We start from the raw sequence: 115,343 nt of genomic DNA on the forward strand, positions 1-115,343 counted from the left end.
TTCGGATGCGGTGGTGGATTCAGCAGCTGCGGATGTGGTGGTCGTGGTTGTAGTAGTTGTGGTTGCGGCGGCTGGGGAGGCGGCGGTTGTGGCTGGGGTGTTGAACTCGGATTTGGTTTCATCTTCGGAATTACATTAGCTGCATTATTTTTCATTTAACATAGTAAAGAGTTGGCTACCTTTAGCCAACTCTTTTTCTTTATTTTTCACATATAAAAATACGATGCCCTAAAATGTGTTGGTACATAAGCCGTACATTTTCATGCTGTATCCACGCCTCATATAACTCATTCGGAATATGTGAGGATACATTCCATTCTGGCTCTTCTACATAGCCAGAGATTGTTTCTGCAATCGTGCCACCACCAGCAATTGTAATTCTTTTAAAATTTGCTTTCTGAAATAATTGTACCCACTCCTTCTCAGTTAATAGTTCTTTCATGCCATATAATTGGACGATTTTTTCTTCCTCACCCTTATCAATGTGCCTATCAATAATCATTTCAATGACAACAAGCTTACCGTCCTGCTGTAATACACGATAACACTCCGAGATAACCCTTTCTTTGTCTGTAAAAGCGATGATTGATTCTCCAAGTACGAACTCAAATGAGTTATTCAAACACGGTAAATGCTCTACACTTCCTTCAATTAATTGTATATCTAACCCTTCAAACAACCATCTATCTTTTGCCTTTTGAATCATAATTTCATTCTTTTCAACAGTTGTTACTTTATAACCAAATTCCCTTGTCATATATGCCGCTGTTTTTCCCGTACCGCAACCTATTTCAAGGACATTCGCTCCATATTTAAAAGGCAGTTGTGCTAACAATTGTTTTGTTAACGTAAAACCACCAGGATGAGCACTTCCTATTCCGTAATAAGCTAGGAAATCGATGTATGTGTTTCGCTTCATGGGATTCTCCCTTTTTTATTTTATATATTCGAGCACGGAAGAAAAGTGCATAGAAAAAAGGGCGTATTGTACGCCCCTCATCTTACTTATCCTCTGTAATATATGCCCATTTATAGCTGTAGTCTCCACCAACTGGATGGTGAACAATACCTTTTACTTTCTGTCTTTGAACGATAGCATCACCACGTTGATATAATGGTGCAATTGCTGCATCTTCCAATAACATTTTCTCCGCTTTCAGTAAGCTATCCCAACGCTCTTTCGTTTTCGTTAATAGCTCACCTTTACCTTTTTGTACAATTTCATCATATTTAGGATTTGAATATCCTGTTTGGTTATGAGGGCCATTTGTAACGAACATATCAATGAATGTCATTGGATCTAAGTAGTCAGGGCCCCAACCAGCGTAAGATAAATCATAATCTAGATCTGATTCTAATTTTAACTTTTGTTTAAATGGCTGGTTTTTCAAATTCACTGTTAAACCTGGTAAGTTTTTCTCAAGTTCTCCTTTTAAGAATTCTCCTACTTTTTTCGCACCATCACCATCATAGTTTAATAGTTCTACTGTAATTGCATCTTTTCCAAGTTCTTTTTTCGCTTTTTCCCAATGCTCTTTTGCTTTTTTCACATCTGTTTTTAAAATATCTCCATTTTCTTTACGGAAGTCTTTTCCATCTGGGCTCTTAGCAAATTCTTTTGGTACTAAGTAATCTGCCGGTGTAGATCCGTCATTTAAAATAACGTTCGTTAAGCCTTTTTTATCATACGCTTTTGCAATCGCTAAACGTAGATCTTTGCTCTTTAACACTGTATCTTGCCCACCACGTTTTTGGTTTAAGCGTAAGAAGTACGTTGACGGTGTTTTTTGTGTAAAGAAGTCGGGGTTTGATTTATATTTGTCAACAAATTCAGATGTAAGTCCTGAACGATCGATTTGTCCACTTTCATATAAGTTAACACGTGTACCACTATCTTTTACTACGTTAAAGTTGATTTCATCTAACTTCACTGTTTTATTATCCCAATATTGTGCATTTTTCTTTAACTTCCAACCTTCTTCATGTTTCCAGTCTGTCAATGTAAACGGTCCGTTGTATAACGTCGTATCTGATTCTAAACCGTACTTTTCACCTTTTTCTTTTACAAATTTCTCGTTTAATGGATAAAATGTTCCAAATGAAGTTAATTCTACAAAGTAAGGAACTGGATTTTCTAATTCTACTTCTAACGTATAGTCATCTACAGCTTTTACTCCTAACGTATCTAGTTCAGCTTTTCCTTCATTAATCGCTTGTGCATTTTTCAAATCAAACATAATGTATGCATATTCTGCTGCTGTATTTTTATCTACCGCACGTTTCCAAGCAAACACGAAATCTTTCGCTGTTACAGGCTCTCCATTTGACCATTTTGCATTTTTATTTAATGTAAATGTATACTTTTTACCATCATCACTCTTTTTATATGATTCAGCAACTCCTGGTGTTGCTTTATTATCTTTATCAAGTCGATATAAACCTTCCATTACGTTGTTTAAAGCTAGAAACGATACTTGGTCTGTCGCTTTAGCAGAGTCCATAGATGGAATCTCTTGAGACTCTGTTAAATTAAGCACTTGCTTCGCCGCTAGCTTTCCGCCTTCTTTTTCACCACTTTTCGGTGTTGTGCTTGCCTTCTCTTTATCTCCTGATCCAGAGCAAGCTGTTAATGCCATACTCATTACTAAAACTGGTGCTACGACCGCTGTCAATTTTTTCATCTTTTTTCTCTTCATTTTTTGTACCCTCCCCAATTATATGTACGATATTAACATTTAGAATTTCTCTACTAACTTTCGTTATCAGAAAATTCTTATTAATTAATATTCTACTATTTTTTAAAATTTTGTAAAGTATTTTTGTAAATTTTCTAAATATTTATTTTTTTATTATAGTAACTTGTTGTTTTAACTACTATATGAATTATCCCCGTCTACTTATATGTAAACATCCCTCCCCTTATTCCAATCTATTACTACGTTCTATATTTTTCTTATTAGCATGAGGTCTCTTACTATCATCTGTCTTACTACTTACTGACCTCTCTAAATCCCTCCGATAGAACCTTCCTAATTACCTACCCGATTCTCAATAGGCTAACGAGATTTATTCCCTTATACATACTAAAAAGCATTTCACTTTATTTTTTTCCGCCATCCTCAGTTACATACGCCCACTTAAAGCTATATTCTGGACTGATGTTATGTTTCACAATTCCTTTTACATTCGGTTTCATTACATACGATCTTCCTGTTTGATATAAAGGAACTAACCCTGCATCTTCTTCAAGGAATAATTTTTCAGCTTTCCCTAACGTTTCCCAGCGTTTTTTCGCATCACTCATTAATTCATTACCTGCTTTTCCTACCATTTCATCGTATTTTGGATTTGAATAACTCATTTGGTTGTACGGGCTCTTCGATTCAAACATATCAATAAATGTCATTGGATCCGCATAGTCTGGACTCCAACCTGCATAAGAAATTTCATAATCTTGCGCAGTTTCTAATTTTAATTTTTGTTTGAACGGCTGAATTTTCGTATTAATCGTTACACCTTTTAAATTTTTCTCAATTTGATCTTTTACATAGTCAGCAATCTTTTTCGCAGTTCCATCATCATAGCTTAGCAATTCAATTGTAACTTGATCTTTTCCAAGTTCTTTTTTCGCTTCTTCCCACGCTGCTGCTCCTTTTTTCGGATTATATTTCAGACCATTTTTAAATGTATCTTGATAATCTTTACCATCTGGCCCTGTCGCAAGTCCTTTTGGAACCAATTGATCTGTTGCTTTTGAACCATTATTTAAAATTACATTTGCCAATCCTTTTTTATCAACTGATAATGCAATTGCTTCACGAAGTTTTTTGCTCTTTAAAGGCGTATCTTGTCCGTTACGTTTTTGATTTAAACGTAAGAAGAATGTACTTGATTCCGCATACTCACCATATTCTTCTTTGTTCGATTTATATTTATCTACAAACTCTCCTGATAGTAATGTAAAATCAATTGATCCTGTATCATATAAGTTTACTTTCGTTGCAACCTCTTTTACTACACTATAGTTAATTTCTTCTAACTTCACAGTCTTTTTATCCCAGTACTTATCATTTTTCTTCAGCTGCCAACCTTGTTCATGTTTCCATGAAGACATAACGAATGGACCGTTATACACAGTTGTATCTGCTTCTAAACCGTACTTATCACCTTTTTCTTTTACGAATTTTTCATTTAATGGATAGTATGATGGGAATGCTAATAAATTTAAGAAATACGGTACCGGTTTTTCTAATTCTACTTCTAGCGTGTAATCATCTACCGCCTTCGCTCCTAATTCAGTTACAGGTTTTTCTCCTTTATTAATCGCTTCTGCATTTTTAATATAGTAAGCAATAAATGCATATTCTGCCGCAGTATTCTTATCAAGTAAGCGCTGCCATGCGAAAACGAAATCTTTCGCTGTTACAGGTTCACCATTTGACCATTTTGCATCTTTTCGCAGTTTAAACGTATACTTTTTACCATCTTCACTTTTCGTACTAGACTCTGCCGCAGCAGGAATTGGCTTATTCTCTTTATCAAGGCGATATAGGCCTTCCATCGTGTTCCCTAAAATTTGCGAACCTAATGTATCAGTAGATTTAGAAGTATCCATCGTCGGAATTTCTTGGTTTTCCGTACGATTTAATACTTGTTTCGCTGCATATTTAATATCAGATTTTTTTTCTTCCCCACTATTTGATGTAGTAGTCGTTTTCTTTTCCCCACCTGACCCAGAACATGCTGTCAATGCAACACTCATCGCTAAAACTGGTACTACAACTGCCGTTAACTTTTTCATCTTTTTTCTCTTCATTTTTTTACCCTCCCTAATTATATGTACATTACCAACCCTTGAGAGACCCCTTGCTAAAGATTTATTTTTCAGAAAATTACAACTAATGTTATTCTACTCTTTTTTTCGTATTTGTAAATAGTTTTATTTTAAATATTCTGACTTTTGTAATTTAGTAGGATTTATCCCCCATCTACTATATGTACATACTATACACCTTATTCTCCTCTATTTAACCATACTAAAAATTAGTATTTTAAGCTCATAAAAAAAGCATTTAAAAGTAGCTAAGCCACTTTTAAATGCTTTTTCAACTCTATTATTTTTCAGTCACATATGCCCACTTAAAGCTAAATTCTGGACTGATATTATGTTTTACTACTCCCTTTACATTTGGCTGTAAAACATAAGAATCTCCACGTTGATATAAAGGTACAATCGCTACATCTTCTTCAAGTAATGTTTTTTCAGCTTTTCCTAACTCTTCCCAACGTTTTTTCGCATCGCTCATTAATTCCGTTCCAGCTTTTTTCACCATGCCGTCATATTTAGGGTCAGAGAAGCTCATTTGGTTATGAGAATGTCCAGTCTCAAACATATCTAAGAACGTCATTGGATCTGCATAATCCGGATTCCATCCGCCATACGAAATATCATATTGTTGTTCAGTTTCTAATTTTAGTTTTTGTTTAAATGGTTGAAGTTTAATATTAACTGTTACACCTTTTAAGTTTTTCTCAATCTGATCTTTAATATATTCGCCAACTTTTTTCGCATTACCAGTATCGTAGTTTAAGAATTCAATCGTAACTTGATCTTTTCCAAGTTCTTTTTTCGCTTCTTCCCAAGCTGCAGCAGCTTTTTTAGCATTTGGTTTTAAACCATTTTTAAACGTTTCTTGGAAGTCTTTACCGTCTGGTCCAGTTGCTAAACCTTTTGGTACTAAGAAGTCAGCTTCTTTTGATCCATCATTTAAAATTACGTTTGCTAAATTCTTTTTATCAACTGATAGTGCAATTGCTTCACGTAACTTTTTACTCTTTAATGGTGTATCTTGTCCATCACGTTTTTGGTTCATACGAATGAAATACGTACTCACTTGTGAATATGTGCCAAATTCATCTTTCTTGCTTCTATATTTATCAACGAACTCTCCATTTAATAAAGCGAAGTCAACTTGACCGCTATCATATAGATTGACTAAAGTCGCAGCCTCTTTAACAACACTAAAGTTAACTTCTTCCAGTTTCACAGTCTTTTTATCCCAATATTGATCATTTTTCTTTAATTGCCATCCTTGTTCATGCTTCCAATCTTTAAGAACGAACGGTCCGTTATAGACAGTTGTATCAGACTCTAAACCGAACTTCTCGCCCTTTTCTTTAACGAACTTTTCGTTTAATGGATAATATGATGGGAATGCTACTAAGTTTAAGAAGTACGGTACTGCTTGCTCTAACTCAACTTCAAGCGTAAGATCATCTACTGCTTTTACTCCTAATTCAGTTACAGGTTTTTCTCCTTTATTTACTACTTCTGCATTTTTAATCGGGAATGCGATAAATGCATACTCAGCAGCTGTTTTTGGATCTAATAGACGTTGCCAAGCGTATACGAAATCTTTCGCAGTTACTGGATCTCCATTTGACCATTTTGCATCTTTGCGTAGTTTGAACGTATATTTTTTACCATCTTCACTTTTCGTGCTAGATTCTGCTGCTGCTGGAATCGGCTTATTGTCTTTATCAAGACGATATAACCCTTCCATCGTATTACCTAGCATTTGTGAAGATACTGTATCAGTTGATTTTGAAGAGTCCATCGTCGGAATCTCTTGTGTTACTGTTCGATTTAACACTTGTTTTGCTGCTAATTTTTCCCCTGACTTACTATCTCCACTAGAGCTAGAATTTGTGCTTGTCTTCTTATCTCCACCTGATGTAGAACATGCTGTTAACGCCATGCTCATTGCTAAAACCGGTGCTACAACTGCTGTTAGTTTTTTCATTTGTTTCTTTTTCATTTTGTACCCTCCCTAATTCTTAACGATAGCTATTAAAGAATTTTCTGATAATTCTGTTTTTCTCTATATATTTATCAGACGATTCTTACTAATTCTTATTCTACTAATTTTTTAATTTTTGTAAAGTATTATTATTGAAAATTTTTAAAAAATTATTTTTTTACAGTAATATTCATAAAAATTCCATATGTTGTTCAAACCTTATTTTGCATTCATACACATTCCTTGTTTTAATCACTTCCATCTCATTTACCGCTTGAATACTTGTTAATTATTGCTAATAAATAATGCATATATCTAAAAACATCTTTTCTACAAAAATAAAAAAGTCAGCAAAGCTGACTTTTTACCTGGCCATTTTTTCTCGTTTCATTTCCTCTACTACTCTCGTATACTTCTCATCATCAAATTCATTTTCACTTTTTGCAACAACTACAGTTGCAATACCGTTACCAATTAAATTAACGATAGCACGTGCTTCTGACATGAAACGATCTACACCAAGTAATAACGCTAAACCTTCTAATGGGATAACATTCATTGCAGATAGAGTAGATGCTAGTACAATGAATCCCCCGCCGGTTACTGCTGCTGCTCCTTTAGATGTAACTAATAAAATAGCTATTATTGTTAATTGTTGACCTAGTGAAAGATCGACGTGGAAAACTTGTGCTAAAAATATAGTAGCCATCGATAAATAAATTGTTGTTCCATCTAAATTAAAAGAATAGCCTGTTGGAATGACTAAACCTACTACCGGTTTCGAACACCCGAAGTCTTCCATCTTTGTCATCATTCGCGGCAGTACTGATTCTGACGATGATGTCCCGAGAACAATAAGTAATTCTTCTTTAATATGCGCTAAATATTTCCACAAACTAAATTTATACAGTTTACAAATGAAATTTAAAACAATAAAAACAAATAATGCCATTGTCGCATATACACAAATCATTAATTTGCCAAGTGGTATGAGCGTGCTTAAACCATACTTCCCAATTGTAAATGCCATCCCACCGAATGCTCCAACCGGTGCTAATTTCATTACAATTGATAAAATGTTAAAAAATACTTTCGATAATCTTTCAAAAAAATCAATAACCGGTTGTCCATTTTTCCCTAACATCGTTAATCCTGCGCCGAATAAAATGGAGAAGAATAACACTTGTAAAATATCACCTTTTGCAAATGCTTCAAACATGTTAGACGGCACAATATGTAAAAAGAAATCCATCCATTTCATTTCTTGCCCGCTTTGTACATATTGTGAAACATCTCCGCCTTTTAGTTTTGAGGGATCTAATCCATCTCCGGGACGCACAACATTTGCTACGATGATACCAATAATTAAAGCAGCTGTTGTAACAATTTCAAAATATAGTAGTGCCTTCCCACCAACACGGCCTACCTTTTTCATACTTCCCATACTTGCAATACCGAGTACAATTGTTAAAAAGATAATCGGTGCAATAACCATTTTAATCATATTGATGAATGTTTCACCAATTGGCTTCATTTGTTGTCCAACACTCGGCCAAATTGCCCCTACTGCAATACCACAAATAATGGCCACAATAACTTGGAATGTTAAATTCTTTGCAATTCTCATTTTTGCTACTCCCCTGTATTTTCATTTCTCCCAAACTATTTTAAGCAATAACATTTATTCTATATGGTAGCCCCCTTGCTACTTAACTTGAACCCTACTATTATGTTACACTATTAACTAAAATTTTAAAATAGTATATAACATTAAAAACTAAATGTCATACCATTAGACAAAAATAAAAAAGCAGACATTTCGTCTGCTTTAATTCTCCTCAATTTGCTTTTCACTTAATCCTAGATGTGTTCTAAGAGTATTACTCAAACTCTGTAGATCTTTTTTATTAGGATTATAATAATATACACGTTGCCCGTTTGGGCCATTAGGTAAGTATAAATCATCACCAGCTAATTGTATTTTTTCAACTGAACCGTTTAAACCGTATTTATAAAAAGATAAAATATCATCCATTACTAAATTTGTTTTAAAATCACCATCAACCGCCTCAACTATTTTTTCTAACTTCGCAATCGATCCTACACTTTTTAATTTACTTAAAATCGCTTCAATAACAAGTTGTTGGCGTTGTCCTCTCATTGCATCACTATCAATATGGCGCGTTCTTGCTAGTGCAAGTGCTTCTTCCCCATTTAATTTTTGTAATCCTTTTTTCAAATGAATCGCTTCAGGTTCATCTTTACTATTTTGCTCCGTAAATTCAACTGGGACATCCACTTCAATACCATCTAACCCATCAACAATTTTAGTAAAGGAACCAAAATTAAATTTCACAAAATAATCAACAGGCACCTGTAACAATTTTTCTACCGCTTCCACAGAAGCTTGCGGTCCTCCATCTTTACCATTTTTAACGAAACCACTTCCATATGCATGGGTTATTTTATCTTTTTTCTTTTCAACTGGAACATATGTATATGTATCACGCGGTATACTCGTTAATTTCACTGTTTTATCATCTTTATTAAAAGTCGCTAACAATAATGCGTCTGTATGAAATGCACCATTATATTCCTTTTGTCGTTCTTGATTTTCATCAATTCCCATAATTAAAAGTGAAACATGATTTGCAATTGGCTTTACAGATTTCTCACGTAAATTGGATTTTTCGCCTCGTGCTAAATTCAAATTAGATTTTTGTACGAGACTAGAAGTTTTCATATATACATAGGCTCCATAGCCAATTCCACCAAATAGTAATACCGCCAGTAGTAAACTTATTATCTTTTTCTTTTTATATTTTTGCTTATTTTTCTCTTCTCTTAAAGATGAATGATTCCCCATTTACTCTCCTCCTGTTTCTATTCACCCAATATGTTTTTCATTTTTTCATATTTAGCGCTATCCTTTTGAAACATACTTTCTTTCAATCCCTTATCTATTTGTATCCATTCAGTCGTAACTGAATATTGAATCAAGCCTTCTTGAAAACTAAGAAATTTCAACATAATCCCTGTATTTTTCTCCACAACCATTTCGAATTTCCCTCTTAAATCTTCAGAGGTGCTAACAGGCATCTCTATGTTGATAACTCCTTCAATTTTGTAACAATCTAATCCAAGATATTTCGTTTCTTTATAATTCCAATCTTTATATCGAATTAACAAATCTGCGAATTCTGATTGAATACTATATTTAGCTAGCCCTACATATTCATCATCATATCTCTTTTTCTCATCTGATTTTCTCACTAACCTTTCCGTAGGATTTAATTTTAATAGTTCATTGTTTCTTTCTTTTGGGTTCCATTTTGTCTCTTTATAGGTATACTTCTCATCATCAAACTCTTTTTTCTTGCCCTCGTTATATATAATTGTTCGTTTTTTCGCTAGTTTATCTTCTTTCGAAGAGATACCTCTTTGTTTCTCCGTATCAATCGCATACTTATATGTTGTAGCAATTCTTGATGAGCTAGAATATTCCTCAAATTGTCCTGAAATATTTTTAAAATAATCAATAGAATCTAGCATTTTTTGATGAATCTTTTCTTTATCTGGATAATGTACATTCGATTTTATTTCTTCTTCATTTTCAAAATCAGAAAACGCTTTTTTCTTTACATATTCAAATACTCCACCATTTTGCGCAAAACTTTGTATAGAAAACTCAGACATAGATACCACTGAAAGTATACAAACCGCTGCACTAATTATCATCATATGAATTTTGTAACTCTTCTTTTTTACCTTAAGATTATGTAGCGTACCATTAATCTTTTCATTTAACTCTGGAGGTACTATAACATTTTCATCTTTTATTCTCTTTTTTAATTTCTCATCAAATAATTTTTCATTATCCATCCTTTACACCCCCTATTCCATCTTTAATCGTTTTTGTAGTTGTTCCCTCGCGCGTGACAATCTTGATTTCACTGTTCCTTTCGGTATTTCTAACAGCTTTGCTATACTCACTTGATTCATGTCTTCATAGTAATAAAGCACCGTAACAGCTCTTAATTCTTCATGTAACGACTGAATCGCATTACACAAATCTATATCTTCATACTGATCACACGCACTCATATTGTAATCATTCTCTTCTGTCACAATTACATTTTTATACGCTCTAATAATATTGTTACACTCATTTATTAGTATTCGAATTAACCAAGTTTGAAAAAATTCTTCTTTCTTTAATTTTTTTATATTTTCATAGGCTTTTAAAATTGTTGTCTGTATCGCATCCTCTATATTTGTCTCATCACGTAACATCGCCTTTGCTATTCGATACATCTTCACTTTTTCTGTATGTATAAGCGCTACAAAGGCTTCATGATCACCTTTTTTCGCTAAAGAAACATCCGTTTCTTCTTTTATAATCATTTTATATAAAGGGATTACTTTCACAATCGCTCCTCCTGTTTCATCCTCACTTCATCACTTCCAATTTAACTTTACATGTATTAGACGTATGAACCTAGAAAAAGGTTCACTTTTTTGAATATTTTCGTAATTAAAAAGATAAATATCCTTTATAAGTATGCAATAAACATACTAGTTTAAATTTACAAATAAAAAAAGCCCACTTTCTCAGTGGACTTTCTACTCTATAACGGTAAATCCCTCTTCCTAAATACTACAATCGCTACGATAAAAATACAAAGCGCTACAGCAGTTAAACTTATACTTACCGGCCATATATTATATGATCCTTCAGCAATTTCTTTCGGACGAAACAGCGTGAATAATGATAGGTTTTTCATCCATTCTAACTTATCACTTAACTTCCCTACCATATCTAATACGAAAAATAAGATAGTTAAACTCGCTGAATAACTTAGTGCTTTTCTTTCGTCATTACATATACAAGAAAAGAAAAATGAATAGGCACTAACGACTAAAAATATGAGTCCTCCGACTACATTTATCTTCAAAAATAATTCTTTATTTAAGTTATTATCCTCTAAAAACCATTCAGCACCTACTATACCCGCTACATACGTAACCGCTACAATAATCAGTAGTCCTAATATAAGAATAGCCGCTTGCGTAATTGCGATTCGTACTCTAGATACAGGCGTTGCTAGCAAGTATGCCATTGCTCCTTTATCTACATGATGAGCAATTAAATGTGTCGCAACTGTTACGCAAAAAATTGTTAAAATGATAATAAACAATAGACTATAGTATTCGCCCGCTAGAAAATCCATTACGTTTTGAATCGGACTTTCCATACCAACGATTTTTTTCACACTATCAGGCATGGCACCTATTAATTCATTTAGCCCTTTTGCTGATACCATTGACGGGAATATCCAAATTAATAACCACAGATATAAAGCTGCACCAGACGCATAACTCAAAATACTTTTTTGTGTTTCTTTCAAACTAGCTAAAAATAATTGCTTATTCATGCGTTATCCCTTCTTTCTTATCGTAATAATGCATAAATAAATGTTCTAAATCCATCGCTCTCGTTTGAAGTGCCGTTACATTGTAGTTTGAAAGTGTTTGTAAAACAGTTTGATAGTTTCCTTGTACAATGATAGATGCCTCTCTGCCTTTTACCGCTTCAAATTGCAAATTACACTTTGTAAGAGACTCAATCTCTTCTTGTGATGATACTGTTACATCTATCACCTGTCTTCTCATACTTTGTAAATCGTGAATATTTTCAACCGTTACGAGTCGACCATCTTTAATAATAGCTACTCTGTCACAAGTTCTCTCAATTTCAGTGAAAATATGCGAAGACATAAGAATTGTTTTTCCTCTTTGCTTTTCCTCTAATATTAAATCTATAAACACTTGCTGCATAAGTGGATCAAGTCCAGATGTTGGCTCATCTAAAATTAACACCTCTGGATCGTGCATAAATGCAGCGACTATCCCTACTTTTTGCTTCATTCCTTTAGACATTTTGCGAATCTGTGTTTTCACATCAAATTGCAGACGCTCTATTAGTTCATCTCGTCTTTTTGTATCCTTTAATCCACGCATTCCTTGCATTAATTTTAAAAACTCTAATCCGTTCATTCCTTCAATAAAAGAAATTTCACCCGGTAGATAACCAACTTCCCTTTGAATTTTCGCTGCTTCATTCCAACAATCTAATCCAAAAATTGTCGCTTTACCAGCTGTCGGTTTTATAAATCCCATTAAATTACGAATCGTCGTTGATTTTCCAGCACCATTTGGGCCTAAATAACCAAATACTTCTCCCTTTTTTACATCAAATGTAATATGAAACAAACCTTTTCCATTCGAAAACTGTTTTGTGACATCTTGAACTGAAATCATAATTCCACCTCATTTTTTGAAATATTTAATATGTGATATTTCAAAATTATTGTACTCCTCATCTTCCATATTCGCAACAACTTTTTGAAATATTTATTAGTTCATATTTCAAAATTATTGTTTTCCATTATTTTTTCTTGTATATTTTAAGTGAGGTGATTGCATTGAACGGCTTTGAAAGAGTAAAAGAAAAGAAAAAACGTGCCATTAAAGAAGCAGCATTCGTATTATTTTCAGAACGTGGATTTAATGAAGTGAAAATAGAACATATCGCAAAAGAAGCCAACGTTTCTCAAGTTACAATTTATAATCATTTCGGAAGTAAAGATGCGTTATTTAGGGAGCTTATACAAGAATTTATCATATCTGAATTTCAATATTATAAAGATCTTGCAGAAGAAAAATTACCTTTTCATGATATGATGCAAAAAATGATTGTAAGAAAAATGAATACTGGCGGGTTATTTCAACCTGATATGTTACTGCAAATGATGCAAAGGGACGAAGAACTCCGAAAGTTTATTTATAGTTATCAAAATGAAAAAATCTTGCCCTGGTATTTAGAAATATTAGAACGAGCTCAGCGCAAAAACGAAATTAATCCACACCTTACTAAAGAAATGATGTTACTTTACATTCAAATGTTTACTAAATTAGGTGATGATTTTGGGGCACAACTTCTTGAAGGAAATCGCGAAAAACATATACAAGATATAGTCACTATGTTCTTCTATGGTCTTTCTGTTCCACAAAAATAAAAAAGACACGAATTTCGTGTCTTTTTATTTTATAGAAATGACTCTACCTTTTTCACTGCTTTCAATCGCTAATTGAATCAGTTTAATAACATCTAAACCTTCTTTTGCTGTTACAGGTAGTTTCTCACCATTTAATATACTATCTCGCACACCTTTATAATAATTGTCATAACAACCGACTTCTGTTGGAATACGCTCTAAGTTTTCTTCTGTTTCTAAAGTAGCAAAATTCTCTTCATCGTCTACTCCATAACCGTTATCACCTGGCTTCATTCCATTTTTTAATTGCTCTTCCTGCGAATCCATACCGTACTTCACGATAGAACCTTTCTCTCCATGCACTATAAAATGCGGTCCAGCTTTTTTCACATAACTGCTACTACGTAAAATGACACGTTTAACTCCGTAATGAAGTACTATGTGGAAATAATCATCCACCTCTGCACCTGGTCGTTGTTTTATTACATCTGCACTTATTGCATCTGGTTTCCCGAATATTGATAACGCTTGGTCAATTAAATGCGATCCTAAATCGTATAATATACCGGAGCCTGGTAGATTTTTTTCTCTCCATCGATCACGTACATGTGGACGGAAACGATCAAAATTCGATTCATATGCGTATATATTCCCTACTCTGTTTTCTCCTAACAATTTCTTAATTGTTAAGAAATCATTATCAAAACGACGATTATGATATACGCTTAACATTACATTATGCTGCTCTGCTAATGAAATAAGCTTTTCCCCTTCTTCAATTGAGACAACAAATGGTTTTTCTACAACAACATGCTTACCGTTTAAAATTGCTTCTTTTACATATGGAAAATGAGTTGTATTAGGTGATGTAATAACAACTAAGTCAACATCAGCTCGCTTCACCAATTCATCAATTGTACTAACAACATTAGCATTTGGTAATGTTTCTTTTACTACCTCTTCTTTTGAGGATAATACAGCACGAATATCATATTCTTCTATCGTTTGTAATAGTGGGATATGAAATGTCGTACTAGAAAAACCAAATCCTACAATCCCTACACCTATTTTTTTCATGTTGCCCCTCCATTTGTCCCGCTTTAACGGGCAGTAAGATTCCTAACCCAAAATTCAGCGAAAGCTAAGGAATTAGGTGAGAAATCAACTGCTTGTTAAAGCCCGATTGGTTCAACTAATAATCAGTGTGGATAAAGAAAATCCCCATTGATTAAAGTTTCACTTTATGAGAACGATTTCATTCGGTTATTATAACAAGATTATTATTATTTACATAATAAATTGCCTAGAAAAAAGCATCTTGCTATTATTCATAGCAAGATGCCCTCTTTATTCTGGTCTTTTCTTCGTCCACGTTTCTACTACTTCACCAGTATCATTAACATCTAGCACTAGGCTACCATTACTATACCGGTCTTTATTTCGATACGCTTTCGGATCAATCTCTTCTACAATGTTTTTCTCTGTCTTCATGTAAACTAATTCATCGTCCCGAACAATTTCAATACCGACAATGCGGTACGGATTACGTTTTAATTCTTTGAAAATAACAAGACCTCGTTTCGCCCTCGTTGATTTTTCAATTTCTGATGCTTTTAGACGTTTTACAGCACCGCGCTGTGTTACGAGAATAAGTTGATCTTTGTCACCATTTAACGGTTTACCAGAAGCGACATAGTCATCTTCTTTTAAATTAATTGCTTTCACGCCAGCAGCTCTTACACCGACTGGACTTACTTCATCTTCATGGAAAATAAGTGCATATGCACCGTGTGTAGCAAGAACGATATCACTCGTTCCATCTGTCGCAAATATATCGACAACTTCATCATCTTTTTTCAAGTTTACAGCAACGAATGCCCTTGAATAACGCTGAACTTTATATTGATTTAATTCTGTTTTCTTTATCATACCATTTCTTGTTACAAATACGATAAATCGTTTTTCTTCCTCAAAGTTCTGTACAACCGTTGCCCAAATGATTGTTTCATCCCGGTCGAGTGAAACGATATTAGCAACGTGCTGACCTAAATCTTTCCAACGAATATCTGGCATTTCGTATACTGGCAGATATATATAGTTTCCTTTATTCGTAAATAAGAGGACTGTCTCTGTCGTATTCGTATCGAATCGTTCAAGTAAGATGTCACCCTCTTTCATACCGAAGTCTTTGCCGTTTGAGGCATTGTGTGAGCGCCATCCAGTACGTTTCACATATCCTTCTTTCGTTACAGTAACGATGACATCTTCTTGTGGGATCATAACTTCTACATCGATTTTAATTTCCTCGATTTGATCTTCAATAATCGCGCGTCGATCATCACTATATGTTTTCTTAACTCTCTTTAAATCTGTTTTAATTACTTGAAGTAATCTTTTTTCACTTTGTAAAATTGCCTGTAGCTCAATAATTTTCTTATTAAGCTCATCTGCTTCTTCTTGTAACGCCGTAATGTCTGTATTCGTTAAGCGATATAATTGCAAGGAAACAATTGCTTCTGCCTGTGCTTCTGTAAAGCCAAATTTTGCACTTAAATTATCTTTCGCGTTACGTTTATCTTTTGAAGCTCGAATTGTTTCAATTACTTGGTCTAAAATCGATAATGCTTTCTTTAAACCTTCTACAATATGTTGACGATTTTCTGCTTTTCTTAATTCATATTGCGAACGTCTCGTAATAACCTCTTTTTGATGTCCAATATAAGCATCTAAAATTTTCGGTAATGTCATAAGTGTTGGACGACGATTATTGATCGCTACCATATTAAAGTTATATGGAATTTGCAAATCTGTATTTTTATATAAATAATTTAAAATACCTTCGGCGTTTGCTTCTTTCTTTAATTCAACAACAATTCGTAAACCAGTACGATCTGTCTCATCACGCACTTCAGCAATACCATCTAACTTTTTATCTAGACGTAATTCATCCATTTTCTTTACAAGATTTGCCTTATTCACTTCGTAAGGAATTTCAGTGATTACAATTTGTTGTTTCCCACCGCGCACTGTTTCAACTTCTGCTTTTCCGCGAATAATAATTTTACCTTTACCTGTTTCATACGCCTTTTTAATACCATCAATCCCCTGAATAATACCGCCTGTTGGGAAATCTGGTCCTTTCATAACTGTTAATAAATCATCAACAGTACTATTTGGCTTATCAATACGCATCATTGTAGCATCAATAACTTCTCCAAGATGATGCGGAGGAATTTCTGTTGCATAACCAGCGGAAATCCCTGTAGATCCGTTCACTAATAAATTCGGGAACGCTGCTGGTAATACAACCGGTTCTTCACTCGTATCATCAAAGTTTGACACGAATTCAACTGTTTCTTTATCAAGATCACGTAATAATTCAGATGCGATTGGTGATAAACGAGCTTCCGTATAACGCATCGCTGCCGCTGGGTCCCCATCAACACTACCGTTATTACCATGCATTTCAACTAAAACATTACGTACTTTCCAAGTTTGGCTTAAGCGTACCATTGCTTCATATACAGAGGAATCTCCATGTGGATGATAATTACCGATAACATTACCTACTGTTTTAGCTGATTTACGAAACGCTTTATCATGTACATTACCTTCTACATACATAGAATATAAAATACGTCTTTGTACTGGCTTTAAGCCATCACGTGCATCTGGAAGTGCACGATCTTGAATAATATATTTACTATAACGTGCAAAGCGATCACCTAACACGTCTTCAAGCGGGAGGTCATGAAACTTCTCTGCTTGCATGTTATTCCACCTCCGTCTCCATAATCATTTCATTTTCTAAAATATTTCCTTCTTCTTGCATACCAAACTGTACATTACGTTCAATCCATTTACGGCGCGGTTCTACTTTATCGCCCATTAATGTTGTAACGCGACGCTCTGCTCTTGCTGCATCATCAATTTTCACGCGAATTAATGTACGCGTTTCAGGATTCATTGTTGTTTCCCATAATTGATCCGCATTCATTTCACCAAGTCCTTTATAACGTTGTAACATATAGCCTTTTCCAACTTTTTTCGTTACACCGTCTAATTCCTCATCTGACCAAGCGTATTCAATTACCTCACTCTTACCTTTTCCTTTACTTACTTTGTATAAAGGAGGAAGTGCGATAAACACTTTACCAGCTTCGATAAGTGGCTTCATATATCTGTAGAAGAACGTTAATAACAATACTTGAATATGAGCCCCATCCGTATCGGCATCGGTCATAATTACAACTTTATCGTAGTTAATATCTTCAACATCAAATTCATTTCCTACACCGCCGCCAATCGCATAAATGATTGTATTAATCTCTTCATTTTTAAAGATATCAGCAAGCTTTGCTTTTTCTGTATTAATTACTTTACCACGTAACGGTAATACGGCCTGGAAACGTCGGTCTCGTCCTTGTTTCGCAGAACCACCGGCAGAGTCACCCTCTACTAGGTACAGTTCATTTTTTTGCGGGTTACGTGATTGTGCAGGTGTTAATTTCCCGCTTAACGTACCTTCTGATTTTTTCTTTTTCTTACCACTACGCGCTTCTTCTCTTGCTTTACGGGCTGCTTCACGGGCTTGTGCTGCTTTAATTGCTTTTCTCACAAGAAGTGTAGCTACATCAGGATTTTCTTCTAAAAAGTATGCTAAATGCTCAGATACAATGGCATCAATTGAAGAACGCGCTTCACTTGTACCTAGTTTCCCTTTCGTTTGCCCTTCAAACTGAAGCACTTCTTCTGGTACACGTACCGAAACGATAGCCGCTACACCTTCACGAATATCTGTGCCTTCTAAGTTTTTATCTTTTTCTTTTAATAGTGCTACTTTACGAGCATACTCGTTAAACACACGCGTCATCGCTGTTTTAAATCCAGCTTCGTGTGTTCCACCATCTTTTGTACGTACGTTATTTACAAACGATAAAATGTTTTCTGAGTAGCCATCGTTAAATTGAAATGCTAGTTCTGCTTCAATTCCATTTTGTTCACCAGTGAAATATACAACTGGATGAATGGAATCTTTTTCTTCGTTTAAATATGAAACGAAAGCTTCAATTCCCGTTTCATAATGAAATACATCCTCTAAATCATTTCGCTCATCTTTTATCGAGATTTTCATTCCTTTTAATAAGAATGCAGATTCACGTAATCTCTCACATAATGTTTCATAATTATAATTTGTTGTGCTGAAAATCGTTGTATCTGGTTTGAAATGCATCGTAGTACCAGACTCTTTCGTCTTCCCGATTTTCTCAAGCGTCGTTACAGGAACACCGCCATTTTCAAAGCGTTGTTCGTAAATATTTCCGTCACGCTTAATCGTTACGACTAACCATTCTGATAAGGCATTTACAACCGATGCCCCAACACCGTGCAAACCACCACTCGTTTTGTAACCACCTTGACCAAACTTACCACCGGCATGAAGTACAGTTAAAATAACTTCAGGTGTAGGTTTCCCAAGTTTATGCATTCCCGTAGGCATTCCTCGCCCTTTATCTATAACGCTAATACTATTATCTTTATGTATTACGACTGAAATTTCGTCGCCAAATCCCGCTAACGCTTCGTCAACGGAGTTATCTACTATTTCATATACTAAATGATGCAATCCACGGCTGTCCGTGCTCCCGATATACATACCCGGGCGTTTTCGAACGGCTTCAAGTCCTTCTAACACTTGAATCGCATCTTCATTATATTGGAACTGATGCTTCGCCAAACTCCTTGCCCCTTTCCTAATCCAAAATCAGAACATATGTTTCTATTATAGAATAACGCCTCGACTATAGTTTTGGCAAGTTATCTTATCTCTTTTATATACCATTTTCAATAGAAAAATCCTTGTTTTCTCACAAGGATTCCTCTAGGCTACTATTTCAGAAAAATAATCGTTTGTCAACGAGAAATGGATATGTATTCCAAGATTACACATTCCAAACCTTTATTATGATCCAAATGATCAAGATCCAAAATGGGATTACAAATAACAACCCCCAAAAACAGCCTTTAAAAAATCTCATGATGAACACCTCGTTCATCGGCCCTACTTATCTATAATGAGGGCTGAATCAATCTTTCTACCTTTAAATCTATACTATTTTGTCATCGCATGTTCTACTTTAATACAACGATCCATTATTACAGTATAGTCTTTTTCTTTTAAAAATTTATATGTATCCTCATCTTGTACTCCTAATTGTGCCCAAAAAACATCTGCATCAATCTCTACGAATTCTTTTGCAACATCCATTAAAAACTCTGAGCGACGAAATACATTTACTATGTCAACGTGTTCCTTAATATCCTTTAGTGAAGAAACTGCCTTTTCTCCAAGCACCTCATCTACTGTTGGATTAACTGGAATAATGCGGTATCCAGCATCTTGCATTGCTTTTGAAACCATATACGATGTACGTTCTGGCTTATCTGATAATCCAACAACCGCAATTGTTTTGCTTTTCTTTAACACTTCACCAATTTCCGTACGAGTTGGGTTTTCAATTGTCATAATTAATCCCTCCTATTCCTTTAGTATAGCCGATAAAGAAAGTCTCTTTCAATATGAAAGAGACTTTCTTTTATTTCAATTATTGATTCTTTGTAGCTGAATTATCTGCTAAAGTAGCCGATTTCGTCATTTTTTGACCGTTACGGTAGAATGTAACTTCTACTTTCTCGCCTACTTTTTTCTTTTCATATAAATATTTACGGAATTGAAGCGCATTCTCTACTTTTTGATTATCTAATGCTACTACGATATCATATTGCTCTAAACCAGCTTTTTCAGCCGGTGATATTGGGTAAATTTTACCTAATACAACACCATTAGTTACTTCTTTCGGTACTTTCAATTGATTGACTGCATAAGCTTGCACATCTTCTAATGAAACGACACCTACTCCAAGCGCTGGACGTTTCACTACTCCGTCTTTTTCAAGTGATTCAATAACTGGCTTTGCGATATTAATTGGAATAGCAAATCCAATTCCTTCAACTTCTTGTTGTGCAATTTTACTTGAGTTAATCCCAATTATTTCACCATTTTGGTTAAATAATGCACCACCACTGTTACCAGGGTTAATCGCTGCATCTGTTTGAATAACTTGTGCTTGCCAATCTGGTCGTTTATCGCCATCAATATCAACTGGAATTTCACGTTCTTTACTACTGATTATACCTTCCGTTACACTTCCATCAAAACCTAGTGGGTTACCGATTGCAATTGCTTTTTCACCCGCGCGGATTTTACTTGAGTCACCTAAAGTTGCAACTTTATTTACATTAGCCCCGTCAATTTCAACAACAGCTAAGTCTAACCAAGGATCTTTCCCTACTAACTTTGCATCTACCTTTTTACCATCACTTAGTTTTACAGCAAGTTTATTTGCACCATCTACTACGTGGTTGTTTGTTACGATATATGCTTTATTCCCTGCTTTTTTATAAATAACACCTGATCCTGAACCAGCTTGTTGTTCTTGACCTGTCGGTTGCATTGCAAATGGATCAACACTTTGTTGCATATTAATAACACCTACAACAACATCTTTCGCCCCTTCAATCATACCAGGTAAATCAGTTTCATTTTTCGCTTTATTTACAACAGGAACTACAGTACCTTCTACTTTTGAATCCGAACTAAATGATGATACTGGCGCTCCATTATTTTGAGCCCATGGCATATATGGTGCTGCAAAACTAATCGAAACCGCTCCGACTACAGCCCCCACTAAACCTGTGAAGAAATAGCCTTTTTTACTACCTGATTTTCTCACTTCTCTCGTTTCACTATGCTCTTCATTTAAATTTGGTCCGTCGTAATATCCCATGTTTTATTTCCCCTCTCTGGTGAATTCGTATTTTCAGTATAGTCACGTTTTGTGTCCTTCTTGTGAACTCATCGTGAAATCTAATTAAAAAAATACTCCTATCTAACATTGTAGACAAAAAAAGTATTTTTTGTACATTCTACCTTCAAAAGAGAGTATAAAATCGCCATTTCCCTAGGCTAAATTACACAAATCGTTCTAAATTATTCTTCAAATTTATAACCAACTCGAATAACAGTACCGATATGCTTTGCTTTATCTCCTAGCTTATTTCGAAGTTTTTTAATATGGGTATCAACCGTTCTGTCATCACCGTAATAGTCATATCCCCATAACTGATCTAATAAATGTTGACGTGATAACACGATTCCTTTGTTCTCCATTAAATACACAAGAAGTTCAAATTCTTTATGTGTCAATATAATTTCTTCTCCATCTACTAAAACAGTTCTAGATAGACGATTTACTTCTATTCCAGCTAAAGACATAGCATTTTCTTCCGCTACTCCTACCGCACCATCCGCACGTTTCAATAACGTCTTTGCGCGAGCTACTAATACTTTCGGGCTAAATGGTTTCGTTACATACTCGTCTGCACCTAATTCGAAACCTAGCAATGTATCATCCTCATCCGAACGTGCTGTCAACATAATAATTGGTACTGCTGATTCTTTTCTAATTCTTCTACAAACAGACCATCCATCTATTTCCGGTAACATAATATCTAACATAATTAAATCAATTTCATGCTCTGCAAATAACTCTAACGCTTTTTTTCCATCTTCTGCTTCGATTACTTCAAAGCCTTCATTACGAAAATAATCACTAACAATTTCACGTAATCTTCTTTCATCTTCAACAAGCAATACTGTTTTATTCATATAATCTATCCCGCCTTTTTACTCTTTCAATCGAATAATACGTTGATTGGAGCTTCCGCGAAATGGAAGTGTTAAATCTTTTTTCTCAACTTCAAACCTTCCATCGACTAAAACATCCCCATAATGTAACAACTCTATCATATCATTATTTTGAGAACTCTGTATCTCTTCTAACGTATAACCTGTATACATCCATAGGTTTTTTTTCAAATCTTTCACGATTTTTGCTACCTTTTTCACTTCAGCAGCTTGAAAAAATGGATCTCCACCTGAAAATGTTACATCAGTTAATGGATTACTTGCAATCTCTTTCACAATTTCTTCTACTGTCATTTCCGTTCCATTGTAAATATTCCACGATTTCGGATTATGGCAACCAACGCAACGATGCGGACAGCCCGCAAAAAACACGACTGTCCGCAATCCTTCTCCATCTACTACACTATCATGAATAATATTCATCACTTTCATTTATGTTTCACCCGATCTATCTCTTCACTACGTTTCGCACTATTCCACTTCGACATATCTCCTACAAGATAGCCTGTTATACGGCGAATTCTTTCTATATTAGCCTCATCTTTATTCCCGCAACTTGGACATTCATTCCCAATAACCCCGTGATAACTACAGCACTTACAACGGTCAACAGGATGATTAATTGAACCGTATCCAACGCCATGTTCTGCCATGGCTTGTACAATTTGTTTTAATGCCTTTTTGTTATGCATTGCTGCTCCATCTAGTTCAATATAAGTAATGTGTCCTCCATTACAGAGAGCATGGAACGGGCCTTCTAAACGGATTTTATTTATCGCTTGAATGTTATAATAAACTGGAATATGGAATGAATTCGTATAGTAATTATGGTTCGTTATACCGTTAATTCCACCAAATTCTTCTCTATCTTTTTTCACAAACTTTCCTGATAATCCTTCTGCTGGAGTTGCAATTACTGAGAAATTCAGTTGATGTTCTTCTGTCGCTTTATCCATTCTATCTCTCATAAAGGAAATAATTTCATACCCAAGTTTCCATGATTCTCCATCTTCCCCATGATGCTTTCCTGTTAAAGCTACTAAACATTCCGCAAGACCGATAAAACCAATACTTAACGTCCCTTGTTTTAAAATCGAGGCTACGAAGTCTTCAGGCTGCAACGTTTCTCCACCACGCCATACACCTTGTGAATATAAAAACTGAAAATCTCTTGCTCGCTTCGTACATTGATACGCATATCTTTCTAATAGCTGCTTAATTCCTAAATCTAAATAATAGTTTAGCGCTTCAAAAAACGCTTCTTTTGAACCACTAATTAACGCTAATTTCACTAAATTAATAGACGTAAATGATAAATTCCCTCTACCAATCGCTGTTTCTTCTCCATGTATATTAGACATAACACGGGTACGACATCCCATGTAACATACTTCACTTTCCGGTCTTCCATCATAATGCACTGCATTAAACGGAGCATCTAAAAATGAAAAGTTAGGGAACAATCGTTCAGCCGTTGTCTCTAATGCTAATTCAAATAAATCGTAGTTCGGATCACTTTCTTCAAAATTCACACCTTTTTTCATCTTGAAAATTTGAATCGGAAAAATCGGTGTCTCTCCTTTACCAAGTCCAGCTTGTGTCGCTTTTAAAAGTTGTTTAATTAACATTCTTCCTTCTTTTGATGTATCTGTTCCATAATTAATAGAAATAAACGGTACTTGTCCTCCGCCCCTACTATGCATACTATTCGAATTATGAACGAAAGCCTCACACGCTTGATACGTATCATTTTCCGTTTCTTTCCATGCGAATTCTTCTATTTGTTCTTTCGTAAGCGGATATGATTGTAATCGTTTTTTATGTCTCTCAATTGTTTTTCGTACATAAGGTGCTAAATCAATATCAAAGAGTGCAAACGATTGACCACCATGCTGCATATTTTGATTCGCTTGAAAAATAATAGACGAAAGAGCCAATGCACTTTTAATGTCTTGCGGTTGTCTCATATGTCCATGTCCAGTATGAAAACCGTTAGCAAGCATTTGCGCTAACGGAATTTGTGAACAAGTCGTCGTTCCTGTCGCATAAAAATCTAAATCATGTGGATATAATATATTTTCATTTATCGCTTTTTTCACTTGATCTGACAATAAATTCTCAACAGCATAATATTTTGCACTCTCAGATGCGAACGTTCCCATTACGCCCATTGGAGAGCGGCCGTCTACATTTGCATTTTCTTGCATTAAATCTTGTTCATTGCCGTGGACTATTGTCTCGAACACTTTCATTAATTCTTCTTCTCCACGTGTATTATTTTGTAACATTTATAACCCTCCACCAATATGTTGTTATCTTTTGATTAAAATGTTACTACATATAGTCTTACTGTTTCTGTGAGAAATGTAACATTACTGTGAAATTTTTTTCACGAAATAATGAATTTTTCATTTACAAAAAAGAAATGTGCTCTTTACAAATGTATGGTACAATATACGGGAAAAACTCTTTTTACCCTTTATCAACACATTTGAATAAAGGAGACTGAACTTATGGTTACTACATATCTTTTATTTATCGTTGCCTACTTACTTGGCTCGATTCCATTTGCACTAGTTGTTGGAAAAATCGGCTACGGAATCGATATTCGTGAGCACGGGAGCGGTAATCTAGGCGGAACAAACACATTCCGCACATTAGGGAAAAAAGCAGGTTTTACCGTTACAATTGCTGACATTTTAAAAGGGACATTAGCAACAAGTCTACCAATGATTTTCGGATTAGATATTCATCCACTATGGTTCGGGTTAGCGGCTGTTCTTGGACATGTCTATCCAATCTTCGCGAAATTCCGCGGTGGTAAAGCAGTTGCAACTTCTGCTGGGGTGCTATTATGCTATTCACCAGTTGTTTTTGCAATATTGGCTGTTGTATTTTTCACCCTTTTATTTACAACAAGATACGTATCACTTTCTTCTATGGTAACAGCAGTTGTTGCTGTTATTGCATCCATTGTTAGCGGGGATAAAATCTTCATTATTGCGATGTGTTTATTAGCAGGTATGGTTATTTATAAACACCGTGCAAATATCGGACGAATTATAAATAAAACTGAACCAAAAGCAAACTTTTCAAAAAAGCAAAAATAAGATCGTAACCCAAATAACGCAAAAAGAAAACGTGAAGCATATTAATAGCGTCTTTTTGCGTTATTTTTTATACTAAAGAAAAAGCAACATAATTTGGAGGAACTATACATGAATCTTTCCGTAACAAAAGAAGCAGCACAATGGTATAAAAATGAATTAAACTTACAATCAAATGAAACACTACGCTTTTTCGTACAATACGGTGGTTGCAGTACTGTGCAAAAAGGACTTTCTTTAGGGATTCGTAAAGATGATCCTGCACATCCTGCTGTTCAAATTCAAGAAGAAGGTATTAACTTCTTTATTGAAGGCGATGATGAATGGTTCTTCGATGGACATAATTTATCTGTTACACTTAACGAAGGTGACGACTTCCCACAATTTAATTATGAAAAATAAAAAAACGTGGCTTCTGCCACGCTTTTTTATTTTTTCTTAATTTCCTCATATTTCGTATACCACTCAGGATATAACTTTTTAAATGATACAGGGCGGAACCCTTCTTTTTTCGCACAAATATTCGTCGTACTTGCAGTAATACAAAGTTCACCATCACCATTATATATTTCATATCCATATACAACGCGAAGTGGGCTCACAGTATCTACCCATGTTTTTACGATTGCTTTTTCTCCGTAACGCATCGCTTTACGGTATGAAATTTGTAAATCTAACACAGGAGAAATAATTCCTTCTTTCTCCATTTCAACATATGAAAAACCTAAATCTTGTATAAGTTTCGTGCGACCTAACTCAAGCCACACTAAGTAGTTTGAATGGTAAACAACACCCATTTGATCTGTTTCCGCATAACGGATTTCAACTTCATGTTCTGCTACAAACATATGTATATTCGCCTTCTTTCACTTCTGCTACCTTGCATACATTTAATCATAATACAGTGACATCAAAAATAAAATAAAAATAGTGAATCTTTTCCCGAAAGGAGCAAGCATATGATTCAAATTGTAACGGTTCGTAGCGGTGATAGCGTATATAGCTTGGCATCAAAATATGGATCAACACCTGACGAAATAGTAAAAGACAATGGACTAAATCCCGCTGAAACGCTCGTTGTTGGTCAGGCACTTATCGTTAATACGAAAGGAAATAATTATTATGTACAGCCTGGTGACAGCCTCTATCGGATTTCTCAAACATATAATGTCCCCCTCGCTAGTTTAGCTAAAGTTAATAATTTATCTTTAAAATCTATTCTCCATGTCGGACAACAATTATATGTACCAAAAGGCACAAAACGATCTGTAGAATCCATCGCTTATTTACAACCTTCCACTATACCGATTAAAGAAAGTTTAGTTAATGCTACACGTGCCATCAATCCATTTTTAACATATTTAGCTTATTTTAGTTTTGAGGCAAAAAGAGATGGCACATTAAAAGAACCTACTGAAACAGCTAAAATTGCTAATATTGCAACGCAAGGGCAAACAATCCCTATGCTCGTTATTACAAATATTGAAAATGGTAATTTCAGTGCCGATCTAACATCGGTTATTTTACGCGACGCAACGATTCAAAACAAATTTATTACTAACATTTTGCAAACAGCTGAAAAATATGGCATGCGAGACATTCATTTCGATTTCGAGAGTGTAGCACCCGAAGACCGCGAGGCGTATAATCGCTTTTTACGAAATGTAAAAATTCGCTTACCTAGCGGGTACACATTAAGCACAACTCTCGTACCGAAAACAAGTTCAAATCAAAAGGGAAAGTTTTTCGAAGCCCATGATTATAAAGCGCAAGGGCAAATTGTTGATTTCGTCGTCATTATGACATATGACTGGGGTTGGCAGGGCGGGCCACCAATGGCAATCTCTCCTATCGGTCCTGTAAAAGAAGTACTTCAATACGCAAAATCTCAAATGCCTCCCCAAAAAATTATGATGGGGCAAAACTTATACGGATTCGATTGGAAACTTCCGTTCAAACAAGGGAATCCACCAGCAAAAGCAGTTAGCTCTGTCGCAGCTGTTGCACTTGCTCGTAAATATAATGTTCCTATCCGCTATGATTTCACAGCTCAAGCTCCACATTTTAATTACTTTGACGAAAATGGCGTACAACATGAAGTTTGGTTTGAAGATGCGAGGTCTATTCAAAGTAAATTCAATTTAATGAAAGAGCAGGGCATTGGCGGTATTAGTTATTGGAAGATTGGCTTGCCATTTCCACAAAATTGGCGTTTACTTGTTGAAAACTTTACGATTACGAAAAAGGGCTGACAAAAGTCAGCCCTTTTTGTACATTTTGTTAAGATTCATCTTTGATTTCACTTTTTAATGAGTCAATACTTTCTAAACGTCTTTGATTTTTTGCTTCAATAGCAGCACGATCTTTTTCATTAGAAAGTTCCGCTGTTTCTTTTGCTTCATTAAAGTTATCAACTGTATTTTGCACCATTTCTTGTAACTTTTCAGCGTTGTCACTTCGATTATCTGGATTTGGCATGTACTTCCCTCCTAATATTGTATATACACACCATCTTAAATTACCTATCTTTCCTCAAATTTATACATAAAAAAGGAGAATGTAATATTCTCCTTTTCTTTAACCATTATCAACAATCGGTTGTTTACCTGTTTGATCTTGCATTTGCTTTCCTTTATTTCCACCAGCTTTTTTTGATTGTGTTCCAATATGATTCGGTGCAAAGTCTTTTGAATTTTTTTTCGGATTACCCATTACTATCGCCTCCTTAACACTAGTATCGTACTAGTGTTAAGAATTATTCAGCTTGCTTAAAAAGTTTCATTTCATAACGTTTTTCAATGCGCTCTTCAATGCGATCAATTGCCTCACGATCGCTTAATAATTGTTGTTTATTTTCATTTACAAGTTCTTCAAACGATTTACGGCGACTTCTTCTCATGTTGTTCACCCTCTCTCCTTCGCTTTCTTATTACATAGTATGAGCAAACAAAAAACTCTTTAATCAGATTTGCAAGAAAATTTTATGTTTTAGTACTCCTAAAAAAACTCCGTGTACAATATATTGCACACGGAGTTTTTTATACCATAATATTTAAATACTCTTTCAACTTTTCATCTGCATTCATTTCATTTTCTTTATAATCATGAAGCGCCTGTAATACAAAATCATACTGCTCTAAAATATAACTTTCTAATTTCATAACATCCTCTAAGCTATTAAGCATAATTCTCGTATTACCAACTTCACTTTTTAACGCCGGTTCACATTTTAAACTTGTACATATTTCTTTCACATCTTCTTCTAATATCTCTGTTAATACATATTTCTTTCGCCCTTTTACCTTTAATCTCATAACTGGATAAAAAGCTTTTATATCTAAATAACTTCCTACGTTCATACAACGTAGCCATTCTACATTACGTTTATTACATGCAAGTATTTCTTTGACCGCTTCATATACCGCAGTTTCATCAAGCATAGCCTTATTTACTTTTCGTTTCCCTTCTTCTTCAATAGCTGCACACTTTTGATAAACAGCAGCACACGTAATGCAATCGTCAAATGCATTATGAGAGCTTAAACGAATTCCCAGCATTCGTTTTAACGTTTCAAGTTTATGATTAGGCGCATGCTTCATGTATTTCTTTGCTAAAAATACAGTATCAATTACTTTATTTTTAGGTTCAGGCAACCCAAGCATATTTACATTACTTTTCAAAAAGCGCATATCAAAAGAAGCATTATGGGCCACAATAACATTTGTATGTAAAAATGCTAAAAATAAAGGTAACACTTCTTCAATCGTCGGTGCATCTGAAACGCGATAATTAGTAATACCTGTTAAACTCGTTATTCGGTCCGGAATTGGCCGCTCTGGATTCACGTATGAAACAAATTGATCTACTAATTCATGATTACGATATTTCACTGCTGCAACTTGAATAATTTTATCATTATAAGGGTTAAATCCTGTTGTTTCAAAATCAATTACAACATAATCTAACGGTAAGGATACATTCCCCACTCCATACACTCCTTTATCTCTAAACGTTTATATTTCTTACATCATATCATGAAGTTATTACTACTTGAAAAAGAAAAGGCAGAAATGGGAACTCTCCACCTCTACCTTTTCACCATTATTTTAATTTAGCAACTCTTTTCTCCATCTCTTTTTGCGTCATCGGCCCAATAAACTTATCTTGAATGACACCTTTTGTATCTATAAAATACGAAGTTGGAATCGTAATTACTTTATACGCTGTTGTCACATCAATGTTCTTGTCCAATAAAATAGGAAAAGTAATTCCTTTTTCTTTAGCAAAATTGCTTACCTTTTCTACTCCCCCACCTTTTTCTGAAGGCGTATAATTTATTGCTAAAATTTCTACGTTCTCTTTATGTTCTTTATAGAAAGCTTCCATATCCGGCATTTCTTGCTGACATGGTCCACACCACGTTGCCCAAAAGTTTACAATCACTTTCTTTCCTTTTAAATCTGATAACTTTACATTCGTTCCATCTAAATTCGTTAATGTAAAGTCTGGTGCACTCTTCCCTATTTCAATACCATTACTTGCAATCATCTCTTTCATAGCAGCTTCACTTTTTTCTTGCTTCACTTTTACCGCCTGCTCTTTATGACCAAACTGTTCATAAGCTGCATATCCCGCTAAACAAAGTAACACTACAATAATCGTAAGCTTCCGCCACATTTTATATCACCCTAACGTATTATCTTCTTTTAACACATTCATCAAAATACTATATACCTTATTTTAGCTTATACGGACAAGCTTGGAAATATTCACAATCGAAATAATTAGAATATTCTTATTAAAAGTGCAATTTTATCATATAATTAGAAAAGCAGATGAAGTGTTGCTTATCTAATTATGGACCCATTCACCTTTTTCCTCTCATAGTTATAAACCTACAACAAAAGGGGATTGTTTATGAATTCATTCGAAAAAACAACATTATATATTCTTAGTTTTCTTTTATACCCAGTCGGTATTATTACATGGATCATTTCACTCTTTAGTAAAGATCTTGAAAAAAAGAAAATAGGACGTATTTGTCTCTACGTCTCTCTAGTCTCATTCGTCCTTTTCTTAATTCTTGGAATTGCCACTTTCCTTATGACTGCTACTTTTAACGTTGATCTAAATCACTCCGAATCTATCGAGTATCAACTAAATGACACTGAATAAAGATTAGAGCATTGCTCTTATCTTTATTCACATCTCTTAAAAAATGAATGACTATGTATTAATTTTTCTGGACCCTCACATGCAACAATATTTCCTTCTTTCATTATGACAATACGATCTGCTAGTACCACCCTCTCTACATCATGTGTTGCCACAATTCTCGTTACATCTCTTCCTATCCCTTCAATCATATTCCAAACCAGTTCTTGATTGCCCGGATCTAACCCAGCCGTCGGTTCATCTAAAATAATAAGAGTTGGATTTGATACAATCGCGCGCAATAATGCAAGACGTTTTCTTTCGCCTCCCGAAAACTCTTCACCGCTTTTATGTAGCACAGTTTGACTCCCTTCAGGTAACCCTCTAATAATCGGCGTTACATTTATAAGTTCACTATTTTTTTCTAACTGATTTTCTAAACCCTCTTCCCCGAAATACATATTCTCTGTTACCGTCGTTCGGAAAAAACGTGGTTCTTGCCACACTGTAGTCATACGAGCTTCATTACCATAATAAGCAATGCTACCGTTAGATGGTTTATACAAGCCCGTTATTAACTTTAAAAGCGTTGTTTTTCCTGCACCGCTTTCTCCCACAATCATAACGAGTTCACCAGGACGAATTTGCAAATCAATATTATGAATTCTGCATTTCTCTTCGTCATTCTCCTGAAATGAAACATTTGTTATCCTGATTCCCATCGCTCTTTCTACATTGCTATCTACTGCTCGTTTATTTAAAAAGCAAAAAGCTCTATTTGCCGAAGCGACTGCAACTTGTGTCATTATTAATAAATCGCCCACATAACGGACAGGGAAAAAGAGCATCTCAATTGTTGCTAACACTGCAATGAGTGAACCAACTTCTATTTCTCCCCTCATTATTTTTTGTGCACCTATAATGAGAACAACAATATATGCTCCTGTTTCAATCACCGTTCCAACTACTCCAATGCAATGTTGCATCATCGTCTTCTTTACTTCTGATTTATACGATTGTGCCGTTACTCTTTTAAATAAGCGAATTGCCCATTTTTCTTTTTGTAAACTCCGCAAATCTTGTATCCCCTTTACAAACTGTGACACCATCTCTACAACACTTGAGTGATTTTTTTGAGAAACGCTTGCAATATCTCTTACCTTTTCTCCCATCAGTATTGGAACAATTGTACTTAAAAATAAAAACGGAGTTACCCACAATATAAACTGTATATCTATATGTTGTAGTGCTATGAAAGCTCCAATAAATTGGGAAATAGCGTGTATATATTCTATTAATATAGAGCCATATAATCTGACCCAGTTCGGAATATCAGACACGACCAAAGTTTCTAACTCTCCTTGTTTGATTTTCTCACTCTCTTCAAACGGTAATAGGAAAAATTGGCGCAATACATCTATACGCTTCTCTCGTAATATTCGCTGACTCGCTTTTGAGCTTACATAATCAAATGAAAGATTGTTCACCCACATCAACAAACGGCTAGCTGTAAACAAAGTAATGTAAAGATACGCTCCTTTCAGCTCTCGTTGAATCAGGTTATCTACAATTAGTCCCATGAATAGTGGACGGGAGAGATTTAAAATAGCTGCAAAAAGCCCACTGCATACAGCTGCTATTACTAATATTTTTTCTTTCTGTAACGGTAACAAAATTCTTTTATATTCTTTCATGACGTTTCCTCCATTGTTTATAGTAAAAAGAAAGGGATGAAACCAAATGGTTTCATCCCTTTCCATAAAATAAGGAAGCTAACAATTGTTAGCTTCCTTATCATTCATTTCAATTATTTAGTTCGACACTTTAGACTCTTCAATTTTCTCACGAAGAACCATTTGCAGAATACCACCGTGACGGTAGTAGTCAATTTCAACTTCACTATCGAAACGAGCTACTACTTCAAATTGTTTTTCATTGCCATCTAGATCAGTTGCAACTACTTTTACAAGATCGCGTGGTCTAACTGTTTTGTCAATTTGAATTTCAAATGACTCGTTACCAACAAGACCTAACGTTTCAGCGCTTTCGCCATCTTTAAATTGAAGTGGTAACACACCCATTAACACTAAGTTACTGCGGTGAATACGCTCGAAGCTTTCTGCGATTACTGCTTTAATACCTAATAAATTTGTACCTTTTGCAGCCCAGTCACGAGAACTTCCCATACCGTAATCTTTACCAGCAACAACTAAAAGGCCTGTGCCATCTTCTTTATATTTCATAGCAGCATCATAGATAGATGTTACTTCACCAGTTGGCCAATATGTTGTATATCCGCCTTCTGTTCCTGGTGCGATTTGGTTTTTAATACGGATGTTCGCGAATGTACCACGCATCATAACTTCATGGTTACCACGACGAGAACCGTAAGAGTTGAAGTCAACTGGTTGTACGCCGTTTTCTAATAAGTAGCGTCCAGCTGGTGTGTGCTTACCGATTGAACCTGCTGGTGAAATGTGGTCTGTCGTTACAGAGTCACCAAATTTACCAACTACGCGTAAGCCTGATAATGTTTCAACTTCACCTGGCTCTTTAGATAATCCTTCAAAGAATGGTGGATTTTGAATGTATGTTGAATCATTATCCCAAGTATATAACGCTTCATTTGAAGTTTGGATTTCATTCCAACGCTCATTGCTGTTAAATACTTGTGCATATTCTTTCTTGAACAGTTCAGATGTAACAACACTTTGAACTACATCTTCAATTTCTTTAGCTGATGGCCAAATATCGTTGAAGTAAACAGCATTGCCATTTGCATCTTTACCGATTTCATCATTTTTCAGGTCAATATCAACAGTACCTGCAAGTGCATATGCCACAACTAGTGGTGGTGATGCTAAGTAGTTTGCTTTTACAAGTGGGTGAATACGCCCTTCAAAGTTACGGTTACCAGATAAAACAGATGTTACTAGTAAGTCGTTTGCTGCGATTGCTTCTTCTAATTCTGGCGCTAATGGACCAGAGTTACCGATACAAGTCGTACAACCGTAACCAACTGTTTGGAAACCTAATTGATCTAAATATGTTGTTAAACCAGACTTATCTAAGTACTCAGTAACAACTTTAGATCCTGGTGCTAATGATGTTTTTACATACTCAGGTACTACAAGTCCTTTTTCAATTGCTTTCTTCGCAACTAGACCTGCTCCAATTAATACGTATGGGTTTGATGTATTTGTACAGCTTGTAATTGCAGCGATTGCAATTGCACCTGTTTTCATCGTTACTTCTTTATCTTCTAATGTAACCTTCACTTCTTTATCGAACTCTTGCTCATTAAATCCAAGTCCTTGTGTTCCAACTGGTGCTACAACAGCTTCGTGGAACGCATCTTTCATATCTGAAAGTGGAATTAAATCTTGTGGGCGTTTCGGTCCAGAAAGGTTAGATTCGATTGTATTTAAATCAATTTCTACAAGATCAGTATAGATTGGATCTTTACTGTCTGCTGTATAGAATAAACCGTTCGCTTTACAGTATTCTTCAACAACGCGAATTTGTTCTTCATCTCTACCTGTTAAACGTAAGTATTCTAATGAAATATCATCGATTGGGAAGAATCCACAAGTTGCGCCGTATTCTGGTGCCATATTTGAAATTGTTGCACGGTCAGCTAAAGGCATGCTCTTTAGTCCATTACCGAAGAACTCAACGAATTTACCAACTACACCTTTTTGACGTAATACTTGCGTTACTTTTAATGCAACGTCAGTTGCTGTAGTACCACTTGGAAGTGTACCTGTTAATTTCACACCGATTACTTCAGGTACTGGGAAGTATGAAGGCTGTCCAAGCATTCCTGCTTCTGCTTCAATACCACCAACGCCCCATCCAAGAACACCGATACCATTAATCATTGTTGTATGTGAGTCTGTTCCAACTAATGAATCTGGGTATGCAACTAAGTCACCTTCAGCATTTTTCACAGCATGAACAACTGGTGCTAAATATTCAAGGTTTACTTGGTGTACAATACCTGTAGCTGGTGGAACTGCACGATAGTTATCAAATGATTTTTGTGCCCAGCTTAAAAATTTATAACGTTCTTCATTACGTTTAAACTCTAAGTCCATGTTGAATGCAAGCGCGTCTGCCGTACCCGCTCTATCAACCTGTACAGAGTGATCAATTACAAGATCTACAGTAATTTCTGGATTGATTTTATCAGGATCTCCACCCATGTCTGCCATTGCTTTACGAAGCGAAGCCAAATCAACAACAGCTGGTACACCAGTGAAATCTTGTAAAATTACACGAGATGGTTTAAATGGAACATCGATATCTTGCACATCTTTCGTTCCCCATTTCGCTAAATTTGTAACATGCTCTTCTGTAATTACACGTCCGTCTACTTGACGAAGTACCGATTCAAGTAAAACTTTCACGGAATATGGTAATTGAGATACGTTGCCAACCCCTGCGTTTTCAAGCGCTTTCAAATCATAATAATGATACGTTTTTCCATCTACTTCAAAAGTTGCGCGTGATTGAAATGGATTATGTTTGACCATTATGTTTCCCCCCTGTTAAACGTGACTAAGTTGTCTGAATATAAAATGTAGACAAACTTTTCAATACCTTACGATAATATCTTATTACAACTTTCTAAATAAGTAAATAATAAGAAACTTATAGATTATCATAAGTTTTCTTTATGTTTCTAAATTTGAATAGTGTTCATGTTCCTTATGAATACTATTACCATAAAGTAAAGTGCTCTATTAGCGCTTTCTTTACAGTTCATACATACTATGAACTGCTCATCATGCAACTTATAAAAAAAAGTTATAGAGGTGAAATAAAATGGGTAAAAGAAAAGCAAATCATACTATTTCAGGAATGAATGCGGCATCTGCACAAGGACAAGGCGCTGGTTATAACGAAGAGTTTGCAAATGAAAACTTAACTGCTGCAGAACGACAAAATAATAAGAAACGCAAAAAGAATCAGTAACGAAAAATCCCAAAAGGTTCATTTTCCTTTTGGGATTTTTTCTAATGTTTATAACGTAGTAATTCCGAAACCGTTACAAATCGATATCCTTGTTTTTTTAGCTCAGGTAAAATTTTTGCTAGCGCTGCTACTGTTTGACTACGATCATTTCCTCCATCATGTAACAATACGATATCGCCACTTTTAGCATTTTTTACTACATGATTTACGATAGATTCAACCCCTGGATTTGCCCAATCACGCGGGTCTTGATGCCACGACCATAGAACGGTTTGATAACCAGCTTCTTTCGCTGTTTTAAATACAGCATCGTTAATATATCCGCCAGGAGGACGGAATAGCAAAGGTTCTTTCACCCATTTTTCGAAAAATTTCTTTCCATCTAAAATATCATTTTCTAATTTTTCATCTGATGAATTACTCGCATACAAATGATTCATCGTATGATTTCCAATTTCATGTCCCTCTTTTAACACCTGTTTCACTAAATATGGATTGCGCTGCACTCGAAATCCAATCATAAAAAATGTTGCTTCTGCTTTATATTGACGTAATAAATGTAAAACTTGCGGTGTATAAGTTGGATCTGGGCCATCATCAAATGTAATGGCAATAATCTTTTCATTATTAGGTACTTCCCACGTTACATAGCCAGTTGGTTCTAGCTCTTTTCTGAGCAACATTTTCGCTTCCACTTTTTCAACTTGAAATATATGTACTGCGCATAATAAAGAAAAAACGAATAGAAAAATTTTCTGTTTTCGCATAATGTTCATTAAAGTAAGAGGTTGTCAAATACACAACAACCTCATTTACTTTTCTAATTGATCTACATGTTGCATAATATTTTGGAGATTATTTTCGTATTGCTCAAGTTGTGGGCGTTGTGTTTCCGAAGCTACTTCTAACGCATTTTGAATCTGTTCATACGCCTCCTGAACCTCTTGGCGTAACTCTTTTAAATCATGACCGTAGTTTGGATCATTTTTCACAATGTTGTTATATGCATGTTCTGCTTGTGTAACTCCTTGCTGCGCTGCTTGAAAAGCTTGCTGTTTATCTTTATGATATGGCATTATATAATCCCCTTTCCATAATAGTTAGTCCCAATTATCTTTACCTTTTTTTCTAAAAACATTCTCGTATAAATTTGCAAACTTCTCTCATTCTAAAGAGAAAGAGGAGGTGTCACATACAATGAGCAAAAACAATCGTGAAGCAAAAGAAAAAAAGGGACAACCTGAACCATTAAGCGGATCTCATAAAGTAAAAAACCGTAACCATTCACGCCAAAAACATCATGCACATCATGATATGTAAAACAAAAGGTTCACAATAGCTGCCTTTACCACATACAATGTTTATATTTTTCCATTTATTCTTCACCCCTACTTCATTCATGCATAACATAGTATGAATTGAGATTTTACGGAGGGTGTCTTACATGGGCAAGAAAAAGAAGGATTGTCTTTTTCATGTTGATGGTTTCGAAGAATGGATGGATCAGTTTTGTTCTGACTCTTGTAGTAACTTTAGTTTCCCAAATCAAATTCATATTGACCTTTGCGAAACTGAACAAGAATACATTTTGGAAACAGATGTACCAAATGCCAATGAACAAAATGTAGTCATTAAAAAGATGGAGACAGGCCTAAACATTTGCATACTTCATAAAAACATTTCTTTGCAGCGAACTATTCCTTTACCCGCTAATGTTATTTATAAGAAGATGCTAGCCTGCTTAGAGAATGGTTTTTTGGCCATTCATATTTCCAAAAATGAAGTTGCTGATAAACATGAAAAGAAAGTTCTTTTTTCAAATTAAGAGTTAATATAATACAAACATAAGCCCCAGTTGGTACTGGGGCTTATGTTATTCCGCATGCATCTCTATATTAGAATTTCTATCATATCTTTTTTTCGATAAACCTTTTGTAACTAAAAGCACAGGAAATGCCACAGTTGAAAATATAGCTAGTGCTGAAAATACTGCAAACCCATTTTGGTACCCGTAGTAATCGAGAAGTACTCCTCCAAACCACGGACCTATTACTGCTCCAATTCCGGAAAAACCCATCGCACCGAAGTATGTTCCTTTTAGATGCGCAACAGCAATATCATCAATAAATACATCCGTCATTGAAAACATTAAGACTTCTCCAATTGTAAAAATAATTGTACAAACGGCAGCACCTAGCAGAGATTCTACTACTCCAAATCCAAATAATCCTCCGCTCACAAATAAAGTTCCCACCATAATGGATACTAACGGTGTATACTTTTTACAAATTTGAATAACAGGGTATTGAATTACGACTACAACAATCGCATTTAAAGCTAGCATATATGAAAATAATTTCACTCCATCCTGAAATATATGTGCATTTGCAAAATATTGAGATACTGTTGTCGTTAAATGAGAAAAACCACAATTACTCAAAATAATACCAACTAGTGCAACTAAAAATACGACATCCTTTCGCAAAATACGAATTGCCTTTAACATTGTGACAGGCTTTTCTGTATTTACTTTCTTTTTTTCAATCGGATACTTCTTAAATTGGAACGCTAATATAGCTGTATATAAAATGTATACTCCAGCTGCTACTAAAAATGGAATTGTTGATTTTGCGCTTCCAATCTGTAACCCGACAAGTGGGCCAATCGCTACTCCAACATTGATTGCACCGTAACGCAAATTATATACGAGTAAACGATACTCAGGTTTCGTTAAATCTGATAATAACGCTCTTGATGTTGGCTCAAAAAATGACCTACATAATCCATTCAAAGCATTTAATAAAAAGAAACTTAAAACATGATCTGCAAGTGAAAAACCAATGAATACAAAGACCCAAACGATCATGGACCATATTATAATCATATTTCGACCGAATCGATCTGATAAATTCCCTCCGATAAAACTAGCAAACACTCCAACAAGTGCACTCGTTCCGATAATAGCACCTGTCATTCCAGCTGATACACCTTTCACAGTCGTTAAATAAATTGCTAAAAAAGGAATACTCATTGACGTGGCGAACCTCGCAAATAAAGTCCCTATTATAATTGTCATTCCTAACGGATGAATATTTTGCAACTTCCCCTTCATCTTAAAAACCTACTCTCCCTGTTTTTACATAAAAAAAGAAAGCAAAGGATCTGCTTTCTTTTCCCTTTTTATACTTGCGCTGTTGATACCCGCGCTGTTCTCGTTATATCCATATCTATGCCATATGTAAACTGTAATTCTTTACAAACATCTTTAATTAATATTGCAACATTATATTTCTCATTAAATTGTAAAACGATGTTCTCCACTTCTTCATATGTATACTTATATTCGCCTGTAATGACACTTTTTAGATCAAAGCATTCGTTAATACAAAGTTGTACAAGTAGCTGGTCATATTTCTCTATTACATCTTCTTTCTTCCAAAGTAACTCTTTTACATATAACCGATCAAACTTCACACTTTCTCGATTACAATCCGTTAAAATCCGGGTCATTTCATTTAATTCTCGATACAATTCAGAAATATTTTTGCTTAAACTAAGCAGTTTATCTACGCCATTTTCATATAACATATTTATTCCACCCCCGCATTTTCTTCTTATTATAGCAAGAAAATTCTAAAAATAGTTTCTTTCTTCTGAAATATTAGGAAACTAATTTCAATTGCTTTACAATGAAACTAGTTAATGCGAGAGGAGAAAGAAAATTGGAGCACAAATTATATTACACTGACGCTTATAAGCAAGAATTTACTACTAAAATTATAAAGCAAGATTATGATAAAGACGGTAACTTATACGTTGTTTTAAACGAAACCGCATTTTATCCGACTGGTGGCGGACAACCACATGACACTGGAACTTTAAATGGTATTGCTGTACTTGATGTTGAAGAAGTCGACGAAGAAATCCGCCACTTCATTGCAGAACAATTACACACAGAAGACGTAGAAGGTAAAATCAATTGGGAGCGCCGGTTTGATCATATGCAGCAACATGCAGCTCAGCACATTTTATCTGCTGCTTTTTGGGACTATTTCAACATACCTACGATTGGATTCCATCTTGGAAAAGAAACGATAACAATTGATTTAGAAACAGAAAATCTGCATGCAGAAACGGTTGAAAAGGCAGTACAAATTGCCAATAAAATCGTTTTTGAAAACCACCCAATCCGTATAGAGTGGATGAACTTAGAAGAAGCAAAAACATTACCTCTTCGTAAAGAACCAACTATGACAGAGAATATACGTGTTGTTATTATCGAAAATTACGACTACAATGGCTGTGGTGGAACCCATCCGAAATGCACTGGTGAAGTTGGTCCTATTCAAGTACTAGGATGGGAGCGCAATAAAGGTGGTATACGCTTAACCTTTATCGCTGGTTGGCGTACACTTAAATTAATGGGGCAACAGCAACAAATTATGAAAGATGTTTCCAAACAATTAAACAGTAGCGAAACTGATATCCCAGCAAAAGTAGCACAGCTTCTTACCTCTCAAAAGGAAAACGAAAAAACAATACAAACAATGAATGAAAAATTATTATTTGCAGAGGCAAATGAATTACTGCAACAGCCCACCGAAATACATGCTGGGTTACTTATTTCTAAAGCATTTACAGATCGTTCTATGCAAGAAATTGCAAAACTATCAGCTATCATTACAGAACAACAAGAGCATGCAATTACGTATTTCGTCATCGAAAATGATGACAAACTACAATGTATTCTCGCTTGCGGAAAAACAGTAACGCTCGATATGAATGCTCTTTTAAAAGATGCTCTTCCTGCAATTGAAGGAAAAGGTGGCGGAAATAAAAAGAGTGCACGCGGCGGCGGAAAAGCGGTGATGAACGGGGACGAGTTTTTAAATCAGCTTGTCTCTTCTTTACAGTCAGCAGTGTAAAACATGTTTATGAAGGATAGCTAACGGCTATCCTTCAACTATATTTACAGGCCTATATGTTGTTTCAACCCTTGATAACTTCCTGCATTTGCAAAACCGCCACTTATAAGATTGATAAAAGTTTCCGAAAAACCATAATAACTTAATTCGTTAATCGGTACCATTTGCACATCATGAATCGGATTATGATCGAACTCGTTAGAAGGTAGTGTAATTTCACCTTCAATCCTTTCAAGCAGAAACGTAATATGTAACAAAGATGGACTAGCATCTGGTTTATCACAAACATAGAGTAGCTTCTTAATTTTAACTTCTAATCCCGTTTCTTCTCTCATTTCTCGAATCATCGCTTCTTCTAACGTTTCACCATTCTCTACCCTTCCTCCAGGTAAAGACCAATCGCGATTAGCCACTTTTTGCTTTACTAGCAATACTTTTTCATCTTCAATTAAAATTCCCGTAACACGAACTCGCATTACATTTTCCATATGTAATCTCCTCTTCCTGTTATATTTACAAATTAATCCTTCCATAAAGAGAACATACGTTTTATAATTAAAGAAAATTATGGAAGAAAGAAGTTGTTATATTCATGCGTCCACCTTTAACAAAATCTATATCACTTGAAGATTTTCAAAACTATTATTGGTTAAAAGCAGAACTGCAAACATTTTGTCGCGAGCATGGTTTGCCAGCTAGTGGCTCTAAGACCGAAATAACCGAGCGTATCTCACATTATTTAACTACGGGGAAAGTCTTAAAAAACAGCTCTGTGCAAAAAGTGAGCAAAGCTCCCCTCTCTTATAAAGACCTTTCTCTTCAAACGATTATTACTAAAAATCACCGCTGTAGCGAAGGTGTTCGTGCTTTTTTCAAAGAAAAAATCGGAACAAACTTCCGCTTTACAGTAGCTCTTCAAAAGTTTTTTAAAGAGAATGTTGGAAAAACATATGAAGATGCGATAACATTTTGGTATGAAGAAAACGAACGAAAAAAAGATCCTACTTATAAAACAACGATCAGCGCGCAATTTGAATACAATCGCTTTACTCGGGACTTTTTCGAAGATCCAAATAATAAAGGAAAAGCAAAAGCTGATGCGATTGCTGCTTGGAATGAAATAAAAACAAAACCTGGTAGCAATGCTTATGTTCCTCAAAAAGTAGAAAACTAGAGTGAATTCATTAAAAATCAAATTCTAAAACAAATTTTAAATTTACTCCTAGGACATTATATATATGTTTTAGGAGTGAATATACAATATAACTAATCATACAAATCGATTTATCCGGTGCACTATCCTTCCCTTTCTTCATTTTCTCATCACATATCTTCTCTAATACCTTAAGTCCTTTATCTTCTCCAAACTTTTTCTCCTCCAATGACGAAGAGAAGTATTTATTCTCCATTTGTATGCTCCTTATTAGCAAATACAGCTTCTAAAATTAAGGACATAATCCTATATAGCAAAAACATACAAGCATACTCATAAACAACAACATATATTTAAATATACCTTTATATGAAAGGCTGGGATATACCATGAATAAAGTTATTTGTTGCACTCCATCAGCAATAATAAAAGATAAAATTTGCATTCCTTGGTCTATCACAGGTGGAGAGATGGGAATACAGACTATATATACTAACAATTTGTTAAATCATATTTCTTCAACTGGATATATCAAATACGAGACAGGTGTTCAAGAAATAGGTGTTACTTTCTTTCAAGATACAAATGTCTTAAACTCAATCATAATTCAACCTGGAAGTACTAGTAATTTTACAATAAAAAATTTTACTAGTATCCAAATAACAACTGGATCTGGTCTACATCAAGGTGAATTTTGCATCACAGTTTCATATCAATTGTAGACAATAAAACATCCAAACCTCCTATTATTCTCTATATTTGATAAGAGGCTTTCAATGAGAATTAAAATAAGATAGATATAAATGAATACGCCTGCCCTACACTTCAAACATTCTAATTTTCTACTTTCTCAAATAATAGCGCAATCCCTATCCCGCCTCCAATTCCTAATGTAGCAATTCCATATTTCATAGACTCTCTTTGTGCCTGATAAAACAAACGTGTTACAAGCATAGCCCCAGATGCACCGTACGGATGACCGAGCGCAATTGCCCCACCATTTACATTTAATTTTTCATACGGAATTTGTAACTCTTTTGCGCAAGCAACAACTTTTGAGGCGAATGCTTCATTTATTTCAAAATAATCGATGTCCTCTATTTTTACATTCATTTCATTTAATAATTTGTTCACCGCAAATATCGGACCAGTTCCTGGAAGATTTGGATTCACTCCCACTACAGCACTACGAACGAAACGAAGGACAGGTTTATAACCTAACTTTAGGGCTTGTCCCTCTTCCATTACAAGAACAGCACATGCCCCATCATTTACACCACATGAATTACCTGCCGTCACTGTTCCATTTTGTAAAAATGCGGGTTTTGTTCTTTTAATGATTCGTTCATAATTCATTTCTAGCTTTATAGATTCATCTAATAATCCATTAAAAGAAAATATTTCATCATGTATATAGCCTTTTTCTAACGCTTGCAGTGTCCGCTTATAACTAAGACAAGCGTACTCGTCTTGCATTTCTCTCGTTATGTTATAACGCTCCGCAACATATTCAGCCGCTACTCCCATGTCAGGATCACCAATTGTTTCAGGTGAAAATCGTGCTCTTTTTTGAAAAGGTGACGTACTTGTACTCTCTACTCCTCCGGCGATATAGCACTTACCTGCCCCTCCTTGAATGAGATGACACGCAGTTCGAATTGCTTCTAAACCAGCACCACATTGCCGATCAATCGTTACACCAGGAATATGATAGCCAAGTCCTGCCGCTAAAGCAGATAGTCTCGCAACATTCCCTCCTGGCCCAACAACATTACCTAATATAACATCGTCTATCTCTCTCTCAATTCCTCTACTTAAAAACGTAAGAAGCGGCGTTGCTAATTGCTGAACTTCATACTCTTTTAACATCCCATTCTTCTTACCCATAGGTGTTCTTTTCGCCTCTACAATAACTGCTCTATTCATATATTTTCTCCCTGTTTTCAATCATACTTTTTGCTTCCATACGAGCGATTTTCCCACTATTTGTATAAGGTATTCTATCTACAAAATGCCATTCTTTCGGTATTTTAAACGAGGATAATCGTTGTAAGCAAAAACTCTTTAATTGTTGTTTCGTAGCACTTCCTTTTACGATCGCGACGGGCTTTTCACCCCAGTAACTATCTTTCACACCAATTACAACTATTTCATCAACAGCTGGGTGTTCATGTAATACACTTTCTATTTCTTCTGGATAAATATTGATTCCTCCAAATAAAATCATATTCTTCTCTCTACCAACAATATATATAAAGCCTTCTTCATCTTCATAGCCTACATCTCGCACTGTCATCCAGCCTTCTGCATTCAACTCCTGTGTTAAAACCCCATCTATTATGTATCCCATAAAAAACTGATCACTTTTCACATAAACAGTTCCTATCTCGCCTTTTTGTACTTCTTCGCCTGCTTCATTACATATTCGAACTTGCACATTATGACAAGGTTTTCCTACTGAATTTAGCCTTCTTTCGCTTTCTGCATCGACTAGTGCTGTTACAAAACTTAACTCTGATGCACCATAAAATTCATATCTTTTCGCATAAGGAAATATATTCTTTATTTTTTCTTTCGCTTCAGCTTCCCATTTCGCTCCTGATGAAATAATTTTCATTTTATTTTCTATTAATCTATTTTCTTTATATAAAGATTCAAGCATTGTCGGAACTGTATACATAACCGATATATTTTCAGTTTCTAACTTATCTAATACTTGATTCGGAATGAACTTTCTCATAATGTGCACCGTTTGTCCTACATATAATGCACTTATTGCCCCGTATAAGAAAAGAGAATGAACGAGCGTCCCAGCTATTAAAATTGAATCCTCCATTTTCATATGAAAATCATGTACATTACAATCAAAACTATGAACCCACGATTGCTGTGCGCGTAAAAATGCTTTTGCTTTTCCAGTTGATCCTGATGTAAATCCCATATAAAAGGGAGCATTTCGTAAACTTTCTACAGTGGAATGTGTAGGAAGATATTTCTCCATCATTCTTTTCCACTCATCAATTTCAATTACTCTTCCTTCTTCATGCGGTAAATCATTTACCTTATATCTTTCTGTCACAATCATATCCGGATTACTGATTTCAATTCTTTCTCTGAGCTCATCTTGTTTCCACTTTATATCTAACGGAACACAAACCCACCCGGCCATAGCAGCACCAGCAAATAGTTGTAAAAACTCTATATGATTTTCTAATAGGATTGCTATTGTTTTATTTTTTGATTCTGTTGCATGCAACCAGTTTGCTACTTTACAAACTGATTCGAACCACTCTTTATATGTTAAAACTCTATCATTTTCCTTTATCGCTATTTTATTTGGTTGTAAAGAGGCTTGCTTTTTGTATTTTTTTGTAACACCCATATGAGACGTCCTTTCTTTACAAAAATAATAAAAAGAAACACGCAATGTACGTGTTTCTTCCCTTTATCATCCCGCATTTGTATATTTTCCATTCTTTAAAGCGGGTGTAATAATATGTTTCAATGAACGATGTAATTTTGTTACGAGAACTGCCGCAATAATTGCTTTTATACAATCCCCTGGTAAAAACACAGCACTCACTTTCATTGTCTCCCATACAGAAACATCCATTAAAAGTGCTTGTACAATAATACCAAATACATAAACTACGAAAATACCACCAATTATATTAATACATAATACTTTTATAATAGAAACTTCACGTAAACGCTCAATTAAATAACCAATAACAAACGCTCCAATGATGTAACCAAGTAAATATCCTGCACTTGGCCCAACAAATACACCAAGGCCACCGCGGCCACCAGCAAGTAATGGTGCTCCAACTCCTACAATAAGTAAGAAAATAAGCTGACTTAATGCACCAAGGCGTGACCCTAACAACCCACCCGCAAGCATAACACCGAGTGATTGCAATGTAATCGGAACTGGTGTAATAGAAAGAGCAATCGGAGGTATTAACCCTAACACTCCCATAATAGAACTAAATAAAGCGACGAAAACTAAATTTTTTGTATTCATATTTGCTTCTCCTATTTGTAAACTTAAAATTGTTTTTAGATAACATATCATAAAAATTATATTATCTTTCCACTCCTCTTTTGTCAACCGTTAACGTATTAGAGTTTACAAATAGGAGTTCACTTATTTCTCTCTATGCAAATGCTCCAGTTCTTTCCGAAGCGCCTGTTTTAAAAACTTCCCAACAGATGTTTTCGGTATTTCTTCCATAAAGACAATATCGTCTGGCAACCACCACTTCGCAAACTGTGGTTTTAAAAACTCATATATTTCTTCTTTTGTAACCGTACTATTTTTCTTTTGAACAACGCAGGCAATTGGTCGCTCTTGCCACTGAGGGTGAGGAACTGCAACGACAGCCGCTTCAAATATAGCATCATGTGCCATTAAAGCATTTTCAAGATCGACCGAAGAAATCCATTCTCCCCCGCTTTTAATAACATCCTTCGTACGGTCAACAATTTTCACGCAACCTTCCTCATCCACTGTGACAACATCACCAGTATATAACCATCCATCGCGAAAACCTTCAACAGTACGATCATCGTTATAATAACTTTCAGCGATCCAAGGTGCTCGTAAACATAATTCTCCCATCTCAGTACCATCCCACTTCACTTCACCATTTGTACCGACTACTTTCATCTCGACACCAGGTACAAGATATCCTTGTTTGGAGCGAATTTCTAGTTGCTCTTCATACGATAATTCCGTTTCATAACTTTTTAAACGTGCAAGTGTTACGAGTGGACTCGTTTCAGTCATACCATATGCATGTATGAACGGAACATTATGTTTCTGTTCAAATGCTTTAATAACACTTTTCGGCGCCGCTGCACCTCCGCATAGTATTCTCGTCATACTAGATAAATCGTAACTATTATTTTCTAACTCTTGTAATACGCCGAGCCAAATTGTCGGCACACCCGCAGCTAACGTCACTTTTTCTGATTGAATCATTTCTAATAAAATTTTCGGAGTAAACATCGGTCCAGGAAGAACTTGTTTTGATCCAAACCAAGTAGCCGCAAAAGGAAGTCCCCAAGCGTTCACATGAAACATCGGGACGATTGCCATTGCTGCATCACTTTCCGATAAAGCAGCTGTATCAGCTAAACCGAGTGCCATACAGTGTAATACAGTACTACGATGCGTATATACAACACCTTTCGGATTTCCTGTAGTCGCTGACGTATAACACATACCAGCTGGTGTATTTTCATCAATATCTTTTACAAATTGGAAATTTGGATCGCCTTCTTCTAATAGCTTTTCATAATGATATACAGGCTTCAGCGTAGTATTTGGGAGTTCATCTTTATCAGTCATAATAATGTAAGCTTGTACAGTTGATAATTGTGATTGAATATTTTCAACAAGCGGTACGAGATCTTCATCTATAAGTAGAATTCGGTCTTCTGCGTGCTGAATAATGTATGAAATATGTTGAGGAGATAAACGAATGTTAATTGTGTGCAAAACAGAAGCAATACCTGGAATAGCAAAATACGCTTCCACATGCCGATGATGGTTCCACGCTAATGTTCCTACACGTTCACCTACTTTAATTCCAAGCCTTTTCAACGCACTGGAAAGTCTTCTCGTCCTTTCCCCTAATTGCTTATACGTTAACGTTGTAACTGTATCATGCGTCCGTGAAACAATTTCTTTCTTCGAAAACAGTTTCTCTGCTCTTTCCATCATAGAACTAATTGTTAGCGGTACATTCATCATCATATTGGTTATGTCCCCCTTTAAAACGTTTTCATTTTCCGTTTATTATAACAGACTTCTACAAATGATTACGATATTTTTCTGTATTTTCTGAATTATTCCTTTGGAAATAATTCAGAACGATAAAAAACATGTTTTGAATACATTGATTCGAAACATGTTTTTTATTTTTTATAAACTATCTACCTTTTTCCTTACTTTCTTTTTCAATTTAAAAATAAAACGATTACTGTATTCCTTATTTTCTACTAAAATCCGATACGTCTCTAACACCCCTAACACACGAACAAAAAGATAAACTCCGATAGCAATAAGTACAACACAATAAGGATAATACTGTACGAGTTCTCCTGAGGTAATTCGTTTTTTCTCAAATAAAAACGGTATCGCTCCTGCTGCAATAAAACAAAATCCAACGATCACTACTGCCGTATACTTCTTCTTAATAGTCGCATATCTTTTGGTCAATTCTTTTAGAAAGTTTTGATCAAATAGTAGTTCTTCCTTTTTCAATACATTGTATCGACTCTCTTCTATCGTTACAGATGCCATCATTGCTCCAATCCCAAGCACTGCAATGATAATGACAAGAAACGTAGACATTGTCGCATTTTCTTTAAACAATAAGTACGGTATTGTAGATAAAATAAGCAAACTAAATCCTAACGCAATATATTTAGAAATTTTTTGTCCATACACTACATACCCTTCTGCCATTTCCTGACTTACGTAATAGCCCTCCAGATTTTCATTACTTTGCTCAGCAGTTTCTTTTAATAAATAATCGAGTGATACTTCAAATACATTTCCAATCATTATTAACTTTTCAGTTTCAGGAAAACCTTGATCGTTTTCCCATTTACTAACCGCTTGCCTTGTTGTGTTTAATTTTTCAGCTAACGCCTCTTGAGAAAGGCCCTTTTCCTTTCTTAATTTAAAAAGCTTTTCACCAAATCCCATATGTGTGTCCTCCTTTGTTTTCTTACCTAAATTGTATGTAAACATTGCTCTTATCTCTATCTTCCTGCGGTTGCACTTTGTCAACTTACGGTTGCGATTGTGTTATATAGCGTTTTTTTCTATACTTAGAACGTTAATAAAAATAGCGCTTCCTAATAGTCCATTTGTTGTTATCAAAATAAAAAAACTCCTTAATTCATTTAAAGGAGTTTTCAATGTAAGATATTTCATTGATTCATATATCTTTCTCTAGATATAAAATACCTTTTTGTATCACGATTCTTACCTTTAATAAACATATCCTTCTGAATTGTATATTTGTACTCCATATTCAAACGTTTCATTAATTTTTCAGATGCTTCATTTTCTGAATCACATCCCGATTCAATACTATTAAGATGCAATTCATGAAAACCATAGTAGAAAAAGCTAACACAGCCTCCGTAGCTAATCCTCTTCCCCAATATTTTCGAGATAAGGCGTATGCAATTTCTGCTGTATGTGTGACCAAATCATATTTTATAAATCCACACGTGCCTATAAGTTTTTTTTCCTCTTTTAATACAATTCCAAGAGGTGCTACTTGCCCTCCATTGTACTGACCCACAATTTCTTCTATATAGTTATATGTGTCACATAACGATCGATGAGCATCCCATACAGTAAAAGTTGTCATCTCTTTATCTGTAGCATACTCATATATATGTAAACTATCACTCATATTCATTTTCCTTAACATAAGTCGTTTCGTATACAAAGTTGGATATGACCACTTCTCAATAATCATAACGGTTTCTGTTTAAACCTTTCATAATTCCTTACCTTTAATAAAAGGATATTCCCACAATCTGTACAAATATAAGCATCCACCGGCGAAGATGTGAACATCGTTTCCTTTTTCCGTATTTGTGCATATCCGACAAACTCACCTTCTCCTATATTTTGAGAACCACAATTAGAGCATGTCTGCACGGCTTTTTGTTTCATGAGAGCACCACCTTTAATCTGTTTCTACTCCCTTCGACAGTTCACTTCCATTTCCCTTCCAAAAAACCTCTTATTCTCTCACATTTCAACAGGAATCTCAAAACAAAAATCGTATATGTACTATGAAATATATTTATTAACGGAGGAATTTTATGACTACTGTTATGACACTCGATATGGCAACAGAAATTGAAAATGCAGAAATTGATATGCTCTCTTCTAAATTAGAGAGACTACAAACAATGAGCGGAAACCCAATGCAAGTGCAAATGAAAAAATTCGGTAGTGCCACTGCCTTTTCATCAAAAATAATTGCTGGTCCTGCTTTTAATACGGTAAAAGGTATTACATTTACAAATACAGATGAGTTAGATGAAATTATCTCTTATTATCAATCACTACAAATCACTTGTCGTTTTGAAATTACCCCAGCACAAGGTACAACTGAATTATTTCAATACTTATCTCAAAAAGGGTTTTATCAATCTAGCTTCCATACTGCTTTGTATAGTATACCGAGAGAGGGTTCATCACTTCTTCCTTCTAATATTACAATACGAAAACTAAAAGAAAATGATTTTGATATTTTTGCAGACATTTATGTACGTGGATTTAATATGCCATCCTTTACAACAGATGGTGTGCGCCAAAATAATGAAATTCTTTACAATGAACCAGGATGGCATTTTTTCATAGCTGAAGTTCAAAATATCCCTGCTGGTATTGGTGTCCTGTATATAAATAAGGGTGTCGCATCATTAGCTGCTTCTGCTACTTTGCCAGAATTTCAACGTAACGGCTGTCATACTGCATTAATTCAAAAAAGAATAGAAAAAGCTATAGCGACAAATTGTCATTTAATAGTTGGCCAAGCCCGCTTTGGTAGCCGCAGTCAAAATAACATGGAACGGGCCCATATGAAAATTGCTTATACAAAATCAATATGGACCGCAAAAGACATATTATAATTTACTTTCTTTCTCCTTCCGTTACATTTTTAAACATTTTATGACAATTCCTTTTCTATCCTATTAATCATTTGAATATTCCAACTAGATTTGTTACGCTATTACTAGATACATCATTCAACTTGCAATATGAAAAGAGAATTCTAATCAAACTACAAGGAGGAGAAATGTATGACTAAACATGATCATGGTTTAAAAGAAAAAGTAGAAGGTGCCATTGATAAGGTAAAAGGTGAAGTAAAAGAAGTTGTCGGGAAAGTAACTGACAATAAGAAATTACAAGCTGAAGGAAAATGGGATAAGGTGAAAGGCACCTCCAAAGATACAGTTGGTAATGTGAAAGAAAAAGTACATGAATATAAGGAACATAAGAAAGAAAAATAAAAAAGAGCCCATCGGCTCTTTTTTTATTTCCCTTCATTCTTCTCTAACACGTATAAATCTTCTTCGATATTCGTTAATTTCTCACTTACAAGCTTTCTTGCATCTCCAATTGCTTGATTGTATGCAAATGGTCCAACTAATTTAATCATTTCTTCTATTAAACGCTCTGCTTGGAAACGTCCAATTTCATCTAGATCTTCTTCCATGAAAAATTGCTGAATTTGCGCTACAAGCTCTTCTTTTTTATCATTTGGTATTTTTATATTCATCATCGTTGTTACTCCTCTATATTTAAGATAATATCTTCCTTAACTCTACCATAGAAAAACGATTACCAGGACAGCTTTTTGTAACTCCTTCTAACTCCCTATGACCTAGTATATTTTTTTCCTTTATAGCAAATTGCTTCATAAACATTTTGCATAAAGAATATAATGCATTCACTTGTGCAGGAGTTGGATCGTATTTATCGAAATTTCCCGTCATACATATTCCAATTGTATAACGGTTATGGTCTTTCGCATGCGCTCCAATATGTAAACCTCGTCCTTCCACTACAGTTCCATCTTCTTCAATAAAATAATTGTAACCAATCCCGCTCCACCCCCGTACTTTTTGATGAAATTCATGCGTTTTATACACGTCCCATCCATCTTCAGCTGTATGGTGAATAATCAGTTGATTTACTTCTTCTAAAGGAACTAATTCATCTTGAAATGTTAGATTGACACATTTAATTTCCATTTGAACTGCCTCCTCTTAAAAATCAATCATAATAATCGTTTTATCATCTGGCCTTATTCTCTTTTCCGCTTCTAGCTCTTCAATGATTGCTACATATTCGTTTATACTATTCTTTCTTATATATGCAACAGTTTGTTCTAATGACCAATCTGGGTGGAATAACCCGTCTGAACAAATAAAAATTCCACTCACTTCATCTATATGTAATTCACCATGTTGTAAATAATGTATCGCTTCTTTCATTCCATTTGCAACTGAATAACCATTTGGCATATTTGCAAGATAACGATTGTATTTTAACTGTTCTCGCACATCTTGAAAAACATATTCTTCTGGTACAGATAACCCTTTTTTACGATCTTCTTCCCTCTTCCTTTTTGCTCGTTTACTAATTCCTTCAACTGTGTCTTTCGTTAATACTTGCATCGTTCCATTTTGAAAAGTTGCGACAATCATACAGTCCCCTAATTGTGCATATTCAATTTTCTCACCAACTATTTGAACTGCCGCGATACATGTGCACCACAAATGCTCTTTTTTTCCCGTGTCTACTTCATATTCTAACATTTTGCTTTGCAATGCTTCATTTGCTTTAGCAACTGCAAATTGTAAACTATGATTCTCTCGTAATGCAGTAAAATAACTTGCAAATAAATGCGAAGCGATGTATGCTCCATTATGTCCCTTTTCATCACGAAACGGGACAAGTGGTGTTGCACCGTCACATACACCATAAATCTTTTTTTCTTTATTACAAAAATAAGAATCCTCACATTCTTGCTTCAACGGGCTTTTCTGTTGATAGGTTTTTATCTTCACAACTGTATCCCCTTTCAAATGATAAAATACTCAAATTCTTTTGATTAATCTAATTTACCAAAATAAACTGTTTTTACCCAAAACTTTCAATATCATATATAATCTTGAAATAATATGAATTTTTCAGTGAAGGACGGGAAAGAAATGGTCAGATTCCTTGGTGTTATTATCGGTTCTATTATTATTGCGGTTGCCTTTAATCTTTTCCTTATCCCCCACAAAATTTTAAGTAGTGGAATTGGCGGAATTGCTATTATTTTAGGGATTGTAACCCCTGTAAACACAGGCATTATTAACTTTGTATTAAACTTACCTATCCTTATTTTAGGCTACATAGGCCTTGGAAAAAAAGTAATTTTTAACACAGTTGTCTCTGTAGTTGTATTATCTGTTGCATTATACTACGTTCCAGTAAAAGTCGTAGCAACAGATCCATTGTTATCTTCTATCTTCGGAGGTGTCATCGCCGGAGCTGGTATTGGTCTTGTTTTTAACTGTAATGGATCCACTGGTGGATTTGATATTATCGGTATGCTTTTATCCCGCAAGCGAGACATTAAACTTGGCGGATTCCTTATTGTTTTAAATGCAGTCGTTGTAATAATCGCAGGATTCTTCTTCACTTGGGATGTTGCACTTACAAGCTTACTTTCAATTTATGTAACTGGTAAAGTAATTGATGCTGTTCATACAAAACATCGTAAAGTTACACTTATGATTGTAACAAATGAAGCAGAAAAAATGAAAAAACAGCTTCTTTCAACTGTTGTACGTGGAATAACGTTACTTGATGGCGAAGGCGCTTATTCAAGCGAGAAAAAGCGTGTACTTATGACGGTCGTTTCTCGTGAAGAATTAGCAAGTATGAAACTTACAATTTCTGAAATTGACCCGAATGCATTCGTTAATATTACAGAAACTGTAGAAGTGTTAGGACTTTTCAGAAGAAGTTAAAGACTAGGTGGGAATACACCTAGTCTTTATTTTGCATAAATTCAATTCTGTTTCCAAACGGATCTGATACGTAAAATCGAATTACATCTGGTCGTGCATAATCATCAATCACTTTTACACCTTGCTCTATAAGTGTTTGCTTAAATTCATTAATTTCATTCACATAAAAAGCTGGATGAGCCTTTTTAGCTGGTGTAAAGTTCCGCTCGACACCAATATGGATTTCTTGATTTCCACATTTAAACCAACATCCACCTCGTTTTTTCAACTCTTCTGGCTTTGGAATTTCTACCATACCAACCTTATTCCCATAAAAATCACGCGCCTCTTCTTCACACCCTACAGGTGCAGCTACTTGCACGTGATCAATCCCTTGAATATAATTTTTCATTTTCTCTCCCCCTCCTCTACCCTAATGTTATACGGAAAACAGCCGTCTGTAACTTACAAAAGGGTTATAAAACAATATAAGCTCCCCTTATTACCATCCTGCATTCACTTTGCAAAAAAAATAAAAAAACAAAATTTATTCTATAACTTCCATTTTTTATAGAAATACACATCACATCTATATTATAGTTATGAATAGACAAATCTTTTTAGATGCTATTTGTACGGAGGAACTATTATGAGTCGTAAAAAATATTCACCAACTCAAAAAAAACGTCATCCGAACATTTCTAGACGTTTGCGAAACCATATACAAGATCGTTCATTAACAGAAATGTACGCATCTCTGTTCGAACATAATCCTGATAGTATTATTTCATTAAATTTAGAAGGAGTTATTCTACATATAAATCCTTCTGCCGAAAGAATATTAGGTTACACTTCTTTAGAATTAGAACAGAAAAATATTACCTCTATTTTAGGAGCCCATATTTCTGAGCAAGTATTACAAAATATAAAGAATACTGAAGCGGATAATCAACAAGAGTATATCTTATCTATTTATCATAAAAATGGATTCTTATTAGATGTTGTGACAAAACTAGTTCCTATTTTTGTTCAAAATCGTCTTACTGGTGTATACGCTATTATGAAGCCACTTGAAAAATCAGAAAGAATTGAGAATATGCTAAAAGAAAGTGAGAAGAGATTACGTACATTAGTAAACTCCATGCCTGCGTTTGTTATATTTAAAGATCATGAAGGGCGCTGGCTTGAGGCAAATGACTACGCACTTTCTTGCTTCAACTTCCATCATGTACCTTACCACGGGAAAAAAGATAGCGAACTCATTCAATATAATGAAGCATACCGAGAAGCTTTTTTACATTGTGAAGAAATCGATGAACTAGCATGGCAACAAAGACAAATTCTTCATGGCGAGGAATTTATTATACATAGAGATGATTTCGATCTAATCTTAAGTATATCAAAAGTTCCGCTTTATCATCCTGATGGTTCTCGCAAAGGTCTTATCGTGATGGGGAGAGATGTTACTGAGCTAAAAGAAACTGAAAAGTTACTACGAAAATCTGAGAAACTCGCAGTAGTTGGACAACTGACAGCTGGAATTGCCCATGAAATTCGAAATCCACTCACTTCCCTAAAGGGTTTTCTAACATTGCTCCTCCCTGAAATAAATGAGGAGCAAAAATGGTATATCGATGTTATGTTAAGTGAGATTTCACAAATGGAATCCATCACGAGTCAATTTATGGCGATGTCTAAGCCACAAGTATTATCTATCCAAACTTGTAACATACAAACTTTAATTGAAGAGGTAGTTACATTTATTTTACCGACTGCAATTATGCATAGCGTTCATATCATCATGGATCATTTTGATTACGTATATGATATTCAATGTGACGGCAACCAATTAAAACAAGTTTTTATAAACATATTAAAAAATGCGATAGAAGCGATGCCAAATGGCGGAAATATTTTCATCCAAACAAAACCATTAGAGGATAATTTCATCTTAATACGAATTATCGATGAAGGTTGTGGCATTCCAGAAGATCGTATCTCCCGTCTAGGCGAACCTTTTTATAGTTTAAAAGAAAAAGGCACAGGACTAGGATTAATGATGTGTTACAAAATAATTGAAGAACATCATGGTAAATTACACATTTCAAGCGAATTAAATAAAGGTACAATTGTTGATATTGAGCTACCACTTTCTTCATCCCATCTTGCAATCCAGTCTTAAATAAAAAAGAAGCATCTGCTAATCGTTAGCAGATGCTTCTTTTTTAAAATACTTTGTCATACCACTCTTTTGCTTTTTCTACTTCACCCATCGTTAATTGATGCCCTCGATTTTCCCAATGCATTGTTACATTCGCGTTTGCATTTTCTAATAGTATCTTCAATTCCTCTGACTCTGCTGATGAACAAATTGGATCATTTGTCCCAGCAGCAATAAACACAAATTTACCTGCTAAATTTGCTAATTGCATTCCTCTTCTTGGTACCATTGGGTGATGAAGTACAGCACCTTTCAATGCATTTTCGTAATGGAATAATAAGCTTGCTGCGATATTTGCCCCATTCGAATAACCGATAGCTACAATGTTATTTCTATCGAATTTATATTCTTTAGCCGCTTCATCTAAAAATTCATTTAATTCCTTCGTACGGAAAATTAAATCCTCTTCATCAAAAATGCCCTCTGCTAATCGGCGGAAGAAACGCGGCATCCCATTCTCTAACACATTTCCCCTAACGCTTAATACCGACGCTTCCGGATCAACTATTTCTGCAAGTGGTAGTAAATCTAATTCATTACCACCTGTACCATGAAGTAATAACAACACTGGTTTTGACGTATCTTTTCCTTTTTGAAAAACATGTTTCATCATAATCCTGTTCCCCCTTCAATCACTTTAATCTAAATTTCTCACTTCAAATGGTAAAAGCGTTTGTTCAATCTGTTTTCTATGTTGTTCATATTGTTCCGGTAACTTTAATTCCTCACCCATCGTCTCTAACGATTCATCATGAGCGAAACCAGGAGGATCTGTTGCAATTTCAAATAAGATTTCACCATGTTCTCTAAAATAAATCGCGTTAAAATAATTTCGATCTTGTACAGGAGTTACGTGATATCCAAAACGCGACACATGCTCTTTCCAGTCTAGCTGATCAGCATCGTCACTCGCTCTCCAGGCAATATGATGAACTGTGCCAACGCCCATTTGGCCACGACCGATTGTTGATAATTTCAAATCAATAATATTTCCAATGTCAGCAGAAGAACGGAATCGAACAAATTCACCCTCTTCTCCAATTTTCTCAAGACCCATAATATGTTCTAACAATTCAGCTGTTTTTTGAGGCTGTGTAGATAAAAGAACAGCACCTCCAAACCCTTTAATTGCTACTTCTGGTGTAACTTCTCCAAAACTCCAATTATTTAATTCGCCTTTTTCTCTTTCAACTAATTCTATATGCAAACCATGCGGATCATCAAATTCTAAATACTGCTCTCCAAAACGAGTCATTTTTGTATACGAAACATCGAACTTTTCTAATCTATTTTCCCAAAACTCCATTGCACCTTTTGGTACAACGTAAGACGTAATTCCTACTTGACCATCTCCAATAATACCTTGACGAGCACCTGCCCATGGGAAAAACGTAATAATTGTTCCAGGCTTTCCTCCTTCATTTCCAAAATAAAGATGGTACGTACCTGGATCATCAAAATTCACTGTTTGTTTCACTAAACGTAACCCCAATACACCAGCATAAAAATCTACATTTTCTTGTGGATGCCCTACAATCGCTGTAATATGATGGATTCCCATTGTTTTCTTTTCCATTTCTTCCACTCCTTTTTTATTTCATTATAAAAATTCTTTTACATTTAAATTCATTATTAATTTTGTCCATGCTACAAAGTAAAATCCGTCATTATAATTTTATCTCGAATTCGAGATATTAATTACAAAATTACGTATCGGTGTCTAATCTATTGAATTATCTTGAATTCAAGATAATTCGTAAAAAATATTTGTTCGATTTATAACCATAATAAATTTTTATTATGAACATTCTTTATCTCGAACTTAAGATTTATTATAAGTTACTTATTTTTCATTGTCAATAAGTCCTTACTTTCATTTTACATGTAAAAAGAGTAAACGCTATTCACCGTTTACTCTTTTTGCAAATCATTTCTTTTCTTCTTCCAGTACTGCTTCCATCTCATTAAATTCACGATGAACTGCCTTAACGGGTTCTTTCGTTAATAAACTTACAACGATAACAGTTAATAAACTACAGAAGAATCCAGGCACCATTTCATACATAATTGCTTTTAAACTTGGAATTTGTACCCATGCTATAACAACTACTGCACCAACAATCATCCCTGCAAGAACACCCCATTTGTTTGTCCTTTTCCAATATAAACTTAATAAAATGGCTGGTCCGAATGCTGAACCAAATCCAGCCCAAGCATAACCGACAAGTGTTAAAATTGTATCACTTGGATGATACGCTAAAACAACTGCGATCATAGCTACTACTAATACTGATAATCTACCGATAAATACAAGTTCTTTGTCACTTGCGTTACGACGGAAAAATGTTTTATAAAAGTCTTCCGTTACTGCACTTGAAATAACAAGTAATTGTGAGGAAATACTACTCATAATCGAAGCCAAAATAGCTGATAATAAAAATCCTGTAATATACGGATGGAATAAAATATTTGAGAATGTTACAAAGACCATTTCTGGGTCTTGTAATGTCGTATTATTTTTAGCATAATAGGCGATACCAATTAGACCAGTAAGCATTGCACCTATAATTGAAATCGTCATCCAACCGATACCGATTCTACGAGAAGTTTTTAAATCTTTAATAGAGGTAATTGCCATAAAGCGGACAATAATATGTGGTTGACCAAAATATCCAAGGCCCCATGCTAAAAATGAAATAATACCAAGTATTGTGGTTCCTTTAAACATATCTAAATGCGATGCATCGACTTGCTTAATGGTATTAAATGTTTCTGTTATACCACCGACATCCGTAAAGGCAACAATTGGCACTAGTACAAGCGCAATAAACATAATACAACCTTGCACAAAGTCCGTCCAACTTACGGCTAGAAAGCCACCAAATAGTGTATACGCAACAACGACACCGACAGTTACAAATAAACCAATTTTATAATCAAGGTTAAAAGAATTTTCAAACAAACGTCCACCCGAAACTAAACCAGCCGACGCATAAAATGTGAAAAATACTAAAATGACGACAGCGGAGACAAAACGAAGTATTTTCGTACGATCTTTAAACCGATTCTCTAAAAAGTCTGGAATCGTAATTGAATCATTTGCCACTTCTGTATACGTTCGTAAACGCGGGGCAATGATTAAATAGTTTGCATACGCACCTATTAATAAACCTATCGCAATCCATACACTTGATAATCCTGTTGCATACATCGCACCAGGTAATCCCATTAACATCCAACCACTCATGTCAGAAGCACCAGCTGATAAAGCTGTAACTGCTGGACCGAGTCCCCTCCCGCCTAACATATAATCTGATAAATCGGATGTCTTCTTATAAGACCAATAACCGATATACAACATACCTGCCATATAAATAGCAAGCGAAACCATAATCTCAATCTTCACCGAATCTCTCCCTTAGTTACATAAGCCATTCAAAATTTCGAAAAATGACTTTTTCTATTTTCTTGTTTTCGCTTATGGTTCCCTACCTTACCAAACATTTTTTGTTCTTTCAAGTGAACAAGCCCTTTTCACTACATGTGAAAACCTCTATAAACGCCTTTATCCCAGTGGATTACCCGGGTTTTAAAATAAATTAAAGTAAAAATATTCAGGAAATAAAACGTCATTTTTTCATACCTTGTTTTCATTCTTTTATCAGAAAAATTTTTTAAAGAAAAAAGCCATACGAATGTATGACTTTTAATCTATTAAACATAGCTTATTTTCTATTTACTAGTAGGAAACAATTGTGAAAGAGGAACGATCCGTCCCACCTCATCTTTAAACACAATATGCTCTCTCGTGAAATGGCGCGGACTCTTTACCCCCGCTGCTGCTGCAAGTGAGAATAAACTGTACCTCATACTAACAACATAATTCATTACGCGCCATTTCTTCTCATACGGATCTAGCGCTTTTTGATAATGCGGATTTGTCGTCGCAACTCCAGATGGACATTGCCCCGAATTACATTGAAGCGCCATAATACAGCCACTTGCCATCATAAATCCGCGTGCTGAATTTACGGCATCTGCTCCAATTGCTAAAGCAATCGCCACCTTATCTGGTGTAATTAATTTCCCTGAGGCAAACACTTTGAATTTGTCCCGAACACCATAATGATTCGCTGTATCAATACAAGTTAGTAACGCTGGAATAAGCGGCATCCCCATACTATCTGCCATCGATTTATACGTTGCTCCTGATCCACCTTCTGAACCATCAATTGTAATGAAATCTGGATAGATGTTTAACTCTTGCATCGTTTTGAATAAGTCTTCTAGCGGCTTTTGCTGTCCTATTACAATTTTCATACCGACTGGTTTACCGCCGTTTTCTTGCAAACGCTGAATAAAATAAAGTGTATCTGCTGTATTATTTAAAAATGAAAATCGATTCGGTGAATTAATTGTCTTGCCTTCTCGTACATTCCGGACAAAAGCAATCTTTGCATTTACTTTTTGTCCTTCTAGATGACCACCACGTATTTTCGCACCTTGCCCAAATTTCAATTCGAATGCTCTAATATTACTTTCTTTCGCTTTCTCCATGAATTTTCCCATTGAAAAATTACCGTCTTCATCACGGTATCCAAATAACCCTGGACCAATTTGCGCAACGATATTCGCTCCTGTATGTAAATGTTCTGGAATAACGCCACCTTCACCCGTATTAATCCACGATCCGCCTGCCATTTTTGCTCCAAAACCACTCGCTAAAATATAATTTTCTCCAATCGCACCGTAAGAAGTCGCAGATGCACCAAACATGCCATGTAGCTTCCACGGATATTTACGGTTCTCACCGACTATAATTGCATCATCTTCTTCGTACAGCCAAAGATTCGTTGTATCCGCTGTTAATTTTTCTCTTCTTGAAAATAACCCTTCTTTATGAATCACGTACTTTTTACCTTCCCGCTCTTGCGTGAGATTCACACTTAATTCCTCAGTTAATATCGGAAATAATGTATTAGCAATATAATATCCAGAAGCTTCAAAATCTCGTTTTGATCCAAAACCAAGTATTTCAGAGCGATATTTCGCTAAAAACATAACACTTTGAAAATCATAACGTGAGAAAGGCTTTCCATCCGTATCATGATCAAACCAATATTGTCGAAATTCAGGCCCTATCTTTTCCAGTAAGTAGCGCATTCTTCCTAAGTATGGATGTAATTTTAAAATAGAATGGTGTGTTCGTTTTTTTATAAAAAATGTAATGATAAAAAAGACGATTAAAAGCAACATTAAAAATAGTAATATACTAATAATAACGAGTAGCGTTTCACTCATCCCGCTTCCCCCTATGAAATTCCATAATAAAAGGAGAACACTCGATGTGCTCTCCTTTTATCTTTATTCATACTAACGTAGCAAGATGCTCTTTCACGTCATATTCAACTAAACTTTCAGCGTGTTTAATTCGATGAACAAAGTCTGGATTAGCAATTAACGGTCTTCCGAATGCCGCTACATCAATCGTTCCTTCTTGCAACGCTTCTTCGGCCTCTTTCGGATTTAAATTACCAACCCCAACAATCGTACCATCCCAATATTTTCTTACTAGTTGATGAAAATTCTTTCCATCAGCAATCTCTTGCGTATAATTCATCGTTGAAGGATGGATCATCGTTAACCCAACCTCTTTAAACATATTTATGAACGTTTCAATTGCAAACTCAGGATCTTCCCACATATAAGTAGGATTATCACCTTTGAAAGCAGAGAAACGAAGAAGTGTTTTATTAGCTCCAACAGCTTCTATTACAGCCGCCGTTACTTCTTTCATAAACGTTAACCTTTGTTTTAAATCACCGCCATATTTATCTGTTCGCTTATTCGCAAACTCATACGTAAATTGATCGATTAAATATCCGTGTGCACCGTGAATTTCTACTCCATCAAATCCAGCTTCGATCGCATTTTTCGCAGCTTGTGCGTATTGACCGATCACTTCTTGTATTTCTTCTAACGTCATTGCTGCTGGCGTATCAAACGGTTTACGAAAGCGTGGAACATTTCCCTCTGCAGCGATAGCCGATGGTGCTTGTGGCATTTGACCACCAATTATTTCATGATGACTCATACGCCCAACATGCCATATTTGAGCAATAATCGTCCCGCCTTCTTTATGTACTGCCTCTGTAACAGGTTTCCAAGAATCGATTTGTTCTTGTGTATAAATACCTGGTACTCCTGGGTTTCCTTTTGCTCTCGGACTAATGACAATTCCTTCTGTAATAATTAGTCCAATTCCATCCGCAGCACGTTTTCTGTAGTACTCCACTACATCAGCACCAACTACTCCAGTCTCATTATCTGCAAAGCATCTTGTCATCGGCGCCATCACTATACGATTACGAAGAGACCAAGCTCCAACTTGAATTGGATCAAACAACTTTGTTTCTTCAACGTTTTCAAAAAATCCCCCAGCATTTACATTTGTTCCTTCATAAATACTCGCTGCTTTATTACTTGAACTTGTCATTTTTCTTCCCCCCTAAAAAATCTTACTATAATCGCATCATACTTACTTTTAGATAGTAACGTCAATTTTTACGAATTTACAATAAAAAATTCGAATATCCAAAAAATAAAATGCTGTAAATAATATTAAAAAGGTTTCCTTAGGAGGAAACCTTTTTTGTTGACCATATATGGCTGTCAATTCGTTTATCTCTTTAGTAAAAAACACCTTATCAATAGAAGTGAAAATGGTTCAGTATTCTTCTAAAAATAATAACTTATATACCTAAAACAATGAAAGCCCTACCTCTCTTTCATCCTTACGGCTCCTCGTCCGTGCCAGTGTGAATCAGGATTGCAAAAATCAAGTAACTATTTTATCGAAGTATTCAATTAAACTTCGAACATTCATAAATGAAATTAAAAAATAAAAATGGATTTGATTGTAGTAATAACAATAGAGGTAATGCTCTAAAAGTGGTTTGAAAGAGTTGAATGTCTTTGAAATGATAAATTTTCTATAATTATGTTCCCAAAAAATTCAAGATCTTTTTTGGGATATAATACATTATTTGTAATGAACCTTAACAAAAGCTTTTTATCTGATTTTCTGTGATACCTTCAATTAATCCCAGTTCACTAATCAAAAATTCATATGCGTTATCTAACATCTTCTTTTCGCTTGCATTAAGTGCTTTTTCTTTCTGTATACGCATTAAATCACGCACAACTTCAGCACCTTCTTGCATTTTACCCGTCTTTATTTTATCAGTGTTCAATTTATACCTTTGTTTCCACGTAAGTAATCTATCTGATTCCCCATGTTGAAAAATATCCATTATGTGTGCTAATGTGGTTATATCCGTAACTGGTCGTATATTCGAATTCAATATTCTCCCTGTTGGAATCATTAGTTCCATATTACTAGCCGACATTTTTATAACATAATACTGTTGTTTTTCTCCTGAGATTTCCTTCTCTTCTATGGCTTTAATTATACCTGCTCCCTGCATTGGATAAACAATGTTATCGCCAATTTGAAACAAATAATCCACCTCCATATATGGTAACCTTATCAAGGTTACCACACTTTTAGTTTTTTGTCAAATTTTTTATTTTATCATAAAATCATTTTACGCGTCAACACTTCAGAAGCAAGAAATTAAATTTACACAATACACTATAAAAATCGCAATTCCATTAACGGTTCCACACACATTCATTCTCCTTTAACACAAAAACACATCACTACATTTCAGTAGTAATGTGTTTTTGATAAGGCATAAATAAATATCTACTTTTCCGTCTATATACTAACCTGCTTACTAACCGTTTCCCTCGCTAAAAGAAAACTCATAATCACTTGCGCTGCTACTCTACTCGTCATATCTCTGAAATCAAGAGTTGGATCAATCTCTACTATATCCATCCCTTGAACGAGCGGTTCTTTACCAAGGAATTCAATCGCATCTAGTAAAGTCGTACTATCCATTCCACCAGGCCCAATTGCTGGACAACCTGGTGCAAACGCTTGGTCTAGCACATCCATATCAAGAGAAATATAAATAGAAGTCACACCTTGATTTCTTAATACTTCAATACTTTCCGTGATAATATCTTTTATTTCTCGCTCTCGTACGTCTTTCATTGTATACACTGTTACACCATGCTCTATTGCATATTCATGGTACGCACGTGCATTAGAAAAATTACGAATTCCAATTTGAACAAGTTGTTTCCCTGCAATGACATCATTTTCTAGTAAACTACGGAATGGTGTACCATTTGATGGGCCTCCATCATCTAAATTACGTAAATCATGATGAGCATCAAATTGAATAATTCCGACCTTTCCTTTACTGTTTGCAAAACCTGTTATACTCGGAAAACTAATCGAGTGGTCACCGCCAAGAACGATTGGTATCATGTTCGGGTTTACTTTCGTTACATGCCCAACTGTTTTCGCAATTCGTTTATGACTTTCTTTTATATCCGTCACATGCATCGTAATATCGCCGCAATCATATAAGACACTTTCTTTCATATCGTGTTCTTCTGTAATTGCATATGTGCTATATGCATCTAACATCGCACGAATTGTCTTTGGAGCAAAACTTGCTCCTGAATGACTAATAGATGGTTTAGAAAGGGGTGCTCCAATTAAGGCAGCACCGAATATTTCTACGCCTTCCTCCCAAACTTTAATCATCTCACTCCATTTTGTCACTTCACGATCAATAAACTTTGCATTTTTCTTTAAATAGTGGCCGTGCTCCACGATTGTTCACCTCTTGTATATGCAATATTACCATTCTTCCATACTGTATTCACATGACTTACGCCGTAATGATACGGTACGTAAGCATAATTGTAAGCATCCCATAAAACTAAATCTGCCTTACGACCAACTCTAATTTTCCCAGCTACATCACCGCGGTTAATGGCATATGATGAGTTAACCGTTACGGCATTCCAAACTTCTTCTGGTGTCATTTTCAGTTTTAGCATCGCAATGCTCATAATAAGCTGAATATTTTCAGTTGGACAGCTACCTGGGTTAAAGTCTGTAGCTAACGCAACTGCAACACCTTCATCAATCATTTTACGACCACGAGCAAAGCTTTCTTTATTTAAATAGAAAGTTGTTCCTGGTAATAATGTTGCTACTGTACTCGAGTTTGCAAGCATTTCAATCCCTTTATCAGAAGCGCCAACTAAATGGTCCGCTGATGCCGCACCGATTTCTGCCGCTGCTTCCGCACCACCAAGAGGGTCGATTTCATCTGCATGAATTTTCACATCAAAGCCAAGCTCTTTCGCTTTTAATAAAAACTCTTTTGACTCTTCGACAGAGAACACACCTGTTTCACAGAAAATATCAACGAACTCCGCTAATTGCTTCTCTTTCATTTCTGGTAGTAGGTCTAACATCCATTGTAAAAATTCTTTCGATTTACCTTTATACTCTTTCGGAACTGCATGAGCACCTAAAAATGTTGAAACTAAATCGATCGGATGCTCTTTTTGTAATTGTGCTGTTGCCTCTAATTGTTTCCATTCCGTCTCATCATCTAATCCGTAACCACTCTTCGCTTCTACAGTAGTAACTCCGAAAGATAGCATACGGTCTAAATGGAATTTCGCTTTTTGAACAAGTTCTTCTTTCGACGCCTGTTTCGTTGCATTTACAGTTGAAAGAATACCGCCGCCTTTTTCCAAAATTTCTAAGTACGGAACTCCTTGTAATTTTAGTGCGATTTCATTTTCACGAGATCCACCAAATACAAGATGAGTATGCGGATCAACAAGACCAGGAGAAACCATTTTCCCGCCGCAATCAATAACTTCTTTCGCCTGAAGTCCTTTCGCTTCTTCCACTGTTCCAACGAAAGTGATTACACCATTTTCAATTCCAACCGCACCGTTTTCGATAACAGGAAGCGTGTTCATCGCTTCCCGTCTTAACAAGCCATCTTCTTGATCCATTGTTAGTAATTGACCGATATTTATTAGTAAAGTGTCCAGCATGTTTTCTCCTCCTTATTTCATCATTGGAATGTTAACGCCTTTTTCTTTCGCAGTTTCCACTGCCAAGTCATATCCTGCATCCACGTGACGAACAACACCCATACCAGGGTCAGAAGTTAATACACGCTCAATACGTTTTGCTGCTGCTTCTGTTCCATCTGCAACGATAACCATTCCAGCGTGAAGTGAATATCCCATACCAACGCCGCCACCGTGGTGAACAGACACCCAGCTTGCACCGTTTACACTATTAATTAATGCATTTAAAATTGGCCAATCTGCTACTGCATCACTACCGTCTTTCATCGCTTCTGTTTCACGGTTTGGAGATGCTACTGATCCACAATCTAAATGGTCACGACCGATAACGATTGGTGCTGATAATTCACCATTTGCAACCATTTCATTAATGATGCGCCCAAATTTCGCACGCTCACCGTAACCTAACCAACAAATACGTGATGGAAGTCCTTGGAACTCAACTTGCTCACGAGCCATACGAATCCAGTTACATAAATGTTCATTATCAGCGAACTCACGTAAAATTACTTCGTCTGTTTTATAAATATCTTCTGGATCACCAGAAAGTGCCACCCAGCGGAATGGTCCTTTTCCTTCACAGAATAATGGACGAATAAATGCAGGAACGAATCCTGGGAAATCGAAAGCATTTTTCAAACCTTCATCGAAAGCAACTTGGCGAATATTATTTCCATAATCAAATGTAATTGCGCCTTTTTCTTGCATCGCAAGCATTGCTTCCACATGTTTTGTCATACTTTCTTTTGATAATTGTACGTAACGTTCTGGATTTTCTTCACGAAGTTTCGCTGCTTCTTCTAACGTGTAACCTACTGGAATATAACCGTTTAATGGATCATGAGCAGATGTTTGATCCGTAACTAAATCTGGCGTAATATTACGCTTCACTAGTTCTGGTAAAATCTCTGCCGCATTTCCTAACAAGCCAATTGAAATTGGTTCTTTCTTCTCTTTATACTCGTTCGCAACAGTTAATGCTTCTTCTAATGATTCTGTGTACATGTCACAATATCTCTTTTCAATACGACGATCGATACTACGCTTATCTACATCAATAGCAATGACAACACCGCCATTCATCGTTACAGCAAGAGGTTGTGCACCACCCATACCACCTAAGCCAGCAGTAAGTGTTAATGTACCTTTTAATGAACCATCGAAATGTTGACGAGCCGCTTCACCAAATGTTTCATATGTTCCTTGTAGAATCCCTTGCGTTCCAATGTAAATCCAGCTACCAGCTGTCATTTGTCCGTACATCATAAGACCTTTTTTCTCTAGTTCTCGGAAGTGATCCCAGTTTGCCCATTTCGGTACTAAGTTTGAGTTCGCTAACAGAACGCGAGGTGCATCTTCATGTGATTTAAAAATGGCAACTGGTTTTCCTGATTGAACAAGTAACGTTTCATCACTTTCTAACGTTTTTAATGAATCTACAATCGCCTGATAGCTTTCCCAGTTACGAGCTGCACGGCCAATTCCGCCATATACAACTAATTCTTCTGGTTTTTCAGCAACTTCAGGATCTAAATTGTTCATTAACATACGAAGTGCAGCTTCTTGCACCCATCCTTTCGTTTGTAACTCTGTACCTCTTGGCGCGCGAATTGTTTGTTGTACTTTTTCCATTTCAATCTCTCCCTTTTCTCATTTTATAGTGCTGCGTTTACATCTAATCTTTCTTTTATCGAATAATTCGTTTTTAACCAATGCGCAATATTTTCAATATCTGTTGAGAATATACGGTCATTTTTAATAGATGGCACCTGCTGACGACCTTGGTGGTAGAAGCTCTTCGTCACTGTACTCATGTTTTCAATTCCGCGATATTCTGCTGCTTGCATTGCACAAATCATCTCAATAGAAAGAACACGTCTTGCATTTTGAATAATTTGATGTGCATGGCGTGAAGCAATTGTTCCCATACTTACATGATCTTCTTGGTTAGCAGAAGACGGAATTGAATCTACACTCGCCGGATGTGCTAACGTTTTATTTTCAGAAACAAGCGACGCTGCAGCATATTGCATAATCATTGCACCTGACTGTAGTCCTGGTTCTGGACTTAAAAATGGTGGTAAATCATTTAATTGCGGGTTTACTAAACGCTCAATACGGCGCTCCGAAATATTTGCAAGTTCCGCCATTCCTACTTTTAAGAAGTCCATCGCAAACGCAATCGGTTGACCATGGAAGTTACCACCTGAAATTACTTTTTCTCCGCCATCAAAAATTAGCGGATTATCTGTTGCTGCATTCATTTCAATTTCTAATTTTTCTTTTACATAATTTAAAACTTGCCAAGAAGCACCGTGTACTTGCGGGATACAACGAAGTGAATAGGCATCCTGCACTCGTAATTCTCCTTGTTTTGTTGTTAATTTACTATCGTGAAGGATGTCACGAATTCTGCTCGCTACTTCCACTTGCTCTTTATAACCACGTGCTTTATGAACATTTTCATCAAATGCATCAATAATGCCTTGTAACCCTTCAATTGTCATCGAAGCAATTAGTTCAGCTTGATACGCCGTTGCTTCTGCTTCTATATAAGAAAGAACTCCTTGTGCTGTCATCGCCTGCGTACCATTAATTAACGCAAGACCTTCTTTCGCTTCAAGTTCAATTGGCTCAAGCCCTTCTTCTGTAAGAGCAACCATTGCATGAACGCGTTTCCCCTTATAGAACACTTCACCTTCGCCTAATAATACGAGCGCAAGATGAGATAAAGGTGCTAAATCGCCACTTGCACCAAGTGAGCCTTGTTGCGGAACGACTGGATGAATTTTACGGTTTACAAACTCAAGAAGCATATTTACAACGAGCGGCCTTACGCCTGATACTCCTTTAAGCATTGTGTTCGCTCGTAAAATTAACATTCCGCGTGATACTTCTTCCGGGAATGGATCACCAATCCCGCATGCATGTGACTGAATTAAATTATGTTGAAGTGCCTTTACATCATCTTTTTGGATAAGCACATCACTAAACTTTCCAAATCCAGTTGTAATACCGTAAACGACTTTTCCGTCCTCTACAATTTTCTCAACTACTTCGCGGCACTCCGCTACCTTTTGCATACTAGTTGGACAAGCTGTTACACCTTCTCCTTCCAGTAATAACTTCTTCATTTCTTCAACTGTCAATGTATGTCCTGTTAACGTAATCATCATTTTTCCTCCTTAAAAAGGCAAAAGGGGACCTTATCTTTTTTAAGACAGACTTCTGTCCTAAAAAAGTAAGGCCCCCTTCTAACTAATAGACTATGGGCAAATCATATGTGATTAATTCCTAAACCAATCGCCTCATGCTCAGATCCTTTTACAGGTGCACCAATCGTTCCATATAATGCAACAGCAACCCATTCGCCTTCTTTTTTTCCGTCGTATGGTGTACCGCGCACAATCGCAAAACGAAGTCCTACTGTACGAAGAACGTCTGCTAACTGAATTTGACCTCTCGTCACTCCGTACAAAGCTTCCATAATTGCATGATAAAGTGCATGTGTTTCTCTGTAAACGTCTGTTTCAATAACTTGGTTGCTTTTAGCCGCTGTTTCCATTGCTGCGACAACCTTTTGCGAATTCATCGAACCCACTTTCCCCGTACAATACTTCCAACCTTTTGGAATGGATAATACAGGACTTTCATTCTCATCCGCAAGTGCCAACAGCATGGCCATACGACCAATTCGATGTGTTCCTTGAAGAAGCATGTGACTCTCTCATTTCTTTTGAATTATTTGAATATTACTTAATTTAAGAATATATGAAAACGTTTAAATCGTCAATAGTTTAAAATCATATTCAAACATTTTTTTCATCCCCATAATTTTGTGTACACAAATGATTTACACAAAATTTCCAAGCATGCTATAGTCTCACTAACAGATGCAAAGGGGCGAAATTTCAGTGACAAAACAAAAAGATATTCATTTTCGAATTGAAGAGAAATTACTTAAAAGGTTTGAATCAGCACTCCATTACGAAGGTTTAAAGAAAACAGATATATTAACACATGCAATCCAACAATTTTGCACAAAGGTGGAATGTGACAAAATGAATGATGTAAAACGTCAGTATAACGTTAGCAACCATTTACAAACACGCATCGACACACATACACATTACGAAGAAAAACACGTAGATTTAGATAAGATCGTCATTGAACATTTACAACTTCAAGGGGAAGAAAATATATTAGAGGTTGGGTGCGCTAGTGGAAAATTCCTTTCCCTTTTACAAACAAATGGTCATAAAGGCACATTAACCGGGTTTGATCAATCCGAAGCTATGCTTGCTGAAGCTGCTAAAACAAATAACTTAATAGAATGGAAACGAGGGGATGCTAGTAAACTTCCTTTCGAAACAAATTGTTATGACCTAATAATTGCAAGACATATGTTATACCATGTGAAAGATGTTGAAAAAACAGTTCAAGGCTTTTATAAAGTCATTCGTCCTGGCGGAACACTTTTAGCTACAACAAATTCTAAAGTTTCATTACCTCGTATAGTTGAAATGTGTAACAACATGCTTGACGCATTTGATCTACCGAAAACATCACCAGCAGTCTCTCCATTTTGTTTAGAAAATGGTAAAGTGATAGTAGCATCTGCTTTTCCAACGGTTGAAGAAACAGTTATTCATAATGCGCTCGTTTTTCATCACGCTACCTCAATAGTAAGCTATATTTCCAGCATGTTTCCATCGCTAAATATACCCGATAATATGTATCTTCAAGCCGAGATGAAAGAATGGCTAACAAAAGAAATCAACAAGGAATTATCTCTCCATAACGGTATATGGCGCGATCCAAAAACGTTAGTAATTTATCGGTGTAAAAAAGAAAAAAGCTAGCATTTGCTAGCTTTTACACGTTTTCTCGTAAAAGTTTCTCCATTACTACATTGCCTTTACCACAATAAAAATCTGTATTATGTTCGTCTGCCACTCCAAAATAAGAGGCAATTGCTATTCCAAATGGTACAAATGCATGCCCTTGTGCTGTAATGATATTTGAGTGTTGCACAACTTCTTCATACACGAAATTTTCTACTGGAAAACAATCGAATTTTTGATAATCTATAGTCGCAGTATAAGAAATCCCTTTAAATAACCCTGCTTTTGCTAGTGCATACGGTCCAGCACAAATTGCTGCCACTAATTTTTCTTGTTCATGAAATTGACGAATGATTGAAAAAAGAGGTTTTGCATCTTTCAACTGTACTTCTTCTCCACCTGGAATAAGTATCCCCTCATACTCATCTACACGTACTTCACTTACTTCTATATGCGGCTGCACTTGCAATCCAGTTTCACTTATAACCAATTCTTTAGTTAAGCCCGCTGTAATGATTTCATATTTATTTTTCAGCAATGCCGTCGCTACTGTTATTTCAAACTCTGCAAATGTTGAGTATACAAATAAAAGTATTTTTTTCATAGCCCTCTCTCCTTTAACCAGTTCATAAAATATACCTCTAAATCGTCCACTGTTAATCTATTCGTGTCCACATAATTTACAGGAAATTGTTTATACCAGTCTTTTTCAGTTTCTACTAATTTAAATTGCTCCTCAAACGTACTTCTGTTTCTTGTTCTATCATTATTTTTTCTATCATATACATTCTTTTTCGTAACATCTAAGTAAAAAATCACATCCGAACGGCATGCTCTTAATTTATATAATTCATCTTTCAATTCAGTTTCTATATCCCACTCTTCTCCTATAATCGTTGGATAAAAGAGTGTAAAAAACTCAATGTCTTCTGGTCCGCGATCAAAAATTACGACTGAATCTTTCACATTTTGAAACTCCTTTATTTTTGCTTCCATAAACATTTTTTGATTCATAATAAACCCTACTTTTGAATTCATATCTAAATTCAATTTTTTTCGCTTCTCTACAATTGGATATGGATTTTCATATATAACTCGAAACCCTCTCTTTTCTAACCTTTTTGCTAATGTTGTTTTTCCGCTAGCCATCGGCCCTTGCAGTGAAATTACGTATGCCACGCCTCTCATTCCCTTACACTTTAGTACACCTATAATATACAGAATCTTGAAAACTCTCAACATTATATATATCATCTTGTTTCTTATTCTTATCTAACTTATAATGAAAAATAGAGATTATGACGGACGCATCAATAATGTAAGCTTGGAAATCCAAGCTTACATTATTTTTTGCTTTCCCTTTTCTAATAAAAAGAGTATACTAGATTAGAACGTATGTTCTTAATAATTACATACAGTAAGGAGATAGAACAATGGTATACGACACAAAAGCAATTTCTTGGAATGAATCTTTAAAACAACTTCAACGCCGCTATACAAACAAACAAGTTGACCGAAAAGAATTTGAGGATATTGAACTGATGGAATTCTTCCGCGATAACGACTACATTTCTTTACCTACACATATAAGCGGCCTATCAAAAACACGTTTTACTTCTTACTCTATTTTCACAACTGAAGATAAAGATCGTAAAGTTGGCACACTTATTATTGAGTATGTTGAAGACGATAATAATAATTTATGTGTTGAACAACTATACTTCGTTTAAACTATAACGCTTGGTCAAAATGACCAAGCGTTCTTGCTTTCTATGAATCTCACTGTATATAATATGAATAAAAGAAAACCGCTATCATTAAGGGGGGATATGCTTGCTCGAAGGATGGTTCAGTTGGTTCATTGTATTATGGACGGTTATTTTGTTAGGGCTTATGTCTATCGGTGGATATTTTATGTTCAGAAAATTCCTGAAACGATTACCAAAAGAAGACGGCATGTCCATTTTGGATTGGGAAGAACACTACATAAATAAAACGAGACATTTATGGGCTGATGAACAAAAACAATTGTTAGAAGAGCTTGTAAGTCCTGTTCCAGAACTATTTCGTGATGTTGCAAAATCAAAGATTGCTGGAAAAATTGGGGAACTTGCATTACAAGAAAATGCCTCTCAAATTACACAAGACTTAATTATTAAGGGATATATCATTGCCACACCAAAGCGTGATCATAAATTTTTAATAAAAAAACTACAAGAAAAAAAGATTGATTATTCTAACTATCAATCTTTACTAACAAAATACCCCTCATGAAAAAAAGATTGCTAACTTATAGCAATCTTTTTTAACTTACAGTTACAGATTTTACGGCTGTTAATCTAGCTTCTGCTAAATCTATTTGCAAACCGACCGCACTCGTATAAATCGTATCGCCTGTACCTGTAATGTTGACTTGTGTAGATGTCGTATTTGGTGCAATTGATCCTGTTGCATTTACATTTGTAATATCAAATTCAGCTCTCGCATTTGCATTTGTAGTTGTCCCCGAAAAATTCCGATCTGCAAAACTACCAATTGTATTTAAATTCCCGTTAATATCATTCACTTGCCCTCTAAAAAAGTTCCCCGATGGATTATTCGGTCCCGTTAATGTCACAGAGTTCAATTGAAAGTTATCACCTGTAAAATTTGGATCACCATTCACCGCCATTACAAAAGCTCTTGCTGTCACCGTCCCTGTAGCCGGTGTGAAAAATCCAGAAAGTATTTGTGGTGTACCTGATAATAAAAAACCTGGGAATAAACTCACATTTCTCATCGGGTATGAGGAATCACGATATACAACAATCAACGACCATCCTGCACCATAACCAACTGGCTGACGCGTAGGTAATCTTGTTACGCTATATCTACCTGCTGCTCGATTAGGTAACCCTTGTAGTAAAGATGTAACGTCTGCCGCTCTGTTATATACATTGGCTATAAAAGGTAAATTCGTCCCTTCTGATGACCATGCCGAATTAATTGTCACTTGTGTACTCGTTCCATCAGGCGTAACTAGATTTGGAGGATTCGCATCAACAACAGCAGTTGTAACAGCCGTATCCAATCCACCTGACCAAACAAGTAATGCAAAATCCACAACCGCCGTAGCTGGAACAATAGTAGTTGACGGATTTAATTCAGCCCATGATCCATCTAATGTCCAATCATTTGTCGTACCTCCAAATGTATTTGGATCAGTTGATGAGGGTACTCCTCCAAAAGTTAAGTCAGTATTTAATGTAATAAGTGCATTGTAAGCAAAATTTGTATTTGCAGTACCACGCATTCCTATCGTATTGCCTGTGTGCATCATAAATAAGTTATCATTTTTACCGTAAGCTTGAACAAAAGCCAATAGAACTCACTCCTATTAGGATAAAAATTTTTATTAACTTTTCCTATTATTTCAACTTACAGTTACTGATTTTGTAGCTGTTAAACGTGCCTCTGCTAAATCTATTTGCAAACCAACAGCACCAGCGTAAATATAATCGAATGTATTTGGGATATTAACCGTAGTAGAAGTGGATGCAGCTGTTAATACGCCATTTGCAGGTACATTTGTCACATCAAATTCCGCACGACGGTTAGTCGCAGAAGTACCAATTGGCATATTTCTATCCCCAAAACTTCCAACTGTATCTAAATTTCCTAAATAATTATTTACCTGTGAAGCAAAAAAGTTGTTTATTAAATTATTAGGTCCTGAAAGTCCAGTACCATTTAAGTTAAATCTATCACCTGTCGCATCTGTATCACCATTAATTGCCATTGTAAATACACGAGCAGTAACCGGCGATACAGCTGGAGTGATGAAATTTGAAATCGTCGCTGTCTCACCCAATGTAGAAATAAGTAAACCAGTATATAAACTAACATTCCTGACAGGATATAAATTATCACGATACACAACAACTAATGCCCATCCTACCCCTGTCCCTTGCGCTGGTGGATTTGCCGTTGGTATTCTCTCTACAAAATAATCTCCTGTTGCTCGGTTCGAAAGTCCCTGTAAAATACTTGTTACATTTGCAGCACGTGTATAAATGGTACCTTGAAATGTGCCGCTCGATCTAGTCTCTCCCCATGTTGGAACACTCGTAATTGTATGGATAACTCCATCTGGCGTTTGAAGAGTAGGCATATTATTATTTACCACTGTCTCTGTCACAGTTGCACTCAATGTTCCTTGCCATACTAGCATTGCAAAGTCTACAGTTGCTGTTGCTGGTACATCTGTTAATGAAGGATTAAGCCTTGCCCAAGAACCATTTAATGTCCAATCATTTGTCGTTCCTGCAAAAGTTAATGGATCTGCCGAAGAAGGAACTCCTGCAAAACTTAAACTTGTATCTCTTGTTATTAATGCATTGTACTGATAAGCCGTCGCTGTTGTAATACCACGCATACCAACTGTATTCCCTGTGTGTGCCATAAATAAAGAGTCCGTTTTCGTATATGTTTGTACAAAAGCCAATAATTCCACTTCCCTTCCATATAAAATAAATATTTATTCGCTATTTCATTTAATGCGAACAAGGAAAAAAAGTTACATTTGTATACGTAACGCAAAGAATAATTTAGGCAAAAAAAAAGCCTTTGCCTATTCCTATCCATATAAATTTGAATAGGATGCAATGACGAATTTATTTTATACTAATATTTTCACATAGTATTGTTTCTGGATGATTAAAATAATACTGTTTGTAAATATTCTATTCCTTGACCGGATTGAAATTTATACAGAAAGGACGAATCGAATGGCAATAGCAACAATAGGAAGTCGTTTAACCTATACAATCGTTGTCCAAAATACCGGAACACTTCCTGCCCAAAACGTTACATTTACAGACCCTATACCTGCTGGCACCACTTTTGTTCCAAACAGTGTAACTGTTAATAGTACTCCAACAGCCGGCGATCCTTCAACTGGAATTCCTATTAATAATATTCCTGCTGGTGGTTCTGTTACAATTACTTTTCAAGTAGATGTAACAAGTATTCCTACCCCACCTGTCGCCAGTAACGTAGCATCATTTGGATACGAATTTCAACCTGCACCTAACGCACCCACTATCACACGTACAACAACAAGCAATATAGTTGATACAGATATTTTCACAGCTAATGTCGCATTAACAAAAGCAGTAGATAAAACAATTGCTACGATCGGTGATACAATTACGTATACAATTACTGCTACAAATGAGGCTCCATTAGCCGCTAATAATGTTATCATTACAGACACACCTCCTGCCGGCACATCGTTCGTACCGGGTAGCGTTACAGTGAATGGTACTCCTACTACGGATAATCCTGCTACTGGAATAAATGTAGGAACGATTGCTGCAAACGGGAATGCTACAATTACGTTTCAAGTTCGAGTTAATACTCTCCCTACACCAAACCCTATTCCAAATAGTGCAACTTCAAGCTTTCAATATAATCCACCAAACCAACCACCAATTAACAGAAACTCTACAAGTAATATAGTCGAAACACAAATTAATGCTCCTATCATTAATCCGGCTAAAAGTGCAAACCAACAAATTGTGAATATCGGTGACATCATTACGTATACGATTACTGTCCCAAATAACGGTAATATTTCAGCAACAAATGTTTCTATCACCGATCCTATCCCTACTGGCACCACTTTTATTCCAAACAGTGTTACAGTTAATGGAGCGACACAATCTGGTGTAACACCAACAAATATTCCGCTAGGTACGATTCCTGCTGGTCAAACTACAACTGTCACATTTCAAGTTCAAGTCACTTCTCTTCCGGCTAACGGAACGATTACTAACGAAGCAAATATAACATTTACATCGCAACCAAACCCGTCTGAACCCCCAACGACAACTACGACAACACCACCTCCAACAACTACTTCTGTACAAACTGCAATTGTAAATCCAACAAAAACTGCTAGTCCACAAATTGCTGATATTGGTGATATTATTACGTATACAATTACTGTACCGAATACAGGAAACATCGCTGCGACGAACGTTATTGTAACTGATCCAATTCCAAATGGCACTACATTTATTCCGAATAGCGTCACAATTAACGGCACTTCACAACCAGGTGTAAATCCTGCTGGCGGTATACAAATCGGCACAATCGCTGCTGGTGCAAATGCTATAGTTACATTCCAAGTTCAAGTTACCTCTCTCCCAGAGAATGGCTTAATCCGAAATATCGGAACCACAACATTTACGTATCAACCCGATCCAACAAAACCACCTATTACAACAACAACCCCTACACCACCTACTACTACTCCTGTTAATACCGCTATTACAAATCCTGTTAAAACGGTGGATAAAACTGCTGTTGATATCGGTGATATTATTACGTATACGATTACATTTACTAATGATGGTACAATCCCTGCTACGAATGTAGTTTTTAATGATACAATTCCTGCTGGGACAACATTCATTCCAAATAGCGTAGTCTTAAATAATGCTCCCGTTCCAAATTCAAATCCAGCACTAGGAATTCCAGTTGGAACAATTAATCCTGGTGAAACGAAAACACTCTCGTTCCAAGTTCTTGTTACACAAGTACCTGCTGGCGGTGTTATTACAAACGAAGCTTCAACGACATATACGTATCAGCCAGATCCAACAAGGCCTCCTGTTACAACAACTGAACCGACAGCACCTACTACAGTCACTGTTAATACCGCTACGGTTAATCCTACAAAATCTGCTAATCGTACTTTTGTTGACATTGGTGATATTATTACGTATACAATTAGTTTACAAAATAACGGCACTGTTTCCTCAACGAATATTGTACTAACCGATCCTATTCCAAACGGTACAACATTTATTCCAAATAGCGTCACGATTGATGGTGTCTCACAACCTAACAGTAATCCTGAAAACGGTATATCAATCGGCACTTTAATTCCAAATCAGGCAAAAACAATTACATTCCAAGTTCAAGTTACAAGTGTGCCACCAAATGGCCTTATAGAAAATCAGGGTATTGTATCATTTAATCATATTGTTAATCCAAATGAACCTCCTGTTACAAAAACGACCCCAACTCCTAAAACAGAAACTCAAGTTGGCACTGTTGTTACTACGCCTACAAAATCTGCAGACAAACAAGTTGCTGATATAGGAGATACAATTACCTATACGGTAACTTTTACAAATAATGGGACAGTTCCAGCTACAAATGTAGTCGTTACAGACCCTACACCTAACGGGACTATTTTCGTTCCAAATAGCGTTACGATTGATGGCGTTTCAAATCCTGGCTCCGATCCAGAACTCGGAATACAACTTGGTACTATTTCTGTCGGGGAAACAAAAACAATCACCTACCAAGTTGTCGTTACAAATTTACCACCTGACGGGATAATTAGAAACCAAGCATCCTTCACTTATCAATATCAACCGAATCCGAGTGAGCCTCCCGTTACAACAACTACTACGACTCCAAGTGTGAACATCCCAATTAACAATCCAAATCCGACGACTACAAAATCTGCCAATCGACAAATTGCCGATATAGGAGATACGATTACTTTTACTGTAACATTCCAAAATAGAGGAACTGTACCCGCTACAAACGTTATCGTAAAAGATACACTTCCATCTGGTGTTTCATTCGTTCCAGGTAGCGTTGTTGTGAATGGAACATCAGAACTTGGAGAAAATTCCGAAATTGGTATACCAGTTGGCACTGTAAATCCTGGTCAAAGTATTACAATTACGTTCCAAGGTGTAGTAAATAGCATCCCGTCCGGGGGAATCATTAGAAATCAAGCAAATATAACATTCACATATGAGCCAAATCCGAATGAACCTCCTGTTACGACAACTATTACAACTTCTGAAACAGAAACGGCAGTTAATACTGCAACACTAAATCCACAAAAAACAGCAGATCTTTCCTTTGTTGCATTAAATGATATCATTACCTATACGCTCTCATTTCAAAACACCGGTACTGTCCCTGCTACGAATATAACAGTAGTGGATTCTATCCCTACTGGTACTATATTAGTTCCAGACAGTGTTACGATTAATGGTATTCCTCAACCAGGATCGAATCCAGCATCTGGAATTTCACTTGGAACTTTAGCACCATCCGAACGAGCGACCATTACTTTCCAAGTACGAGTAGTAAACATCCCTGCTAGTGGAGAAATACGCAATCAAGGAAGTGCAACATTTAATTATCAACCAGATCCAAACTTACCTCCAGTCACAAAAACAGAAACGACTCCCGAAACAACGACTCCTATTCAAACTGTAGTCATAAGCCCTACTAAAACCGCAAATCTTACGTTTGCAGAAATTGGTGATATCGTAACTTATACTGTCACTTTTACAAACCAAGGAACTATACCTGCTACAGGTGTAACAGTTACAGACTCTTTGCCACCTGGTACAACTTTTATTACTGATAGTGTTACAGTAAATACTATCCCTCAACCTGGTGTAAGCCCCCTTACAGGCATTTCTGTCGGTACTGTTAACCCTGGGGAAACCGTCACAGTTACGTTCCAAGTACAAATAAATGCTATTCCACCTAACGGGAAAATAGAAAATACGGCAGTTGTAACCTATATTTCTCAACCTAATCCTAGTGAACCACCTATTACAACGACGGAAACAACTCCTACTGTTACTTTACCGGTTCATACCGCTAACCCGAATCCGCAAAAAACAGTAGACCGTGAGTTTGCAAGTATTGGTGATACACTCACTTACACAATCACCCTTCAAAATTCTGGTAATATACCTGCAACTGATGTCATTATTACAGATTCTATCCCTACTGGAACTACATTTATTCCTGAAAGCATTACGATTAACAGTATTTCACAACCTGACTTAACCCCTGAAACAGGAATTCCAGTTGGCACACTAAACCCTAGACAAATAGTAGCTGTTACTTTAGAAGTACAAGTAACTGCTCTACCACCAAATGGTATTATCTCAAATGAAGCAAATGTCACTTACACATCTCAACCAGACCCTACTCTTCCGCCTATTACAACAACCACACCTACTCCAATTGCACAAACAATTGTACAAAATGCAGAGTTAGAGTCAACTAAAACAGTAGATTTATCAGTTGCTAACATTGGAGATGCACTCACGTATACAATCACTCTTGAAAACATCGGAAATATTCCTATGACAAATGTATCTGTCATTGATCCACCACCAGTAGGTACACAATTTATTGTGGATTCCGTTACAGTAAATGGTATTTCACAACCAGGTATTGATCCAAGTATTGGAATATCTATCGGTACAATACAACCGAATCAAATAGTAACCATCACATTCCAAGTAACGATTACAAATATACCGCCTAACGGGGTTGTTACAAATGTTGGTTCAGTCAACTTTACATCTCAGCCTAATCCAAATGAACCTCCTATTACAGAAACAGAGACAACACCACCAGTTAATACTGAAATCATTAATAGTATTATTAATCCATCGAAAACAGCTGATCGAAACAACGTTGATATAGGTGATATTATTACGTACACCGTTACCTTCCAAAACTTACAAACTGTACAACTGACAGACATCGTTTTTACAGACCCCATCCCAACAGGAACTACTTTCATTCCAAATAGCGTTACAATTAATGGTGTACCAACTAGTAATCTTGACCCAGCTCTTGGCATCCCTCTGGGCACATTAAACCCTAGTCAATCAGTTGTTTTAACATTCCAAGTTCGCGTTGTTTCCATACCACCTAACGGAATTATTGTAAATGAAGCTACTATCACCTACACATTCCAACCTAATCCTGGAGAACCACCAGTAACAGTAACTACTCCAACGCCTCCTACTACTACAAATGTCAACACAGCAACAACGAATCCTACAAAATCCGCTGATAAAGTATTTGCTTTATTAGGTGACACAATCACTTATACAATCTCCTTACAAAATACAGGAACTGTCCCTGCCACGAATGTACTTGTAACCGATCCTATTCCAGCTGGTACTACTTTCATTCCAAATAGTGTAATGATTAATGACGTGCCACAACCAGGTACCGTCCCTAGTTCTGGAATTCTTATCGGTACATTAGAACCTAACACCTCGGCCGTCGTAACTTTCCAAGTACAAGTAACATCGATACCGCCGACAGGTTTTATTGAAAATCAAGGGACAGTTTCATTCCAATACCAGCCAGATCCTACTAGACCACCTATATCTATTACTACGCCTACACCTACTACAAAGACCCAAGTAAGTGAAGTGACTACTAACCCTAACAAACAAGCATCCCCTCAAGTTATTAATCTTGGTGATACTGTCACTTATACAGTTACGTTCCAAAATGTCGGAAATATAAATGCGACAGATGTGATTATTACAGACCCTACTCCAAGTGGTACTACTTTTATTCCCAACAGCGTTACGATAAATGGTATTTCTTCACCTGGAGCAAATCCAAATAGTGGTGTAAATATCGGTACTGTAACTCCAGGGCAAATTGTTACATTAACTTATCAGGTTACTGTAACTACACTCCCGCCAGACGGTATTATTAAAAACACTGCAACTGTCACTTACACATTCCAGCCAAACCCTAGCGAACCCCCTATTACCATTACAGATCCTACTCCAACTGTTGAAGTATCCGTTATTACACCTACACCTAACCCAAATAAACTAGCAGACAAACAAATTGTAGATATAAATGAAATCATAACGTATACCGTAACCTTCCAAAATCGTGGATCAGTCCCTGCAACTTCCGTTATAATTACCGATCCATTAGTAAATGGGCTAACATTTGTTCCAGGTACCGTTATAATAAATGGTATTCTGGATCTTGGAGCAAATCCTGTAGCGGGTATACCTGTAGGTACAGTCAATCCGAACGATACAATTACGGTTCAATTCCAAGCAAGAGTAACAAGTGTACCACCTGGTGGTATCATTCGAAATCAAGCAACTGTTACTTTCACATATGAACCAGTTCCTGGTGAACCTCCTATTACCATTACAGACCCTACTCCAATTAACACAACGAATGTAAATACAGCTATATTAAATCCACAAAAAAGAGCTACGCCGGAAACAGTTACACTAGGTGATATTATTACGTATACGATTTCACTCCAAAATACAGGTACCATTCCTGCTAATAATATTGTTGTAACTGATACAATTCCTGTCGGTACTTCGTTCATTGAAGATAGTGTTACTATTAACAATGTGCCGCAACCAACCGCAAATCCATCCACAGGCATTCCTATTTCAACACTTGCTCCTTCTGAATCCGCAACGATTTCTTTCCGTGTCCTAGTTACTTCAATTCCACCAAGCGGAGAAATTCAAAACCAAGGTAACGTTTCCTTCCAGTATCAACCTGATCCTACTAAGCCACCTGTATCCGTTACTACACCTACTCCTACTACAATTACCCCTGTAAACGTTGGGACTATCAATCCGATAAAAACCGCTGATAAATCCATCGTTTCAGTAGGTGATACGATTACATTTACTATCACATTCCAAAATGAAGGTACGATTCCTGTCACTGACATTTCTGTTACAGACTCACTTCCTGTCGGCACATCATTCATTCCAAATAGTGTCACAATTAATAACATTCCCGTTCCAAACGCAAATCCATCCACAGGCATTTTAGTCGGAACTCTTAATCCAACAGAATCCGTAACTATTTCATTCCAAGCACAGGTTGTTACACTTCCAGCTAATAGAATAATTACAAATATCGCGTCCATTACGTATACTTCTCAACCTGATCCTACTAGACCACCTATCACAACAACGACAACAACACCACCAATTACGATAGAAGTAAACCCTAATGAGCCAAACACATTTATTAAGACCGCAAATGTAAATCGTGTAGAACTCGGTGACTTCATCACATATACACTTACCTTTACTAACAATGGCGCTACTCATGCAAATAATGTACTCATTACTGATTCACTGCCTCCCGAAGTTACTTTCTATCCGAATTCAGTAACAGTAAACGGAGTAATACGTCCTGGAACTAACCCAACTATCGGTATTATTATTGGAACTGTTAATCCAGGTGAATCCGTTGTTGTTCGGTTTATCGTTCAAGTAACAGCAGAGCCACGAGACGGTCTCATTCGCAATACCGCTCGCATTCGCTATTACACTACGACCTGACCCTACTAAACCACCAATTTCCGTTGACGAAACTTCAGACCCAAACATCATTACGTTTATCGGTCCATTCGTATCACCAAATTTAAATTGTTTTTTTGATGGCACACGGTTTATACGCCGAGGCTGGGACAGTGAGTGTTAGCACTATAAATAAAAAGACAGCGTCAAAAACGCTGTCTTTTTATTTGGTACATATACAGTTTTTAAGTTAGCTTCATATCTTTTTCATTATAAAAACCATCTTCTTTTTCCATTTCCTTCTGTAATTTCGTAAAGGAACGATACATTGCAATTCTCCATGACACAATCATCGCAAACGCAAGTAAGAAGAACATGCCACTAAGTTGTCCTAAATCAAGAGATTGACTTAAGTAGGTTTTAAATACAATCCGCACTACAAGTAATCCAATTAATATGAAAACAAAGGCTTTTGAACGCTTCAAATAAATCTCTTGTCCTCTAATTTCAAATTTAGATGTTTTAATAAGAAAAATAGAGAAAATCAAACCGACACCAATTGCTTCTAACATTTCTGCTGGAGTTAATCGAAATTCAGGAAAAACATACATCAATGCACCCGTACTCATAAAAAATGGTGGAAGTATAATTTTTTTCAATGTTGCAGGTTTCTTAGCTGCTTTTAAACGAATAAACATCGCACCGACAGCCATACAAACAGCAACGATACTTGATAAAAGAACTATGTTCATATTTTCTCATCCTTTTTTGTGGCTATATGCAAAATATACTTTCATTATATGCTTTTCCGTTAGTATTTCCAACATTTTCGCAGAATAATACTAAAAACCAGTAAAACCACCAAATAAACTTGAGAAATATACGATAATTTTCGTCATCCAGTTAAAGTATAGGAAGACACCCATAACAATCATAATATATCCTCCGACTTTCATGAAGGCCATACTATTTCTTTTAATCCAAGACATTTTCGTAATAAAGAATGACAGTACGAAAAACGGGATTGCAAATCCAAGTATGTAAGCAATCATATATATCATTGCTGATTCTGGATTTGTTGCTGCTAATCCAATTACAGACACTAGAATTGGTCCGGTACATGGCGTCCATCCTGCTGCAAAAGCTAATCCTATTAGTACTGATCCAAAATAGCCACTTGGACGATTTTTAAATGTAAATTTACGGTCTTGCATTAAAAATTTCGGCTTAAACACCCCGACAATAATTAAGCCGAACACGATGATAAATATACCACCTAACTGTCTGATTAAATCTTTATAGTCAGTAAAGATTCCTCCAATAAAACTTGTACCAAATCCAATTGCAATAAATATAATTGAAAATCCAAGTAAGAAAAACGCTGTATGTATCATACTTCTTTTGCGAAGCATTGCATTTTCTTCTTTCAATTCAGAAACCGACATACCTGTTATGTACGATAAAAATGCCGGGTAAAGCGGTAAGCAACATGGGGAAATAAATGATAAGAACCCGGCGCCAAACGCTAAAAAAATACTAATATCTTGCATCATTCCACTCCTCTCCCTAAATATTGTAACAAAAACACATAAAAATACTATGAACAATTCGTGAAATCACTTTTACAACGTGGCAATAAGAAAAACCGCACTTCCTCACAGTTTCTAATAAAACGTTTTCATTTCCTTCTATTATATAGAAAAAAACCAAATGGATTATAAAACTCCTTTAATTGTTATTACCATAACAAAGGTAACATAGTTTCTCAAATAATTAGCACGTTACTAGTACGTCTATATACATATTGGTTTAAAAAATATTTTTTTCAAATGCTATCTCTATACAATGCAAAGTTTATTTTATAATACTTCTACTATTAAAAATTTCAAGATTATGCATAAATATCATACTTTTATTATTATTCTATAAAATGTCATACTTTTCTTTCATTTGACCCTTTATTTCTAATTTTGTATACTTCCCTCTAGTTATATATTTTCGATACGGAATAACTTCATATAGATGGGAGGAATTTTTCATGCTTCGTTATTCTCTTTTAGTTTTATTAGGAGCGTGTAGTTATGGAATTTTAGCTATTTTTGTTAAGCTTGCATATGCAGAAGGATTTTCACTTGGAGAGGTAATTGGCAGCCAATATTTGTTCGGTTGGATTATTTTGCTTGCTATTACACTTCTATTTTCTAGACATCGCGTTCCTTTAAAGCAAGCATTACTTTTATTCGTTGCAGGAACATCTGCAAGTTTTACCGGAATTTTTTATTATGCTTCATTAAAAACTGTACCAGCTTCTATTGCAATTATTCTTTTATTCCAATTCGTTTGGGTCGGAATTATCATTGAAGCAGTCGCAACAAAAACATTACCTTCAAGAGAAAAAGTTATTTCTGTTATTTTCTTACTTGTAGGGACATTTTTATCAAGTGGTTTACTTGAACAATCAGTAGGTGCTTTCGATACGACTGGGGTCATTTTAGGTTTATTATCTGCTGTTACATTCGCAACATACATTTTCGTAAGCGGAAAAGTTGCTGTTGAAGTACCTTCATTACCGCGCGGTGTTCTCTTAATGACTGGTGCTTTAACTTTAGTCATGATTGTATTCCCACCAACATTTATTTTTAATGGTGCCATTTCTCAAGGTCTTTGGAAATACGGTTTAGGATTAGGAACATTTAGTATCGTTATTCCATCTATTGCCTTTACAATCGGGATTCCAAAAATCGGTTCTGGCTTAGCGACTATTCTTGGTGCAGCGGAACTACCAGTTACAACAATTATGTCAGTATTCGTTTTAAAAGAGGCTGTACTATCTTCACAATGGTTCGGTGTATCACTTATTTTAATTGGGATTGCAATCCCGCAAATTGCATACGCAATGCGTGGACGTTATCGTAAACATCATACGCATAAAAAAGTCGCAGCATAAAGTGAAACTTTAATTAGTTGAACCAATCGGACTGCCCATTAATACAGGATAAACGAGAGAGGATTTTCATTTGAGAATCCTCTCTTTTATTGTTGTATACTTATGATAAATATTTTGCTGAAGAAAGAAGGCATACTACATGGTATCTATTTCAAATCAACTAAAAGAAAAACTTATTTCCATCCGTCGACATTTACATGAGTATCCAGAACTATCATATGAAGAGTTCGAAACAACAAAAGCAATAAAAAATTGGTTAGAAGAAAAAAACATTACTATCATTGATTCCAATTTAGAAACAGGAATTATCGCTGAAGTGTCTGGTAATAAAAACGGACCAATTGTAGCAGTTCGTGCTGATATTGATGCCCTTCCTATTCAAGAAGAAACACAATTGTCCTATGCATCTAAAGTACGAGGGAAAATGCATGCTTGTGGACACGATTTTCATACAGCTGCCATTTTAGGTACTGCTTTCTTATTAAAAGAAAGAGAATCTTCCCTAAATGGAACGGTTCGCTTCATATTCCAACCAGGTGAAGAAAGTAGTAATGGCGCTTGCAAAGTTATTGATGCTGGACATTTACGTAATGTGCAAGCGATTTTCGGCATGCATAATAAACCTGATTTACCAGTAGGTACAATTGGCATTAAAGATGGTCCACTGATGGCCGGAGTTGATCGATTTGAAATTGAAATTCACGGAGTTGGTACACACGCGGCTGTACCAGATGCTGGAGTAGATCCTATTGTCGCATCCTCTCAAATTGTGATGGCACTGCAAACAATTGTAAGCCGAAATATAAGTTCATCTCAAAATGCAGTTGTGAGTGTTACAAATATCCATGCAGGAAATACGTGGAACGTGATTCCTGAAAAAGCTACGTTAGAAGGAACGATTCGCACATTCCAAGCTGAAACACGTGAAAAGATTCCAGCACTCATGGAGCGTATTATTAAAGGTGTATCTGATGCATTAGGTGTAAAAACGAAATTCCGTTTTTATTCAGGTCCTCCTGCTGTTCACAACGATAAAGCTCTTACAGACTTATCTACTCAAGTTGCCACAAAGATGAATCTTAATATCATCTCGCCTAGTCCGTCAATGGCTGGAGAAGATTTCTCATTTTACCAACAGGAAATACCAGGTTCATTCGTCTTTATGGGAACGAGTGGTACACATGAATGGCATCATCCTGCTTTTACAATTAATGAAGAGGCACTGCCTATAAGTGCAGAATACTTTGCTTTACTAGCCGAAAGAGCACTTAAACAATTCTCATAAAAAAAGCCGTTCAAAGTGCATCTCAGCACCCTGAACGGCTTTTCTTATTAAGTTAAATCACGTTTTAAAAACACAGTATATGAAATACATAAAAATACGAACAAATAAAGTAACAACATACATGATGCAAACGGGAATGTTACTCCATCAATAAAACTTCCATTCTTTGAAATACTATATAAATCTGTGTTTGCTGGCAATAAATATTTCGCCCAGTTATATCTAGTGGCTGCTAATAGCGCAATATTGCCTGATAAAGCAAGGAATAGTGAAATACCAATTGCACCTCCACTAGATCTCGTTAACACAGAAATCATAAATGCAAACGATGCGTACACAACCGTTGGTAACCACGATAAAACATAATATTTACTTGCTTCTACAAAAATGTTTTGTTTTATTATATTTCCATCTTGGAAAATAAACTCACTCCATGCAGGCTGTTGGAATTTATAAATAACAAGTCCACATAAAGCGGAGAAGATCATATTAAATATAAATAATAAAGCTGCAAATATAACGATTGCTAAAAATTTTGCTGTTAAAATTTTAAAGCGACTCGCTGGTCGTATCGTTAAAAATTTATATGTTCCCCAGCTATATTCATTCGCAAAAATTGTACTTGCATACACGAGGATAAATGGGAGCAAAATTGGAAATACGATAAAACCTGTATCTCTCATGAAAGAAAGTGGAGAACTGCTTGCCGGTGCTGTATCCGTATCTAAATGCTTCATCTTAAGCTGGTATTCTTTTACAAGCTCATCCCCTGATTTTTCTGCTAAAATAGCTTCTTTTTTCATGCCAAGCTTTTTCTCAATTTCTACAGTTCGTTCTGTATAATCTACTTTCCATCCTTTTGTTTCCGGTTCAAAATACTTTACCGTAACCCATCCTAATCCGATTATTAATACTGCAATAACTGCAAATGGAATAATCGTTCGCTTCCGCTTAAATATTTTATACAGTTCGTTATATACTAAATTAAACAATATCTTTTCCCCCTGTTAATTCTAAAAATTGCTCTTCTAACGTTTTTCTTTCTTCATATACACGATACACTTGAATATTTTTCTCAAGCAATGTACGAATAACATTTGGGATTTCTTCATCTTTTACATTAATAAGTAATTCATTATCTTTTACTAAAACATCATGCCCTAATATTTCTGCTGCTTTATTCGCATCATCTACACGTATACGGATCGTCTCCATCTCTTCGCTTTGGCTATGCTGAATATTTTGCGTAGCCACATATTGCCCGTGCTGAATAATGATAACTCTGTCACACATTAATTCAACTTCTGAAAGTAAGTGACTTGATACAAGTACAGCTTTTCCTTGTTCATGTGCAATTTTTTTTATGTACATTCTCATTTCATGTATTCCACTAGGGTCTAATCCATTTGTCGGTTCATCTAGTATCAGCACATCTGGATCGTGAATAAGCGCCTGAGCGATTCCTAAACGTTGTCTCATGCCGAGTGAATATGCTTTTACTTTACGATCAATTACTTGTCCCATCCCTAACAATTTCACTACTTCATCGATACGTTCTTCGGTCACATTACCATTCATTCGTCCGAAATATGTTAAATTTTCATAGCCGCTTAAAAAAGGATAAAATTCAGGTGTCTCAATTACCGCTCCAATTTTCGCAGCGGTTTTTTCGAATTGCTGTTTCACAGATTGACCATCAATCCATACTTCACCTTCGGTCATACGGATCATACCAACCATCATTCTCATTAAAGTCGTTTTTCCAGCACCGTTTGGTCCGAGTAAACCGACAACCTCGCCTTTTTTCACTTCAAAACTAATATTTTGTACAAGTGTCTTTGATCCGATTCGCTTCGTTAACCGATCGACTTTTACAATTGATTGTTCATTTGTCATTCTATACAACCTTTCCTTCCCATTCTTTGTCAGGTCTTTTCACTGTAACATGATTATTTTTATGTGTAAAATAGAAAAAAGCATGATTTCTCATGCCCTTTCTTTAAACCGCAACGAATTTTCATCTTTTAAACTTCGAACAAATCGATAACATTGCATCATCGATATTAAAACGACAGTCATCATAATTATACTAATAATTACAACTGCATATATTGTAATTGGCGCACTATTTATTCCTTGTATCCCTGCGACTTTCATAAAGATAACCGTGAATAATTTCAAAAATAGCATCCCATTAATTAATCCAAAAACAAATGCTGCTCCATAAATGAATAATTGCTCCTGACATAATACACATAGTACCTCTTTTCTTTTCATATTTTCTGCTACATAAGATATAAACTCCTCCCTCCTCACATGCAAAAGGGAGTACATCATTTTATATGTAGTAAAAATACATATGAAAATTAGTACAATAAAAAGTGTGTAAAAATACATTTGAAATACAAATGCATCCCCTACTTTCAAAATAGCTCCTTCATTAAATTGTAACGATATCATAAAAAACAAAATCATAGTACTCATAGCAATCCACATAAATTGCTTCATCCTTTTGGTAGCAAATGTTCTAATATTTTTTCTCGCTAACCGACATAAAGACATAAAATTCTTCCCCTACCTTATTACATACGCATTCTATACTACTAGTGTATAAAAATATGACATTTTAAACATCGCACTACAATCGGAATTTCTTCTAAGTCTTTAGTCCTAGAAAACGAAATGATAAAAATCACATTTAGAATATAATTGTAAAAAGGAGGAGATTGCATGCGTATAAAATTACTATTAATCTTGTCTTTATTATTATTCACAAGTTGTAGCCAACTAAAAAACAATGAAGTTGCCATTGTTGAGCCATACAAATTAACAACAGAGCAGGCTTCTATTTTACAAATGACTCCTTTTCAAGAAGGAAATAGCATATTTTATAACGTTACGCTAAAAAATGAGAAAGATGAAATAAATGCTACGATTGATTATTATAACAATGGTAAAAAAACAAAAGAAATTGCTAATATAGCTACATCACATTTTTCAAAAAAGAAAGTAAAGCTTTCTTTTTTACCACCACATTTCCAATTCGATAAAGATATACAAGAAAAAAGGCAGTGGTATATGAATATTGATGGTGGTTCAACGCTTGTTCATGAAGAAGCACCACCAAGCGTAAATAGCTCCGCAACTACTACAATCCCATCTATAAAAAATTTAAAATACAATCAAAAAACAACTTTAGCTGCTGTAATCCAAACAAGTAAAGAAACTGTAAGCGTTCCTACCATTGATGAAGAAACAGGTATTGATCTACTCTTAAAAGAAAATGAACACGTTTATCTATTTAGTATCGAGCTAAAAAAAGAACAATAAAGCGGAAATGCAACTTAAGTTGCATTTCCGCTTTATTGTTTAATAAGGTGTACTTTTATGGATTTGAATTAAATCCATTTTCTGCTACTACTATTATTCATCTTCTACTTCTATTCTTTTCTTCTCTCTTGCAATTTTTAAAAACTCTAGCAACTCTGGATTACTATTCATTTTTTTATAAGCCACTGACATTTCTGCAACAAAATTAGAATCATATAACTCTTTATATACAACTTCTGTTTTATATAACTTATTTGCCGACACGGGTATTACTGTAATTCCAATCCCTGCTGCTACAAGCCCCATAACTGTTTGATACTCTGTTGCTTCTTGTACAATACGCGGACTAAATCCAACTTCTCTGCAAAGAGATAAAATTGTATCATACAAAGCTGGCCATACTGGTCTCGTAATAAATACAAACGGCTCATCTCGTAAATCTTCTATATGTATTTCATCTTTCTCTGCAAGTGGATGTGCCTTTGGTAAACATAAGGTGCAAGATAACCTTTGAATTGGCTCTAATTCTAATAATTGCGTTGGAATTGGTGGACGTAAAAAGCCAATATCGATACGGTTATCATGAAGTGCATGAACTTGATCTGGTGTTGACAATTCATGTAATGCAACAGACACTCTCGGAAATTTCTTTCTATATTCCCTAACAATTGATGGTAAAATATCATATATCGCCGCACCTACAAAACCAATTGAAAGTGATCCTACTTCTCCCCTTTGCGCACTTTGTGCAACTTCTACTGCTTTTTCAATTTGTTCAAACGCCTTTTTTACTTCTTTTAAAAACATTTCTCCTGCTTCTGTTAGTTCAACCTTTCTTTTCGTTCTTGAAAATAATGTAACTCCCATTTCTTTTTCTAATTGCTGTATTTGTTGACTAAGTGGTGGTTGTGTCATTTGTAAACGAGCAGCCGCCCGTCCAAAGTGTAACTCTTCTGCCACAACAACAAAATATTGCAAATGCCGTAATTCCATTTTTGGACACCCTTTTCACTTTCGATTAATATGTCTTATATATTAATAACATATAATTTATATATTAGACAAATATTTTGAATGAACGTATAGTAGAAATTGTTAATTCTTTTTTACAATTTTTATGTAACAAAAGAAAGAGGTGGTTACTGTATGAAATGGTGGAAGTTAAGCGGACAAATTTTATTACTATTTTGTTTCGCTTGGACAGGTGAATGGATTGCAAAACAGGCACACCTCCCAGTTCCAGGAAGTATAATCGGTATTTTCTTATTATTAATTTCATTAAAATTTAACCTAGTTAAAAAAGAATGGATACAGGACGGAGCAGATTTTTTATTAAAAGAACTTATTTTATTTTTCATCCCTTCTGCAGTCGCTGTCATACGTTACAGAGATACACTAACACAATATGGAATCGATCTCATTTTAATTATTATGATTAGCACTCTTTGCGTTACCTTAGTTACAGGACTTTTAACAGAATTGCTACTAAAGCGGAAAGGATCAACGCAATGATCGGATTTCTTTGTTTACTATTAACACTATTCACATATTGGCTATCAAAAAAAATGTATCAACGCTGGAATTGGAGTCTACTTTCTCCTCTTCTCGTCTGTCCCATTATTTTAATTGCTTTATTGCTCGGATTAGATACACCTTATGAAACATATGAATCTGGTGGTCATTGGTTAACTGAATTATTAAAACCCGCAACAGTTGCTTTTGCATGGCCAATCTATAAATACTTTGATTTATTAAAGAAACATGGAATGGCTATCTTACTTAATGTCATTGTCGGTTCGTTTTTATCAGTCATTACTTCAGCACTACTAGCAAATTATTTTCAAATTGATTCATCACTAGAACATAGTTTAGCGCCACATATCGTAACAACACCAATCGCAATGGCTATTTCAGAAATGATTGGTGGTATGTCACAATTAACTGCTGTATTTGTCGTTTTAACTGCCTTAACAGGAGCATTGCTCGGTCCTTCTCTCATACGTATTTGCCGTATTAAAACAGCAATCGCAAAAGGTATTATGTTAGGAACGAGCGCAAATGGAACCGGTACATCAAAAGCATTCGAAATCGGTCCTGTGGAAGGAACAATCGCAAGTTTATCCATGCTTTTAACAGCAGGCGCTAGTTTAGTTATCGTTCCGCTTTTCTTGTCTTGGATACATTAAAGAAGCAAGTATTTACATACTTGCTTCTTTATCTATATATTGGCACAGCAATTCATAATCCTCTGGAAAAGCTAAACACAATTGTTCAACTTCATGTATCCCTTTCCAAGCAATTTCATGTATTAACTCATCAGGATCTTGGATTTTCATATTACCGCCTATTTGTTTAACAAAATAATAATGGACATACACTGGAACACCGTATGTAATACCCTCTTTTTCATATATTTTATTTACAACTTCCACATTGTAACCTGTTTCTTCCCAAACTTCCCTAATACAACATTCTTCTAGTGTCTCTCCCTTTTCAAGTCCTCCACTTGGGACAGACCACCTTTTTTCTTCTCCCTCTTTGCCCTGCAGTACCATTAAAACTTCCTTTCTTTCATTTACACATACCGCTGCACTACCTATCCATCTCTCCATAAACATCCCTCCCCTACTAAAATTCGCCCTCTTTTTTATTTCCCCTTGAAAAAAAGAGGAAAAAAATAAAACAATGACGAAAGATTACATCAACTTCATAGGCAATCCCTTCTTAGAAATTAAAACTGGAAGGATGAAAATATGATTTCTAATTATGTTGTGGAATGTGTCTTTTGTGAAGAAAATCGAAAGCCTCGCCAAGCTATTGTCACAGTTCCCGCGACTACTCAGCTACTAGCCCTTGAAAAAGTGCGCGCGGAATGCAAACGTCGCTTCGGAAAAACTGTATTATTGCAAACAGAAATTAAAGAAGAAATAATTTTCGAACAAAAAGAAAGCTGACCATAAATTGGTCAGCTTTCATATCCGATCATATTTTCACATGAAGATTAGGGGCATCCTCTTTAAGGATCGGGATTTTCCCATTATGTACGTTCCATAATGGTCATCGAACAATATATTTCTATACAATTAACTATTGAATAGAATAGGGCAAAACTTGTTCGCATTTTTAGAAAAGGGATAGGGATATAATTCAAGTAGTACTTCGAATACTCGAACTTTACACTCATAATATTAAAACAAATCCTTTTATATGGGAAATATGAATTACCTACATAATTCATTCGTAAAATATATTAATAGTTTGCTATATTAATTTTATCCTGCTATTTGTAAGCAGTAACCCCCTACTTATTATAATTTCACTTTATTCCATCAATAGCATACATCCAGCTAAAACCGGTGTCATAATCATCGAAAACCTCAAAAGCATTCGCGGTGCATAATTTGTAAACTTCGCGCCAATATATGCCCCTAACATGGTCCCAATTAATACTTGCAATAACAATATATAATCTAAATATCCTTCCGAACTATATCCTAGCCCGCCTCCAATTGCAATCGGTAATATAACAAGCATTGTTGTCCCTACAGATTGCTGAATCGTTAGTCCCAATAGAACCATTAATCCAAGCTGAATAAACGGTGCAGAACCAATCCCAAATGAACCAGCCATCATTCCAGTAACTAATCCAAGGCATATACATTTCAACAAGTAGTTCATGGAAAACTCTTTATGCTTATATAAAGATGACTGTTCTTTGTTTTGGAACATAATTAATTTAATAAACATAAAAATTGCCGATAAAAATAACATCCCAGCTGTAAACCAATGAAGAAGATGTGCTGGTATAAGTGAACCAAATTTAGAACCAATATAAGAGCCAATTGCGCCAAATCCCCCAACAATCCCGCCTATAATAAATGCAACATTGCCTTCACGGTAATGACTGACAACACCTGATAATGTCGTAAATGCCATTGCAGTTAAAGATGTTGCAAGAGCAACATGAATAGGAATATGAAATACTAAAGTGAGTATCGCGATAATAAACCCAGCTCCTCCAGCTCCAACAAATCCTAATAAAATACCCATTACTAACATTGTTATAATAATTGCCACAGACTTTCCCTCCAGTAACACAATTATCCATCATATTTATCCTTACATACAAATAAAAAGCATCCTAGACGGATGCTTTTTATTTCAATAATATGTACTTAATCTTGATTAATCAAAATAACCGCTGGACCAGCTACTACTACTCCAGCTACTTCTATTTTTTCAAATTCCTTTACTGTAATAGATATAACTCCTTCTCTTTCCATCAATTCTTTACTCAGGACATCAGTCGGGATTGCTTTCACCGTCTTACCTCCTTTTCATTTATACAATATGATAAAGTGAAACTTTCATCATTGGGTTTTTGTCCGTACTTATTGATTATTAACGCTCACCAATCGGGCGAATAATCACCCAATGCATCTATATATATGCATCACCTCCGCTTTCATTCCTTATTCCACTCAAAAACCTTCTCCCCCTTCCGTGACATATTGAAAAATAAAAAAGAAGCTATAACATATAGCTTCCCTCTACGTTTCTTTAATCTTTATGCACCGTATATTCCATGACTTTACCATCTCTATCAAATTGTAAAATAAGCTGTTCGCTATCTATTGGAATAAAGCCACGTTCAGTCCCAAGATAATACAAAGTGATAACTCCTTCTTCCCCACTTCTCGTTTCCGTTGGGGCTCCTAACAATTGTGTAATTTCTTCATTTGATTTCCCTATTAATTTATATTTTTGTAATAGATCATCTACCATATGTACCCGCTTATCTGCATGATTTAACCATCTATTTTGATTAAACTTTGATGTATATTCATTTACACTTAGTTGTACAGTGCACACTATTAATGGTATGAGTGCTACTATTAAAACCCCCAACATTTGCTTCTTTTCTTCATTACGATTTTTAGAAACATATAAAATAACCCTTTGAATCATAACTAATAAAACAAATGGTATGAATACTACAAAAATGCTCCTTACACTTAAGGGTATATGGACCCTATCAATGACGAATATAAATACAATGTACATTACTATATACAAACAAAAATAGACATATAAAATGCCACGTAGCATAGCGTTCAGAAAGATCTCCCCTTTTAACTCACAATATAATTCATCAGGCTAATCATTTCTCGAATCTGTTCTAATTCTTGCTCTGTATATACTACTTTCCCTGTTAAGATTTCATTTCTAAAGAACATTACAATTTGCTCCCGATCTTTTAATCTAGGTGTTTCCTCACTAGAAAGGTCTACTATTGCTTTTCCATTTTTATTATAAAAATATACAACTGGTTTTACCTTTTCTTTTATACTATTAGCCTGCATTTCATTCAAACAATTGTATAAAATTTGAGATAGTTTCTTCGCCTTATATACTGGATTCCCTTCATTTTTCACTTGTATAGTTGACGAATCTTTACCTACTATATATTCAAATGTTTCTTCTTTATCAACTTCTTGTTGATACTTACCCATTTCATCAATCATAAATGAATATATACCAGCATTTTCTTTCGTTAAACCATGAATTAATTTCTCGTTCCATTCTTTCGTCTCCAGTAGATAAATACCAGTTTTGCACAAGATAAGATGATGGATTCGATTATCGTTTATTTCACTATTATTTTTAATAAAAACATTCGGCATGACTTGAAATTCAGCATCTAATATGATGCCTTGCTCTATGAATCCTCGCTTCATATAATGTAATGTTTCGTACGTATTCATTTCAGCACCGTTTTTAGTATATTCTCGTAAATTTGCAATTAATTTTTGAAACATATGTATTTCGTTATTATGTTTATTTTGCATTTCACTACGTTCTTTACTATGCTGCACAGCTAATTGATTTTTCATCATACGCATATTTTCAATTTCTCTATTTGCACTTACTTGTAAATCATTGTATTTTTTCTGTTCCATATTTTTTAAATTATTTTGTTGTTCTTTATGCTCTATCACCGTAGCTGCAATTTCATTTTTATACGTTTCAATCGCTTGTTTCTTTTCAAATTCTACTTGCTGACTCTCTGATTCTAACTGTTTATTTTTATAAAACAGCACAAATACTACAGCTAATAATATTAAAACCGCACCTATTAGCACATAATTCATATTTTTACCCCTTTATTTCATTTTCGATTATTTTTTATAAATATATCTACTATAGTATACTATGGTTTCGATATAGACTTTGTAAAAGTTGTATATTTTTAATAAAAGGCACCTCTGACGGGGCACCTTTTATTTTCACTCTATTGTACACCATACTGAATATAACTCGGATCGTAGTATATCCATTGATTTGTCCCTAAGCAAAGCCATCCATCTTGCTTACTCCATACTCGATACGATTCACCATGATGTAACTGTCTTATAACATTTCCATTTAATGATGGAGCATCACGCAAATTTACATTATCACCAGTAATAGTCGCCACATAATGTTTATACTGAATATAACTCGGATCATTATATACCCACTGATTTGTCCCTAAACAAAGCCATCCATTTTGTTCTCCCCAAACTTCATATGTTTCGCCACGATTCAATTGGCGAATTACACTAGACTGCAAAGATGGTCCACTTCTCAAATTCACATTATCTCCATTAATTATAGCAACCCCGTACACTGGAGTTGCATTATTAGGCGGGGAAACATTACCTCCACCACTTGCTCCATTCCCTTTTAAAGCTTCTAATGAAACTGCAGCTGATACATCACAATTTCCTACGCCTGAAATTTGTCCAGAATCTGTGTACTGCCACGCTGTCCACGCTGTCCATCCACCCGCATCAGCAGGCGGTGTACTCGAGTATTTAGCAATCCAAAGCGGTATATCACTTAATCCGCTAATTCCGAACTCATTAATATACCAAACTCCTGTATATAACATTACATCTTTTCCAGTAGCCTGTTTCACATAATTTATGAAGCTTCTTGCCCAATTCGATATAGCGTTACCAGTTAAATTACTGTTGCTCGGATCTGTTGGTGATTCTAAATCCAGAACTGGCATTAAGTCTGTCTGGTTACTTTGTAATATACTCACAAAATATTTCGCCTCTGAAATTGCATCATTTTGCTCTGGGCGTGCAAAATGGTATGCACCAATTAATACATTCGCATTTCGTGCTGCTTGTACATTCTTAGTAAAAGTAGGATCAATGTAGTTTACACCTTCTGTCGCTTTTGCATACGCTGCTGGAATTCCAGATGCCTTCACTGCATTCCAATCAATATTCCCTTCCCAATGAGACACATCAATAAACGTAACATTTGAACCTGATCTGTTTTGCATATAAAATCTCCTATCAATTTTTTTACTTCGTATACATACAATATGTACAAGTTTCATAAGAGGACACAACATTTATGCTATAGAAACAAAGAGTAAACATATTTTGTATACAAAATAAAAAAGACCTTGTATTACAAGGCCTTTTGCAAACTCACTTTATTTTGTAGCAAGTACATATTATAATACAAACCTTGCTCACTTAGTAATTCTTGATGTGTTCCTCTTTCTACTATCTCTCCATCATGCATCACAAAAATTTGATCTGCATCTTGAATTGTAGATAACCTATGCGCAATGGCTATCGTCGTTCTACCTTTTCGCATTTGTTGCAACGCTGTTTGAATAGCCTCTTCTGTTTCTGTATCGATATTAGCTGTTGCTTCATCTAATACTAATACTTTCGGATTCGTTGCTATCGTTCTAGCAAAAGCAATTAATTGTCGTTGACCGCTTGAAAATGCTGCACCTCTTTCTACTACTTCTGTTTCATACTGTTTTGGTAACTTTTCAATAAACGTATTCGCTTGCACAAATCGAGCAGCTTCTTTTACTTCTTCATCCGTAATTTCTTCATTATACATACGAATATTTTGCTTTACATTTCCAGCAAATAAAAATGCATCTTGCAATACGAGTCCTATTTTCTTTCTAATTTCTCGTTCTTCAAATTTTTCTAAATCTACACCGTCTATTACAATATTTCCTGACTTAATATTATAAAATCCCATTAACAAATTCATAATCGTACTTTTTCCGCTACCAGTATGCCCAACAAAAGCAACCGTTTGCCCTTGTTTCACGTGAAATGATACATTTTTTAAAACGTCACGCTTTCCATCATATGAAAAAGTAACATTTTTAAATTCAATATCCCCATCCACAACTTGAGGATTCTCATTGCCTTTTTGAACCGGTGCTAAATCTTTCTCGTCCATTAAATGAAATACACGGGATGACGAAACAAGTGCCTGTTGGAAAAAGGACAATTTCATCATCATCTCATTTACAGGTTGGAAAAAACGATGTATATAGTTAACAAAAGCATATAAAACTCCTACTTCAACAGGGCTCTTTAAAGCATCAATCCCAAATAAACCTAGTACTAACGCAATAGCTACAATATGCACTAAATCCGTAGCTGGTCGTAAAAGTAATGCGTCTAACTTCAAAGTACGTCGGCCTGCACTATAATGTTTATTATTCACTTCTTCAAACTCTTTTCTCATACGTTTTTCTTGTCTGAACACTTGAACAATATTCATTCCTTGTATGGACTCGTTCAACTTTGCATTTAACACGCTTAGTTGATTACGTACTTCTAAATAAAAAGCTGCACTTTTCCGGCGATATAATACCATAATCGCAAACATGATCGGAATTAATACGAGAGAAAATAGCGCTAATTTTACATCTAATAAAAACATCGCTACTAAAATACCTACTAAAAAGACTACATTTTTCACAAATGTTGATAATACACTAACATAAAAATCTTTAATCGCTTCCGTATCATTTGTTATACGCGATACAAGTGTACCAATCGGCGTACGATCAAAGAAACTTAATGACAGCTTTTGAACATGTTCATATACTTCAACTCGCATATCTTGAACAATCTTAAAAGCAATGTTCTGAAAGTACAATAGATTTAAATACGTAAATAATACTTTTAATAAATGAGCAACTATGTAAATTACAAATAAAGTAACGAGCGCTGATCGTTCAAAATCCCGCGGTACTAGGTGTTCATCGAGGAATTGTTTAATTAAAAAAGGCCCCATCATTTCCGTTACTGTCGCACCAACTAAAAAGATAAATGCTAAAGATAGCAACCCTTTATATGGCTTCATATAAGAAAGCAATCTACTTAAATCACTTCGCTTCTTCTCTACCATCATACGCCTCCTTTCTCGACTAAAGCTTCTAATTGCTGGCTTTCATACATTTCCTTATACCAGCCGTTTTCCTTCATTAATTCCTCATGTGTACCTCTTTGTACAATTCTACCTTCATCAACAACAAGAATAAGATTGGCATGCTGAATTGCACTTAATCGGTGTGCAGTAATAATCGTCGTTTTCCCTGCTCTTTCCCTCTTTAAGGCACTTAAAATCGTCTCTTCTGTTTTTGCATCTACTGCTGATAAACAATCATCCAAAATTAATATTTCAGCATTTGTTAATAAAGCACGAGCAATAGAGATTCGCTGTTTTTGACCACCAGATAACGAAACACCTCTTTCCCCTACTACTGTTTCATATCCTTCTGAAAATTGGAGGATGTCATTATGAATACAAGCAATCTCTGCAGCTTGGGTAATTTCATTATATGTAGCATCCGCCTTTCCAAAGGCAATATTCTCACCAATACTTGCTGAGAATAAAAAATGATCTTGCGGCACGTATGAAATGGCAGAACGGACACCATGAAGTGTTATATCTCGAATATCTCGCTCCCCAATTTTTAATTCACCATTAAAATGATCATACTCACGGATTAAACATTTTAATAAAGTCGTTTTCCCTGCGCCTGTACGTCCTACAACTCCTAGCGTTTCACCCTTCTTCAAATCAAAGTGAATATCGTTTAAATGTAACAATTCATTTTTCTTATACGAAAATGAATCAACGGCAAACGAAACATTACCGCTCGCTATTGTATGTACAGCATTTTCGCTATTTACTACATCTGATTTTTGTGAAAGAATTTTTTCTACACGGTCATATGAAGCACGCCCACGCTCCATAATATTGAATAACCATCCAAACGCTAACATTGGCCAAACAAGGGTACCTAAATATGTCGTAAATGTAACGAGATCACCTACTGTTAATTCACCTCTTACAACTAATACCGATCCATAACATACTGCGATTAAAAAAGAAAATCCAACGATAAGAGAGATTGTCGGATCAAATAACGAATCAATACGTGCAACTAACACATTTTTATGTACAACATCTTCTGATTTTCTTCGAAACGCCTGCAAATCTTCTTTCTCTTGTCCAAGCGAGCGAATCACTTTCATTCCACTCATACTCTCTTGCACTTTATCATTGATTTCCGAAAACGATTGCTGTGCTTTATGAAACCTTTTATGTAATAAAGTTCCATAATAATTTGTCGAAATAGCTACAATCGGCATTGGAATTAAACTTAATAATGTTAACTTCCAACTAATTGTAAAACCCATCGCTACGAGTACACATCCTCCGACAGCTAATGAGTCAACAAGCGTCAAAACACCTGCTCCAGCAGTTTGCTGGATCGCTTGAATATCATTGGTCGCATGTGCCATTAAATCACCTGTTCGATTTGACTGATAGAAAGATGGACTCATCTTTGTAAAATGTTCATATAAATTTTTTCGTAATTGGCGAGCTAATTTTAATGAAGACCCGAAAATCATAATACGCCATATGTAACGTAATATGTACATCGTAATACCTACAATTACTAATAGTACAACCCATTTTAGTAACTTATCGGTCGTCAATGTTCCATCATTAATTTCATCTACAACGATTCCAATTACTTTTGGTGCTACAAGTTCTAAAAGTGCAACGCCAAACAATAAAATAATTCCAGTTATGTACGCTCGTTTTTCTTGTTTAAAAAACCACGCTAAATTCATAAACACTTTCATTTTTTTCCTCCTCCCTTAAAATGAGCGATGTTTTCAGTTTACCAAAAATACAGAATTTTTAAAAGTTTTAAAAACTATAACTAACAAAAAGAAAGACACTCTTAGCGAGTGTCTTTTAGCGCTTATTTCATTTGTTGCTTGTTCATTGCGCTCATCATTTGATTGATTTTCTTTTGGGAAGGTTTTTGTCCCATTTGCATCATCATCATTTTTAACATTTGTTCGTTAATTGGTGGATTTTTTTGTAAGTAATTCATCATATATTTGCGGGCAATGAAAAATCCTAACGCCACGCCTGCTACTAGTGCTACTACGCCCACTAGAATACCTAACCAAATTGGCATATATTTTCCTCCTTCATGTTGTCTACCTTACAGTGTACTAAAACCTTTTCAATAAGACAAGATACAATTCGACATTTTTTACACATATGTTCGTACTTGTTTTAGAGGATTCAGCCATCCGTACTTTGTATTTTCATAATCCATAGCTAAAAATGTTAATTCACACTTTCTTAACACCTCAAAGAATGTCGTTTCCATAGAGACATTTCCAGAGGTATTCATACGAATATAGTGCGGTTTCACCATTATTTCGCCGTACTCCGCTCCCGTATAAAGTGTATGTGTATGATGTGTTCTATCATATTTACCAAGAACGCGCAAAGCTTGTTCTAATTTATGATGAATTTTCATTACTTGCAATGGCATCGTTATATACATCATTTGCTTATATAACACTTTTTTCTCCGAAAGGGACCCAGATTCTGAAAATCGAGCAAATAAATCAAAAAACAAATATTCACGACCAAAATAAGCTTTCGCAATATCCTCTTGAATTAAATACAATTCATACGTTTTCATTTTTCCACTCCCAATCTGGACAACCTTTTCTCTTCATTATATATAAGAAAATTTGCAATGATTGTCTGACTGCGGAGAGATAAAAAACTTTTTCTGTCGAAAAAACTCATTTACATAGAAAAACCTCTCCATGCCGGAGAGATTTTTCTGAAATCATTAAAGCATTTCTTTTACTTTACGAACAACGTTCTCTACAGTAAATCCATACTCTTCCATAATCTTCTCACCAGGAGCAGAAGCACCGAATGTATCGATACCTAACACATCTCCTTCAAGACCTACGTAACGGTGCCATCCGAATGTAGCACCCATTTCGATTGCGAAACGTTTTGTTACTGCTTTTGGTAATACAGATTCTTTGTACTCTGCAGTTTGAGCTTCGAAGCGATCCATAGATGGCATGCTGACAACAGCTGCGTCAACGCCGTCTACTGCTAATGCTTTTTGAGCTTCAACAGCTAGGCTTACTTCAGATCCAGTTGCAAGTAAGATTACATCAGCCGTTTCTTTCTTGCTTGCAGAAACTACATATGCACCTTTTGCTACTTTTTCATACGTATCATCTTTTGCACCTTCTAATGTTGGAAGGTCTTGACGAGTTAATACTAAAGCAGTTGGTTTGTTTGTAGATTCTAAAGCTAGTCTCCAAGCTGCAACAGATTCGTTACCATCAGCAGGACGGATAACAGAAACGTTTGGCATTGCACGAAGCGCTGCTAATTGCTCGATTGGTTCATGCGTTGGACCATCTTCACCAACAGCGATACTGTCATGTGTGAATACATACGTTACTGGCAATTGCATTAATGCTGCAAGGCGAATTGCTGGGCGTAAGTAATCAGAGAATACGAAGAACGTACCACCGTAAGTTTTTAAACCACCATGTAGTGCAATACCGTTCATTGCTGCACCCATTGCGAACTCACGTACACCGTACCAAATGTTTTTACCGCTGTAATCATCTCTTGTAAAGTCTTTTTCGTTATTCATGTATGTTTTGTTAGAACCAGCAAGGTCAGCAGATCCACCGAAGAATGATGGTACAGACTCTGCAATTGCATTAATTACAGCACCAGAAGAATTACGAGTTGCTGCTTTTGATCCTAATTCATAAGTTGGTAAGTTTTGCTCCCAACCTTCTGGAAGTTGACCGTTCATTGCTGCTTGGAATTCGTTTGCTAATTCTGGGTATGCTTGTGCATATTCACCTAGCATCGTGTTCCACTCAGCTTGCGCAGTTTCACCAACATCTTGTACTGTTTTACGGAAGTTGTCATATACTTCTTCTGCTACGTGGAAGTCTTGCTCAGCAGTCCAAGCATATGCTTCTTTCGTTAATTTTGTTTCTTCTACACCAAGTGGAGAACCATGTGAAGCTGATTTTCCTGATTTGTTTGGAGAACCGAAACCAATTGTCGTTCTTACTTCAATTAGCGTTGGGCGTTTTTCGTCAGCTTTCGCTTCTTCAATTGCTTTCGCGATTGCTTCAATATCGTTTCCATCCTCAACACGGATTACTTGCCATCCGTATGCTTTGTAACGATCTTCTACACTTTCAGAGAATGAACGATTTAAATCGCCATCTAATGAAATATCGTTTGAATCATAAAGCACAACAAGACGACCTAATTGTAAATGAGCAGCTAATGAAGATGCTTCAGCAGAAACGCCCTCCATTAAATCTCCATCACCACAAATAGCGTATGTATAATGATCTACTACATTATACGCATCACGGTTATATTTAGCAGCTAAATGTCTTTCAGCCATTGCCATACCTACAGCAGTTGCAATACCTTGTCCAAGTGGACCAGTCGTTGCATCTACACCAGCTGTATGACCGTACTCAGGATGTCCTGGAGTTTTGCTTCCCCATTGACGGAAGTTCTTTAAGTCATCCATTGTTACATCATAACCAGATAGGTGAAGTAGGCTGTATAATAACATTGAACCATGACCTGCAGATAATACGAAACGATCACGGTTAAACCACGTTGGGTTATTTGGATTGTGTTTCATAAATTGAGTCCATAATGTATAAGCCATTGGTGCTGCACCCATTGGCATTCCTGGGTGACCAGAGTTTGCTTTTTCAATCGCATCGATGGATAATGTGCGAATCGTGTTGATAGAAAGTTGTTCGATTGAATGTGACATGCTATTCTTCCCTTCGCTTATATTAGTAAACGTTTTATACATTTATATGATAGCTTCCCACGCAAGATTATACAACATGTATCGACAAATATGTTGATATTTTTTTGATTTTTTATAAAAAAATCAATGTTTCCGGGAATGTATGGGCATTCAATATGACATACTTTTTCATTATTTTTATTTTAAAAAGAAAGGGAATTATCTGTATATTTATACAATTTTCTTCTATACTTACGTTTTTAAAAACATAAAAAAGCATCTAACTTCGATGCTTTTCAAATAAGTTAAACAATCCTTTTCCGAATCGAACTTGAAATCCAATCAATTATAATTACCATTAAAATGATACCTAATAAAATAATCCCAACACGAGACCAATTCCGTGAACTCAGCGCAAAAATTAAAGGTGTACCAATCCCTCCTGCTCCAATAACCCCTAAAATCGCAGCGGATCGTACATTAATTTCAAATCTGTATAACGTATACGATAGAAAATCCGGTAACACTTGTGGTAACACTGCATACCAAAGTATTTGAAAACGGTTTGCTCCTGTTGCTAGTAACGCTTCCGTCGGTCCATTATCTATGTTTTCAATTCCTTCTGAATATAGTTTCCCTAACATTCCAATAGAATGTAATCCTAAGGCCAATACTCCTGCAAAAGAGCCTGGACCAACAGCTTTTATAAATAAAAGAGCCATAACTAATTCAGGAAACGTACGAACAAAACTAAGTACAAATTTCCCAGATCCTGAAGTTAATTTTCCACTACTCATATTCGTTGCCGCCCAAAAGGCAAACGGAACAGATAAAAATGCAGAAATAAATGTACCTAATATTGCAATTGCCAACGTATCAATTAATCCATGTAATAAATCTTCACCATCTGGCAAAGATACATACGACCAGTCTGGATTCAATATCCCTGTCATAATTGCTTTCGTAATTTCACCTGCTGTGTCCTTTATCCCCTCTAATGGCACTCCTGAAAAGGCCCATGCATATACAACTGTAAGTGCTATTAAAATAATCCAGCGATATATACTCGGTTTCTTCGGTTTTGGCACAATCATCGTCGTTCTATTCATTATAGTTTCTCCCGCAACAATGTACTAATGTAGTCAATTAACAAAACAACAATAAGGGTATAAATAATTATAGAAGCAGTTTGTTTATATTGTAAAAATCCAAGTGTACGATCATAATATAATCCAATACCACCTGCTCCTACTAAACCTAAAACAGCTGCTGCACGTACGTTCACCTCAAATGTATAAAGAACATAGGAGACAAAATGTGCTTTCACTTGCGGAATTACCCCATAAACAATCCATTGCACCTTATTAGCTCCTACCGCTGTCATCGCCTCTAACGGACCTGGATCAATTGATTCAATTGACTCATACAACAATTTCGCTACAAGTCCAATTGAAAAAAAAGTAAGAGCCAAAATACCTGGAAGTGGCCCAATTCCAAAAATCGCTACGAAAATTGCCGCTAATAATAAATCTGGTATCGTTCGTATCAAATTTAAAATCATTCGAGCTAGACTGTATAAAAATATGTTAGTAAACACATTACTTGCTGCAAACAGTGCAAGTGGAATAGCTAAAATCGCTCCTAAGGTCGTCCCAATAATCGCCATACGTATTGTATCTAACATCGCTGTTGTAATAACTTGAAAATAACTCCAATCTGGCGGCACCATTTCTTTTAACAAATCCATCATATTAGGAAAACCAACTACTAGCTTTGAAAATGATGCGTCGACCTGTATACTACTTCCCCACAACAGTAAAATGACTAGAATAAACGTTAACATATGTTTTAACTTACTCGGCGGCTTCGGTATCGATTTCGAATATATCGTTACGTCACTCATTTAACTGCCACCTCTAACAATTCATTTTTCTGTGCTACATCTCCATAAATTTCAGCAAAATTTTCATCTGTCGCCTCTTCTACTGAACCATCAAAAACAATTTCTCCTGCATGTAATCCAATAATACGTGTCGCATATTGCCTAGCTAAATCAATAGAATGCAAATTCACAATTGTTGTAATTCCAAAATCTTCATTGATTTTTTTCAAATCATTTAATACTTGCTTTGTCGTAAGTGGATCTAACGATGCAACAGGCTCATCTGCCAATATGATTTTTGCTTCTTGTGCCAATGCTCTAGCTATTGATACACGTTGCTGTTGTCCTCCTGATAATTCATCAGCACGTGCATATGCTTTTTCTAAAATATTCACTCTTTTTAACGCTTGAAATGCGAGCTCCACATCTTCTTTCGGAAACAAACCTAACGTTGTACGTAATGTGGAATGATATCCAATACGACCAGCTAATACATTTTTTAATACTGTTGATCGCTTTACAAGATTAAAACTTTGGAAGATCATACCGATATCCCGGCGCATACGCCTTAATTCTTTTCCTTTCGCAGCAGTAATAGACTCACCTTCAATAATGATTTCTCCTTCGGTAATCTCATGAAGACGATTTACGGATCTGAGAAGTGTAGATTTTCCAGCTCCAGACAGCCCTACCATTACAACAAACTCACCTTTTTGAATTTTCAAGTTTATATTATTCAATCCTTTTGTACCATTTGGATACACTTTGGAGACATTTCGAAACTCTATCACACATCTTACCTACCTTCTATGTATTCAAAACGGCAAACTAACTGAAAACATCCCCTTTCAGCTAGCTGCCATTTCCATATGTATTATTGCGTTTTTACTTTCTTCCCATATTCACGAACGATATCAAATTTACTATCATCAGATTTAACATATCCTTCATGTGAATATACTTCTTTAATGATTTTGTGACCTTCCTCATTCTTTCCAATTTCAATGAAAGCATCTTGTAATTTCTTGCTCCACTCTGCTTCTAAATCAGATCGTACAGAAATTGTATCGTTCGGAATTTTCTCAGTAAATTTCACTATTTTCGTTTGATCAAATATATTCGGATAATCTTTTTTTACAATATTACGAGCATCTTGGAATACAACAGCCGCATCTACGTCACCATTTAAAAGAGCAATAAGCGACTGATCGTGACCTTTTAATGTAACAGGTTTCACATCTTTTAACGGATCAATTCCCTCTTTTAATAGAACAGCTGCAGGCCATACATACCCTGCTGATGATGTTACATCTTGATAACCAATCTTTTTACCTTTTAAATCTTTTACACTATTTATATTAGAGTCTTTTTTAACAACAAACTCAGATTTATAAAAGTCTACTAAATCCTTTGTAGGGGCTCCCGTTTCATCATCTACTCCAAAACGTTGTGCTTGTAAAATTACATTTGCAGCCTTCTTTTCATGTGCTAATACGTACGCTGTTGGCGGTAAAAATCCTACATCTACTTGTTTAGATGCCATCGCTTCTACAATTGTATTGTAGTTCGTTGAAATACTAACTTTTACTGGAATATTTAACTTATCACTTAATAGCTTCTCAAGCGGTTTTGCCTTCGCCTCTAACGTATCCGCATTTTGAGAAGGAACAAATTGAACATTTAAAGTCTTCGGTACATACCCTTTTTTCGTATCTTCATTTTTACTTGCACTTGACTCTTTCGTCCCGCAGCCACTTAATAATCCCGCTGCTAGTACAACTGTTGTGCTCATTGCAAAAACTTTTTTCAACATATTAATGCCTCCATTTTTCATTGTTATAAAATAACCTTTCATAAACATGAAGAAATATATCACATATTTTTACAAATAATTGATTATTTACAGAATCTTTACACATTCTATACACTCACATTAAAATTCTCTTCACATATTTGATATGATGAATTGGAAGATAACAATAGAAAAGGTGAGTCATATTGGAACAAAATCAAACTGTAACTTTAAACATCTTATTAACAAGCGATATACATGGCACTGTTTATCCTATTCACTACCAAGATAACTCCCCAGCAGAACTTGGTTTAGCTAAAATTTCTACTCTTATAAAAAAAGAACGTTCCAAAAATAGAAACGTTCTTTTAATTGATAATGGCGACTTTATTCAAGGCACACCATTTACTTATCATTATGTTACATACGAAAAAAACAAAAAAAACCCAATGTCCTTATTAGCGAATTACTTACAGTATGACGCTGCAATTATCGGCAATCATGAATTTAATTACGGGATGGATATATTAAATAATGCTGTGACTACTGCGAACTTCCCGTACCTATCAGCAAACATTTTAGATAAAAACAGTAAAAAACCTTATTTCGGAAAACCTTATATAATCAAACAGATTGAATCCAATATAAAAATTGCTATTTTAGGGGTAACAACACATTACATCCCAAATTGGGAACAGTCCCATCATATTAAAGATTTACTATTTGAAGATGCATTAAAGACTACAAAAGAATGGGTTTCTTATATTCGCGAACATGAGAAACCAGATTTACTAGTCGTAGCGTATCACGGGGGAGTTGAACGAGATTTACAAACCGGGGTACCGACTGAAGTGTTAACAGGAGAAAACCAAGGATATGCAATGTGCCATGAAATTGAAGGCATAGATATTTTATTAACAGGCCACCAACACCGGGAAATTGCTCACACAATGGCTAACGGTGTAACAATTTTACAGACCGGATGTAATGGAAACTCAGTTGGAAAAGTAAAAATAACATTCGAAAAAACAAAACATAAATGGGTGAAAAAAGAGAGGTCTTCTGAATTATTATCTGTACAAGGAGTTGAGGCTGACCAAGATGCACTTTCATTGGTAGCCGATTACGAAGAGAAAACACAAAAGTGGCTTGATCAACCTATTGGAATCATTCAGGGAGATATGCAAATTTCAGATGCTATGCAAACTCGTTTGCATGATCATCCTTTTATCGAATTCATAAATAAAATACAGATGGATATAGCTAATGTATCAATTTCTTGTACAAGTTTGTTCCATAATACATCTCCAGGTTTCCCGGAACATGTAACAATGCGTGACATCGTTTCTAATTATATTTATCCAAACACATTAAAAGTAATTAGAATAACTGGAGCAGATATAAAAAACGCTCTTGAACTCTCTGCTTCTTATTTCACATTAAAAACAGATGGATCCATCACCGTAAGTCCTACCTACATAGAACCAAAGCCACAACATTATAATTATGATATGTGGGAAGGGATTTCATACGTATTAAACATTTCAAAACCAATTGGTGAAAGAGTAGAATCTTTACAGCATAACAGTGCTCCTCTTAATATGAATGAAGAATATGACGTTGTAATGAATAATTATCGTGCAAGTGGCGGGGGAAATTTCTTTATGTTTCAAAATAAACCAGTAGTAAAAGATATACCCACAGATATGTCTGAACTTATCGCTAATTATATATTGGAACATAAAACGATAGAAGCAACAGTTAATAACAACTGGAAAGTTATTAAATAACGATTTTTACAAATAAAAAAGATGGGCTTCGCCCATCTTTTAATTTAATTTTGCATTATCTTGCTTTTTTAAAGCTTTTAATTTCGTCGGTGTAACATCTGTACCTTCTTCGTTAACAACTTTAATACCTTTAAGTTCGTTTAACATATTTTGACGAAATCCTTTTAAATATTGTTCACGTAGCGATTGACGCTCACGTTGCTCTTCTTCAGTTAAACCTTCAGCTTTTGCTTTTTTCGCTAAGAAGTTAATGCGTTCAACGAGTTCGTGATTAATCATCTCGAATCCCCCTTCTAATCAAAACTGATTATTATCATACAATAGTTACTCTTCTTTATCAAGCAATTGCTTCGTATACTCTACATATCTACGATGTACAGTCGCCTTTGAAACATCATGACCAAATCCACGTAATGTTGCTGCAATTTCTTCAAACGTGAGTTCACTTTTTCGTAAACGTACAATTTCCTCAATTGGCACTTCTTTTTTCTCTCTTCCTACACTTAAATGACGATTTTTTAAATTATTTTCTGGACGATAACCTTTTTCTACTGCACGTTGCATACCTCGTTTAATTTTCAAATTATGAATCTTTCTTTGATATTCTTCAACAATACCAATAATATCTAATACCATCGAATCAGAATCCGACAATTGTAATTCACCATTATGTGTATGCGTATATACTTTTATGCCTTCTTTATGTAAACAATGCATTAATGCGATCTTCGCATTTCCTCTACCAAGGCGCGTTTCATCTTGTATAAGTAACACATCGATTTGTTCGTCTCGAATTGTATCCAACACCTCTAATATACCGTCACGTTCAATTGTATATCCACTAGCCTGCTCTTCAATCACCTTAGTAACATTCATTTGATAGCGCTCAGCTAAATGCAATAATTCATCTTTTTGACGTAATAATGATGTTTCTTGCGCTTCTTTCGTTGTACTCACACGTGCATAAATAATTGCATTCATTTTGAACCCCTCTTTCTCCCTATTATTTCCCTATAGTGTAACATAAATCCGCCATTTGTTCGAACTTATGTTTGTAGAATGTTTTTTCACATGTTATACTTATTAATAAGAAAAATGAAAGAAAACGAGGTGTTAGAAAACATGGAAAAGTTAACGAAACGCCAGCAAGACATTCTCGACTTTATTAAGCTAAAAGTACAAGAAAAAGGATATCCACCTTCCGTACGTGAAATTGGTCAAGCAGTCGGCCTCGCTTCTAGTTCTACAGTGCACGGACATTTATCACGATTAGAAGAAAAAGGATACATTCGACGCGATCCAACAAAACCACGTGCCATTGAAATTTTAGGTGAAGACCGAATGGATACGGAAACACAATCTGTTATTCAAGTTCCAATTGTCGGAAAAGTTACTGCTGGTTTACCAATTACAGCGGTTGAAAGCGTAGAGGAACATTTCCCACTTCCAGCTAGTATTGTCGCTGGAGCAGACCAAGTGTTCATGTTACGTATTTCTGGAGATAGTATGATTGAAGCTGGTATTTTCGATGGAGATCTAGTTGTTGTTCGCCAACAACAGTCTGCATATAATGGTGAAATTGTAGTCGCTTTAACAGAAGATAATGAAGCAACTGTTAAACGTTTCTATAAAGAAAAAGACCATTTCCGTTTACAACCAGAAAATTCTTCATTAGAACCTATCATTTTAAAACAAGTGTCAGTTATCGGGAAAGTAATTGGCGTATATCGTGATTTACATTAAAAAATAATAAAAAGAAGATAATTACCTTATTTATATACGGTAATTATCTTCTTTTTTGTATTTTGATAGATTTCCATGCATTCTATTTCTTATTAACGAGTTTTAATCGTCACATCTCCAGCAGCCGTTTTACCACTAATCTTTTTACTACCATTTCCAATTGTTACGTTTTTATTTTCTTCATTAAAAATTGTTACATCTCCGGCAGCACTTTGCCCAGTAATTACCGCATCTTGTGGTTTTTCCGATAAAGTAATATCTATATCTCCCGCAGTTGAACTTGCTTCTAGATTATACTTAGAATCATGATCTTGAATATTTATTTCCCCACTTGTTGTTTTTGCGGTCACTTTCCCTAATACCTTCTTAAAATTCACCTCACCAGCTTTTGTCGATCCCTCCACATTCTTAGCCGTTATTTGTTTCAACTCTACTTCTCCAGCAAGTGTTCTAACACTTACGCTATCACTTTTCACATCACTCATTTCGATTTGTCCAGCAGATGAATTTACTTTTACATCTTGGTAAGAGCGTTCGGGCACAAGGAGAGTCAATTTAGACGTTTGAAACCTAAAATCGTAAAAAGAAAAATCAAATGAAGCACCTTTTTCTCTTTCCCCAATAACTTTTAATGTGTCACCATCTTCTGCGATACGAATCTCTTGTTTACGTACATCTCCTGATTGCTTGATATAAAAAGAAGAGTCAGGAGATTTTTGGACAATAATATCCCCGGCATCTAACTTAACTTCTATATTTTTTAATGTTTCGTTTTTAATTACATTTTCTTTATCGCCTTTTTTAGCAGTTTGTACTGCTTTTTCATATGTTTGGGAAATTCCTATTACTCCAATAATGATACAAGCAATAGCGATTAAAAATAGTTTTTTCATCATTTACTCTCCTTTTATCATTTTGAAGTTCCATATTACATATCGTACACACAATCTCTTAAACCACTTTGTACTATAAAAAGCGATAATACATAACAATAAACCTACTCCAACAAACGTTATACTAACGAAAAGATCCAACCATATAAAAGTACCCATAAATACTTTTCCAATAACGAAAAATGGTGTTACTACACTAGCAATACCACCGATCCAAAAAGAAAATATAAAAGCAATAATTGCGACTAACGGTCCTAACACAATAATAAAATTAAACAAACTAAGTCCAATCGCTGCCATAACAGCTCTTGTCACATTTGAAGTCGATGGATTTTTTTTCATTTCATCGAAGCGATACATCGCAAGTAATTCTTTCGCTATTACTTTCGGAGAACCAAGGCCTTTTATTATTTCTGATTCAGTTTTCCCCTCTTCTAGTCCAAACTGAAAGTGCTCTTCATAATCCAATAAAATATCTTGCCTCTCTTCCTCTGGTAACTTTCTAAGATAACTTGATAATTCTTTAAGAAACCCTTCTTTACTCATCCCATTCCACCCCTTCAATAATTTCTTGTACCCCTTTCGCAAAATCACACCATTCTGTTACTAACAAATGAAATTGCGTCTCCCCTTGCTCTGTTAATTGATAATATTTACGAGGTGGCCCTTCCGTAGATTCCTTTAAATACGTTTGAAAATACCCTTCTTTCGTCAAACGACGTAATAAAGGGTATACTGACCCTTCCGATATTAAAAATTTATTAGAAATTTGCTGAACAAGTTCATAACCGTAACTATCTTTACGTTTTACAAGTGCTAATACACAAAGTTCAAGCACACCTTTTTTAAACTGAACGTTCAAGTGCCATCCTCCTTCCCTATCTCAGTACTGTTCAATACACGGTACCTAATTTATCCATAATATACCACTTAGTATTATTTATTGCAAGGTACTAAGCTATATTTATTCCCTAAATTTAGAAAGCGAACTAACAAATCCCTGAATAAGACTGTGTTATAACTAAGCATTCTTCAAGGTTTCATTTCATTTACATTAAATATTAGACTTCATTCACTCTTTCCTCTTGAAGAATCCACTACAACCTTATTCACTATAGCTAATGAGAAAAAGCCCCAATACTTATCGGTATTAGGGCTTTTTCTCATTATTATATATTAATTGAATCTCTATTTGAGAACCTACATACGCGACAAATAATTTAATATCATATTTTATTTCTCATCCCCGTTTCCCAATATTTTTTGCTTAACATCTGATAAATCCTTTGACAACGAACTAAATGCTTTTGCTTGTTCTTCAATGACCTGTTGATTTTTTTCAATAACTTTTTGATATTGTTCTTCGCGCTGTTCATTCTTTTTTTGCGTAGTAAACAGCATCCACACAAATAAAGCTGCGAATGCTCCTTGTTGAATCATTGAATTGAAGATTTGTTCTTCCATCGTTCTCATCTCCTTTTCAAAAATTAAAAAGAATCACACGAGTGACCCTACTCTAATATCCTTATCTCACATTAAAATGTTCTTCTTTTACCCATGTATTTTGTCCAATATCGATATAACCATCTTTTCTTGCAAAAATCCCATATGGATAAGATCCATCTACATTTCCTTTATAATTTCCATTTGGACCATCATATGTGTTAATACCATAACCTGCTGGATATTTTGAATAAGCATGGAACCACTCTACTTCAAAGTGTTCTTCTTTTGCCCATGCTTCCCAACCTAGGCACAACATATTTTCATTCCCACCATACCAAGCAGCATCTATAATTAAATATGGCATTTTTGTATTAATGACATGACCTGTGAACCAGGCATCTTTTCCAGGGCCACTATATAAATTGATACCCGATCCTTCTGGGTATTTAGATGTTGCGATACCTAGCCCTTTTGGTTGTAGTGGTTTATTATTATCTTTATTAAATGTTTTGTTTATCTTCTCAATAAATTGATCCAATCTTCCTTCATCAAGCATTCGATGTGGGCAATGTTTTCCACTCCATGATTTATGTGTGCGTATATTATTAATTGGAATATTAAATTGTTTCATTAACTGAGCAATAACAATTACTGCATTATCTTCTGCTTTATAATATCTATCTCCACCGCTTAAAGAGTAACAAATTTCTACCCCGATAGATTTACGATTACCATTCCCGTTACCATCACCGGCATGCCAAGCATTACGATCAAACGGAATACCTTGTACCGCTTCTTTGTCATCTACTGCAACATGAAACGACACTGAATTATTATTTCCAATCATATACGATATCTCATTTTCTGCTGATGCATCATTGTACGTATTATGTACTGTGATGAATTCTGGTGTCATTGTATTGGGACACTTTATACCATATTTACTTGGATCCACTAATTTTTTTCTAATTTCCATTACTGAACATCTCCTTTTTCTTTTATTTTTTATCATTTAAAATTCCACTGAATTATTAAGTACATCTAGAGACTAAATACTCATACGGGCCGTATTTTATATAATAGGCTATGGTCCTCACATTCAAAAAAGAAAAAGAGCAACCTTTTACATCAGTTGCTCTTTCAAAAATTCCACTCTATATTCTGCACAGCATTTTACAGATATTACTCTCACCTCAAGAGGTATGATAACAAGTTTTTTCATCCTACTTAATACATACAGATTTAAAGATGTTATCTTACATTAAAGTGCTCTTCTTTTACCCATGTATTTTGTCCAATATCGATATAACCATCTTTTCTTGCAAAAATCCCATATGGATAAGATCCATCTACATTTCCTTTATAATTTCCATTTGGACCATCATATGTGTTAATACCATAACCTGCTGGATATTTTGAATAAGCATGGAACCACTCTACTTCAAAGTGTTCTTCTTTTGCCCATGCTTCCCAACCTAGGCACAACATATTTTCATTCCCACCAT

The 115,343-nt window shown here is 35.5% G+C and carries 114 protein-coding genes and 2 pseudogenes (2 of these 116 cut by a window edge); 28 read left to right on the top strand and 88 right to left on the bottom strand.

Annotation, left to right across the window (positions count from 1 at the left end):
• Positions 1-159 carry the 3' portion of a hypothetical protein gene (locus NST86_RS18110; protein WP_000554977.1) on the top strand. It extends 237 nt beyond the left edge of the window, so the window shows 159 of its 396 coding nt (coding positions 238-396); its start codon lies beyond the left edge, outside the window; the stop codon is at positions 157-159.
• A 40-nt stretch (positions 160-199) separates the two neighbouring features.
• Here NST86_RS18110 and NST86_RS18115 read toward each other — a convergent pair whose 3' ends face one another.
• The 10 genes from NST86_RS18115 to NST86_RS18160 form a co-directional block, all read right to left on the bottom strand.
• Complete coding sequence (locus NST86_RS18115; RefSeq protein WP_000828253.1) at positions 200-919, bottom strand: class I SAM-dependent methyltransferase; 720 nt, start codon at positions 917-919, stop codon at positions 200-202.
• Between the two features lie 82 nt (positions 920-1,001).
• Complete coding sequence (locus NST86_RS18120; protein WP_000823447.1) at positions 1,002-2,696, bottom strand: peptide ABC transporter substrate-binding protein; 1,695 nt, start codon at positions 2,694-2,696, stop codon at positions 1,002-1,004.
• 404 nt (positions 2,697-3,100) lie between these two features.
• Positions 3,101-4,816, bottom strand: a complete 1,716-nt coding sequence (locus tag NST86_RS18125) for a peptide ABC transporter substrate-binding protein (RefSeq protein ID WP_016118452.1) — start codon at positions 4,814-4,816, stop codon at positions 3,101-3,103.
• 298 nt (positions 4,817-5,114) lie between these two features.
• On the bottom strand, positions 5,115-6,818 hold the full coding sequence (locus NST86_RS18130) for a peptide ABC transporter substrate-binding protein (RefSeq protein WP_000730168.1): 1,704 nt from the start codon (positions 6,816-6,818) through the stop codon (positions 5,115-5,117).
• A gap of 346 nt (positions 6,819-7,164) precedes the next feature.
• Positions 7,165-8,427 (bottom strand): dicarboxylate/amino acid:cation symporter, encoded by a 1,263-nt coding sequence (locus NST86_RS18135; protein WP_001216971.1) that lies wholly within the window; start codon positions 8,425-8,427, stop codon positions 7,165-7,167.
• Between the two features lie 201 nt (positions 8,428-8,628).
• Complete coding sequence (locus tag NST86_RS18140; protein WP_016118453.1) at positions 8,629-9,666, bottom strand: LCP family protein; 1,038 nt, start codon at positions 9,664-9,666, stop codon at positions 8,629-8,631.
• Between the two features lie 17 nt (positions 9,667-9,683).
• Positions 9,684-10,682, bottom strand: coding sequence for a hypothetical protein (locus NST86_RS18145; RefSeq protein ID WP_000368240.1), 999 nt, complete (start codon positions 10,680-10,682; stop codon positions 9,684-9,686).
• A 12-nt stretch (positions 10,683-10,694) separates the two neighbouring features.
• The gene (locus NST86_RS18150) at positions 10,695-11,228 is read right to left on the bottom strand and encodes a sigma-70 family RNA polymerase sigma factor (protein WP_000864726.1); all 534 of its coding nucleotides are present in this window, start codon (positions 11,226-11,228) and stop codon (positions 10,695-10,697) included.
• 200 nt (positions 11,229-11,428) lie between these two features.
• On the bottom strand, positions 11,429-12,235 hold the full coding sequence (locus NST86_RS18155) for an ABC transporter permease subunit (RefSeq protein WP_227593188.1): 807 nt from the start codon (positions 12,233-12,235) through the stop codon (positions 11,429-11,431).
• Positions 12,228-13,121: an ABC transporter ATP-binding protein gene (locus NST86_RS18160; RefSeq protein WP_000626582.1), complete on the bottom strand. Its 894-nt coding sequence runs from the start codon at positions 13,119-13,121 to the stop codon at positions 12,228-12,230. The genes NST86_RS18155 and NST86_RS18160 overlap by 8 nt, the downstream gene beginning before the upstream one ends.
• Positions 13,122-13,276: 155 nt before the next feature.
• Between NST86_RS18160 and NST86_RS18165 the strand changes: the two genes are divergently transcribed.
• Positions 13,277-13,879 carry a TetR/AcrR family transcriptional regulator gene (locus NST86_RS18165; RefSeq protein WP_118043338.1) on the top strand — a complete coding sequence of 201 codons (603 nt, stop codon included), beginning with the start codon at positions 13,277-13,279 and terminating at the stop codon, positions 13,877-13,879.
• Positions 13,880-13,903: 24 nt separating this feature from the next.
• Here the strand turns inward: NST86_RS18165 and NST86_RS18170 are convergent, their stop codons facing one another.
• From NST86_RS18170 to NST86_RS18205, 8 genes are all read right to left on the bottom strand, one after another.
• Positions 13,904-14,935 carry an oxidoreductase gene (locus NST86_RS18170; RefSeq protein WP_000719772.1) on the bottom strand — a complete coding sequence of 344 codons (1,032 nt, stop codon included), beginning with the start codon at positions 14,933-14,935 and terminating at the stop codon, positions 13,904-13,906.
• A 270-nt stretch (positions 14,936-15,205) separates the two neighbouring features.
• A complete protein-coding gene (gene parC, locus NST86_RS18175) occupies positions 15,206-17,629 on the bottom strand; it encodes a DNA topoisomerase IV subunit A (RefSeq protein ID WP_001147465.1) in 2,424 nt (807 codons plus the stop codon).
• A gap of 1 nt (position 17,630) precedes the next feature.
• Positions 17,631-19,595 carry a DNA topoisomerase IV subunit B gene (gene parE, locus NST86_RS18180; protein ID WP_001062202.1) on the bottom strand — a complete coding sequence of 655 codons (1,965 nt, stop codon included), beginning with the start codon at positions 19,593-19,595 and terminating at the stop codon, positions 17,631-17,633.
• Positions 19,596-19,970: 375 nt separating this feature from the next.
• Positions 19,971-20,384 (bottom strand): CoA-binding protein, encoded by a 414-nt coding sequence (locus NST86_RS18185; RefSeq protein WP_000151387.1) that lies wholly within the window; start codon positions 20,382-20,384, stop codon positions 19,971-19,973.
• 79 nt (positions 20,385-20,463) lie between these two features.
• Positions 20,464-21,705: a S1C family serine protease gene (locus NST86_RS18190; RefSeq protein ID WP_000542641.1), complete on the bottom strand. Its 1,242-nt coding sequence runs from the start codon at positions 21,703-21,705 to the stop codon at positions 20,464-20,466.
• A 203-nt stretch (positions 21,706-21,908) separates the two neighbouring features.
• Entirely contained in the window at positions 21,909-22,586 is a 678-nt protein-coding gene (locus tag NST86_RS18195; RefSeq protein WP_001044679.1) for a response regulator transcription factor, read from the bottom strand.
• Between the two features lie 18 nt (positions 22,587-22,604).
• Complete coding sequence (gene nrdG / locus NST86_RS18200) at positions 22,605-23,057, bottom strand: anaerobic ribonucleoside-triphosphate reductase activating protein (RefSeq protein ID WP_227593187.1); 453 nt, start codon at positions 23,055-23,057, stop codon at positions 22,605-22,607.
• A complete protein-coding gene (locus NST86_RS18205) occupies positions 23,054-24,913 on the bottom strand; it encodes an anaerobic ribonucleoside triphosphate reductase (protein ID WP_000940067.1) in 1,860 nt (619 codons plus the stop codon). Before NST86_RS18205 ends, nrdG begins: the two co-directional genes overlap by 4 nt.
• A gap of 225 nt (positions 24,914-25,138) precedes the next feature.
• Between NST86_RS18205 and plsY the strand changes: the two genes are divergently transcribed.
• Both plsY and NST86_RS18215 read left to right on the top strand, forming a co-directional pair.
• A complete protein-coding gene (gene plsY, locus NST86_RS18210) occupies positions 25,139-25,735 on the top strand; it encodes a glycerol-3-phosphate 1-O-acyltransferase PlsY (RefSeq protein WP_000258974.1) in 597 nt (198 codons plus the stop codon).
• 108 nt (positions 25,736-25,843) lie between these two features.
• A complete protein-coding gene (locus tag NST86_RS18215) occupies positions 25,844-26,134 on the top strand; it encodes a HesB/YadR/YfhF family protein (RefSeq protein WP_001054453.1) in 291 nt (96 codons plus the stop codon).
• A 26-nt stretch (positions 26,135-26,160) separates the two neighbouring features.
• Here NST86_RS18215 and NST86_RS18220 read toward each other — a convergent pair whose 3' ends face one another.
• Positions 26,161-26,580 (bottom strand): acyl-CoA thioesterase, encoded by a 420-nt coding sequence (locus NST86_RS18220; RefSeq protein ID WP_000495813.1) that lies wholly within the window; start codon positions 26,578-26,580, stop codon positions 26,161-26,163.
• Between the two features lie 111 nt (positions 26,581-26,691).
• Here NST86_RS18220 and NST86_RS18225 point away from each other — a divergent pair, with 111 nt between their 5' ends.
• On the top strand, positions 26,692-27,984 hold the full coding sequence (locus NST86_RS18225) for a glycosyl hydrolase family 18 protein (RefSeq protein WP_000614865.1): 1,293 nt from the start codon (positions 26,692-26,694) through the stop codon (positions 27,982-27,984).
• A 28-nt stretch (positions 27,985-28,012) separates the two neighbouring features.
• Here NST86_RS18225 and tlp read toward each other — a convergent pair whose 3' ends face one another.
• From tlp to NST86_RS18250, 5 genes are all read right to left on the bottom strand, one after another.
• Complete coding sequence (gene tlp / locus NST86_RS18230) at positions 28,013-28,210, bottom strand: small acid-soluble spore protein Tlp (RefSeq protein WP_001133511.1); 198 nt, start codon at positions 28,208-28,210, stop codon at positions 28,013-28,015.
• A 99-nt stretch (positions 28,211-28,309) separates the two neighbouring features.
• A complete protein-coding gene (gene sspN / locus NST86_RS18235) occupies positions 28,310-28,444 on the bottom strand; it encodes an acid-soluble spore protein SspN (protein WP_000527987.1) in 135 nt (44 codons plus the stop codon).
• 43 nt (positions 28,445-28,487) lie between these two features.
• Positions 28,488-28,631: an FbpB family small basic protein gene (locus tag NST86_RS18240; RefSeq protein ID WP_001254703.1), complete on the bottom strand. Its 144-nt coding sequence runs from the start codon at positions 28,629-28,631 to the stop codon at positions 28,488-28,490.
• A gap of 139 nt (positions 28,632-28,770) precedes the next feature.
• Entirely contained in the window at positions 28,771-29,718 is a 948-nt protein-coding gene (locus tag NST86_RS18245; RefSeq protein WP_000528755.1) for a 3'-5' exonuclease, read from the bottom strand.
• A 115-nt stretch (positions 29,719-29,833) separates the two neighbouring features.
• Positions 29,834-30,409, bottom strand: coding sequence for a peroxiredoxin family protein (locus NST86_RS18250; RefSeq protein WP_000269055.1), 576 nt, complete (start codon positions 30,407-30,409; stop codon positions 29,834-29,836).
• Between the two features lie 240 nt (positions 30,410-30,649).
• Here NST86_RS18250 and NST86_RS18255 point away from each other — a divergent pair, with 240 nt between their 5' ends.
• Positions 30,650-30,907: a hypothetical protein gene (locus NST86_RS18255; RefSeq protein ID WP_001083887.1), complete on the top strand. Its 258-nt coding sequence runs from the start codon at positions 30,650-30,652 to the stop codon at positions 30,905-30,907.
• Positions 30,908-30,930: 23 nt separating this feature from the next.
• Here the strand turns inward: NST86_RS18255 and NST86_RS18260 are convergent, their stop codons facing one another.
• On the bottom strand, positions 30,931-32,580 hold the full coding sequence (locus NST86_RS18260) for an ABC transporter ATP-binding protein (protein ID WP_227593186.1): 1,650 nt from the start codon (positions 32,578-32,580) through the stop codon (positions 30,931-30,933).
• Between the two features lie 117 nt (positions 32,581-32,697).
• Complete coding sequence (gene acnA, locus NST86_RS18265; protein WP_098939161.1) at positions 32,698-35,421, bottom strand: aconitate hydratase AcnA; 2,724 nt, start codon at positions 35,419-35,421, stop codon at positions 32,698-32,700.
• 292 nt (positions 35,422-35,713) lie between these two features.
• Here acnA and sspO point away from each other — a divergent pair, with 292 nt between their 5' ends.
• A complete protein-coding gene (sspO, locus tag NST86_RS18270) occupies positions 35,714-35,863 on the top strand; it encodes an acid-soluble spore protein SspO (RefSeq protein ID WP_000518051.1) in 150 nt (49 codons plus the stop codon).
• A 41-nt stretch (positions 35,864-35,904) separates the two neighbouring features.
• On the opposite strand, the gene pdaB is transcribed toward sspO, so the two are convergent.
• Together pdaB and NST86_RS18280 are read right to left on the bottom strand one after the other, a co-directional pair.
• A complete protein-coding gene (gene pdaB / locus NST86_RS18275) occupies positions 35,905-36,630 on the bottom strand; it encodes a polysaccharide deacetylase family sporulation protein PdaB (RefSeq protein WP_030027157.1) in 726 nt (241 codons plus the stop codon).
• Positions 36,631-36,675: 45 nt separating this feature from the next.
• The gene (locus NST86_RS18280; RefSeq protein WP_001146293.1) at positions 36,676-36,939 is read right to left on the bottom strand and encodes a hypothetical protein; all 264 of its coding nucleotides are present in this window, start codon (positions 36,937-36,939) and stop codon (positions 36,676-36,678) included.
• Positions 36,940-37,060: 121 nt separating this feature from the next.
• Between NST86_RS18280 and NST86_RS18285 the strand changes: the two genes are divergently transcribed.
• Both NST86_RS18285 and NST86_RS18290 read left to right on the top strand, forming a co-directional pair.
• Positions 37,061-37,183 (top strand): small acid-soluble spore protein P, encoded by a 123-nt coding sequence (locus NST86_RS18285; RefSeq protein WP_000042141.1) that lies wholly within the window; start codon positions 37,061-37,063, stop codon positions 37,181-37,183.
• 124 nt (positions 37,184-37,307) lie between these two features.
• Positions 37,308-37,688 (top strand): Hsp20/alpha crystallin family protein, encoded by a 381-nt coding sequence (locus tag NST86_RS18290; RefSeq protein WP_000516730.1) that lies wholly within the window; start codon positions 37,308-37,310, stop codon positions 37,686-37,688.
• A gap of 48 nt (positions 37,689-37,736) precedes the next feature.
• On the opposite strand, the gene NST86_RS18295 is transcribed toward NST86_RS18290, so the two are convergent.
• Positions 37,737-38,975 (bottom strand): MDR family MFS transporter, encoded by a 1,239-nt coding sequence (locus NST86_RS18295; RefSeq protein WP_016118459.1) that lies wholly within the window; start codon positions 38,973-38,975, stop codon positions 37,737-37,739.
• A gap of 68 nt (positions 38,976-39,043) precedes the next feature.
• On the bottom strand, positions 39,044-39,451 hold the full coding sequence (locus NST86_RS18300) for a hypothetical protein (RefSeq protein WP_000965133.1): 408 nt from the start codon (positions 39,449-39,451) through the stop codon (positions 39,044-39,046).
• Between the two features lie 134 nt (positions 39,452-39,585).
• Here NST86_RS18300 and NST86_RS18305 point away from each other — a divergent pair, with 134 nt between their 5' ends.
• Positions 39,586-40,788 (top strand): serine-tRNA(Ala) deacylase AlaX, encoded by a 1,203-nt coding sequence (locus tag NST86_RS18305; RefSeq protein ID WP_000400387.1) that lies wholly within the window; start codon positions 39,586-39,588, stop codon positions 40,786-40,788.
• A gap of 44 nt (positions 40,789-40,832) precedes the next feature.
• Here the strand turns inward: NST86_RS18305 and NST86_RS18310 are convergent, their stop codons facing one another.
• The gene (locus NST86_RS18310; protein WP_227593185.1) at positions 40,833-41,276 is read right to left on the bottom strand and encodes an NUDIX domain-containing protein; all 444 of its coding nucleotides are present in this window, start codon (positions 41,274-41,276) and stop codon (positions 40,833-40,835) included.
• A 104-nt stretch (positions 41,277-41,380) separates the two neighbouring features.
• On the opposite strand from NST86_RS18310, the gene NST86_RS18315 reads away from it, so the two are divergent.
• Positions 41,381-41,962, top strand: a complete 582-nt coding sequence (locus NST86_RS18315) for a DUF6434 domain-containing protein (RefSeq protein ID WP_001247745.1) — start codon at positions 41,381-41,383, stop codon at positions 41,960-41,962.
• Positions 41,963-41,972: 10 nt separating this feature from the next.
• Here NST86_RS18315 and NST86_RS18320 read toward each other — a convergent pair whose 3' ends face one another.
• Positions 41,973-42,197: a hypothetical protein gene (locus NST86_RS18320; protein ID WP_000428982.1), complete on the bottom strand. Its 225-nt coding sequence runs from the start codon at positions 42,195-42,197 to the stop codon at positions 41,973-41,975.
• 133 nt (positions 42,198-42,330) lie between these two features.
• Between NST86_RS18320 and NST86_RS18325 the strand changes: the two genes are divergently transcribed.
• A complete protein-coding gene (locus NST86_RS18325; RefSeq protein ID WP_080451558.1) occupies positions 42,331-42,663 on the top strand; it encodes a DUF3992 domain-containing protein in 333 nt (110 codons plus the stop codon).
• Positions 42,664-42,775: 112 nt separating this feature from the next.
• Here the strand turns inward: NST86_RS18325 and NST86_RS18330 are convergent, their stop codons facing one another.
• The 7 genes and pseudogenes from NST86_RS18330 to NST86_RS18360 form a co-directional block, all read right to left on the bottom strand.
• The gene (locus tag NST86_RS18330) at positions 42,776-43,867 is read right to left on the bottom strand and encodes an acetyl-CoA C-acyltransferase (protein WP_227593184.1); all 1,092 of its coding nucleotides are present in this window, start codon (positions 43,865-43,867) and stop codon (positions 42,776-42,778) included.
• On the bottom strand, positions 43,860-45,323 hold the full coding sequence (locus tag NST86_RS18335; protein ID WP_000539233.1) for an acyl-CoA synthetase: 1,464 nt from the start codon (positions 45,321-45,323) through the stop codon (positions 43,860-43,862). Before NST86_RS18335 ends, NST86_RS18330 begins: the two co-directional genes overlap by 8 nt.
• Before the next feature lie 66 nt (positions 45,324-45,389).
• Positions 45,390-45,965 (bottom strand): biotin transporter BioY, encoded by a 576-nt coding sequence (locus NST86_RS18340; RefSeq protein ID WP_227593183.1) that lies wholly within the window; start codon positions 45,963-45,965, stop codon positions 45,390-45,392.
• Positions 45,966-46,088: 123 nt separating this feature from the next.
• The gene (locus tag NST86_RS18345) at positions 46,089-47,702 is read right to left on the bottom strand and encodes a long-chain fatty acid--CoA ligase (RefSeq protein ID WP_000980211.1); all 1,614 of its coding nucleotides are present in this window, start codon (positions 47,700-47,702) and stop codon (positions 46,089-46,091) included.
• 168 nt (positions 47,703-47,870) lie between these two features.
• Positions 47,871-48,659, bottom strand: a complete 789-nt coding sequence (locus NST86_RS18350; RefSeq protein ID WP_227593182.1) for a helix-turn-helix domain-containing protein — start codon at positions 48,657-48,659, stop codon at positions 47,871-47,873.
• 227 nt (positions 48,660-48,886) lie between these two features.
• Positions 48,887-49,446, bottom strand: a pseudogene (locus NST86_RS18355) (GNAT family N-acetyltransferase).
• Positions 49,443-49,646 (bottom strand): hypothetical protein, encoded by a 204-nt coding sequence (locus NST86_RS18360; RefSeq protein ID WP_000810193.1) that lies wholly within the window; start codon positions 49,644-49,646, stop codon positions 49,443-49,445. The pseudogene NST86_RS18355 and the gene NST86_RS18360 overlap by 4 nt, the downstream one beginning before the upstream one ends.
• 152 nt (positions 49,647-49,798) lie before the next feature.
• On the opposite strand from NST86_RS18360, the gene NST86_RS18365 reads away from it, so the two are divergent.
• Both NST86_RS18365 and NST86_RS18370 read left to right on the top strand, forming a co-directional pair.
• Positions 49,799-50,614 (top strand): GNAT family N-acetyltransferase, encoded by an 816-nt coding sequence (locus NST86_RS18365; protein ID WP_000214347.1) that lies wholly within the window; start codon positions 49,799-49,801, stop codon positions 50,612-50,614.
• 171 nt (positions 50,615-50,785) lie between these two features.
• The gene (locus tag NST86_RS18370; protein ID WP_000160416.1) at positions 50,786-50,998 is read left to right on the top strand and encodes a CsbD family protein; all 213 of its coding nucleotides are present in this window, start codon (positions 50,786-50,788) and stop codon (positions 50,996-50,998) included.
• A gap of 23 nt (positions 50,999-51,021) precedes the next feature.
• Here NST86_RS18370 and NST86_RS18375 read toward each other — a convergent pair whose 3' ends face one another.
• From NST86_RS18375 to NST86_RS18385, 3 genes are read right to left on the bottom strand one after another with little or no spacing between them, the layout of a single operon-like run.
• On the bottom strand, positions 51,022-51,270 hold the full coding sequence (locus tag NST86_RS18375) for a DUF2164 domain-containing protein (protein ID WP_000981064.1): 249 nt from the start codon (positions 51,268-51,270) through the stop codon (positions 51,022-51,024).
• 19 nt (positions 51,271-51,289) lie between these two features.
• The gene (locus tag NST86_RS18380; RefSeq protein ID WP_227593181.1) at positions 51,290-51,742 is read right to left on the bottom strand and encodes a peptidoglycan recognition protein family protein; all 453 of its coding nucleotides are present in this window, start codon (positions 51,740-51,742) and stop codon (positions 51,290-51,292) included.
• 15 nt (positions 51,743-51,757) lie between these two features.
• On the bottom strand, positions 51,758-52,579 hold the full coding sequence (locus tag NST86_RS18385; RefSeq protein WP_002000458.1) for a protein phosphatase 2C domain-containing protein: 822 nt from the start codon (positions 52,577-52,579) through the stop codon (positions 51,758-51,760).
• A 126-nt stretch (positions 52,580-52,705) separates the two neighbouring features.
• Here NST86_RS18385 and NST86_RS18390 point away from each other — a divergent pair, with 126 nt between their 5' ends.
• Entirely contained in the window at positions 52,706-53,515 is an 810-nt protein-coding gene (locus NST86_RS18390) for a YitT family protein (RefSeq protein ID WP_000251347.1), read from the top strand.
• Positions 53,516-53,534: 19 nt separating this feature from the next.
• Here the strand turns inward: NST86_RS18390 and NST86_RS18395 are convergent, their stop codons facing one another.
• The gene (locus NST86_RS18395) at positions 53,535-53,906 is read right to left on the bottom strand and encodes a VOC family protein (protein ID WP_000800770.1); all 372 of its coding nucleotides are present in this window, start codon (positions 53,904-53,906) and stop codon (positions 53,535-53,537) included.
• A gap of 237 nt (positions 53,907-54,143) precedes the next feature.
• Between NST86_RS18395 and NST86_RS18400 the strand changes: the two genes are divergently transcribed.
• Positions 54,144-55,676, top strand: coding sequence for a BA3702 family sensor histidine kinase (locus tag NST86_RS18400; protein ID WP_000087656.1), 1,533 nt, complete (start codon positions 54,144-54,146; stop codon positions 55,674-55,676).
• Positions 55,677-55,719: 43 nt separating this feature from the next.
• On the opposite strand, the gene NST86_RS18405 is transcribed toward NST86_RS18400, so the two are convergent.
• The 11 genes from NST86_RS18405 to hutP all read right to left on the bottom strand — a co-directional run bounded on the left by NST86_RS18405 (position 55,720) and on the right by hutP (position 69,474).
• Entirely contained in the window at positions 55,720-56,328 is a 609-nt protein-coding gene (locus tag NST86_RS18405; RefSeq protein ID WP_000975483.1) for an alpha/beta hydrolase, read from the bottom strand.
• A 24-nt stretch (positions 56,329-56,352) separates the two neighbouring features.
• A complete protein-coding gene (locus NST86_RS18410) occupies positions 56,353-57,291 on the bottom strand; it encodes a ring-cleaving dioxygenase (protein WP_000412731.1) in 939 nt (312 codons plus the stop codon).
• Between the two features lie 351 nt (positions 57,292-57,642).
• Entirely contained in the window at positions 57,643-59,121 is a 1,479-nt protein-coding gene (gene putP, locus NST86_RS18415) for a sodium/proline symporter PutP (RefSeq protein ID WP_000687597.1), read from the bottom strand.
• Positions 59,122-59,447: 326 nt separating this feature from the next.
• On the bottom strand, positions 59,448-61,016 hold the full coding sequence (locus NST86_RS18420; protein WP_227593180.1) for a glutamate synthase-related protein: 1,569 nt from the start codon (positions 61,014-61,016) through the stop codon (positions 59,448-59,450).
• Between the two features lie 67 nt (positions 61,017-61,083).
• A complete protein-coding gene (locus NST86_RS18425; RefSeq protein WP_000204587.1) occupies positions 61,084-62,211 on the bottom strand; it encodes an alkene reductase in 1,128 nt (375 codons plus the stop codon).
• 562 nt (positions 62,212-62,773) lie between these two features.
• The gene (locus NST86_RS18430) at positions 62,774-63,235 is read right to left on the bottom strand and encodes a CarD family transcriptional regulator (protein WP_227593179.1); all 462 of its coding nucleotides are present in this window, start codon (positions 63,233-63,235) and stop codon (positions 62,774-62,776) included.
• A 260-nt stretch (positions 63,236-63,495) separates the two neighbouring features.
• Positions 63,496-64,467, bottom strand: a complete 972-nt coding sequence (hutG, locus tag NST86_RS18435; protein ID WP_061663269.1) for a formimidoylglutamase — start codon at positions 64,465-64,467, stop codon at positions 63,496-63,498.
• Complete coding sequence (gene hutI, locus NST86_RS18440) at positions 64,446-65,717, bottom strand: imidazolonepropionase (protein WP_016118465.1); 1,272 nt, start codon at positions 65,715-65,717, stop codon at positions 64,446-64,448. The genes hutG and hutI overlap by 22 nt, the downstream gene beginning before the upstream one ends.
• 12 nt (positions 65,718-65,729) lie before the next feature.
• Positions 65,730-67,388 (bottom strand): urocanate hydratase, encoded by a 1,659-nt coding sequence (gene hutU / locus NST86_RS18445; RefSeq protein WP_000416947.1) that lies wholly within the window; start codon positions 67,386-67,388, stop codon positions 65,730-65,732.
• A gap of 23 nt (positions 67,389-67,411) precedes the next feature.
• Entirely contained in the window at positions 67,412-68,929 is a 1,518-nt protein-coding gene (gene hutH, locus NST86_RS18450) for a histidine ammonia-lyase (protein WP_030027194.1), read from the bottom strand.
• A 104-nt stretch (positions 68,930-69,033) separates the two neighbouring features.
• The gene (hutP, locus tag NST86_RS18455) at positions 69,034-69,474 is read right to left on the bottom strand and encodes a hut operon transcriptional regulator HutP (RefSeq protein WP_000926516.1); all 441 of its coding nucleotides are present in this window, start codon (positions 69,472-69,474) and stop codon (positions 69,034-69,036) included.
• Positions 69,475-69,670: 196 nt separating this feature from the next.
• Here hutP and NST86_RS18460 point away from each other — a divergent pair, with 196 nt between their 5' ends.
• Complete coding sequence (locus NST86_RS18460) at positions 69,671-70,618, top strand: class I SAM-dependent methyltransferase (protein WP_227593178.1); 948 nt, start codon at positions 69,671-69,673, stop codon at positions 70,616-70,618.
• Between the two features lie 13 nt (positions 70,619-70,631).
• Here NST86_RS18460 and NST86_RS18465 read toward each other — a convergent pair whose 3' ends face one another.
• Positions 70,632-71,204, bottom strand: coding sequence for a DJ-1/PfpI family protein (locus NST86_RS18465; protein ID WP_044795299.1), 573 nt, complete (start codon positions 71,202-71,204; stop codon positions 70,632-70,634).
• Positions 71,201-71,788, bottom strand: coding sequence for an AAA family ATPase (locus tag NST86_RS18470; protein WP_044795300.1), 588 nt, complete (start codon positions 71,786-71,788; stop codon positions 71,201-71,203). Before NST86_RS18470 ends, NST86_RS18465 begins: the two co-directional genes overlap by 4 nt.
• Before the next feature lie 245 nt (positions 71,789-72,033).
• Here NST86_RS18470 and NST86_RS18475 point away from each other — a divergent pair, with 245 nt between their 5' ends.
• Positions 72,034-72,330 (top strand): hypothetical protein, encoded by a 297-nt coding sequence (locus tag NST86_RS18475; protein WP_000262400.1) that lies wholly within the window; start codon positions 72,034-72,036, stop codon positions 72,328-72,330.
• 103 nt (positions 72,331-72,433) lie between these two features.
• Positions 72,434-72,874, top strand: coding sequence for a DUF2621 domain-containing protein (locus NST86_RS18480; RefSeq protein WP_000889372.1), 441 nt, complete (start codon positions 72,434-72,436; stop codon positions 72,872-72,874).
• Positions 72,875-72,905: 31 nt separating this feature from the next.
• On the opposite strand, the gene NST86_RS18485 is transcribed toward NST86_RS18480, so the two are convergent.
• Together NST86_RS18485 and NST86_RS18490 are read right to left on the bottom strand one after the other, a co-directional pair.
• A complete protein-coding gene (locus tag NST86_RS18485; protein ID WP_016118468.1) occupies positions 72,906-73,961 on the bottom strand; it encodes a hypothetical protein in 1,056 nt (351 codons plus the stop codon).
• Between the two features lie 51 nt (positions 73,962-74,012).
• Positions 74,013-75,083 carry a hypothetical protein gene (locus NST86_RS18490; protein WP_000896239.1) on the bottom strand — a complete coding sequence of 357 codons (1,071 nt, stop codon included), beginning with the start codon at positions 75,081-75,083 and terminating at the stop codon, positions 74,013-74,015.
• A 283-nt stretch (positions 75,084-75,366) separates the two neighbouring features.
• Between NST86_RS18490 and NST86_RS18495 the strand changes: the two are divergent.
• Positions 75,367-82,930: pseudogene (locus NST86_RS18495) on the top strand (DUF7619 domain-containing protein).
• A gap of 61 nt (positions 82,931-82,991) precedes the next feature.
• Here NST86_RS18495 and NST86_RS18500 read toward each other — a convergent pair.
• The 3 genes from NST86_RS18500 to NST86_RS18510 all read right to left on the bottom strand — a co-directional run bounded on the left by NST86_RS18500 (position 82,992) and on the right by NST86_RS18510 (position 84,462).
• The gene (locus NST86_RS18500; RefSeq protein ID WP_001028440.1) at positions 82,992-83,498 is read right to left on the bottom strand and encodes a CcdC family protein; all 507 of its coding nucleotides are present in this window, start codon (positions 83,496-83,498) and stop codon (positions 82,992-82,994) included.
• Between the two features lie 90 nt (positions 83,499-83,588).
• A complete protein-coding gene (ccdA, locus tag NST86_RS18505; protein WP_001152676.1) occupies positions 83,589-84,296 on the bottom strand; it encodes a cytochrome c-type biogenesis protein CcdA in 708 nt (235 codons plus the stop codon).
• Between the two features lie 16 nt (positions 84,297-84,312).
• Positions 84,313-84,462: a peptidase T gene (locus tag NST86_RS18510; RefSeq protein WP_080008939.1), complete on the bottom strand. Its 150-nt coding sequence runs from the start codon at positions 84,460-84,462 to the stop codon at positions 84,313-84,315.
• Positions 84,463-84,784: 322 nt separating this feature from the next.
• Between NST86_RS18510 and NST86_RS18515 the strand changes: the two genes are divergently transcribed.
• A complete protein-coding gene (locus tag NST86_RS18515; protein WP_000947046.1) occupies positions 84,785-85,693 on the top strand; it encodes an EamA family transporter in 909 nt (302 codons plus the stop codon).
• Between the two features lie 139 nt (positions 85,694-85,832).
• Positions 85,833-86,978, top strand: a complete 1,146-nt coding sequence (locus tag NST86_RS18520) for a M20 peptidase aminoacylase family protein (protein WP_044795302.1) — start codon at positions 85,833-85,835, stop codon at positions 86,976-86,978.
• Positions 86,979-87,025: 47 nt separating this feature from the next.
• Here NST86_RS18520 and NST86_RS18525 read toward each other — a convergent pair whose 3' ends face one another.
• From NST86_RS18525 to NST86_RS18535, 3 genes are all read right to left on the bottom strand, one after another.
• Positions 87,026-87,970, bottom strand: a complete 945-nt coding sequence (locus tag NST86_RS18525; RefSeq protein WP_000482759.1) for an ABC transporter permease — start codon at positions 87,968-87,970, stop codon at positions 87,026-87,028.
• Positions 87,963-88,874, bottom strand: coding sequence for an ABC transporter ATP-binding protein (locus NST86_RS18530; RefSeq protein WP_000180623.1), 912 nt, complete (start codon positions 88,872-88,874; stop codon positions 87,963-87,965). The genes NST86_RS18525 and NST86_RS18530 overlap by 8 nt, the downstream gene beginning before the upstream one ends.
• 90 nt (positions 88,875-88,964) lie before the next feature.
• Entirely contained in the window at positions 88,965-89,540 is a 576-nt protein-coding gene (locus NST86_RS18535) for an FtsX-like permease family protein (protein WP_000050624.1), read from the bottom strand.
• 168 nt (positions 89,541-89,708) lie between these two features.
• On the opposite strand from NST86_RS18535, the gene NST86_RS18540 reads away from it, so the two are divergent.
• The gene (locus NST86_RS18540) at positions 89,709-90,308 is read left to right on the top strand and encodes a hypothetical protein (protein WP_044795305.1); all 600 of its coding nucleotides are present in this window, start codon (positions 89,709-89,711) and stop codon (positions 90,306-90,308) included.
• Positions 90,309-90,401: 93 nt separating this feature from the next.
• On the opposite strand, the gene alsR is transcribed toward NST86_RS18540, so the two are convergent.
• A complete protein-coding gene (gene alsR, locus NST86_RS18545) occupies positions 90,402-91,301 on the bottom strand; it encodes an acetoin biosynthesis transcriptional regulator AlsR (RefSeq protein ID WP_000423234.1) in 900 nt (299 codons plus the stop codon).
• Positions 91,302-91,454: 153 nt separating this feature from the next.
• Between alsR and NST86_RS18550 the strand changes: the two genes are divergently transcribed.
• Complete coding sequence (locus NST86_RS18550) at positions 91,455-91,820, top strand: CidA/LrgA family holin-like protein (protein WP_000872365.1); 366 nt, start codon at positions 91,455-91,457, stop codon at positions 91,818-91,820.
• Positions 91,817-92,494 carry an LrgB family protein gene (locus NST86_RS18555; RefSeq protein WP_000578965.1) on the top strand — a complete coding sequence of 226 codons (678 nt, stop codon included), beginning with the start codon at positions 91,817-91,819 and terminating at the stop codon, positions 92,492-92,494. Before NST86_RS18550 ends, NST86_RS18555 begins: the two co-directional genes overlap by 4 nt.
• Positions 92,495-92,506: 12 nt before the next feature.
• On the opposite strand, the gene NST86_RS18560 is transcribed toward NST86_RS18555, so the two are convergent.
• Entirely contained in the window at positions 92,507-92,920 is a 414-nt protein-coding gene (locus NST86_RS18560) for an NUDIX hydrolase (protein ID WP_000442977.1), read from the bottom strand.
• A gap of 141 nt (positions 92,921-93,061) precedes the next feature.
• Here NST86_RS18560 and NST86_RS18565 point away from each other — a divergent pair, with 141 nt between their 5' ends.
• Entirely contained in the window at positions 93,062-93,262 is a 201-nt protein-coding gene (locus NST86_RS18565) for a DUF3903 domain-containing protein (RefSeq protein WP_000625226.1), read from the top strand.
• Between the two features lie 367 nt (positions 93,263-93,629).
• Here NST86_RS18565 and NST86_RS18570 read toward each other — a convergent pair whose 3' ends face one another.
• The 14 genes from NST86_RS18570 to NST86_RS18635 form a co-directional block, all read right to left on the bottom strand.
• A complete protein-coding gene (locus NST86_RS18570) occupies positions 93,630-94,385 on the bottom strand; it encodes a sulfite exporter TauE/SafE family protein (RefSeq protein ID WP_016118474.1) in 756 nt (251 codons plus the stop codon).
• 98 nt (positions 94,386-94,483) lie between these two features.
• On the bottom strand, positions 94,484-94,630 hold the full coding sequence (locus NST86_RS18575; protein ID WP_000644411.1) for a BC1881 family protein: 147 nt from the start codon (positions 94,628-94,630) through the stop codon (positions 94,484-94,486).
• Between the two features lie 238 nt (positions 94,631-94,868).
• On the bottom strand, positions 94,869-95,417 hold the full coding sequence (locus NST86_RS18580) for a hypothetical protein (protein ID WP_000943758.1): 549 nt from the start codon (positions 95,415-95,417) through the stop codon (positions 94,869-94,871).
• Between the two features lie 23 nt (positions 95,418-95,440).
• The gene (locus NST86_RS18585) at positions 95,441-96,460 is read right to left on the bottom strand and encodes an NERD domain-containing protein (RefSeq protein ID WP_001110277.1); all 1,020 of its coding nucleotides are present in this window, start codon (positions 96,458-96,460) and stop codon (positions 95,441-95,443) included.
• Positions 96,461-96,600: 140 nt separating this feature from the next.
• Positions 96,601-97,647 (bottom strand): GH25 family lysozyme, encoded by a 1,047-nt coding sequence (locus tag NST86_RS18590; RefSeq protein ID WP_227593176.1) that lies wholly within the window; start codon positions 97,645-97,647, stop codon positions 96,601-96,603.
• Between the two features lie 131 nt (positions 97,648-97,778).
• Positions 97,779-99,542, bottom strand: coding sequence for an ABC transporter ATP-binding protein (locus tag NST86_RS18595; protein ID WP_016118476.1), 1,764 nt, complete (start codon positions 99,540-99,542; stop codon positions 97,779-97,781).
• Positions 99,542-101,293: an ABC transporter ATP-binding protein gene (locus NST86_RS18600; RefSeq protein ID WP_000862455.1), complete on the bottom strand. Its 1,752-nt coding sequence runs from the start codon at positions 101,291-101,293 to the stop codon at positions 99,542-99,544. Before NST86_RS18600 ends, NST86_RS18595 begins: the two co-directional genes overlap by 1 nt.
• Positions 101,294-101,415: 122 nt before the next feature.
• A complete protein-coding gene (locus NST86_RS18605) occupies positions 101,416-101,637 on the bottom strand; it encodes a YneF family protein (RefSeq protein WP_001123317.1) in 222 nt (73 codons plus the stop codon).
• 78 nt (positions 101,638-101,715) lie between these two features.
• Entirely contained in the window at positions 101,716-102,156 is a 441-nt protein-coding gene (gene sirA, locus NST86_RS18610; protein WP_000860645.1) for a sporulation inhibitor of replication protein SirA, read from the bottom strand.
• A 156-nt stretch (positions 102,157-102,312) separates the two neighbouring features.
• On the bottom strand, positions 102,313-104,313 hold the full coding sequence (gene tkt / locus NST86_RS18615) for a transketolase (RefSeq protein ID WP_000019766.1): 2,001 nt from the start codon (positions 104,311-104,313) through the stop codon (positions 102,313-102,315).
• Positions 104,314-104,597: 284 nt separating this feature from the next.
• Positions 104,598-105,401 (bottom strand): phosphonate ABC transporter, permease protein PhnE, encoded by an 804-nt coding sequence (phnE, locus tag NST86_RS18620; RefSeq protein ID WP_016118477.1) that lies wholly within the window; start codon positions 105,399-105,401, stop codon positions 104,598-104,600.
• On the bottom strand, positions 105,401-106,195 hold the full coding sequence (phnE, locus tag NST86_RS18625) for a phosphonate ABC transporter, permease protein PhnE (protein WP_227593175.1): 795 nt from the start codon (positions 106,193-106,195) through the stop codon (positions 105,401-105,403). Before phnE (NST86_RS18625) ends, phnE (NST86_RS18620) begins: the two co-directional genes overlap by 1 nt.
• Positions 106,192-106,965 carry a phosphonate ABC transporter ATP-binding protein gene (phnC, locus tag NST86_RS18630; RefSeq protein ID WP_340934190.1) on the bottom strand — a complete coding sequence of 258 codons (774 nt, stop codon included), beginning with the start codon at positions 106,963-106,965 and terminating at the stop codon, positions 106,192-106,194. Before phnC ends, phnE (NST86_RS18625) begins: the two co-directional genes overlap by 4 nt.
• An 83-nt stretch (positions 106,966-107,048) precedes the next feature.
• Positions 107,049-107,987 carry a phosphate/phosphite/phosphonate ABC transporter substrate-binding protein gene (locus NST86_RS18635; RefSeq protein ID WP_000915051.1) on the bottom strand — a complete coding sequence of 313 codons (939 nt, stop codon included), beginning with the start codon at positions 107,985-107,987 and terminating at the stop codon, positions 107,049-107,051.
• Positions 107,988-108,172: 185 nt separating this feature from the next.
• Between NST86_RS18635 and NST86_RS18640 the strand changes: the two genes are divergently transcribed.
• Entirely contained in the window at positions 108,173-109,756 is a 1,584-nt protein-coding gene (locus NST86_RS18640) for a bifunctional metallophosphatase/5'-nucleotidase (protein WP_016118480.1), read from the top strand.
• A 39-nt stretch (positions 109,757-109,795) separates the two neighbouring features.
• Here the strand turns inward: NST86_RS18640 and NST86_RS18645 are convergent, their stop codons facing one another.
• Together NST86_RS18645 and NST86_RS18650 are read right to left on the bottom strand one after the other, a co-directional pair.
• The gene (locus tag NST86_RS18645) at positions 109,796-110,035 is read right to left on the bottom strand and encodes a DUF896 domain-containing protein (protein ID WP_000607015.1); all 240 of its coding nucleotides are present in this window, start codon (positions 110,033-110,035) and stop codon (positions 109,796-109,798) included.
• A gap of 45 nt (positions 110,036-110,080) precedes the next feature.
• Positions 110,081-110,737, bottom strand: a complete 657-nt coding sequence (locus NST86_RS18650) for a YneB family resolvase-like protein (RefSeq protein ID WP_000991470.1) — start codon at positions 110,735-110,737, stop codon at positions 110,081-110,083.
• 141 nt (positions 110,738-110,878) lie between these two features.
• Here NST86_RS18650 and lexA point away from each other — a divergent pair, with 141 nt between their 5' ends.
• A complete protein-coding gene (gene lexA, locus NST86_RS18655; protein ID WP_000413738.1) occupies positions 110,879-111,499 on the top strand; it encodes a transcriptional repressor LexA in 621 nt (206 codons plus the stop codon).
• A gap of 92 nt (positions 111,500-111,591) precedes the next feature.
• Here the strand turns inward: lexA and NST86_RS18660 are convergent, their stop codons facing one another.
• The 6 genes from NST86_RS18660 to NST86_RS18685 all read right to left on the bottom strand — a co-directional run.
• Entirely contained in the window at positions 111,592-112,395 is an 804-nt protein-coding gene (locus NST86_RS18660; RefSeq protein WP_000976240.1) for a DUF4097 family beta strand repeat-containing protein, read from the bottom strand.
• Positions 112,396-112,938, bottom strand: a complete 543-nt coding sequence (locus tag NST86_RS18665) for a DUF1700 domain-containing protein (RefSeq protein WP_016118481.1) — start codon at positions 112,936-112,938, stop codon at positions 112,396-112,398.
• Positions 112,931-113,254 (bottom strand): PadR family transcriptional regulator, encoded by a 324-nt coding sequence (locus NST86_RS18670; RefSeq protein WP_001102627.1) that lies wholly within the window; start codon positions 113,252-113,254, stop codon positions 112,931-112,933. Before NST86_RS18670 ends, NST86_RS18665 begins: the two co-directional genes overlap by 8 nt.
• 371 nt (positions 113,255-113,625) lie before the next feature.
• Entirely contained in the window at positions 113,626-113,856 is a 231-nt protein-coding gene (locus NST86_RS18675; protein ID WP_000392443.1) for a BhlA/UviB family holin-like peptide, read from the bottom strand.
• A gap of 61 nt (positions 113,857-113,917) precedes the next feature.
• Positions 113,918-114,814, bottom strand: a complete 897-nt coding sequence (locus NST86_RS18680; RefSeq protein WP_016118482.1) for a peptidoglycan recognition protein family protein — start codon at positions 114,812-114,814, stop codon at positions 113,918-113,920.
• Positions 114,815-115,089: 275 nt separating this feature from the next.
• Positions 115,090-115,343: the 3' portion of a M23 family metallopeptidase gene (locus NST86_RS18685; RefSeq protein WP_001051376.1), read on the bottom strand. 589 nt of this gene lie beyond the right edge of the window; 254 of the gene's 843 nt are visible here — the last part of the coding sequence; its start codon lies off the right edge, out of view; its stop codon occupies positions 115,090-115,092.

Source organism: Bacillus sp. FSL L8-0199 (genome assembly GCF_038005705.1).
In the GTDB taxonomy this organism is placed as follows: domain Bacteria; phylum Bacillota; class Bacilli; order Bacillales; family Bacillaceae_G; genus Bacillus_A; species Bacillus_A cereus.

Bases quoted from the DNA above. Each gene is read 5' to 3' on its own strand.
- NST86_RS18115 (WP_000828253.1), bottom strand. From the start codon at position 919: ATGAAGCGAAACACATACATCGATTTCCTAGCTTATTACGGAATAGGA.
- NST86_RS18120 (WP_000823447.1), bottom strand. From the start codon at position 2,696: ATGAAGAGAAAAAAGATGAAAAAATTGACAGCGGTCGTAGCACCAGTT.
- NST86_RS18125 (WP_016118452.1), bottom strand. From the start codon at position 4,816: ATGAAGAGAAAAAAGATGAAAAAGTTAACGGCAGTTGTAGTACCAGTT.
- NST86_RS18130 (WP_000730168.1), bottom strand. From the start codon at position 6,818: ATGAAAAAGAAACAAATGAAAAAACTAACAGCAGTTGTAGCACCGGTT.
- NST86_RS18135 (WP_001216971.1), bottom strand. From the start codon at position 8,427: ATGAGAATTGCAAAGAATTTAACATTCCAAGTTATTGTGGCCATTATT.
- NST86_RS18140 (WP_016118453.1), bottom strand. From the start codon at position 9,666: ATGGGGAATCATTCATCTTTAAGAGAAGAGAAAAATAAGCAAAAATAT.
- NST86_RS18145 (WP_000368240.1), bottom strand. From the start codon at position 10,682: ATGGATAATGAAAAATTATTTGATGAGAAATTAAAAAAGAGAATAAAA.
- NST86_RS18155 (WP_227593188.1), bottom strand. From the start codon at position 12,235: ATGAATAAGCAATTATTTTTAGCTAGTTTGAAAGAAACACAAAAAAGT.
- NST86_RS18160 (WP_000626582.1), bottom strand. From the start codon at position 13,121: ATGATTTCAGTTCAAGATGTCACAAAACAGTTTTCGAATGGAAAAGGT.
- NST86_RS18170 (WP_000719772.1), bottom strand. From the start codon at position 14,935: ATGAAAAAAATAGGTGTAGGGATTGTAGGATTTGGTTTTTCTAGTACG.
- parC (WP_001147465.1), bottom strand. From the start codon at position 17,629: ATGCAAGCAGAGAAGTTTCATGACCTCCCGCTTGAAGACGTGTTAGGT.
- NST86_RS18185 (WP_000151387.1), bottom strand. From the start codon at position 20,384: ATGACAATTGAAAACCCAACTCGTACGGAAATTGGTGAAGTGTTAAAG.
- NST86_RS18190 (WP_000542641.1), bottom strand. From the start codon at position 21,705: ATGGGATATTACGACGGACCAAATTTAAATGAAGAGCATAGTGAAACG.
- NST86_RS18195 (WP_001044679.1), bottom strand. From the start codon at position 22,586: ATGAATAAAACAGTATTGCTTGTTGAAGATGAAAGAAGATTACGTGAA.
- nrdG (WP_227593187.1), bottom strand. From the start codon at position 23,057: ATGAAAGTGATGAATATTATTCATGATAGTGTAGTAGATGGAGAAGGA.
- NST86_RS18205 (WP_000940067.1), bottom strand. From the start codon at position 24,913: ATGTTACAAAATAATACACGTGGAGAAGAAGAATTAATGAAAGTGTTC.
- plsY (WP_000258974.1), top strand. From the start codon at position 25,139: ATGGTTACTACATATCTTTTATTTATCGTTGCCTACTTACTTGGCTCG.
- NST86_RS18215 (WP_001054453.1), top strand. From the start codon at position 25,844: ATGAATCTTTCCGTAACAAAAGAAGCAGCACAATGGTATAAAAATGAA.
- NST86_RS18220 (WP_000495813.1), bottom strand. From the start codon at position 26,580: ATGTTTGTAGCAGAACATGAAGTTGAAATCCGTTATGCGGAAACAGAT.
- NST86_RS18225 (WP_000614865.1), top strand. From the start codon at position 26,692: ATGATTCAAATTGTAACGGTTCGTAGCGGTGATAGCGTATATAGCTTG.
- tlp (WP_001133511.1), bottom strand. From the start codon at position 28,210: ATGCCAAATCCAGATAATCGAAGTGACAACGCTGAAAAGTTACAAGAA.
- sspN (WP_000527987.1), bottom strand. From the start codon at position 28,444: ATGGGTAATCCGAAAAAAAATTCAAAAGACTTTGCACCGAATCATATT.
- NST86_RS18240 (WP_001254703.1), bottom strand. From the start codon at position 28,631: ATGAGAAGAAGTCGCCGTAAATCGTTTGAAGAACTTGTAAATGAAAAT.
- NST86_RS18250 (WP_000269055.1), bottom strand. From the start codon at position 30,409: ATGTGGCGGAAGCTTACGATTATTGTAGTGTTACTTTGTTTAGCGGGA.
- NST86_RS18255 (WP_001083887.1), top strand. From the start codon at position 30,650: ATGAATTCATTCGAAAAAACAACATTATATATTCTTAGTTTTCTTTTA.
- NST86_RS18260 (WP_227593186.1), bottom strand. From the start codon at position 32,580: ATGAAAGAATATAAAAGAATTTTGTTACCGTTACAGAAAGAAAAAATA.
- acnA (WP_098939161.1), bottom strand. From the start codon at position 35,421: ATGGTCAAACATAATCCATTTCAATCACGCGCAACTTTTGAAGTAGAT.
- sspO (WP_000518051.1), top strand. From the start codon at position 35,714: ATGGGTAAAAGAAAAGCAAATCATACTATTTCAGGAATGAATGCGGCA.
- pdaB (WP_030027157.1), bottom strand. From the start codon at position 36,630: ATGCGAAAACAGAAAATTTTTCTATTCGTTTTTTCTTTATTATGCGCA.
- NST86_RS18280 (WP_001146293.1), bottom strand. From the start codon at position 36,939: ATGCCATATCATAAAGATAAACAGCAAGCTTTTCAAGCAGCGCAGCAA.
- NST86_RS18285 (WP_000042141.1), top strand. From the start codon at position 37,061: ATGAGCAAAAACAATCGTGAAGCAAAAGAAAAAAAGGGACAACCTGAA.
- NST86_RS18290 (WP_000516730.1), top strand. From the start codon at position 37,308: ATGGGCAAGAAAAAGAAGGATTGTCTTTTTCATGTTGATGGTTTCGAA.
- NST86_RS18295 (WP_016118459.1), bottom strand. From the start codon at position 38,975: ATGAAGGGGAAGTTGCAAAATATTCATCCGTTAGGAATGACAATTATA.
- NST86_RS18300 (WP_000965133.1), bottom strand. From the start codon at position 39,451: ATGTTATATGAAAATGGCGTAGATAAACTGCTTAGTTTAAGCAAAAAT.
- NST86_RS18310 (WP_227593185.1), bottom strand. From the start codon at position 41,276: ATGGAAAATGTAATGCGAGTTCGTGTTACGGGAATTTTAATTGAAGAT.
- NST86_RS18315 (WP_001247745.1), top strand. From the start codon at position 41,381: ATGCGTCCACCTTTAACAAAATCTATATCACTTGAAGATTTTCAAAAC.
- NST86_RS18320 (WP_000428982.1), bottom strand. From the start codon at position 42,197: ATGGAGAATAAATACTTCTCTTCGTCATTGGAGGAGAAAAAGTTTGGA.
- NST86_RS18325 (WP_080451558.1), top strand. From the start codon at position 42,331: ATGAATAAAGTTATTTGTTGCACTCCATCAGCAATAATAAAAGATAAA.
- NST86_RS18330 (WP_227593184.1), bottom strand. From the start codon at position 43,867: ATGAATAGAGCAGTTATTGTAGAGGCGAAAAGAACACCTATGGGTAAG.
- NST86_RS18335 (WP_000539233.1), bottom strand. From the start codon at position 45,323: ATGGGTGTTACAAAAAAATACAAAAAGCAAGCCTCTTTACAACCAAAT.
- NST86_RS18340 (WP_227593183.1), bottom strand. From the start codon at position 45,965: ATGAATACAAAAAATTTAGTTTTCGTCGCTTTATTTAGTTCTATTATG.
- NST86_RS18345 (WP_000980211.1), bottom strand. From the start codon at position 47,702: ATGATGATGAATGTACCGCTAACAATTAGTTCTATGATGGAAAGAGCA.
- NST86_RS18350 (WP_227593182.1), bottom strand. From the start codon at position 48,659: ATGGGATTTGGTGAAAAGCTTTTTAAATTAAGAAAGGAAAAGGGCCTT.
- NST86_RS18360 (WP_000810193.1), bottom strand. From the start codon at position 49,646: ATGAAACAAAAAGCCGTGCAGACATGCTCTAATTGTGGTTCTCAAAAT.
- NST86_RS18365 (WP_000214347.1), top strand. From the start codon at position 49,799: ATGACTACTGTTATGACACTCGATATGGCAACAGAAATTGAAAATGCA.
- NST86_RS18370 (WP_000160416.1), top strand. From the start codon at position 50,786: ATGACTAAACATGATCATGGTTTAAAAGAAAAAGTAGAAGGTGCCATT.
- NST86_RS18375 (WP_000981064.1), bottom strand. From the start codon at position 51,270: ATGATGAATATAAAAATACCAAATGATAAAAAAGAAGAGCTTGTAGCG.
- NST86_RS18380 (WP_227593181.1), bottom strand. From the start codon at position 51,742: ATGGAAATTAAATGTGTCAATCTAACATTTCAAGATGAATTAGTTCCT.
- NST86_RS18390 (WP_000251347.1), top strand. From the start codon at position 52,706: ATGGTCAGATTCCTTGGTGTTATTATCGGTTCTATTATTATTGCGGTT.
- NST86_RS18395 (WP_000800770.1), bottom strand. From the start codon at position 53,906: ATGAAAAATTATATTCAAGGGATTGATCACGTGCAAGTAGCTGCACCT.
- NST86_RS18400 (WP_000087656.1), top strand. From the start codon at position 54,144: ATGAGTCGTAAAAAATATTCACCAACTCAAAAAAAACGTCATCCGAAC.
- NST86_RS18405 (WP_000975483.1), bottom strand. From the start codon at position 56,328: ATGATGAAACATGTTTTTCAAAAAGGAAAAGATACGTCAAAACCAGTG.
- NST86_RS18410 (WP_000412731.1), bottom strand. From the start codon at position 57,291: ATGGAAAAGAAAACAATGGGAATCCATCATATTACAGCGATTGTAGGG.
- NST86_RS18420 (WP_227593180.1), bottom strand. From the start codon at position 61,016: ATGAGTGAAACGCTACTCGTTATTATTAGTATATTACTATTTTTAATG.
- NST86_RS18425 (WP_000204587.1), bottom strand. From the start codon at position 62,211: ATGACAAGTTCAAGTAATAAAGCAGCGAGTATTTATGAAGGAACAAAT.
- hutI (WP_016118465.1), bottom strand. From the start codon at position 65,717: ATGCTGGACACTTTACTAATAAATATCGGTCAATTACTAACAATGGAT.
- hutU (WP_000416947.1), bottom strand. From the start codon at position 67,388: ATGGAAAAAGTACAACAAACAATTCGCGCGCCAAGAGGTACAGAGTTA.
- hutH (WP_030027194.1), bottom strand. From the start codon at position 68,929: ATGATTACGTTAACAGGACATACATTGACAGTTGAAGAAATGAAGAAG.
- hutP (WP_000926516.1), bottom strand. From the start codon at position 69,474: ATGCTTCTTCAAGGAACACATCGAATTGGTCGTATGGCCATGCTGTTG.
- NST86_RS18465 (WP_044795299.1), bottom strand. From the start codon at position 71,204: ATGAAAAAAATACTTTTATTTGTATACTCAACATTTGCAGAGTTTGAA.
- NST86_RS18470 (WP_044795300.1), bottom strand. From the start codon at position 71,788: ATGAGAGGCGTGGCATACGTAATTTCACTGCAAGGGCCGATGGCTAGC.
- NST86_RS18475 (WP_000262400.1), top strand. From the start codon at position 72,034: ATGGTATACGACACAAAAGCAATTTCTTGGAATGAATCTTTAAAACAA.
- NST86_RS18500 (WP_001028440.1), bottom strand. From the start codon at position 83,498: ATGAACATAGTTCTTTTATCAAGTATCGTTGCTGTTTGTATGGCTGTC.
- ccdA (WP_001152676.1), bottom strand. From the start codon at position 84,296: ATGCAAGATATTAGTATTTTTTTAGCGTTTGGCGCCGGGTTCTTATCA.
- NST86_RS18515 (WP_000947046.1), top strand. From the start codon at position 84,785: ATGCTTCGTTATTCTCTTTTAGTTTTATTAGGAGCGTGTAGTTATGGA.
- NST86_RS18520 (WP_044795302.1), top strand. From the start codon at position 85,833: ATGGTATCTATTTCAAATCAACTAAAAGAAAAACTTATTTCCATCCGT.
- NST86_RS18530 (WP_000180623.1), bottom strand. From the start codon at position 88,874: ATGACAAATGAACAATCAATTGTAAAAGTCGATCGGTTAACGAAGCGA.
- NST86_RS18535 (WP_000050624.1), bottom strand. From the start codon at position 89,540: ATGTCTTTATGTCGGTTAGCGAGAAAAAATATTAGAACATTTGCTACC.
- NST86_RS18540 (WP_044795305.1), top strand. From the start codon at position 89,709: ATGCGTATAAAATTACTATTAATCTTGTCTTTATTATTATTCACAAGT.
- alsR (WP_000423234.1), bottom strand. From the start codon at position 91,301: ATGGAATTACGGCATTTGCAATATTTTGTTGTTGTGGCAGAAGAGTTA.
- NST86_RS18550 (WP_000872365.1), top strand. From the start codon at position 91,455: ATGAAATGGTGGAAGTTAAGCGGACAAATTTTATTACTATTTTGTTTC.
- NST86_RS18555 (WP_000578965.1), top strand. From the start codon at position 91,817: ATGATCGGATTTCTTTGTTTACTATTAACACTATTCACATATTGGCTA.
- NST86_RS18560 (WP_000442977.1), bottom strand. From the start codon at position 92,920: ATGGAGAGATGGATAGGTAGTGCAGCGGTATGTGTAAATGAAAGAAAG.
- NST86_RS18565 (WP_000625226.1), top strand. From the start codon at position 93,062: ATGATTTCTAATTATGTTGTGGAATGTGTCTTTTGTGAAGAAAATCGA.
- NST86_RS18580 (WP_000943758.1), bottom strand. From the start codon at position 95,417: ATGCTACGTGGCATTTTATATGTCTATTTTTGTTTGTATATAGTAATG.
- NST86_RS18585 (WP_001110277.1), bottom strand. From the start codon at position 96,460: ATGAATTATGTGCTAATAGGTGCGGTTTTAATATTATTAGCTGTAGTA.
- NST86_RS18590 (WP_227593176.1), bottom strand. From the start codon at position 97,647: ATGCAAAACAGATCAGGTTCAAATGTTACGTTTATTGATGTGTCTCAT.
- NST86_RS18595 (WP_016118476.1), bottom strand. From the start codon at position 99,542: ATGGTAGAGAAGAAGCGAAGTGATTTAAGTAGATTGCTTTCTTATATG.
- NST86_RS18600 (WP_000862455.1), bottom strand. From the start codon at position 101,293: ATGAAAGTGTTTATGAATTTAGCGTGGTTTTTTAAACAAGAAAAACGA.
- NST86_RS18605 (WP_001123317.1), bottom strand. From the start codon at position 101,637: ATGCCAATTTGGTTAGGTATTCTAGTGGGCGTAGTAGCACTAGTAGCA.
- sirA (WP_000860645.1), bottom strand. From the start codon at position 102,156: ATGAAAACGTATGAATTGTATTTAATTCAAGAGGATATTGCGAAAGCT.
- tkt (WP_000019766.1), bottom strand. From the start codon at position 104,313: ATGTCACATTCAATCGAACAACTTTCTATCAACACGATTCGCACATTA.
- phnE (WP_016118477.1), bottom strand. From the start codon at position 105,401: ATGAATAGAACGACGATGATTGTGCCAAAACCGAAGAAACCGAGTATA.
- phnE (WP_227593175.1), bottom strand. From the start codon at position 106,195: ATGAGTGACGTAACGATATATTCGAAATCGATACCGAAGCCGCCGAGT.
- NST86_RS18635 (WP_000915051.1), bottom strand. From the start codon at position 107,987: ATGTTGAAAAAAGTTTTTGCAATGAGCACAACAGTTGTACTAGCAGCG.
- NST86_RS18645 (WP_000607015.1), bottom strand. From the start codon at position 110,035: ATGATTAATCACGAACTCGTTGAACGCATTAACTTCTTAGCGAAAAAA.
- NST86_RS18650 (WP_000991470.1), bottom strand. From the start codon at position 110,737: ATGAATGCAATTATTTATGCACGTGTGAGTACAACGAAAGAAGCGCAA.
- lexA (WP_000413738.1), top strand. From the start codon at position 110,879: ATGGAAAAGTTAACGAAACGCCAGCAAGACATTCTCGACTTTATTAAG.
- NST86_RS18660 (WP_000976240.1), bottom strand. From the start codon at position 112,395: ATGATGAAAAAACTATTTTTAATCGCTATTGCTTGTATCATTATTGGA.
- NST86_RS18665 (WP_016118481.1), bottom strand. From the start codon at position 112,938: ATGAGTAAAGAAGGGTTTCTTAAAGAATTATCAAGTTATCTTAGAAAG.
- NST86_RS18675 (WP_000392443.1), bottom strand. From the start codon at position 113,856: ATGGAAGAACAAATCTTCAATTCAATGATTCAACAAGGAGCATTCGCA.
- NST86_RS18680 (WP_016118482.1), bottom strand. From the start codon at position 114,814: ATGGAAATTAGAAAAAAATTAGTGGATCCAAGTAAATATGGTATAAAG.